Raw genomic sequence first — 113,232 nt, 5'->3', positions numbered from 1 at the left:
ATAGCCGTGGCTGCCGAAACCGCACATGACCGCCGTGGCGATGGACGAGACAAAGGAGTGATGCCGGAAGGGTTCGCGGGCATGGACGTTGGACAGGTGCACTTCGATCACGGGCAGTTCGCTGGCGACCAACGCATCGCGAATGGCGACCGAGGTGTGGGTCCAGGCAGCCGGATTGATGACGATCCCGGCGCAGCGACCACGGGAGGCATGAATCCAGTCGAGCAATTCGCCTTCATGGTTGGTCTGGCGAAACTCCACCTTCAGGCCGAACTCTTCGGCGGCGCGACCGCACAGCGCTGAAATGTCCGCCAGGGTTTCGTGACCATAAGTCGCCGGTTCACGGGTGCCAAGCAGGTTCAGGTTCGGGCCGTTGAGCACCAGAACGATAGGGGACATCGGATTTCTCCACTTATTATTTTTGGCATTGGCCGAGGGTTTCAGCCTGTGGAGATAAATTGTACTAACTGGTTAATTCGGTCAATTAAAGAGGCAATGCAGCGGCTTTTTGTGTGCGGTGATCGGACATCCATCAACAGATCGCAGTTCTTCGGCAGCGCCAGCAGGCGCGATCTTTTCAGCGCGGCAGACGCTCCACCAGAAAATCGATAAAGGCTCTTAGCCGCAACGGCACATGGCGGCTTTGCGGATACAGCAACGTGAAGGGGCGGGAGCGCCCGCCATAGGGCTTGAGCACTTCCACCAGCGAGCCATCCGCCAGTTCGTTTTCGACGATGAAGCGATAGGTTTGAAACAGACCGGCGCCGTGCTTCGCCAGCGTCACACCGCCCAATACGTCGTCGGAACAGCAGTAATTACCCTCGGCCAGGATCTCCAGCGGCACGCCGTTATCGTTGAACAGCCAGGCAATTCGCCGCCCGCTGCTGGGCAGTTCGAACTGGATGCATTCGTGATGCGCCAGATCGTCCAGGGTCTGCAGGGGGCCGGCGCGCTTCAGGTAATCAGGGCTGGCAATCATCACCAGCGCGGCGTCCTCCAACGGCCGGGCAATCAGCCCGGAGTCGGGAATGGCCCGCACACGAATTGCCATGTCATAGCCTTCGCCAACGAAATCGATGTTGCGATTGCTGATGTGCACTTCGACTTTCACAGCAGGAAAACGCGCTCGAAACGCCGGCAGCAGCGGCAGGATGCGATGGTGGGCATAGGTGGTGGGAATGCTGATGCGCAAGGTGCCGGAGGGTTCCTGTTGTTGCCCCATGATTTCGCGCTGCGCTTCGACCAGTTGTGCAAGCGCCTGACGGCATTCGTCGAAATAACGCCGGCCACTGTCGGTCAGCTTGACGCTGCGGGTGGTACGCGCGAACAGCCGCACACCCAGACGTTCTTCCATCCGCGACACCGAGCGACTGACCGCAGCCGGGGTCACTCCCGCCACCAGGGCTGCGGCGGTAAAGCTGCCCGCTTCGGCGGCCAGGCAAAACAGTTCGATGCTGCCGAGCTGAAGATCGTCGAAATGTCGCTGCATGATTGATTACACCAAGAATCAAATGGGATACCTGAGGTGGTGTTTATCAAATGCAGACGTACAAATACAGGGTTCGCTCCAACAACCAGCGCCGTGAGCTCATCACCGGCCAGATATTGGCGGTGAAAGGATTGCTTACTCTTTTTTGCCCTGATCAGCAGGGCTCGGTCGGCCTGAAACGCTAGGCTCAAACGTGGTCAGCTGATCGAACGGTTAGCGCCAGTTATCGGGTTTTTCAAGGAATGGCGAATCTTCGGATTCTATAACCTAACGGATGGGTTAGCATGAATGTATGCCGCTACAAGGGGTTGTCACTGGTAGTCATGTTGCGTGACGAGCATTGCCCACCACACGTTCACGTCGATGCCGGTACGTGGTGCGCTCGCTTCAGGTTCAGCTTCTGGCACAACGGCGTCGAGCTTTGGGACGTCGTCCCTCATTCGCATCGACCTCCTCCGGCCGTGCTGGAGGGATTGCGTCAGGCGCTCAGACAACCTGCCCATCTGCGGCGAGCCCGTGGCATCTGGTGGAGCAAATTGCAGACGGCCTGCCTCGACAATCAGTTATGGGATTGGCAGGGCAATGAAGTGGTCGTGATGAAGAGGATTGCCAGCACGACTTACATGATTGGTTCGGCTCGCTATGAGCCTGAAGGAAACAAGACCTTATTGACGCTGATGGGAGCACCGGAGGGCGTGGAGATCGAATTATGAAAACGATAAGCGCAAAAATGCAGGTAGATCACCCTGTGACCGAAGGCGTTTTGGACGAAGCGATCGAGAGTGGCGAGTTACGTCGTCGCAGTGGATTGAATGCAACGACAGTGATCTTTCTTGATCCATGTCTCGCCGTCGGTTTCGAGGATGGCAGCGGCGTGTTGTTGCCAGTGAAAAACTATCCAGAGTTCGATGGTTTTGAGACCGAGGATTTCGCCGGTTTGAAAATCGGTTTCGCCGGAGCCGCGCTTTTTCATGAAGACAAGGATCTGCAGGTCTCCATCGCCGGTTTGATTTCGGCGAGCGAACCGCTGATGGCTATGGCGGCCTCGGTGATCGCCTCGCGCAACGGTCGTCAGAGTAGCGCCGCCAAGGCCGAGGCGGCACGGGCCAACGGCAAGAAGGGCGGCCGCCCACGCAAGGTCGATGCGGCTCGTTGATCACCCACAAAAAAGCCGTCCCAGGGACGGCTGATTTGTGTAACGGCTGCAATCAACGACGGGTCAACAACACTCCGGACTCCATGTGATGGGTCCATGGAAACTGGTCGAACATCGCGCATTGAGTGATGCGGTGAGTGTCGTGCAGTTGGGCGATGTTGGCCGCGAGGGTTTCCGGGTTGCATGAAATGTAGAGGATGTTGTCGAAGCGCCGGGTCAGTTCGCAAGTGTCCGGGTCCATGCCGGCACGTGGCGGGTCGACGAACACGCTGCCGAACTCGTAGCTCTTGAGGTCGATGCCGTGCAGGCGACGGAACGGGCGAACTTCGTTCAGGGCTTCGGTCAGCTCTTCGGCAGACAAACGCACCAGCGTGACGTTATCCACCGCGTTTTCGCTCAGGTTGCTGAGCGCCGCGTTGACCGAGGTCTTGCTGATTTCGGTGGCCAGCACTTTGCGCACGCGGGTCGCCAGGGGCAGGGTGAAGTTGCCATTGCCGCAATACAGCTCCAGCAGATCATCCGTGCGATCACCGAGAGCGTCATACGCCCAGTTGAGCATCTTCTGGTTCACCGTGCCGTTGGGCTGGGTGAACGCGCCTTCCGGCTGGCGATAGCTGAAGGTGCGACCGCCGACTTCAAGCTTCTCGATCACGTAATCATGACCGATCACTTCGCGTTTGCCCTTGGAGCGACCGATGATGCTGACGTTCAGGTCGGCTGCCAGCTTCGATGCCGCCGCGTGCCAGTGTTCGTCCAGCGGACGGTGGTAGCACAGGGTGATCATCGCATCGCCGGCCAGTGTGGTCAGGAACTCCACCTGAAACAGCTTGTGGCTCAGGGCGGCACTCGCTTGCCACGCCGCCTTGAGCTGCGGCATCAACTGGTTGATGCGCAGGCTTGCGATCGGGAACTCTTCGATCAGGATCGGTGTGCGTTTGTCTTCCTGGGAAAACATCGCGTAATGGCGCTCGCCGGCTTCGCGCCACAGGCGGAATTCGGCGCGCAGGCGGAAGTTTTTCAGCGGCGAATCAAACACCGCAGGCTCGGGCGCACCGAACGGGGCCAGCAGGTCGCGCAGGCGCGTGACCTTTTCTTCGAGCTGAACGGCGTAGGCCTGGGAATCAAAAGTCATGCGTTGAACCAACCTAACTTGATCACGAACAGAATCGACAGAACCACCAACGCCGAGTTCAGCTCACGGCCACGGCCGGACAGCAACTTGATGGCGGTCCAGGAGATGAAACCGAAGGCGATGCCGTTGGCGATGGAGTAAGTGAATGGCATGGCCAGCGCGGTGACGACCACTGGCGCGGCAACGGTGATGTCGTCCCAGTCTATTTCCGCCAGCCCCGAGGTCATCAATACGGCGACGAACAGTAATGCAGGCGCCGTGGCGAAGGCTGGAACGCTGGCCGCCAATGGCGAGAAGAACAGCGCCAGCAGGAACAGAATCGCCACCACGACGGCGGTCAGGCCGGTGCGGCCACCGGCACTCACGCCGGCTGCGGATTCGATGTAGCTGGTGGTGGTCGAGGTGCCCAGCAAGGAGCCAGCCATGGCTGCGGTGCTGTCGGCGATCAGGGCGCGGCCCATTTTCGGCATGTGGCCGTCCTTGCCCATCAGGCCGGCGCGCTTGGCGACGCCGATCAGGGTGCCGGAGTTGTCGAACAGGTCGACGAACAGGAACGCGAAGATCACGCTGACCAGACCGATGTCCAGTGCGCCTTTGATGTCCAGTTGCAGGAAGGTCGGGGCCAGGGACGGTGGCATCGACATCACGCCGCCGAACGGGCTGAAGCCCAACAGGATGGAGACGATGGTCACCGACAGAATGCCGATCAGCACCGCACCGCGCACTTTCAGGGCCTCCAGGGCAACGATCAGGGCAAAGCCCAGGGTCGCGAGGATCGGCGCCGGTTGCTTCAGGTCGCCGAGGCCGACCATGGTCGCCGGATTGCTGACGACGATGCCGGCGTTGTGCAGGGCGATCAGTGCCAGGAACAGGCCGATGCCGGCGGCAATCGCCGAACGTAGCGCTAACGGGATGCTGTTGATGATCCATTCACGGATGCGGAAGATCGACAGCAGGAAAAACATCACCGCCGAGAGGAACACCGCACCCAGCGCCACTTGCCAGGTGTGACCCATGTGCAGGACCACGGTGTAGGTGAAGAAGGCGTTCAAGCCCATGCCCGGCGCGAGGGCGATCGGATAGTTGGCGATCAGGCCCATGGTCGTCGAGCCGATGGCGGCAGCCAGACAGGTGGCGACAAATACTGCGCCCTTGTCCATGCCGGTCTCGCCGAGGATGCTCGGGTTGACGAACAGAATGTAGGCCATGGCCAAAAAGGTCGTGACGCCCGCCAGAATCTCGGTTCGCACATTGGTGTTGTGTGCCTTGAGTTGAAACAGCCTTTCCAGCATGTCTGCTCCCCGTGGCGCGCCCGGCGCCGTGAATGTATCGACCTCAACAGCAAAGCACAGACCGCCGTGGGCGCCTGGGAATTTTCTGTGGGTCGGAAAAAGCCGCGCATCATACCAGCAGCGTAGGGTTATGGCTGCTTATGGCTGTGATCGTCGTCGATGTTTTGCCCAAAAGGGAACTGCGCCATACTGCGCGCTGTTTTTTGGGGGGAGAGGGGAGGGTGAATATGAAGGGTATGAAGACGCGTGCGGTTGCCGCATCCGCAATAGTGATCGCGTTGTTCCTGGGCGCCCAAACCGCCTCGGCAGCGACGGCGCCACCGTTGAGCCAGGTCAAGGTGCTCAAGGTCGAATCACCCAGCTGTGGCTTTGAAGATATTGCGGACAAGCAGGAGCAGACCCGTTGCGACCACAAGGGGCCGAACATCAAGGTATACGTGCTGGAAGTCGGCTACGGTCGCGAAGCCCATGTTGCCCTGGACGGTTTCGAGGTGGATGGCACCCGGACCCCAGTCTGTGCTTTTGATAACGGCAACCTGACCGAGTGCTCAGTCGGGAAAAAAACTGTCGGCTATCTGTACATCTTCGACCTGGCAGGCAAGCAGGACGGCATCTTCACGTTCAGCAACACCTCGATCAACGCGCCGGGCAACACGCTGTCGACGCAGCTTTACATCAAGTAACGGCCAGGCTCGAACAAGGGTCAGGAAAGCTGACTACGCTTTAAAGATCATTCTCTGGACCGCGCCCATGACCTTTAGAGCCCTGATTACCCTCGCCGAGGGCATCGACGATCTGCAAACCGTGACCCTGATCGATGTGCTGCGCCGCGCCAAGGTTGAAGTGGTGGTGGCCAGCATCGAGTCGCGGCGCATGCTGACCTGCTCGCGCGGCACCCGCCTGACCGCCGATGCGATGCTGGTCGATTTGCTGGCCCAACCCTTCGACTTGATCGTTTTGCCCGGCGGCGCCGTAGGGGCGCAGCATTTGGCGGCTCACCAACCCCTGCAACAATTGATCAAGGACCAGGTCGCCGCCGGACGCTTGTTCGCCGGCATTGCCGAAGCGCCGGCGCTGGCGCTGCAGACTTTTGGCGTGCTGCGTCAGCGGCGCATGACGTGCCTGCCTTCCGTCAGCCATCAATTGTCGGGTTGCAACTTCGTCGATCAACCGGTGGTGGTCGATGGCAACTGCATCACCGCCCAGGGTTCGGGCGCCGCGCTGGAGTTTGCGCTGACGCTGGTGGAGCAACTCTGCGGCAAAGCCACGCGGTCGGCGGTGGCGGGGGAATTGCTTGTTTAGAAATATCAGGCGTGGACAGCAATCGGCTCGATGAGCGGTTGCTCACGCTGCTCCGCCTGCCAGAGATCGTAGTCGGTCTGAACGCCTAACCACATACGAGCCTTACCGATTCCAGCCCGCTCCAGGCGTACCGCCAGATCCGGACTGATGGGCGCATGGCCGTGCAGCACTCGCGAAAGATGCGGGCGGGCGAATCCAAGGTGTCGGGCCAGTTCGGTGACGCTGATGCCAAGCTCGGGCAATACATCCATCAAAAGTGTTTCGCCAGGGTGTGGCGGGTTGTGCATGGGCATGGTCCTGCCTCCTGTCAGTGATAGTCCAGATAGTCGACCAGTTCGATATCCGAACCAATAAAACGAAAAATAACCCGCCAGTTCCCCGAAACACTGAGTGACCAATATTCGACCAGATCGCCCTTGAGCGGATGTAATCGCCACCCCGGAAGGTCGAGGTCGTCGGGAGTCGCTGCGCGATCCATAAACTGCAGCATGCGAGCCAGACGCTTCGCATGATCTGCTCGAATCCCACGAGTCGAACCGGTTTCGTAGAAGCCACGAAGGCCTTTGTGCTGAAAGGATTTGATCATGCTCAGAGTGTAAGGCGATACATTACACTTGATGCACTATCTATGTATTGCACTTGGTCGGAGAATTTATGCTTGGTGCTGATTGCCGGCCTTTTTTGGATGCAGGTGTGGGACATTCCTGTCCCCCTGATCAGCTTCAGGCCCTGACTTCTTCCACCGGTACCGGTACATGCATACGGTCGCGGTTGGCCAGGGTCGGGAACAGTTTGACCCAGGCCCCGGTCACCATCAGAGTGCCGATGCCGCCCATCACCACGGCCGGTACGGTGCCGAACCAGTGGGCCGTCAAGCCAGACTCGAATTCGCCGAGCTGATTCGAAGCACCGATAAACAAGCCATTCACGGCACTGACCCGGCCGCGCATCTCGTCCGGGGTTTCCAGCTGCACGAACGAGGCGCGGATCACCATGCTGATCATGTCTGCCGCGCCTAAAACCACCAACACAGCGAGAGAGAACCAGAACGAAGTCGACAGGCCGAAAGCGATCGTCGCGACGCCGAATACACCCACGGCGGTAAACATCACCCGTCCGACGTTGCGTTCCACGGCATATCGCGCCAGAAACAGCGACATCAGCAATGCACCCACCGCCGGGGCCGAACGCAGCAGGCCCAGACCCCAAGGGCCGGTCAGCAGAATATCTTTGGCGAACACCGGCAGCAGCGCAGTCGCGCCACCCAGCAAGACGGCAAACAGATCCAGGGAAATCGCCCCGAGAATATCCGGACGGCTGCGAATGAAGCGAATGCCCGCCAGCAGCGAATCGAGGGTTGCCTTGCCCTTGTTCAACGGTGTCTGCCGGGCCGGTAGGTTAAGCATCAGCGCACAGGCGATGAGGTAGAGAATCACCGTCGGGCCATACACCCAGACACTGCCGAAGGCGTAAAGCAAACCGCCCAGCGCCGGGGCACCGATGGTGGCCGATTGCTGCGCAGATTGCGCGGCAGCAACCGCGCGCGGGAATAGAGCACTGGGCACGATGCTCGGCAGCAAGGCCTGGGTGGTTGGCATCTCGAAGGAGCGGGCGGCGCCGAGCAGGAATGCGAGGATGAAGATCATCTCCCGGGTGACATGGTCAGTCGCGCTGCCGATGGCCAGCGACAGGGCGATCAGCGCTTGCACGGACTGACAGATCGCCGCGACCTTGCGCCGGTCATAGCGATCCGCCACATGTCCGGTGTGCAGCATGAACAACACCCGCGGGGCAAATTCCACCAGACCTACCAGACCCAGATCGAGCACATTACCGGTCAGTTGATACAGATTCCAGCCGATGGCCACGGTCAGCATTTGAAAACCGCTGGCGGTAAATACCCGAGCCAGCCAGAAGGCGATAAAGGGGCGGTGATGACGTAACAGCAGGGGCGCTTGGCTGGGCATCTGAAGGCAAGTCTGGGTGAGGGGAAGGGTGAGATTATCACCAACCTGTAACCAGGAGTTGCGAGCACGGAAAATTTAGTTAGCTAGACACCGATCCCTCAAAACATACAAATACCCTGTGGCGAGGGAGCAAGCTCCCTCGCCACAGGGTATGCATTGCAACGCATGACCAAACCCGTGAGGCAACCTGTCACGCGGCAATAGACCACACCGTCCATCGGCAAAAATGCGACTACTCTTTCAACGTTGCTTGATCCAGATCAAGACCCTTCGTGGAAATGATCCGGAGGCCAGATGGCCAGATTCCCTACGTTGTGATGATGGTAGAAAAAGAACGAATTCAAGTTCGCCACACTCCATATCCGTGGGGGCAGTGGGTGTAGGCCGCAAGCCTTCAGCCGGTATTACCTGACAGAGGAAGACTTATGTTCGGTTTGGAGGCACTTGATCTCGCCCGGATTCAGTTTGCGTTTACCATTTCATTCCACATCCTGTTCCCGGCCATCACCATTGGCCTGGCGAGTTACCTGGCAGTGCTCGAAGGCCTGTGGCTGAAGACGCACAACGACACTTACCGCGATCTGTACCATTTCTGGTCAAAAATCTTTGCCGTCAACTTCGGCATGGGTGTGGTTTCCGGCTTGGTCATGGCCTATCAGTTCGGCACCAACTGGAGCCGCTTCTCGGATTTCGCCGGCTCCGTGACCGGGCCGTTGCTGACCTACGAAGTACTCACCGCATTCTTCCTCGAAGCCGGTTTCCTCGGCGTCATGCTGTTCGGCTGGAACAGGGTCGGGCGCAAGCTGCACTTCTTCGCCACGGTCATGGTCGCCATCGGTACCCTGATCTCGACCTTCTGGATTCTGGCCTCCAACAGCTGGATGCAGACCCCGCAGGGCTACGAAATCGTCAACGGGCAAGTCATTCCGGTGGACTGGCTGGCGGTGATTTTCAACCCGTCGTTTCCCTACCGCCTGATGCACATGGCCACGGCGGCGTTCGTCGCTACCGCTTTCTTCGTCGGTTCGTCGGCGGCCTGGCACTTGCTGCGCGGCAAGGACAACCCGGCGATCCGCACCATGCTCTCGATGGCCATGTGGATGGCGTTGATCGTGGCGCCGATTCAGGCGGTCATCGGCGACTTCCACGGCCTCAATACCCTCAAGCATCAGCCGGCGAAAATCGCTGCGATTGAAGGTCACTGGGAAAATGTCGGCAATGAACCGACCCCGCTGATCCTGTTCGGCTGGCCGGACATGAAAGCCGAAAAGACCAAATTCGCGGTCGAGATTCCGTACCTGGGTAGCCTGATCCTGACTCACACCTTGGACAAACAAGTGCCGGCGCTCAAGGAGTTCCCGCCTGAAGACCGGCCGAATTCGACCATCGTGTTCTGGTCGTTCCGGGTCATGGTCGGCCTGGGTTTCCTGATGATCTTCACCGGTTTGTGGAGTCTGTGGCTGCGCAAGCGCGACACGCTGTATACCTCGCGTCCGTTCCTGTACCTGGCACTGTGGATGGGCCCATCCGGGCTGATTGCGATTCTCGCCGGCTGGTTCACCACTGAAATCGGCCGTCAACCGTGGGTGGTCTACGGCTTGATGCGCACGGCGGATGCGTCCTCCGGGCACAGCTTCGTGCAGATGAGCATCACCTTGATCATGTTCGTTGTGGTGTATTTCGCGCTGTTCGGTGCCGGTCTTGGTTACATGATGCGCCTGGTGCGCAAAGGGCCGAAGATCGACGAAGGCAAGGAAACCAACGAAGGCGGTCCTGGCCAGAAGCGCACGCCGGCCCGTCCGCTGTCCGCCGCCGACGACAACGGTGACGGCGATCACAACCACAGCCTGACCAAGGAGATTTGAATCATGGGTATTGATCTTCCGCTGATCTGGGCCGTGATCATCATCTTCGGCATCATGATGTACGTGGTCATGGACGGCTTCGACCTGGGGATCGGGATTCTTTTCCCGTTCATCAAGGGCAAGACCGACCGTGACGTGATGATGAACACCGTCGCCCCGGTCTGGGACGGCAACGAAACCTGGCTGGTACTGGGGGGCGCGGCTTTGTTCGGCGCCTTCCCGCTGGCCTATTCGGTGGTGCTCTCGGCGTTATACCTGCCGCTGATTTTCATGTTGATCGGGCTGATTTTCCGTGGCGTGGCCTTTGAGTTTCGCTTCAAGGCCAAGGACGCCAAGCGCCATCTGTGGGACAAGGCATTCATTGGTGGCTCGATCGCCGCCACCTTCTTCCAGGGCGTGGCGTTGGGTGCGTTCATCGATGGGCTGCCGGTGGTCAATCGTCAGTTTGCCGGTGGTTCGCTCGACTGGCTGACGCCGTTCACAATGTTCTGTGGCGCGGCGCTGGTGGTGGCTTATGCGTTGCTCGGTTGCACTTGGCTGATCATGAAAACCGAAGGCAAGCTGCAGGAACAGATGCATGATCTGGCGCGACCATTGGCCTTCGTGTTGCTGGCGGTGATTGGCATCGTCAGCATCTGGACGCCGTTGGCCCACGCCGAGATCGCCGCACGCTGGTTCACCCTGCCGAACCTGTTCTGGTTCCTGCCGGTGCCGATTCTAGTGCTGGTGACCCTGTACGGTCTGATTCGCGCGGTGGCCCGCAATGCGCACTACACGCCATTCCTGCTGACCCTGGTGCTGATCTTCCTCGGCTATAGCGGCCTGGGTATCAGCCTGTGGCCGAACATCGTGCCGCCGTCGATCTCGATCTGGGACGCTGCCGCACCGCCGCAAAGCCAGGGCTTCATGCTGGTGGGCACGCTGTTCATCATCCCGTTTATCCTGGGTTACACCTTCTGGAGCTACTACGTGTTCCGCGGCAAGGTCACCCACGAAGATGGTTACCACTAGCCCATAGGAGGACCCGATGATGACTGGCAAACCTGATTTGCAGGAAATCGAAGCAGCCGAGAAAAAGCCGCTCTGGCAGCGACTCGGCTGGCTGGCGTTGATCTGGGCCGGCAGCGTTGGGGCACTGTTCATCGTGGCCACGCTGATGCGCATGTTCATGAATGCCGCCGGTTTGAGCACCCACTGAAATTCCCATCCCGTTGCCTTGCGGCACGGATTTATAACCCTCCGATGGAGGGTTTTTTTTCGCTCTCTATTTACGTGCTTTGAGAATGACGAATTTGGGGGTGGCGGCTACTTGCTCGACGCCGCGGAACAACCGTGCAAGCTTGCTGTGATAACCCAGATGACGGTTGCCGACGATGTACAGCGCACCGCCCACCACCAGCGCTTCGCGCGCCTGTTGAAACATCCGCCAGGCCAGGAAATCGCCGACCACTTGCTGTTGGTGAAACGGCGGATTGCACAGCACCACGTCCAGGGATTGGGGTTCTTGCCCTGCCAGCCCATCGCCGGCGCGCACGATCACGTCACGATCACCCAGCGCCGCGCGCCAGTTTTCCGTAGCCGATTGCACGGCCATGAACGATTCGTCCACTAGCGTGTAGTGGGCCTCAGGGTTCTGCAGGGCACTGGCGATCGCCAACACGCCATTGCCACACCCCAGATCGGCGACCCGCGCTGCACCGAGGTTTTTCGGCAAGTGCGGCAGAAAGGCCCGCGTGCCGATATCCAGCCCTTCGCGGCAGAACACATTGGCATGATTGAGCAACTCGATGGCAGGTTCGTCGAGTCGATAGCGGGTCGGGTAGGGAGAGACAGCGGGTGCTTTGGCTTCAGGTATAGCGATCAGCAGCCGAGCCTTCTTCACGGCCAGCGAGGCTTGCACCGGGCCGATGTAGCGCTCGAGCAGATCGCCCGCGGCGCGTGGCAGATGTTTCACCATCGCGCCAGCGATCACCTGAGCGTCGGGAGCCAGTTGACCCTGTAGCCGGATCAGTTGTTCTTCCAGCAAGGCCAGGGTTTTCGGTACCCGGATCAATACCCGGTCGAACGGCCCGACGACGGCTTCGCTGGCAGGCACCCTCGGCACTGCATCAAACGCCTGGCCGTTGCGTATCAGGTTTTTTTCCAACCCCTGAAAGGCCAGAAACGAATCGCCGCTGCTGGTCACCCGGACCTTGCCCACCAGGCTGGCGGCCAGCGCGCCGAAGCTGTCGTTGAGCACCAGCACGCGGGTATCCGCAGCCGGTTGTTGTCCGGCCAGATGGTTGAGCAGGTATTCGTCCGCGGCATCAAATGCTTGCAGCGGTTCGTTCTGCTGTTCTGGCTGGCGGATCAGGTCGAGTTGGGCGAAGGGAGTTTCGAGCAGAGGCATGAGGCGGAGGGCTCTGGGTAGTCAGCGGAGATAATCAACGAGTGGCCGCCGGACGTTGTAGCGGGCGGAGCCATCCGAGCGGACTGCGTCGTGGACGCTTCACACGACATCACTCGGGATGGAGCGCAGATGGTACGTTTTTTTGCTCTGGATTACTTGCAGGGATTACCTGATTCGAACGGTTTCAGATGACGCCCTCTCTCGCTGCCCTGATCACGGCGGCAATTTTGTTGTTGACGCCGAGTTTGCGGATGGCACCCCGGATATGGAACTGTACCGTGCTTGTACTCAGGCTGAGGATGATCGCGATCTCGTCGGCTGTTTTGCCATCGGCTGAATATTTCAGCACCTCGATTTCTCGGCATGACAGATGCGTGTTCGGTTTCCGCGCACATGCAGGCAGATCTTTTGCGACAAGCTCGTGCAGGTGACGGCTGATGAACATGGCGTAACCCAGGTTTTTATACAGATCCTCTGTAGTAATCGGGCAGTGGCTTCTGGCCAGGCTCAGCATGCTGCAAAGCCCGTTCCGATCATGAACGGATTGAGACCAGCCATACTGTAAACCCAGATTTTTTTGTGCTTCCCACAGCGTCGGTGCCTTTGAGTAGACCTCTTTCCTCCAAAGAATTGGCAATTCAGATTGATTGCAATGGGCTAGTATCGGGTCGACTTCATTGAAATGCTCTTGTTCATATTTCATGTTCCATTCGGCGGGGTAGTTATTCAGATTGATTGGACGACTGTGTACTCCTCTCGCTTGGGAAGTTATTGAAAATGCACAGAAATTAAAGCCCAGGTTTTTAACGAAATTGAGAGATAACTCGTAGGCAGTGTCGATTTTCCGAGCATAAGAAAGTTGCGTTAACTGTGACTCCTTCCACACTTTCATGGGATGACTCCGTGAGGGGCTTTCATGAGGGTGCTGATTGGATCCAAAATCCGGCACGTCCCAGAGTGTAGGAGAGTTCTTACAAACATGCTGAACTTTTTTGCTCTTGAAAAAAACCGTATCTGCATAACTGGTTCTTAGCGTTGTTTTAGGGTTATACAAAATCAACATTCAGGTATTAGTTCTTTATTGCACTGCCCAAGTCTCTGCCCGAATAACACTACAAACCATCGGTGTTTAGGCCGTCTGCTTTGGGGGACACTGGTGTCATCTGTTGATCGGAGCGGCCCATGACTGCCAGTGTTGAAAAATTCACTCGTCAGACCTTGCTTGAGGTCCAGTCTTTGACTCCAAACCTGTTCACCCTGCGCACCACCAGGGATGCGGGTTTTCGTTTCCGAGCGGGGCAGTTCGCCCGGCTGGGTGTCACCAAGGCAGACGGCAGCACGGTATGGCGGGCTTATTCCATGGTCTCGTCGCCCTATGACGAGTTCCTTGAATTCTTCTCCATTGTTGTGCCTGGAGGGGAGTTCACCAGTGAGCTGAGTCAGCTGGAAGTGGGCGATACACTGCTGGTCGACCGGCAGGCCTTTGGCTATCTGACGCTGGATCGCTTCGTCGATGGCCGCGACCTCTGGTTGTTATCCACAGGCACGGGCGTGGCTCCGTTTCTGTCGATCCTTCAGGACTTTGAAGTCTGGGAAAAATTCGAACGAATCATTCTGGTCTATAGCGTGCGCGAAGCGCGGGAGCTGGCGTACCAGGCGTTGATTGCGGGGCTGGCGCAACGGGACTATCTGGCCGAATACGCGCACAAACTGCAATTCATCTCCACCATTACCCGCGAGCAGCATCCGGGGAGTTTGAATGGGCGGATCACGAGGCTCATAGAAAGTGGCGAACTGGAACGGAGCGCTGGTGTAGCGCTGACGGCCGAGCATTCGCGGGTGATGCTCTGCGGTAACCCACAGATGATCGATGATACGCGCAAGCTGCTCAAACAGCGGGACATGCACTTGAGCCTCAGTCGTCGACCTGGCCAAGTGGCAGTGGAAAACTACTGGTAAACAAACGGCGCCCGAAGGCGCCGTTTGTGGGTAATCAACTATCAGGGCTGATTGTTCTGAGCCTTGAGCAGATCGCGGATCTCGCTCAGCAGCTCTTCTTCTCTGGTCGGAACCGGCGGCAGGGTTGGCGCAACGGCCTCTTCGCGCTTCAGGCGGTTGATGGCCTTGACGCCCATGAAGATCGCGAAGGCGACAATGATGAAGTCGATCATGCTCTGGATGAACTTGCCGTAGGCCAGCATCACCGCCGGGACATCACCGTTGGCAGCCTTGAGCGTAATGGCCAGGTCACTGAAGTCCACCCCACCGATCAGCAGTCCGATGGGTGGCATCACCACGTCGCCGACAAATGACGTAACGATTTTGCCGAAGGCAGCGCCGATGATAATACCCACCGCCATGTCGACCACATTACCTTTGACCGCGAAGGCCTTGAACTCACTTATCACGCCCATAGGTTATTTCCTTGTTACAGATGAGGTTGGTGAACGCAGTGTAAATCAGCCAAACGGCTCCCGCTCGTAACACCGTCTTACAATGCTCGGGCGTATTGACACATTTTCCGGCAATTAGTTTGCAATGTGCCACCAGTCGCGCGCGGTACCCGCTCTAGACCGGGCTTTCCAGACCTTTTTCTCTATCGCCCCGGTGTGGGATTTCTATTTATGTTTTGGCCTTTGGGTCACTAGCCTCTGTGGAGCGCACCTGGATGCGCTTTATAAAATCAGAGGAAACTTCCATGACAACTCCCCTTGGCCTCGGGGCTTTTCCCCTCCGTCGTACGTTTGGCGTTCTGACCGCCAGCCTGCTGTCCTTCTCCGTCAACGCGGCGACCTTGACTCGTGATAACGGTGCCGCCGTCGGCGACAACCAGAACTCGCAGACCGCCGGTGCGACCGGGCCGGTGCTGTTGCAAGACGTACAGCTGATTCAGAAACTCCAGCGTTTCGACCGTGAACGCATTCCCGAACGTGTGGTGCACGCCCGTGGTACTGGCGCCCATGGCACGTTCACCGTGACCGACGATCTCAGTGACCTGACCAAGGCCAAGGTATTCGCCGGTGGCCAGAGCACGCCGGTGTTTGTGCGTTTCTCCGCGGTGGTCCATGGCAACCATTCGCCGGAAACCCTGCGTGACCCGCGGGGGTTCGCCACCAAGTTCTATACCGCAGACGGTAACTGGGACCTGGTCGGCAACAATTTCCCGACCTTTTTCATCCGGGATGCCATCAAGTTTCCGGACATGGTCCATGCGTTCAAGCCGGACCCACGCACCAATCTTGACGATGACTCCCGTCGTTTCGATTTCTTCTCTCATGTTCCGGAAGCCACACGCACCTTGACCGAGTTGTATTCCAACTCCGGCACCCCGGCCAGTTATCGGGAGATGGACGGCAATGGTGTACATGCCTACAAGTTGGTTAATGCCAAAGGCGATGTTCACTATGTAAAGTTTCACTGGAAAAGTTTGCAGGGGATAAAAAATCTCGATCCCGAGGAAGTTACCAGTGTTCAGGGTAAAGACTACAGTCATATGACTAATGACTTGGTCGCCCATATTAACAAGGGGGATTTCCCGAAGTGGGACTTGTACGTTCAGGTGCTAAATCCTCAAGACTTGTCCAAGTTTGATTTCGATCCATTGGACGCGACCAAGATCTGGCCCGGCATACCTGAACGAAAAGTTGGACAAATGGTGTTGAACCGTAACCCGGCAAATGTATTCCAGGAAACCGAACAGGTGGCGATGGCTCCGGCCAACTTGGTTCCTGGCATCGAACCTTCGGAAGATCGCTTATTACAAGGGCGAGTGTTTTCGTATGCCGATACCCAACTGTATCGCCTGGGAGCCAACGCACTGCAGTTGCCGATCAACGCACCGAAAGTCGCCGTGAACAACGGTAATCAGGATGGTGCAATGAACATCGGCGCCAGCAGCACGGGCGTGAATTACCAGCCGAGCCGTCTGCTGCCCCGCGAGGAGCCGCAAACCGCGCGTTACAGCCAGTCGACCCTGGCGGGCAGCACGCAGCAGGCGAAGATTCAACGTGAGCAGAACTTCAAGCAGGCTGGCGATCTGTACCGTTCGTTCAACCAGAAGGAGCGTCAGGATCTGATCGACAGCTTTGGCGGCTCGCTGGCCACCACCGATGATGAGAGCAAGCACATCATCCTGTCCTTCCTTTATAAAGCCGACCCGGAATACGGGACCGGGGTGACCAAGGTGGCCAAGGGGGATCTGACTCGGGTCAAGGCTCTGGCGGCCAAACTGGTCGACTGATCCATCTGCCTGAAGCGGGACCTCGTACGAGGTCCCGTCTGATCAAGGAGCTCCGCCATGCGTTTTTATCTGTCTCTGTTTCTGGCGTGTGTGTCATTCGGCGTGCTCGCCGGGCCTGACGAGCAAGTCTCGAAGGACCCCGAAGCGCTGAAAGCCCAACTACAGGATTACTATTTCGATGCCGCCCGACGCGGTGATGTGCCCATGCTCGAAACTTTCATCGAGGCCGGTTATTCCCTCGACACCCGGGACAGCAAGGGTTACACCGCGCTGATTCTGGCCGCTTATCACGGTCAGGGAGCCGCCGTGGAGCGTTTGCTCGCTGCCGGTGCGGACGCCTGCGCTCAGGATCAACGCGGCAACACGGCATTGATGGGCGCGATTTTCAAGGGCGAAGTGCAGATCGCCCGAACCCTGCTGGCTGCCAATTGCAGCCCCGACCAACGCAACGGCGCGGGGCAGACTGCCGCAATGTATGCCGGGTTGTTCAAGCGCGTCGAGTTGCTTGACGCACTCAAGGCCAAGGGGGCGGACATGAATGCCGAAGATCCGCTGGGTAACAGTGCCGCGCGTCTGGCCAGCGGTGAAATCCGTACGGCGGTGCCGCGCTGATCCGCGTCAGCTGAGCTATCATCGCGGTTTTTGCCGGGAGTTCAGATGGCCAAGGCCAAGCGCATGTACGGCTGCACCGAGTGTGGCTCAACCTTCCCCAAGTGGGCCGGCCAGTGCGGCGAATGCGGGGCCTGGAACACGCTGACCGAAACCATGGTGGAGAGTGGCGGCGCCGCGGCCCCCAGCGGTCGCACCGGTTGGACCGGCCAGCAGGCGCAGATCAAGACCCTGGCCGAAGTCAGTGTCGAAGAGATTCCACGTTTCTCCACGGCGTCCGGCGAGCTGGATCGCGTGCTGGGCGGCGGCCTGGTGGATGGCTCGGTGGTGTTGATCGGGGGGGATCCCGGCATCGGCAAGTCGACCATTCTGTTGCAAACCTTGTGCAACCTCGCCAAGAGCATGCCGGCGCTGTATGTCACTGGCGAAGAATCCCAGCAACAAGTGGCCATGCGTGCCCGGCGCCTGGGCTTGCCGCAGGATCAACTGCGGGTGATGACCGAAACCTGCATCGAAACCATCATCGCCACCGCCCGGCAGGAAAAACCCAAGGTGATGGTGATCGACTCGATTCAGACGATCTTCACCGAGCAACTGCAATCGGCGCCGGGGGGCGTTTCCCAGGTACGCGAAAGCGCGGCATTGCTGGTGCGCTATGCCAAGCAAAGTGGCACGGCGATTTTTCTCGTGGGCCATGTCACCAAAGAGGGCGCGTTGGCCGGCCCTCGAGTGCTGGAACACATGGTCGACACCGTTCTGTATTTCGAAGGTGAGTCCGATGGACGCCTGCGCCTTCTGCGGGCGGTGAAAAATCGTTTCGGCGCGGTGAATGAGTTGGGTGTGTTCGGCATGACCGACAAGGGCCTGAAAGAAGTCTCCAACCCCTCGGCGATTTTCCTCACCCGCGCTCAGGAAGAAGTCCCGGGCAGCGTGGTCATGGCCACATGGGAAGGCACCCGGCCGATGCTGGTGGAAGTCCAGGCGTTGGTGGATGACAGTCATCTGGCCAACCCGCGCCGGGTGACGCTCGGTCTGGATCAGAATCGCCTGGCCATGTTGTTGGCGGTTCTGCACCGCCACGGCGGTATCCCGACCCACGATCAGGATGTGTTCCTCAACGTAGTTGGCGGAGTGAAGGTGCTGGAAACAGCGTCCGACCTGGCCTTGATGGCGGCGGTCATGTCCAGTTTGCGCAATCGGCCGCTGCCGCACGATCTGCTGGTGTTTGGTGAAGTCGGGTTGTCGGGTGAAGTGCGCCCGGTACCGAGTGGCCAGGAACGCTTGAAAGAAGCCGCCAAACACGGCTTCAAACGCGCCATCGTACCCAAGGGCAACGCACCGAAAGAGGCACCGCCAGGGTTGCAGATTATTGCCGTGACGCGTCTTGAACAGGCCCTCGACGCACTGTTTGAGTAGTTTTCAATGCTTGCACATTCCCTGTGGGAGCGGGCTTGCTCGCGAAAGCGGTCTGACAATCAGCATTGATATTGAATGTTGAGCCGCCTTCGCGAGCAAGCCCGCTCCCTCATTGGAATGGTGCCGGGTCGTCAGGTATCGATCAACGCCCCCAATTCCCGCTCCAGTTCCTCGGGATCACCGAGGTTCAGTTCGATCAACCGTCTCAGGTGTTCGATCGAGTCCAGCCCGATATGCTGGCAGACAAAACCCAGCTGGCCATAATCATTGTGGGCCAACAGCACATCCATTCTGATCTCGGTCTCGGGGTTCAAATGGATATCGGCTGAGAAAGGCTGGCTGGCATCGCCCAACCAGGGCTCGGGACGCTGGATCAGCATGCCCTTGAGCGACAGGTCAAGCAATTGCACTGGCCAACGTTGCCCATTTTGGCTCAGTTCTGTCTGCGCATTGAAGGTAATGCGCTTGAAACGGCGGCGGTCGGAATGCTGTTCGCTCATGGCCTGACCTCTCTGCTTGGTGCACTGACTATAGACCGGGCTTGGCATCCGCTGCCATGACCGCCGTGCAAGACCTTATCCAGACCAATGTTAGGGGGTGGCCTTTGAGGCCAGTAGCGCTAAACTCGAATGGATGTCTTTTCTTGTCCACTCTGGCTGGAATCATAAAATGAAAAATAATAATAGCCCGCTACGCCACTTACCCTGGCTGCTGCTGGCAGTCGTAGGTGCGTGTGCCCTGGGCGTAGTGGCATTGCGCCGAGGCGAGGCGATCAACGCCTTGTGGATCGTGGTCGCCGCCGTGGCCATTTATCTGGTTGCGTATCGTTATTACAGCCTGTTCATTGCTAACAATGTGATGCAACTCGACTCGCGTCGGGCTACCCCCGCTGTGCTCAACAATGATGGTCTGGACTATGTGCCGACCAACAAACATATTCTTTTCGGTCACCACTTCGCGGCCATCGCCGGCGCGGGGCCGCTGGTCGGTCCGGTCTTGGCGGCGCAGATGGGCTACTTGCCCGGCACGCTGTGGCTGATTGCCGGCGTGGTGCTGGCCGGTGCGGTTCAGGACTTCATGGTCCTGTTCATGTCCACCCGCCGCAACGGTCGCTCCCTGGGCGACATGGTGCGTGAAGAAATGGGCCGCATCCCCGGGACCATCGCGCTGTTCGGCTGCTTCCTGATCATGATCATCATCCTCGCGGTGCTGGCGCTGATCGTGGTCAAGGCCCTGGCCGAAAGCCCGTGGGGCATCTTTACCGTGATGGCGACCATCCCGATCGCGATGTTCATGGGCGTCTACATGCGCTACATCCGCCCGGGCCGCATCGGTGAAATCTCGGTGATCGGCGTGGCGTTGCTGCTGGGTTCGATCTGGCTGGGCGGGCAGATTGCCGCTGACCCGGTGTGGGCCAAGGCGTTCAGTTTTACCGGGGTCCAGATCACCTGGATGCTGATCGGCTACGGTTTCGTGGCGGCGGTGTTGCCGGTGTGGCTGATCCTGGCGCCTCGCGATTACCTGTCCACCTTCCTCAAGATCGGCACCATCGTCGCCCTGGCGATCGGTATTCTGATCACCATGCCCGTGCTGAAAATGCCGGCATTGACCCAGTTCATTGACGGCACCGGGCCGGTGTGGAAGGGCGGGTTGTTTCCGTTCCTGTTCATCACCATTGCCTGTGGCGCGGTCTCGGGTTTCCATGCGCTGATTGCTTCCGGCACTACACCGAAGCTGCTGGATAACGAGGTTAACGCCCGTTACATCGGTTACGGCGGCATGTTGATGGAATCCTTCGTGGCAATCATGGCGATGGTGGCCGCTTCGGTGATCGAGCCTGGCGTGTACTTCGCCATGAACAGCCCGGCGGCGGTCGTCGGCGGTGACGTGGTGGCGGTAGCGACAGCGGTCAGCAACTGGGGCTTTGCCATCACGCCGGAAGCGTTGCAAGCGGTGGCCAAGGACATCGGTGAAACCACTGTCCTGGCCCGTGCCGGTGGCGCACCGACCCTGGCGGTCGGTATCGCGCAGATCCTGCACAGTGTGCTGCCGGGCGAAAACACCATGGCGTTCTGGTACCACTTCGCGATCCTGTTCGAAGCACTGTTCATCCTGACCGCGGTCGACGCCGGTACCCGTGCCGGGCGTTTCATGCTGCAGGATTTGCTCGGCTCCTTCGTACCGGCGCTGAGACGCACCGAGTCCTGGACCGCCAACCTGATCGCCACCGCCGGTTGCGTGGCGATGTGGGGCTATTTGCTGTACCAGGGCGTGATCGACCCATTGGGCGGGATCAACACCTTGTGGCCGCTGTTCGGTATCTCCAACCAGATGCTGGCCGGAATCGCGCTGATGCTGGCGACCGTTGTGCTGATCAAAATGAAGCGCCAGCGCTACATCTGGGTCACCATGCTGCCCGCCGTTTGGTTGCTGATCTGCACCACCACCGCAGGCTTCATCAAGCTGTTCGACGCCAACCCGGCGATCGGCTTCCTGTCGCTGGCCAAGAAGTACAGCGATGCCCTGGCCGGTGGTCAGATCCTCGCGCCGGCCAAGAGCATCGAGCAGATGCAGCATGTAATCTACAACGCCTACACCAACGCAACGCTGACCGCGCTGTTCCTGTTCGTGGTGTTCAGCATCCTGTTCTATGCGCTCAAGGTCGGTATCGCCGCCTGGGGCACCAAAGAACGCACGGATAAAGAGTCGCCGTTCCAGGCTCAGCCGGATGCGTAACCTGAGGATTGCACCATGTTCAATGACCTGAGTCGCCTCGGTAAATACCTCGGTCAGGCCGCGCGCCTGATGGTCGGCATGCCCGACTACGACAACTACGTCGAGCATATGCACACCAAACACCCGGATAAACCGGTGATGAGCTACGAGGCGTTCTTTCGGGAACGCCAAGAGGCTCGTTACGGTGGCAAGGGTGGACCGAAGTGCTGTTGATCCGACAGCCGGGTTGATGCAATCCCTGTGGGAGCGGGCCTGCCCGCGAAAGCGGTGTGCCATTCAACATTAATGTCGACTGACACGACCTCTTCGCGAGCAAGCCCGCTCCCACATTAGTTTTGTGTTGTTTTTTAACGTTGTGAAACAGGAGAACCCGTTTGTCCTCTCCCATTCCAGTAACAATCCTCAGCGGCTTTCTAGGCGCCGGCAAGACCACGTTGTTGCGCCACCTGCTCAAAGCCGAGCATGGCCTGAAAATCGCCGTGATCGAAAATGAATTCAGTGACGCCGGCATCGACACCCAGCTGTTGGGCGACGAGCCGGTGCAAGTGATGACGCTGTCCAACGGCTGCGTCTGCTGCACCATCCACACTGACCTGACCAAGGCGTTGTACCTGTTGCTGGAGCGCCTGGACAGCGGCGAAATCGCCTTCGACCGTCTGGTGATCGAATGCACCGGTCTGGCCGATCCGGCACCGGTAGCGCAAACCTTCTTCATCGACGAAGAGTTGCGCGAGCGCTATATCCTCGACGGCATCATCACTCTGGTGGACGCGGCCCACGCCGAGCTGCACCTGACCCAGACCATCGCCCAGGCGCAGATCGGCTTCGCCGACCGATTGCTGGTGAGCAAATGCGATCTGGTGGATGAGCCGACCTTCACCGCCCTCAGCGAGCGCCTGACCCGCATCAACCGCCGCGCGCCGATACGCGTGGTCGACCATGGCAAGATCGACCTGGCTGAACTGCTCGACGTGCGTGGCTTCAACCTCAATGCCGACCTCGGTGGCGGCGTGAGTTTGCGCCCGGTGAGCAAGGCTCCCTCCATCGACCGCATTTCCAGTCTGGTGCTGCGCACCGACAAGCCGCTGGATATCGACAAACTCAGTGAGTTCATGAACGAACTACTGGAAGACCATGGCAAGCAATTGCTGCGCTATAAAGGCGTTTTGAACATTCTCGGCGAACCGCGGCGCATGGTGTTTCAGGGTGTCTTGAAGTTGTACGGATTCGACTGGGATACGGAGTGGGCGGACGACGAGACGCGGGAAAGCGTCATCGTGTTCATTGCCGACGATTTGCCGCAAGAGAAGATTCGCGAGGGGTTTGCGCGGGTTGCGGCAGCTTGAAACATCTGTAGCGTCAGTGTTGACGCCATCGCGGGCAAGCCCGCTCCCACAAAGTCAACGCTAAACCTGTGGGAGCGGGCTTGCCCGCGATAGCCATTTAACCGGCAACACGACAGTCCAGGCTGGTGACATAACCAGAGTTCAGCAATGTTTGCTCAAGATGATCCGAGTGCCGGCTCATCAACATGACCGCCGTCGCCGCATCCCCGCGCTCAACCGCATCGACAATGGCCAGATGTTCCTGCCACACGCAACAGTTGCGCGTTCTCTCGCCGGATCGCGCAATCGCCAGTGAAGTCAGCGGCACCAGGCTGCCAAGGAAATGCGCCAGCGGTGCATTTCCCGCCATCTCGGCTAGCTGCAAGTGAAACTCCCCCGATAACCGAATCGATGGGCCGCGCTCCTTACATTGGCGCTCACTGTCGATCAAGGCCCGCAGGCGTTTCAAATCTTGTGCACGAGGCTTCTGGCAGGCCAGTTTCACCAGGGTGATTTCGGTCAGGCGTCGGGCATGAAGGGTCTGACGGGTCTGTTCGGCATCCGGTGCGGCGACCCGGGGACGATGATTGGTCCGCAGGATGATGATCTGCTGATGGGACAGCTGCGTCAGCACGCCACGAATGTCACTGCGTCGAACACCGAACATCTGCGCCAGGCTTTCTTCGGTAAAGCGACTGGTCGCATCGATTCGCTGCTCGAGAATGGCATCGAAGACCCGTGCGTAGAGATCATCTACCGGAGGGCGAAAAGGTAGGGCAGTCAGTGTTTGTAGTGAGGCGAAGCTGTTCATGGCCTGTCTCCAATTCGAAGAGGGGGTCAACTGCCGAGGTGGTCGTCCGGGATGTTCAATTCGATGCCCATCCGTTGGCCTTCCCGAAGGATGTGCCGACGCATTTCGGCACTGGCCTGGGCGCTGTTTTTGCTGCGGATCGCTCGTACCATGGCTTCGCTTTCTTCAAGGCGCTCAGCCAAGTGCTCCGGAGAATTGCGCAGCACGTCGGCGCTTTGCTTGAGGGCATTGCTGGTCTGCTGCACCACGCTCTGGAAAATCGGGTTCGAGGTCAGGGTGAACAACTCTTCGTGGAACGCGATGTAGGCGTTCACACCGGCCTCGCTGTCATTGGCTTCCAGGGCTTCGCGCATGTCCATCAGGGTCAGGCGCAGTTGCCCGACTTCCTTGCTGCTGATGGACTGCGCCACCAGGCCGACGATGAACGGTTCGAGGGTGTAGCGCAGTTGCAGTACATCTTCCAGACTGGCCCCGGCGACCGCGCTGTCGTGGCTTTGGCTGTCGCTGAGATTGGCCTCCAGCACCACCACGCCTTTGCCCGGCATGGAACGCACCAGCCCAAGGGTTTCCAGCACGATGACGGCTTCGCGCAGGCTTGGGCGGCTGATGCCCAGTTGTTCGGCCAGTTCACGCTGGCCCGGCAGCATTTCGCCGGAGCGCCACTGACCACGGGCCAGCGCGGCCCGAAGTTTTTCTACCACTGAATTTACGACGGTTGACGAGGTAATCACTGTTCGCTCCAGGTCATGATGAGTGTGCCTGCCCGCGGGCAGGCACACATTGTTTTAGAACTCTTGCTGATGCGCCGGGGCCACCGGTTTTCTCGGCTGGAAGGTATAACCCACCTGGCCGGACAGCACTTTGTTCGCTCGTTGAATATCGATGTCCTTTTCCCAGCGGGCGATGGCCACGGTGGCGACGCAGTTGCCGATCAGGTTGGTCAGCGCCCGACCGATGCCCATGAACCAGTCCACCGCCAGCACCAGCACCAGGCCCACTACCGGAATCGCCGGGATCGCCGTCAGGGTGGCGGCGAGAATCACCAGCGCCGAGCCGGGAATCCCGTGGGCACCTTTGGAGGTGATCAGCGACACCAGCAGAATCGTCAGCAGGTCAGTCATGGCCAGCGGCGTGCCGGTGGCATTGGCGATGAACACGATGGCCAGGGTCAGGTAGATCGAAAAACCGTCAAGGTTGAATGAGTACCCGGTCGGAATCACCAGCCCGACCGTGGAGCTGCCGATGCCCAGATGCTCAAGCTTGCGCATGATTTGTGGCAGCACGGCGTCGGAAGAAGCGGTGCCCATGACAATAAGCAGTTCTTCGCGCAGGTACTTGAGCAGTGGCCACATCTTCAGGCCCGAGAGGCGCATCACCAGGCCGAGTATCAGCGTCACGAACGCCACGCAGGTCAGGTAAAACAGGCCGACCAGGCTGCCCAGGTGTTGCAGCGAATCCAGGCCATATTTGCTGGTGGTGAAGGCAATGGCGCCGAACACGCCGATCGGCGCCAGTCGCACGATCATGCCCATGATCCGGAAGATCACATGGCTCAGTTCATTGATCAGCCGGGAAATACCCGACGCCGCTTCGCCCACCAGATTCAGCGCGCTGCCGAACAGCACCGAAAACAGCAGGACTTGCAGGATGTTGTTGTCGGCGAAGGCGCCGATCACCGACGTCGGAATCAGATCCATCAGAAACTGAGTGGTGGTGTGCATGTGCTGACCGCGCTGGGCAATATCGCCCATGTCGGCGGCGGAGAGCTGGTCCAGATGGATGTTCGCGCCGCTGCCGATCCCGGTACTGAAGGCGAACACCAGACCAATCACCAGCGCGATGGTGGTCAGCACTTCAAAGTAGATCACCGACTTGAGGCCGATGCGGCCGACTTTTTTCAGATCACCGGCACCGCTGATGCCGCTGACCACCACGCAAAACACGATCAGGCCAATGAGCATCTTGATCAGTTTGATGAAACCGTCGCCCAGCGGTTTGAGTTGGGCGGAGTATTCGGGAAGGGTCAGCCCGCAGATGATGCCGAGCACCAGTCCGAGAACCACTTGAAGGAAGATTGAACGCGAGCACCATCTGAGCATGGGAGGAATCCTGGTCGGTGTCCTGGCTGCCGTGCGCGGGGCGCATCAGATTCAGGACTTAATTATTGTGGTCTTACCGGTATGTCCAGTGCAGGCGCAGTCTACGCTGGATTTTTTCAGGATGACAAGAGGGCGCGGCAATATTGGCATGACCGGTCTGACCAGTGGTGCCAACCCTCATTGATCTTTATGACGGACGAAAAAAAAACCGGCCATCACTGGCCGGTTTTTCATTGCTGCGGTTTAGCGGGGCAATTAAGCGCCGTACACCGGCAGTTTCTTGCAGATGGCCTTGACCTTCTCGCGAACGGCGTCGATCACCGCTTCGTTGTTCAGGTCAGCCAGGATGTCGCAGATCCAGCCGGCCAGCTCTTTGCACTCGGCTTCCTTGAAGCCACGAGTGGTCACTGCCGGGGTACCGAAACGCAGGCCGGAGGTGACGAACGGGGAGCGTGGATCGTTCGGTACCGAGTTCTTGTTCACGGTGATGAACGCTTTACCCAGCGCGGCGTCGGCGTCTTTACCGGAGATTTCCTGCTTGATCAGCGACAGCAGGAACAGGTGGTTCTGAGTACCGCCCGACACCACGTCGAAACCGCGCTCGATGAACACGCCGGCCATGGCCTGGGCGTTTTTCACCACTTGTTGCTGGTAGGCCTTGAACTCAGGCTGCAGCGCTTCCTTGAAGCAGATCGCCTTGGCAGCGATCACGTGCTCCAGCGGGCCGCCCTGGGCACCCGGGAATACCGCGGAGTTCAGCTTCTTCTCGATGTCGGCGTTGGCGCGAGCCAGGATCAGGCCGCCACGTGGACCGCGCAGGGTCTTGTGGGTGGTGGTGGTCACCACGTCAGCGAACGGCACCGGGTTCGGGTAGACGCCAGCGGCGACCAGACCGGCCACGTGGGCCATGTCGACGAACAGGTAAGCACCAACCTTGTCAGCGATAGCGCGGAAGCGTGGGAAGTCCAGGATCTGCGAGTAAGCGGAGAAACCGGCCACGATCATTTTCGGCTTGTGCTCGACCGCCAGACGCTCGACTTCGTCGTAGTCGATCAGGCCATTGGCATCGATGCCGTACTGCACGGCGTTGTACAGCTTGCCGGAGGACGAAACGCTGGCACCGTGGGTCAGGTGACCGCCGTGAGCCAGGCTCATGCCCAGGATGGTGTCGCCTGCTTGCAGCAGGGCCAGGTAAACGGCGCTGTTGGCTTGCGAACCGGCGTGCGGCTGAACGTTGGCGTAATCGGCGCCGAACAGCTCTTTGGCGCGGTCGATGGCCAGTTGTTCGACGATGTCGACGAACTCGCAACCACCGTAGTAGCGCTTGCCCGGGTAGCCTTCGGCGTACTTGTTGGTCAGTACCGAGCCTTGAGCTTCCATCACCGCAGGGCTGGTGTAGTTTTCCGAAGCGATCAGCTCAATGTGTTCTTCCTGGCGCTGAGCTTCTTGCTCCATGGCGGCAAAAAGATCGGCGTCGAACTTGGCAATAGTCAAATCACGGCTGAACATGGCGGTCCTCAAGGATCGGGGCAGAAAAGGGAGGCATTCTAACCCAACCGCTTTTAGATGGCATATGAAAGGACATCATGTCGCAGACAAGTGGGCTTCATGACGGGATCAGCGGTGATCGTGCGGCCCTCATCGCGGGCAAGCCCGCTCCCACAGGGATCTTCAGTGGTCAAAAATCTTGGGTTCACCCAAAAAACTGTGGGAGCGGGCTTGCCCGCGATGGGGCCGTCCGCAGCACTCTGAAACTCAGTCGAACATGAACAACGCATCATTGCTGAACTGCGCTTCGAACCGGCTGGCCGGCATCGGACGGCCGAACAGGTAACCCTGAACCTCATCGCAACCATGTTCACGCAGGAAGTCGAGCTGCTCGTGGGTTTCCACGCCCTCGGCGATCACCGCCAGATTGAGGCTGTGGGCCATGGCGATGATCGCCCGGGCAATTTGCGCATCCTGTTCACCCGACGGCAGGCCATCGACGAAGGTGCGGTCGATTTTCAGCACGTCGATCGGGAATTGCTTGAGGTAGTTGAGGGAGGAATAACCGGTGCCGAAATCGTCGACCGCAATGCTCAGGCCGAGGTTTTTCAACCCGGCCAGGATCTGCATCGCCTCGCTGACTTCGCGCATCAGGATACTTTCGGTCAGCTCCAGCTCCAGGCACGCCGGTGGCAGCCCGGTTTCCTTGAGGATGGTGGCGATTCGCGTGCCGAGTTGCCCGTCGGAGAACTGCCGGGCAGAAATATTCACCGAGACCTTCGGCACCCGCACTTTGGCCTGGTGCCAGTTCTTGAGTTGACGGCAGGCTTCGCTGATCACCCAGTCGCCGACATCCACCACCAGCCCGAGCTCTTCGAGCACCGGAATGAAGTCCCCCGGCGGCACCAGGCCACGGCGCGGGTGGCGCCAGCGCAGCAGGGCTTCGGCACCGGTCAGGCGTTTGCCGTCGCCGCTGAATTGCGGCTGGTAGTACAGCACGAATTCGTTTTGCTCCAGGGCATGGCGCAAGTCGCTTTCCAGCTCCAGACGCTCCAGGGCGCTGGCGTTCATGTCGGCCTGATAGAACTGGAAGTTGTTCTTGCCGCGCTCCTTGGCGTGGTACATCGCGGTGTCGGCGTTCTTCATCAGCTGACTGAGTTCGCTGCCGTCCTGAGGGCTCAGGGCGATGCCGATACTGGCGGTGACGAAGAACTCGCGGCCTTCGAGTACGAACGGTTTCACCAGGCTGGCGAGGATCTGTTCGGCTACATGAATCGCCCGGTTCAGGGCGATCTCGCGGTTGACCCGGGGTTGCAGCAGCAGGGTGAATTCATCGCCGCCCATGCGCGCCACGGTGTCGTCATCGTCGACGCAGCCGAGCAGGCGCGTGGCCATTTCCTTGAGCATGCGGTCGCCGGCGGCATGGCCCAGGGAGTCGTTGATCGGCTTGAAACGGTCCAGGTCGAGGAACATCAGCACCACCCAGGACTTCTGCCGTTCGGCCGATTGCAGCGCGGTGTGCAGGCGATCCTGGAACAGCGTGCGGTTGGGCAGGTGGGTCAGGGCGTCGTAATAGGCGAGGCGGTGAATCCGTTGCTCACTGGCCTTGCGCTCGCTGATGTCGCTGAAGAAACACACGTAACTGGCCAGATCGCCTTCGTCGTCAAGCACCGCCGTAATCCCGACCCAGGCCGGGTAATGCTCGCCATTGCGACGTTTGAGCCAGACTTCGCCTTCCCATGTGCTGTGCTGATGCAATTGCTTGAGCACGTAGCGCAGATGGGCTTCCTGCTGTTCGTCGACGGTAAGCATGTTCGGCAGCTGATCGAGCACCTGGGCCACCGCATAGCCGCTGACGCGACTGAAGGCCTCGTTGGCCTGGACGATGTAGCCGGCCGGGTCAGTGATCAGAATCGCCGAGGTCGAGTGCTCGAATACCGTGGCCGCCATGCGCAGGTCTTTCTCGGCCCGGCGTTGCTGGCTGATGTCGCGACCGACCCCGAGCACGCCTTCGAAGGCGCCATGTTCGTCCCACACCAGTACCAGACGCAGCTCGATGGGAATCTTGCGCCCGTCGGCCCGCAGGCAGTCGAACAGAAACAGTTGGGTCTGCACCTGGCTGCGCAGCAGTGCCAGTTGTTCGGGTTTATCCAGCGCTTTGCTGACCCGGTCCATCAGGCTGTAGATGCCGCTCAGTTGTTGCGGGTTGGCGATGGTCGATTGCCAGCCGTTCTGGAATATCCAGTCGGCATCGAAGCCCAGCACGGCCTGGACCGAGGGGCTGACGTAGTTGAGCGCCATCTTGCTGTCGGTGGAGAAAATCACATCACTGATGCTTTCGGCGAGCATCCGGTAGCGCTGCTCGCTGTCGCGCAGGGACTCGCTGGCTTCGATCTGCTCGGTGATGTCCTTGGCCACGCCGATGATGCGGGTGACCTGATCGTGCTTGTCCCGTGCCAGGGCCTGTTCGCGTATATCGAAACGCCGCCATTTGCCGTCGCGATGACGGAAGCGCAACTGGCATTGCAACAATTGGGTGTAGCCGGCGTGACGCTGAGACTGACGCGAGCGGTGGTAGTAGTCGGCATCCTCGGGATGCAAGAGGATTTCCCAGAAATACTCGCCCATCTGATGCAATTCGGTGCGGTTGTAACCCAGCGTCTGCCCCAGATGATGGTTGCTGAAGATCATCCGCTGGCTGATCACGTCCTGCACATACAAGTGATCCGGCACGGTACGCACCACATCGGACCAAAACCCCTCACGCTCCAGCAGCGACAGCTCGATGAGTTTGCGGCTGGTAATGTCATTGATGCTCAGAATCACCGCTTTATAGTCGGCCTGATCTTCCGGCAGACGCAGCACCAGCCACAGGTGTTGGTCACGGCCATTGGCATCCTGGAGTTTGATTTCCAGCTCAAGCTGTTTCTGCTGGTGGAGCACGGCTTCAAGCACTTGATTGCCGATGGCCGTGCAGTCCAGCGGGCAGCCGTCGATCAGCAGTTTCCAGGCCTGATCGCAGGAATTGACGTTGAGCAGTTGCAGGGCGACCTGGTTGACCTCGGTTATACGCAGTTCCTGCAACAGCTGCTGGCGTTGCTCCGGTATATCGAGCCAGGTCCTCAGCTGCTCGCTGCTGCCGAGTCGAGCCTTGTCGAAAACACTTTTGAGCCCGGACAGGTCGAGCACGCACAGGGCGACGCCGGTGCCTTCGAAAATGTCCTGATAGCGGCGGCGGCCTTCATGTAACTGGTGTTGGCGGCGACGGATATTCAGCAAAGCGATGAACGGTATCAATGAGAAGGCCAGGCCCAGCAGGCATTTGCCGATGAACGCCGGCAACAGTTGTTCGATCACCCGTTGCCGGTCGAACAGACCGCGCAATTGCCAGTCACTGCTGCTCAGGGGAACGGTCAGCACGCTGTTGCTCAGTTCGTCGGCAGTCAGCACGGTGGGTTTGGCTGAGGGCAGGGCGTCATCGCGGCTGATGATCTGATGATTGATGCGGTTTTCCACCAGCCACAGGGGGCGGATGCCGGCGTCGCCCTGTTTGGTCAGTGATGAGAAAAACGTAGGCGTCAGGCGCAAGGCCCAATAGCCGCGGGTGCTGCCGCTGGCCTGATGCAGAAGCAGGTGCACCACCGAGCCGTCGTCGGTATTGCTGAAATAGTGGGCCTGGGCGCGGCTGCGCTGAACCAGGTCACTCAGGTAGTTGGCGTCCGGGCTGTTGGCGGCACTGTCGCTGAGGATTTTTCCGGAGGGACTGAGCAGCGCCAGGCTGCGCAGGTCGGGCAGCGACTGTTGCAGTTTGCGCAGCAACGCCTGCTGTTCGTCGGCGCTTTGCGGTTGTTCGATGATCGGTAGCAGATTAAGAGCGATCTGGGCGTTGAGCGCCATGTTGAGGCTGACTTGCGAAGCCAGATCGGCGGTGTAGTCGATGGTGTACTGGCGCTGGTTTTTCTGGGTTTCGCGCAGCTGATCCAGCAACTGCCAGAACAGCAGTGCGAGCAGCAACAGCACCAGCGTCGCCAGCGCGCCCTTCAAGGTTCCGCGCAGGGGTGAGCCGAGCCCAGAATTGAGCGCGCTCGCGGACGATGGCGGAGTGACATTGGACAAACTGTAATCCTGCGGTTTGGCTGGACTGGCGCGACGTGCACTATAAGCCGGACGCCCGAAGGGCGGCTAGCATGCCTTGAGTTGTGGCGAAGTGCCAGCCCCCACTCGGCTGGACTGCCTTCTGTCAATGAGGTAGCTTTGCCGGTTACGCGGGAGCGTTCCAGCTCCTAGGTTTTTTCAGCGCGCCGCCTTGATACCCATCAAACGAACGACGCGCATGGCCTGGCCGGGCATCGCCTGCGCTCCAATCATTCATCAGTCACTGACCCTAGGTTCTCCATGGCTCAATACGTCTTCACCATGCATCGGCTGGGCAAAGTTGTTCCGCCGAAGCGGGAAATCCTGAAAAACATTTCGCTGTCGTTCTTCCCGGGCGCCAAGATCGGCGTACTCGGCCTCAACGGTTCGGGCAAATCCACACTGCTGAAAATCATGGCGGGCGTCGACACCGAGTTCGACGGCGAAGCCCGTCCGATGCCGGACCTGAACATCGGCTACCTGCCGCAAGAACCGATCCTGGACCCGACCAAGACCGTGCGTGAAGTGGTCGAGGAAGCGGTCAGCGTGATCAAGGACGCCCAGGCGCGCCTGGACGAGGTCTACGCGGCCTACGCCGAACCGGATGCCGACTTCGACAAACTGGCGGCCGAGCAGGCCAAACTCGAAGCCATCCTGCAGGCCAGCGATGGTCACAACCTGGACCGCCAACTGGAAGTCGCCGCCGATGCGCTGCGTCTGCCGGCCTGGGACGCTCGGGTCGAACACCTCTCCGGTGGTGAAAAGCGCCGTGTGGCCCTGTGCCGCCTGCTGCTGTCGGCCCCGGACATGCTGCTGCTCGACGAACCGACCAACCACCTGGACGCCGATTCCGTCGCCTGGCTGGAGCACTTCCTGCACGATTTCCCGGGCACCGTGGTTGCGATCACGCACGACCGTTACTTCCTGGACAACGTCGCTGGCTGGATCCTCGAACTCGACCGTGGCGCCGGTATCCCGTACGAGGGCAACTATTCGGGCTGGCTCGAAGCCAAGTCCGATCGTCTGGCGGCCGAATCCAAGCAGCAATCGGCCCATGAAAAGGCCATGAAGGAAGAACTGGAGTGGGTGCGCAAAGGCGCCAAGGCCCGCCAGTCCAAGTCCAAGGCTCGTCTGCAACGCTTCGAAGAAATGCAATCGCAGGAATTCCAGAAGCGCAGCGAAACCAACGAGATCTACATCCCGGCCGGTCCACGCCTGGGCGACAAGGTCATCGAGTTCAAGAACGTCACCAAGGGCTATGGCGATCGCGTGTTGATCGACAACCTGTCGTTCTCCATGCCTAAAGGCGCCATCGTTGGCGTGATCGGTGGTAACGGTGCCGGTAAATCGACTCTGTTCCGCATGCTGATGGGCAAGGAAACACCGGATTCGGGCAGCATCGAAGTCGGTGAAACCGTGCAACTGGCGTGCGTCGACCAGAGCCGTGAAGACCTGGATGGCAGCAAGACGGTGTTCCAGCAAATCTCCGACGGTTCCGACCAGATTCGCATCGGCAACTACGAGATCCCGTCGCGTACCTACGTGGGTCGTTTCAACTTCAAGGGCGGCGATCAGCAGAAGTTCGTCAAGGACCTGTCCGGTGGTGAGCGCGGTCGCTTGCACCTGGCCCTGACCCTGAAAGAGGGCGGCAACGTCCTGCTGCTCGACGAACCGTCCAACGACCTCGACGTTGAAACCCTGCGTTCCCTGGAAGAAGCCTTGCTGGACTTCCCGGGCGCCGCCATTGTGATCTCCCACGATCGGTGGTTCCTTGACCGCGTCGCGACTCACATCCTGGCGTACGAAGACGACTCGCAAGCGGTGTTCTTCGAAGGCAACTACACCGAGTACGAAGCCGATCGCAAGAAACGCCTCGGCGAAGCGGCCTCCCAGCCGCACCGCGTACGACACAAGAAACTGGCCTGATTTCAGGTTGGTTGAATAAAAAACGGAGCCTTTGTTCGGGGGCTCCGTTTTTTTATGGGTTTTCAGTGGCACCGCGGCGCGGCCTTCGCGAGCAAGCCCGCTCCCGCAGGGGATCTTGAGCGTTCTCAGGATCCGGCCCTGAAACGGATTCCTATGGGAGCGGGCTTGCTCGCGAAGGCGTCATCACATTCACCCCACCTCTATGGCCAGCACCTCAATCACCAGATCCCCCGCCGGCCGTTTCCACAGCACTTCATCCCCCACGTGCGCACCCAGCAACGCCCGCCCCAGCGGTGAACTCCAATTGATCAACCCATGGGCGGCATCCGCCTGGTCTTCACCGACCAGTTGCACGCGCTGCTTATGGTCATGCTCGTCGGCAAAAGTCACCCAATTGCCGATCTGCACTTTGTCGGTCGAGGAGGCCTGTGTGACCAACTGCGCGCTTTGCAGGCGCTGCTTGAAGTAGCGCCAGTCGCGATCGAGGTCGGCCTGGCGCTGTTTGTCGGCCTGGTCACCTTTGGCGCTTTCCTCATCGAGCAGGCTTTGCAGCTCGGCGACTTTCGCCTGAAGCTGAGCGAGACCGGCTGGCGTGACGTAATTGGGCTGCGCGCTGACCTGTCGTTCGACTGGCAGATCGGCTTGTGCAGCGGCGTTATCTTCATTGACGAAGGCGCGACTCATGTTGTTCTCCCGTTATAGGGTTTGGGCCATGGTCGCGTGCTTTAAGTTTCGACGAATGTCTATAAACGACTTATTGCGAGCGATAGGCTCGCGCGGCGTCCCGGTCTTTCTCTTGCTGCCAGGCCCGTTCGCGCTCGTCCCAATGGCGGTCCCTGTACTCGTTGCGATCCTCGCTTTCGCGCATGGCCTGGCACTGACGAAAACCATCGGTCCAGCCTTCGGCATATTGTTTGTCCTTGAGGTAGCGTGGGACGTTTTTGCGAAACTCACCGGTCATCGCCCCGGCGGCCTGTCGACCACTGCTGCAACCGTCATCGAAGCCATCGGCGAACGCTGGCGGATAACCCTTGGCGATCAGATCTTCGTGAGTCGACTGGCACCCTGTGATCAATACCAATAATCCCAACATACCCACGCAACGCCACATCTCGGACTCCTGGGCCGTTAACGGCCTATAGAGGAAGTCTAGAAGCGGTTTTGTCGGGTGTCTGTGAAAGGGCTGTGATTAATCTGTGGGCTGACAAGGGATTTGCGTCAATAGTGATACCACTTCACCTCAAGCATCACTTCGTTTTCGGGTGACGCCAGGTGACTGAATTCGCGCTGGGCACTCAGGCGCAGCCCGAGGTTGCGCGACAACTCCCACTGTTGATTCAGGCTCATGCTCCGGCGCACTTCGCCATTGGTGAAGTAATCGCCCTTGGCTTCCAGGCTGAAATTGCCCAGCGGGTTTTTCCACAGCAGGCCACTGTTGAAGCCCGCTGCCGGGGCAATGAAACCGGCAAAATCGTTGTTATGCTCAACGCGCACGGTGCCCAAGGCGAAACCGAGCATGTCGTCGCCCAGTTGCCAGGTCCCGCCGCCGCCACCGTTGACATGGCTGACCAGGGTTTCGTCATCATGCTTGCCCGGTACCCGCTCCAGGCCGCCGGTGACCTGCCACGACAGCGGTTGCAACAGCGCGTTGCGCGGGGTCAGGGAGCGGATGGTCGCCAGGTCCAGTTGCTGCAACTGCCAGTGATTGCCTTCGTATTGGCGCAGCTTCATCTGCAGGATTTCGATCTGTGCGCCGAGGGGGAAGCTTTCGGCGTTGTCGTTGAGGTCGTGATAGGCCATGCGCAGGCCGTATTCGCCGAATGCACGATCGCCTCGGGTGCCGAGGCCGGCCTGCCAGGTGCGGGATTCGTGGCCGTCCTCGGGCAAGCCGGGTTGCGGGATTTGCAGTTCCGGGGGCGGGTTCTGATTGATGGCGCGCAACAATTCAAAACTGCGTTGGGCCCGTTGCGGGTCGCGTTCCTGACCATTGGCGCGATAACGCTCCAGACGATAAGCCGCATCGATGATCAGCGCCTGGCGGTCGCGAGGTTGCGCCTTGAATGCCGGTGCCTGCAATTGGTTCTGATCGGCGCTGACCTTGAGGACCCAATCCTGCTCTTGGGCGGTTAACGGCTCGGCACGGCTCAGCAGTTCCCGCTCACGGGACGGGCGATATTCGATCGACTCCACCAACCCGGCCGCTTTCACCGCTTTGACTGTGTCGGTGGGAATGGCCGTCAACGGGAATTGCTCGGTCAAATGCAGGTCCGGCCGCGCTACTTGCAGCAACTCAAGCAGGCGATAGGAGCAGTTCTCGTCGAAGAAGAAGTAGTCGAACTGGATCTGCTTGAGTTCCCAGACATGCTCGACCATGCGCTCGGTTTCCTGCTGGGTCAGGTTCAGGCGGTATTCCCACAGGTCGCGGTTCTCGAGGCTACGGTATTCGGAGAGTTTTTCCTGATAGGGCACCAGGGCAAACAGCCCCGGATAGCCACCCATCAAGCCTTTCCACGCGTACAAAATGCTGTTGTCCGAACCCTCGATGTAGGCGCCGAAGTTGATCGCGTAGCTGAGCAGCGAGGTCTTGTCGCGCTGTACATCGGCCTGATCGATGCGTAGCAAGGTATGGCCGAACATCGACGATGGGCTGTTCAGGTAGGCCGCCGGGAAAATCATCACCGCGCTGTGGGGCGAAACGTCTTTGAACCATTGCTTGAATTGCGCGCAGTCCGGTGTCGGCAGGCCGGTCAGCTCAAGCTGTGCCTTGAGCCAGCGGGTGCGGGCCGGGTAGACGCATTGGGCATGCCGCTCGCCGGCACTGGCCGGGGCATACAGTGCCTGTACGGTCGCTGCCAGTTCACGGTCGGGGTGTTCGTTGCCATCGGGGGCGAGAAAGAATTTCTTGTCGCTGACATAGCTGCGCCAGCCGCCGAGCTTGGCGGTTTCGTAATGACCCAGGGAAATCCAGAAGGGATCGTTGGCCAGTTGCTGCAAACGTTGATTGTCGATGTGGGGCGCGGCGGACAGCGGGGCGCAGACACAGAGCGCCAGCCAGGCAAGGCGTTTGAGCATAGTGAGCAACTTAAGTCGAAAGAAACAAAGACCCAAAGAGGCAGGCCAAAAAGGGCCAGGGTCAAAAAATAAAACCCGCTCTCCAAAGAGAGCGGGGCGGGTCGAGCTTAAGCTTGAGTGGCGTACTTGGCCAGACGAGGATCGTTCTTCAACACGGCCAGGGTATTGGTATGCACGTCTTCAGCGGTCACGTCAGCTTTGCTGAAGATCTGCTGGAAGTGCTGATGAGTCACGGCGGCGAAGTGTGCACGGTCTTCCGGTGCCACGCCCAGTACCACGGCGTAAGTGGTCAGCGCTTCGCCCTGACCTTTGGCCATGTCTTCGGACAGCTCGTTCATCATGCCATTCATGGCAATCCAGGATTTGCCGCCATAGGTCAGCGCTGCATTGGTCGAGCAACCGTTGGTGCCGGAAGTCATCCCGAAGGTGGCGTTACCGGAAGTGCCGTTGGTAGTGGATGCCAGGAAGTGTGCCGGGGTGCCACGCTGACCTTCGAACAGCATGTTGCCCCAACCGCAGTCCGGACCGCCTGGCGCCTGAGCCATGGCGTTGATGGATACAGCGGTGAAGAGAGTACCGAGAAGAATCCGTTTCATAGCTATGTTCTCTTTTTGTGCATACCGATGGACAGGGTGCTGGCCCCTAATGGTGCCAGTGGGCCGGTTATTCGTTCCAGCCGCGCAGTTTGGAGTTTAGGCACGTTCCTGGGGTTCCGTGATTTTTTGCGAAACATTCCCTGAAACCTTGATTTTGACCCTCACGGCCCGGGGCTGACGGTTTGTCTGAGCTTTGGCTTGAGGTGCGCCTTGCCAGTGAGGTGCGGGCAGCGCCAGAATGCCGCTATCTGCCCCGCCTGATGTAAGGAAGCCCGATGCCTGATCCTGTTGCTGCCAGCTTGCGTCTAGCGCCTGAAGCGCTGACCCGTCCGTTTTCCGCTGAACAGTTCAGCTTCTCTACCACCAATGATCTGGAGCCCTTCCGCGGTGTGCTTGGCCAGGAACGTGCGGTCGAAGCCTTGCAGTTCGGTGTGGCCATGCCACGCCCCGGTTACAACGTATTCGTCATGGGCGAGCCCGGCACTGGCCGGTTTTCGTTCGTCAAGCGCTACCTCAAGGCCGAAGGCAAGCGCCTGCAGACCCCGGCGGACTGGGTCTACGTCAATAATTTCGATGAGCCGCGCGAGCCGCGCGCCCTGGAGTTGCCGTCGGGCACAGCTGGTGCCTTCATCGGGGACATCAACGGCTTGATCGACAACCTGCTGGCGACCTTTCCGGCGGTGTTCGAGCACCCGTCCTACCAGCAGAAGAAAAGCGCCATCGATCGCGCGTTCAATCAGCGTTATGACCGTGCTCTGGATGTGATCGAGCGTCTGGCGCTGGAGAAAGACGTCGCGCTCTACCGTGACAGCAGCAACATCGCGTTCACCCCGATGAGCGAAGGCAAGGCGCTGGATGAGGCGGAGTTCGCCCAGTTGCCGGAAGCCGAGCGCGAACGCTTTCACGACGACATTTCCGGGCTCGAAGAGCGGTTGAACGAAGAGCTCGCCAGCCTGCCGCAATGGAAGCGCGAGTCGAGCAATCAACTGCGTCAGCTCAACGAAGAAACCATCACCCTGGCCTTGCAGCCATTGCTGGCGCCGCTATCGGAAAAATACGCGGAAAACGCAGGGGTTTGCGGTTACCTGCAAGCCATGCAGGTGTATCTGCTCAAAACAGTGGTCGAGCAACTGGTGGACGACAGCAAGATCGACGCCATCGCCCGCAAATTGCTTGAAGAGCAATACGCCCCGAGCCTGGTGGTCGGGCATCCGCACAGCGGCGGTGCACCGGTAGTGTTCGAGCCGCACCCGACCTACGACAACCTGTTCGGCCGCATCGAATACAGCACCGATCAGGGCGCGCTCTATACCACCTATCGGCAGCTGCGGCCGGGTGCGCTGCACCGGGCCAACGGCGGTTTCCTGATCCTCGAAGCGGAAAAAATGCTCAGCGAGCCATTCGTGTGGGATGCGCTCAAGCGTGCCTTGCAATCGCGCAAGCTGAAAATGGAATCGCCACTGGGTGAACTGGGCCGTCTGGCCACCGTGACGCTGACGCCGCAACACATTCCGTTGCAGGTCAAAGTCGTGATCATCGGCGCCCGGCAGCTCTACTACACGCTGCAAGACCTCGATCCGGACTTCCAGGAGATGTTCCGCGTCCTGGTGGATTTCGATGAAGACATTCCGATGGTCGATGAGAGCCTGGAGCAGTTCGCCCAGTTGCTCAAAACCCGTACCTCGGAAGAAGGCATGGCGCCGCTGACCGCGGATGCGGTGGCGCGACTGGCGACTTACAGTGCACGTCTGGCCGAGCACCAGGGGCGTTTGTCGGCGCGGATCGGCGATCTGTTCCAACTGGTCAGCGAGGCGGATTTCATTCGCGACCTGGCGGGTGATGACATGACCGACGCCGGGCACATCGAGCGTGCGCTCAAGGCCAAGGCCACCCGTACCGGGCGCGTTTCGGCGCGGATTCTCGATGACATGCTGGCCGGGATCATTCTGATCGACACCGATGGCGCGGCGGTCGGCAAGTGCAACGGGCTGACGGTACTGGAAGTCGGCGATTCGGCCTTCGGAATACCGGCGCGGATTTCCGCCACGGTGTATCCGGGCGGTAGCGGCATCGTCGACATTGAGCGCGAGGTCAACCTCGGTCAGCCGATTCACTCCAAAGGCGTGATGATCCTCACCGGGTATCTGGGCAGTCGTTATGCCCAGGAATTCCCATTGGCGATTTCCGCGAGCATCGCCCTGGAGCAGTCCTACGGTTATGTCGACGGCGACAGTGCTTCTTTGGGCGAGGCCTGCACGCTGATCTCGGCCTTGTCGAAAACGCCGCTCAAGCAGTGCTTTGCGATTACCGGGTCCATCAACCAGTTCGGTGAAGTGCAGGCGGTAGGTGGGGTCAACGAGAAGATCGAAGGTTTCTTCCGGCTCTGCGAGGCTCGCGGCCTGACGGGCGAGCAGGGAGCGATCATTCCTCAGGCCAACGTCGCCACGCTGATGCTCGACGAGAAGGTGCTGGCGGCGGTGCGCGCGGGGCAGTTCCATGTCTACGCGGTGCGCCAGGCCGACGAAGCCCTGAGCCTGCTGGTCGGCGAGCCGGCCGGTACGCCGGATGAGAATGGCGACTTTCCCGAGGGCAGTGTCAACGCGCGGGTGGTGGAACGCTTGCGGGTGATCGCGGAAATGGTCAGCGACGAAGACCTCAAGGAGGCCGAAAAGGAGTTGGCGCAGGAGGCTCTGCTGGAAATCAAACCGGCTTGACGCTGCTCCTTCCTGTGGAAGCGGGTTTGCTCGCGAAGACTGGCTGACATTCAACATCAATGTCGACTGTGATGCCGCCTTCGCGAGCCAGTCCGCCTACAGGGGGGGGGTCGTGTTTTGCAGACGGTATTGAATGGCAAAAAGCGCCGTCAAAATGGCGTCAATATTCACACGGTGACCACTCGGCGCCTTCTGGTCTCGGTCCGCGTGCGAGCCGGACTTTTCTTCTATTCTCTGCTCAAGGATATCGACAGTTATCACTGGATCGAGACAGCCTTCCCGTGGAGGCTGAATACCGGATCTACCGAGGGTCGCCGCCATGTCGCGCAACCTCTGCCTCACCCGTCAATGCCTGGGCCTTGTGACCCGTATCGAATGTGCCATCCGCCCGCTGGCGGGAGATACGGGCATGTGGACCTTGCTCTTTGCCGCCGGAATGGCCGGCGAGCAACCTTCAGCCATCAAGGCCCAAGGGCCATTCCGTGGGCCGGTCGCGGCTGAATCGATCCTCGACACCATCGTTGAAAGTCTGACCCTGCATGGCTACGAGCTAGCCGATGACCCGCAAATCTGGTGCCTGCATCTACAAGCCCAGTTGCGAGAGATCAACGGTGGTCGTTACCGCAACCTCAGCGGTCCCGAGCTTCGTCCCGAGCACTGAACCGGCTATTGATCAAGGTTGCCTGGCTCTGCCTTGTCGAGCTTGACCTCGAAGCCGTATTGCACGGTGGTGAGGTTGGTTCGTTGATAAGTTTCCAGACGTGTGGGCTGGCCGTAGAAGTAATGCACCGCGAATAACGCCGGGCCTTGTACGCTCGCATCATGACTGACCGAAAGAATCTCCTTCAGATAATTGCCACTGTCGTCCTGGGCGAAAAAGCGCCAGTCCTCGGCGGGAAACAGTTTCAAATCCACCACCAATGTATTGCCTTTGAGTTCCAGGCCTTTGGGCAACTGAGGGGCGTCATAGGTTTGTTTGCCGACAGTCGCCAGGAACAGCGGCATGGAGCCCACTGCGTAGGCCGGCGTTTCTGCGAACAGATTCAGGTCGTAGGTAATACTGCTGTGTAGCGGATCAACCTGATACGCCTCCGGTGGCAGCTCGATCGGTCCGTCGCGCTGGCCATTGCTGTCTTGGGTAAAGAATGTCACGGGGCTTTCGCCGGGATTGAAAGAGGTACCGAGCAATTCGTCATTGAAGCTTCTGGGATGATTGAACTCGATGCGTGCGGCGCTCGGGTCGTCGACCGATTGGCTGATGCTGATGCTTTTTTTCAGTTGTTCCTCGCTCAGTGCCGCACCTTTGAGCCAGGTCGTAGCCTGATCGTCATACACCACCACAGGCAAGGCCAGTGCCTGGATGGCTTTTTTCGTGGTGTGCGGGTCGAAGCGGCGTACCGGCAGGTCCAGATTCTTGCGGGTTACAGTGACCGTCGAGAAATCCAGCAGGCTGACTTCGAGGGTGTCGATCGGCCCGTTGAAGTACACCTTGGTGTAATGCCGGGTCTGTTGTTTTTCAAACGCACGCTGATCGTCGTCGAGTTGTTTTTCGAATGCTTCGCTCCAGGCTTTCTGCTGTTGCATTTGCGCCAGTTGTTTTTGATAGAACGCAATTTGTGCAGCAGTTTCATTGATGGCGCCTGAGCGAGAGAGGAATTGCCCCGTGGCGTCTTTGGCCTGAACGATCAGCGGATTGAGCGGTGTATCGCGAACCTCGGGGGCCGGCGGCGCGCTATTGTTGAATTCGATTTCGGCGTAGTTATTGGTCAGTTTCAGCAGTGTGACACTGAGGTTGTCGTTGGTGCGTGTCTGGCCGACGTCCTTTTTCGTCAGGTTGAAGCTGTAGAACCGGTGTGGCGCGATGACTTCAATCTTGCCTTGCAGGCTCACCGGTTGTGGCTGGTTCTTCTTGTCCACATCCAGGCCCTCGATGAAGGGGTAGGTCACCGTCAGGTCATCGGGGTTGGTCAGGTTGGAACTCGAGGGGCTCAGCTGAATACCGGGGTCGGTTTCCGACCATTCCGGTTGAAAGGGGATAACGCGCTTGTTGCTCAGGGTCACCGATTGCCATTCCAGGCCATGGGGAAAAAGAAACACGCCGGGAATGCTGAAGTTGAAGGGGAAGACCGGTTGCAGGTCGGTCAGGTAGTCCGAGCTGGACTCCTTGTGCAGCACGAACAGACCGTTGATGTAGGTGTCGACCAGCGCCTGAGGCGTGGGGTAATGCTTGAGTATGGCGAGGGCATCTTCGCCGTATTCGGTGACTAGCGGTTTGCTGTCGAGCTTGAGTTGCGCGCGTTCGAGTAACAACAGTGAGCCGCCGAGCTCAGCCACGGCATCCTTGAGTTTGGGGTCCTCGATCGCCTCCAGGGATTTTTCGAACTGCGCGGTCTTTTCTTCGAGGCTGACCTGGCGTTTTTCATCGCTGGGTGAACAACCTCCCAGTAGCAACGCGAGGCAAAGTCCGGCACTCGTTAGAGGCAATCGCACATCCATTTCCAGTCTTCCTGTCCGATGTCGCTGACCTGTCATTGAGCTGGACACTAGCAGAAAAACTTTGTCACACACACGCAGGTTACGGATTTTCGGGCGGTTTCTGGGTGTAACAGGTGACTGTTATACTCGCCGCCATTTCAAAACCCCTTGTGTGAGATTCAATGGAACGCTTTATCGAAAATGCGATGTACGCCTCCCGCTGGTTGCTGGCGCCGATCTATTTCGGTTTGTCGCTGGGCTTGCTGGCATTGGCGCTGAAATTCTTCCAGGAAGTCTTCCACGTCATCCCTAACGTGTTCTCGATGGCGGAGTCGGATCTGATTCTGGTGCTGCTGTCGCTGATCGACATGGCACTGGTGGGCGGTTTGCTGGTGATGGTGATGATCTCCGGTTACGAGAACTTCGTTTCCCAACTGGATATCGATGACAGCAAGGAAAAGCTCAACTGGCTGGGCACCATGGATTCGTCTTCGTTGAAGATGAAGGTTGCGGCCTCCATCGTGGCGATTTCGTCGATCCATCTGCTGCGGATCTTCATGGACGCCAAGAACGTCGATCCCGAGCATTTGCAGTGGTATGTGATTATCCACATGACTTTCGTGGTGTCGGCGTTTGCCATGGGCTATCTGGACAAGCTGACCAAGCACTGATCAGCCCTTATTGCTTTACCACGCCGCCCGTCTGTTGCGAAACAGACGGGCGGCGTCGTTTGTGGCTTGTGCTTTGGTGCGTCGAGGCATATCCCTGTAAGAACCCTGGCTCTCCACTGCGTGAGGTGCGCTCATGAACCTGCAAGAGTTGAATGCATATGCCATCGCCGGAAAGATCGATGAGTTGAACCTGATCTCGATGGAAGGCGTGTTCTACGTGCTGGAGGCTCGGATGCATGGTGCGGCGCATCCAGTGCTCGATGCTCATGGCGAGACATTGCAGCTGCGCTCGGTCGAGCATGCGCGTGCAGTGCTTCAGGACTGTCCCAAGCCATTCAACGTTGTATGTACCTCGGTCCATGATGAAATGTGCGGTACCAGCGCCGAGGAAAGTCCGAAATTACCGAGCACCTTCCGTTCTGCGTGACAGCCGACACCGTTCATCAACGTGGCGGCATCTGTGCTAGTCTGCTTGCCCTTTTGATTCCGGGCGCTCCGGGATGCGCTGTGCACGCACGGCAAGTTCCAGGGCCGTCCGCATAGCGGAGCAGTGTCATGTCCGAAGTAAATCTGTCCACCGACGAAACCCGCGTCAGCTACGGCATTGGCCGTCAGCTGGGCGACCAGCTGCGTGACAACCCACCACCGGGTGTGAGCCTTGACGCGATCCTGGCAGGTCTGACCGACGCGTTCGCCGGCAAGCCAAGCCGTGTGGGTCAGGAAGAAATGTCCGCCAGCTTCAAGGTGATCCGCGAGATCATGCAAGCTGAAGCGGCTGCCAAGGCTGAAGCTGCTGCTGGCGAAGGTCTGGCTTTCCTGGCTGAAAACGCCAAGCGCGAAGGCATCACCACTCTGGCTTCGGGCCTGCAATTCGAAGTGCTGACCCAAGGTGAAGGCGCCAAGCCAACCCGTGAAGATCAAGTGCGCACTCACTACCACGGCACTCTGATCGACGGCACTGTGTTCGACAGCTCCTACGAGCGCGGCCAGCCTGCAGAATTCCCGGTAGGCGGCGTCATCGCTGGCTGGACCGAAGCCCTGCAACTGATGAACGCCGGCAGCAAATGGCGTCTGTACGTGCCGAGCGAACTGGCTTACGGCGCTCAAGGCGTTGGCAGCATTCCGCCGCACAGCGTACTGGTGTTCGACGTCGAACTGCTCGACGTTCTGTAAGACCTGAGTGTCGGAACGGGCTCGGTCCCACAGGGCTCGCTCCGACCTGTTGTATTTTCATAGTTCGATCTTGTGATGCAGCTCATTCGTCGGGCGCAACGCCCGGGCATAGCAGAACAGAAACAGATTACGCACCAGTTCCTTGAGCACCACCGGCTCGCTGGAGCTCAGGCCGTTGACGTCCAGATCACCCTGATCCTGCAGCTCGTTCAAGGCATCTTCTTCCAGCACCGCACAGACTTCCCCGGTTTCCCGATGCAGGATCCTGAGGTAGGGGTGTGGGCGGTCCAGCCAGGCATCGATCAAATAAGTCATGGGTCTCATCTCCATTGATGGGTTTCAATGAGAATAATTCTTATTCGTCAAATAGCAAGGGTCTATTGGCGGTTTGCTTTTCTTTCCAGGTAAAGATTGCGTAAGGTCAAAATGGCTGGCGTTTGGCTATTGCGAGGGATGCCGGGTGGAGCGGGAGAGGGCGAAGCACCATCCCACGCAGGGCGCGGGATGGAGTACAAAAGGCTCAGACTTTTCTGACGAACTCGGATTTGAGTTTCATCGGGCCGATGCCGTCGATCTTGCAGTCGATGTCGTGGTCGCCATCGCACAGGCGGATGTTCTTGACCTTGGTGCCGACCTTGACCACCAGCGACGTGCCTTTGACTTTGAGGTCCTTGATCACGGTGATGGTATCGCCGTCCTGCAGGACGTTGCCGACCGAATCCTTTTTCACGGTGTCATCGGACGCCACTTCGGCTTCGCCACTGGCGGACCATTCGTGGGCGCATTCCGGGCAGATCAGCAGGGCGCCGTCTTCGTAGGTGTATTCGGAGTTGCATTTCGGGCAGGGTGGCAGCGTGCTCACTAAAGCTCCTTGGATTCAGGATGGCTAAAAAGCGCACATTATATAGGGTTTTAGGCGAGAGCGGGCGGAACGCTGATGGACTTGTGGGTGCGCCCGTGGCGAGGGGGCTTGCCCCTTTGCCACAGGTCGCTTCTGCAGAGAGCGCGTTAGTGCGTGCGGGCGACCGCAAACTCGCTCAATTCCACCAGCGCATCGCGGTATTCGCTGGCGGGCAGGGCGTCGAGGCATTTGATCGCGCGGGCCACGTAGTCGCGGGCCAGTTGCGCAGTGTAATCCAGCGAGCCGGACGCTTCGACGGCTTCGCGAATGCTTTCCAGATCTTCGATACCACCTTTCTGGATCGCCTGACGAACCAGTGCGGCCTGCTCCGGAGTGCCTTCGCGCATGGTGTAGATCAGCGGCAGCGTCGGCTTGCCCTCGGCCAGATCGTCACCGACGTTCTTGCCCAGGGTCTCGGCATCGCCACGGTAGTCCAGCAGGTCGTCGACCAATTGGAAGGCTACACCCAGGTGATCGCCAAAGGTGCGCAGCGCTTCGCTCTGTTCCAGCGAGGCACCGGCCAGGGCCGCGGCACTGTGGGTCGAGGCTTCGAAAAGCATCGCGGTTTTGCCGCGGATGACTTCCATGTAGGTTTCTTCGGTGGTGCTGGCGTCGCGGACCTTCGACAGCTGCAACACTTCGCCTTCAGCGATGATGCGCGTGGCTTGCGAAAGGATCTTCATTACCGGCATGGAGCCCAGTTCGACCATCATTTCGAAAGAACGGGAATACAGGAAATCGCCCACCAGTACGCTCGGCGCGTTGCCCCACATGGCATTGGCGGTCGAGCGGCCACGGCGCATGCCGGACATGTCGACCACGTCATCGTGCAGCAGGGTGGCGGTATGCAGAAACTCGATAGTGGCGGCCAGCAGACGCAGATCATCGCCTTCGCGGCCCAGCGCCTTGCCGCACAGCAGCACAAGCAAAGGGCGCAGGCGTTTACCGCCGGCCGAGGTGATGTAGTCGCCGATTTTCGATACCAGCGGCACTCGGGAAGTCAGCTGCTTCTTGATGATGCCGTCGACGGCGCTAAAATCGTCCGCCACCGCGCGGTAGAAAGCTTGGGGTTGCATCAGCGACAGTTGCTCCAGAAGGGGTGCGCGGCATGCTAGGACCCACGTCCGGGCCTGTCAAGGCACGATGGACGGCCACTTGCAACGCTCAGGCAGCTTGCGTACAATCGCGCACCCTGAACTTCCTGGGCAGCACCTGCCTTACGCAATTGCAAGCGGGCCTTCCAGCCCCATGCAGCCATGCCAGCCAATACCTCTTCTTATAAAGAGCTGGGTGAGCAGGATTATCGGAGAAATACCATGTCTTATGCAGTAATCGTTACTGGTGGCAAGCAGTACAAAGTTGCTCCAGGTGAATACCTGAAGATCGAAAAACTGGAAATCGCTACCGGCGAATCCGTAACTTTTGATCGCGTTCTGTTGGTTGCCAATGGCGACGACGTGAATATCGGCGCTCCAGTTGTTCCTGGCGCTACCGTTGTGGCTGAAGTGATCTCCCAAGGTCGTCACGATAAAGTCCGCATCATCAAGTTCCGTCGCCGTAAGCACCACATGAAGCGTATGGGCCACCGCCAGTGGTACACCGAGATCAAAATCACCGGTATTCAGGCTTAATTTCAGCCTAATTCCTCACTAGGAGAATTGAACTCATGGCACACAAAAAAGCTGGTGGTAGTACCCGTAACGGTCGCGACTCAGAAGCCAAACGCCTTGGCGTGAAGATGTATGGCGGCCAGGTTATCAAGGCCGGTAACATCATCGTGCGTCAGCGCGGCACCCAATTCCACGCTGGCTACGGCGTTGGCATGGGTAAAGATCACACCCTCTTCGCGAAAATCGAAGGCGTGATCAAGTTTGAAGTAAAAGGCGCCTTCGGTCGTCGTTACGTGAGCGTCGTCGCAGCTTAATTGCGCGATCGCTGGAAAAGCCCTGTCTTGCGACGGGGCTTTTTCGTTTGTGGGGTGAGTCTCTTGCAAAGCTGTTTGTAATGGGCTCCAGCGCTGTATTGGCGGTCGTTGATTGAGGTCGCTGCGCTCATTTTTGCAAGAGTCTTATGTCTTGGTTGTTTTTCGGCTCGTCCGTATGGCGAGAGGCGTTTTGTTATGAAGTTTGTTGATGAAGTATCGATTCGAGTAAAGGCCGGCGACGGTGGCAACGGTTGCATGAGTTTCCGTCGAGAAAAATTCATCGAGAACGGCGGCCCGAACGGCGGCGACGGTGGTGATGGTGGTTCCATCTACATGATGGCTGACGAAAACCTGAACACCCTGGTCGACTACCGTTACACCCGCCACTTCGATGCCGAGCGCGGTTCCAACGGTGGCAGCACCGACTGCACCGGCAAAAAAGGTGAAGATCTGGTCCTGCGGGTGCCGGTCGGTACCACGGTGATCGACTCTGCTACCCAGGAAGTCATCGGCGACCTGACCAAGGCTGGTCAGCGTCTGCTCGTGGTTCAGGGCGGCTGGCACGGTCTGGGTAACACTCGTTTCAAATCCAGTACCAACCGCGCGCCGCGCCAGACCACGCCGGGTAAGCCGGGTGAGCAGCGCGACCTGAAGCTGGAAATGAAAGTGTTGGCGGACGTCGGTCTGCTCGGTTTGCCGAACGCCGGCAAAAGTACCTTTATTCGCTCGGTATCGGCTGCCAAGCCGAAAGTCGCTGATTACCCGTTCACTACTTTGGTGCCGAACCTGGGTGTGGTCAGTGTCGATCGCTGGAAGAGCTTCGTGGTCGCGGATATTCCGGGTCTGATCGAAGGTGCTTCCGATGGCGCGGGCCTGGGGATTCGTTTCCTCAAGCACTTGTCGCGTACTCGCCTGCTGCTGCACCTCGTCGACATGGCGCCACTGGATGACACCAGTGCACCGGACGCGGCCGAGGTGATCGTTAGCGAACTGACCAAGTTCAGCCCATCCCTGGCTGAGCGTGATCGCTGGCTGGTACTGAACAAGTGCGACCAGATCCTTGAAGAAGAGCACGATGCCCGCGTCAAGGAAATCGTTGATCGTCTGGAGTGGACCGGTCCGGTCTACGTGATTTCGGCGATCGCCAAGCAAGGCACCGAGCGCCTGTGCCACGACATCATGCGTTACCTGGAAGATCGCGCCGATCGTCTGGCTAATGACCCGGTCTACAAGGAAGAGTTGGCCGAACTCGATCAGCGCATCGAAGATGAGGCTCGCGCCCAGTTGCAGGCGCTGGATGATCAGCGTGCCCTGCGTCGCAGTGGTGTGAAGTCGGTTCATGACATTGGTGACGACGATTGGGACGAAGAAGATGTAGATGACGAAGACGGTCCGGAAATCATTTACGTGCGTGACTGATTCGTTGCGATAAACTTAAGCGCCGCTCTCTGGAGCGGCGTTTTAGTATCTGGAAATCGACTGTTGGTCACGAAGAACCACGAATAACGTCACGGGCAGTGCCAGGTCGCGCTGCCCTCAAGCTAAGGTTGAAGATGATGCGGAGCAAGGTGACAGGTGCGCAGCGCTGGGTCGTGAAGATCGGCAGCGCTTTGCTGACGGCGGATGGCAAGGGCCTGGATCGCGCGGCGATGGGGGTCTGGGTCGAGCAGATGGTTGCCCTGCATGAGGCGGGCGTTGAGCTGGTGCTGGTGTCCTCCGGGGCAGTGGCGGCGGGCATGAGCCGTCTGGGCTGGACCTCGCGACCCAGTGCGATGCACGAACTGCAGGCAGCAGCTGCCATCGGTCAGATGGGCTTGGTGCAGGCCTGGGAGTCGAGCTTCGCCGAGCATGGCCGGCATACTGCGCAGATTCTCCTGACCCACGACGACTTATCCGACCGCAAGCGCTACCTGAACGCTCGCAGTACCCTGCGTGCGCTGGTCGAGTTGAAAGTGATTCCGGTGATCAACGAGAACGACACTGTGGTCACCGATGAGATCCGTTTCGGCGACAACGACACCTTGGCGGCGCTGGTGGCGAATCTGGTCGAGGCCGATTTGCTGGTGATCCTCACCGATCGCGACGGTATGTTCGATGCTGACCCGCGCAACAATCCTGACGCCAAGCTGATTTACGAAGCGCGCGCCGATGATCCGGCGCTGGATGCGGTGGCCGGCGGCACTGGTGGTGCGCTGGGGCGTGGCGGCATGCAGACCAAATTGCGCGCGGCGCGTCTGGCGGCGCGTTCCGGTGCGCACACCATTATCGTTGGCGGGCGTATTGAGCGAGTGCTGGATCGCCTCAAGGCGGGCGAGCGCATCGGCACCTTGCTGTCACCTGAGCGCGGCATGCTGGCGGCGCGCAAGCAGTGGCTGGCCGGGCATCTGCAAACCCGTGGCACGCTGGTGCTGGATGCGGGGGCGGTGACGGCATTGTCCCAGGGCAACAAAAGTTTGCTGCCGGTGGGGGTCAAGCTGGTCCAGGGCAGTTTCCGTCGTGGCGAAATGGTGGTTTGCGTGGCGCCGGACGGTCGTGAGATTGCCCGTGGCCTGGCCAACTACAGCGCTCTGGAAGCACAAAAAATCATCGGTCAGTCGTCTGAGGCGATTGTCGGTCTGCTGGGTTACATGGCTGAGCCGGAACTGGTTCACCGCGATAACCTGATTCTGGTCTGAAGGAATACCTGAATGCGTGTGGCAAAAGGACTATTGGGCTTGTTGTTGGCGATGCCGCTGCTGGCCTCGGCCGAGGAGATTGGCCAGGTGTCGACGGTGTTCAAGTTCGTCGGCCCGAACGACCGTATCGTTGTCGAGGCGTTTGATGATCCGAAGGTGGAGGGCGTGACCTGCTACCTGTCGCGCGCCAAGACGGGTGGTGTGAAGGGTGGTCTGGGGTTGGCGGAGGATCGCGCCGAGGCATCGATTGCCTGTCGTCAGGTCGGGCCGATCAACTTCAAGGGCGAGCTCAAGGATGGCGAGGAGGTGTTCAAGGAGCGCACTTCGCTGGTGTTCAAGACCATGCAGGTGGTGCGATTCCTCGACAAGAAGCGCAATACGCTGGTGTACCTGGTCTACAGCGATCGTTTGATCGAGGGTAGTCCGCAGAATGCGGTGACGGCGATTCCGATTCTGCCATGGACGCACGCTCAGTAATCCGACGCAGGTCCAATGTGGGAGCGGGCTTGCTCGCGAAGGCGGCATAGCAGTCAACGCAGGTGTTGAGTGTTGGTCAGTCTTCGCGAGCAAGCCCGCTCCCACTTTTTTGCGTATCGCCTGCTAAATCGCAGGCAATAAAAAACCGACCCTGAGGCCGGTTTTTTAACGAGCGCGTCGCTTAGGCAGCAGCGGCAACGTTCAGGGCCTTGACGTGGCCATTCAGGCGGCTCTTATGGCGAGCAGCTTTGTTCTTGTGGATGATGCCTTTATCGGCCATACGGTCGATAACTGGCACGGCCAGAACGTAAGCAGCTTGAGCTTTTTCAGCGTCTTTTGCGTCGATGGCTTTAACTACATTCTTGATGTAGGTACGAACCATGGAACGCAGGCTGGCGTTGTGGCTGCGACGCTTCTCAGCCTGTTTTGCACGTTTTTTGGCGGAAGGTGTGTTGGCCACCGTCGAGCTCCTCGAAAGACTTTTTAGGAAATAGCAAACAAAATAGGCCGCGAATCATGCCGATGAGTTGATGTCTTGTCAAGGGCGGTTGAAACGATCCGCTAAGTGGCAGGTATAGAGCGCCGGGATATTTCTTTCCGGCGTGCGACCTGTAAACTCGCGAGCTTTGGCTCTGTGCTGTTGCGGCGCGGAGTATCGCATAAGTGGGCGCGTTGTTCGCCTGCTGTTTATCGACAGGCACAAACTCTTTCAATGAATCTGCTCAAATCGTTGGCCGCTGTCAGCTCTATCACGATGCTTTCCCGGGTGTTGGGGTTTGTTCGTGACACTCTAATCGCCCGTGCATTTGGTGCGGGGATGGCGACCGACGCCTTCTTTATCGCCTTCAAACTGCCCAACCTGCTGCGCCGGATCTTCGCCGAAGGGGCGTTTTCCCAAGCCTTCGTGCCGATTCTTGCCGAATATAAAAGCCAGAAGGGCGAGGAGGCGACGCGAACCTTCATTGCCTACGTCTCAGGCCTGTTGACCCTGGTACTGGCGCTGGTCACTGCGTTGGGCATGCTCGCCGCTCCCTGGGTCATCTGGGCCACGGCACCGGGTTTCGTCGATTCTCCGGAAAAATTCCAGCTGACCACCGATCTGCTGCGGGTCACTTTTCCTTATATATTGCTAATCTCCCTGTCTTCATTGGCCGGGGCGATCCTCAACACCTGGAACCGCTTCTCGGTGCCGGCCTTCGTGCCGACCCTGCTCAATGTCAGCATGATCATCTTTGCGGTGTTCCTGACGCCGTATTTCGATCCGCCGGTGATGGCGCTGGGCTGGGCCGTTCTGGTGGGCGGGCTGGCGCAGTTGCTGTTTCAACTGCCGCACCTGAAAAAAATCGGCATGCTGGTATTGCCGCGCCTGAGTCTGCGCGATAGCGGTGTCTGGCGGGTCATGAAGCAGATGTTGCCAGCGATCATCGGCGTTTCGGTGAGTCAGATTTCGCTGATCATCAACACCATATTCGCTTCGTTTCTGGTGGCCGGTTCCGTGTCCTGGATGTATTACGCCGACCGCCTGATGGAATTGCCATCCGGCGTGCTGGGTGTGGCGCTGGGCACGATTTTGTTGCCGACGCTGGCCAAGACCTACGCCAGCCAGGATCGCCACGAATACTCGAGGATCCTCGATTGGGGGCTGCGCCTGTGTTTCATGCTGGTGCTGCCGTGTTCCCTGGCGCTGGGGATTCTGTCTGAACCGCTGACGGCTTCGCTGTTCCAGTATGGCCAGTTCAGCGCTTTCGATGCGGCCATGACTCAACGCGCGTTGATCGCTTATTCTGTCGGCTTGCTGGGGATTATCGTGATCAAAGTGCTGGCGCCGGGCTTTTATGCGCAACAAAACATCCGCACCCCGGTAAAAATTGCGATTTTTACCTTGATCGTCACCCAGCTGTTCAACCTGGTACTGATCGGGCCGCTGGCTCACGCCGGCCTGGCCCTGGCCATCAGCGCAGGTGCCTGCATCAACGCCGGGTTGCTGTTCTATCAACTGCGCAAGCAGCAGATGTATCAACCGCAACCGGGCTGGGCGAAGTTCGGGCTCAAATTGCTGGTGGCGGTAGCGGTGATGTCCGCGGTATTGCTGGGTGCGATGCACTTTATGCCGGCCTGGGGGCAGGGACCTATGCTTGAGCGGCTGCTGCGTCTGGGCGCGTTGGTGGTCGCCGGCGTCGTGGCCTATTTCGGCATGTTGTTGTTGATGGGCTTCCGTTTGCGCGACTTCAATCGCAAGGCCTTGAGCTGAAGACGTTAGCTCGATAATCATGGGCGGGCCGGCGGTTTTGTCGGTTCGATCACTTTGGGTTACGGTGTTGCCTGTCGTCGGCCGCCGGGTGTGGTTATAATCGACCACTTTATGAGCAAGAAGCGCGTTATGCAGCTGGTTCGAGGCCTCCACAACCTGCGCCCCCAGCATCGGGGCTGTGTCGCCACTATTGGCAACTTTGACGGTGTTCACCGTGGCCACCAGGCTATCCTGGCCCGGCTGCGAGAGCGTGCGCTCGAGTTGGGCGTGCCCAGCTGCGTGGTGATTTTCGAGCCGCAGCCCCGGGAGTTCTTCGCCCCGGACACCGCCCCGGCCCGGCTGGCCCGCCTGCGGGACAAACTGCAGTTGTTGGCCGAAGAAGGTGTCGACCGGGTGCTGTGCCTGGCTTTCAACCAGCGTCTGAGCAAACTCAGCGCCAGAGAGTTCGTCGATACCATTCTGGTGGATGGCCTTGGCGTACAGCATCTGGAAGTCGGTGACGATTTCCGTTTCGGCTGTGACCGGTTGGGGGATTTCGATTACCTGCAACAAGCCGGCGTCCTTCAGGGCTTTACCGTCGAAGCGGCGCAGACTGTCGTGCTGGACGGCGTTCGTGTCAGCAGCACTCAGGTGCGTAATGCCCTGGCCGCTGCCGATTTCGCCTTGGCCGAGCAACTGCTCGGTCGCCCGTACCGGATTGCCGGCCGGGTCCTGCATGGCCAGAAGCTGGCGCGCCAGTTGGGTACGCCCACGGCCAACGTGCAACTCAAGCGTCGTCGTGTGCCGTTGAGCGGGGTTTACCTGGTCAGCGTCGACATCGATGGCAAGACCTGGCCAGGCGTCGCCAATATCGGTGTGCGGCCAACGGTCGAAGGGGATGGCAAAGCCCACCTCGAAGTGCACCTTTTAGATTTTGCCGGCGATCTGTATGACCGGCGTTTGACGGTGGTTTTCCACCACAAGCTGCGTGAAGAGCAGCGTTTCGCCTCTCTGGAGGCGCTTAAGACGGCGATCAACGCGGATATCGCCGCCGCCCGTGCCCTGTCGCACCTAGCGCCAATCGCTAATGAAGAGCCTTAAATGACCGACTATAAAGCCACGCTAAACCTTCCGGACACCGCCTTCCCAATGAAGGCCGGCCTGCCTCAGCGCGAACCGCAGATTCTGCAGCGCTGGGACAGCATTGGCCTGTACGGTAAGTTGCGTGAGATTGGCAAGGATCGTCCGAAGTTCGTACTGCACGACGGTCCTCCGTATGCCAACGGCACGATTCATATCGGTCATGCGCTGAACAAGATCCTCAAGGACATGATCATCCGCTCGAAAACCCTGTCGGGTTTCGACGCGCCTTATGTTCCGGGCTGGGACTGCCACGGTCTGCCGATCGAGCATAAAGTCGAAGTGACCCACGGCAAGAACCTGGGCGCCGACAAGACCCGCGAACTGTGCCGTGCCTACGCCACCGAGCAGATCGAAGGCCAGAAGTCCGAATTCATCCGTCTGGGCGTGTTGGGCGACTTCGCTAACCCGTACAAGACCATGGACTTCAAAAACGAGGCCGGTGAAATCCGTGCCCTGGCGGAAATCGTCAAGGGTGGCTTCGTATTCAAGGGCCTGAAGCCGGTGAACTGGTGTTTTGACTGCGGTTCGGCCCTGGCTGAAGCGGAAGTCGAGTACGAGAACAAAAAGTCTGCGACCATCGATGTGGCGTTTCCGATCGCCGACGAAGCCAAACTGGCGGCCGCGTTCGGTCTGCCATCGCTGGTCAAGCCTGCTTCGATCGTGATCTGGACCACCACCCCGTGGACCATCCCGGCCAACCAGGCGCTGAACGTTCACCCGGAGTTCAACTACGCCCTGGTCGACGTCGGCGACAAACTGCTGGTACTGGCTGAAGAGCTGGTCGAATCCTGCCTGGCCCGCTACAGCCTGGAAGGTTCGGTGATCGCCACCACCACCGGTAAAGCGCTGGAGCTGATCAACTTCCGTCACCCGTTCTACGATCGCCTGTCGCCGGTTTACCTGGCCGACTACGTTGAGCTGGGCGCGGGCACCGGCGTGGTTCACTCCTCGCCAGCCTACGGCGTAGACGACTTCGTGACCTGCAAGAAGTACGGCATGGTCAACGACGACATCATCAATCCGGTGCAAAGCAATGGCGTGTATGTGCCATCGCTGGAGTTCTTTGGCGGTCAGTTCATCTGGAAAGCCAACCCGGCCATCGTCGACAAACTGACCGAAGTCGGCGCGCTGCTGCACACCACCACCATCGAACACAGCTACATGCACTGCTGGCGTCACAAGACCCCGCTGATCTACCGCGCCACCGCGCAGTGGTTCATCGGCATGGACAAAGAGCCGGCGGCAGGCGACACCCTGCGCAAACGCGCGATCAAAGCCATCGAAGACACCAAATTCGTCCCGGCCTGGGGCCAGGCGCGCCTGCACTCGATGATCGCCAACCGTCCGGACTGGTGCATCTCCCGTCAGCGCAACTGGGGCGTGCCGATCCCGTTCTTCCTGAACAAGGAAAGCGGCGAACTGCACCCACGCACCGTCGAACTGATGGAAATCGTCGCCCAGCGCGTCGAAGTCGAAGGCATCGAAGCCTGGTTCAAGATGGACGCCGCCGAGTTGCTCGGTGAAGAAGCGCCGCTGTACGACAAGATCAGCGACACCCTGGACGTCTGGTTCGACTCGGGCACCACGCATTGGCACGTCCTGCGCGGTTCGCACCCGATGGGCCACGAGGCCGGCCCACGCGCCGACCTGTACCTGGAAGGCTCGGACCAGCACCGTGGCTGGTTTCACTCCTCGCTGCTGACCGGTTGCGCCATCGACGACCACGCGCCGTACCGCGAACTGCTGACCCACGGTTTCACCGTCGATGAGTCCGGTCGCAAAATGTCCAAGTCCCTGGGCAACGTGATCGCGCCGCAGAAGGTCAACGACACCCTGGGCGCCGACATCATGCGTCTGTGGGTAGCGTCTACCGACTACTCGGGTGAGATGGCGGTTTCCGAGCAGATCCTGCAACGCAGTGCGGACGCCTACCGGCGCATCCGTAACACCGCGCGCTTCCTGCTTTCCAACCTGACCGGTTTCAACCCGGCCACCGACCTCCTGCCGGCCGAAGAAATGCTCGCCCTGGACCGTTGGGCGGTGGATCGCACGCTGTTGCTGCAACGCGAGCTGCAGGAACACTACGGCGAATACCGTTTCTGGAACGTTTACTCCAAGATCCACAACTTCTGCGTGCAGGAGTTGGGCGGTTTCTACCTGGACATCATCAAGGACCGCCAGTACACCACTGGCGCCGACAGCAAGGCCCGTCGTTCGTGCCAGACCGCGCTGTTCCACATCAGCGAAGCGCTGGTGCGCTGGATCGCGCCGATCCTGGCGTTCACCGCCGACGAGCTGTGGCAATACCTGCCGGGTGAGCGTAACGAGTCTGTGATGCTCAACACCTGGTACGAAGGCCTGAGCGAGCTGCCAGAAGGCTTCGAGCTGGATCGCGCTTACTGGGACCGGATCATGGCGGTCAAGGTTGCGGTCAACAAGGAAATGGAAATCCAGCGTGCAGCCAAGGCCGTCGGTGGCAACCTGCAAGCCGAAGTGACGCTGTTCGCAGAAGACGCGCTGAGCGCCGACCTGGCCAAGCTGAGCAACGAGCTGCGTTTCGTGCTGATCACTTCGACCGCCAGTGTTGCGCCATTGGTGCAGGCACCGGCCGATGCCGTGGTCACCGAAGTCAGCGGCCTGAAGCTCAAGATCGTCAAGTCGGCTCACGCCAAGTGCGCCCGTTGCTGGCACTGCCGTGAAGATGTCGGCGTGAACCCGGAGCATCCGGAAATCTGCGGTCGTTGTGTCGACAACATCAGCGGCGCGGGCGAGGTTCGTCACTATGCCTAATGCTGCTGGCCGTTTCGGACGGCTGAGCTGGCTCTGGTTGAGCGTGTTGGTCCTGGTCATCGACCAGGCCAGCAAGTTCTACTTCGAAGGCAAGCTCGAGATGTTCCAGCAAATCGTGGTGATCCCCGATCTGTTCAGCTGGACCCTGGCCTACAACACCGGCGCGGCGTTCAGCTTCCTGGCCGATAGCTCGGGCTGGCAGCGTTGGCTGTTCGCCTTGATCGCGGTGGTGGTCAGCGCGGTGCTGGTGATCTGGCTCAAGCGCCTGGGGCGTAACGAAACCTGGCTGGCGATTGCGCTGGCCCTGGTGCTGGGTGGCGCGCTGGGTAATCTGTACGACCGCATTGCCCTGGGGCATGTGATCGACTTCATTCTGGTGCATTGGCAGAACCGCTGGTATTTCCCGGCGTTCAACTTTGCTGACAGTGCTATTTCTGTCGGTGCCGTGATGCTTGCGCTGGATATGTTCAAAAGTAAGAAGACCGGAGAAACCGTTCATGACTGAACAGGTATTGGCTGAACAACGTATCGGCCAGAACACGGAAGTCACCTTGCACTTTGCATTGCGCCTGGAGAACGGCGACACCGTCGACAGCACTTTCGACAAAGCCCCGGCGACCTTCAAGGTCGGTGACGGCAACCTGTTGCCAGGCTTCGAGGCCGCGCTGTTCGGCTTCAAGGCCGGCGACAAGCGCAGCCTGTCCATCGAGCCGGAAAACGCCTTTGGCCAGCCTAACCCGCAAAACGTGCAGATCATCCCGCGCTCACAGTTCCAGGACATGGAACTGTCGCCAGGATTGCTGGTGATCTTCAATGATGCGGCCAATACCGAGCTGCCAGGTGTGGTGAAGGAATTCGATGACGCGCAAGTGACCATCGACTTCAACCACCCGCTCGCCGGTAAGACCTTGACCTTTGACGTCGAGATCATCAACGTCAAAGCGTTGTAACTGACCGAATACGGTCAAATGTGGGAGCGGGCTTGCTCGCGAATGCGTAGTGTCAGTCAGCATCAATGTTGACTGTCAGGCCCTCTTCGCGAGCAAGCCCGCTCCCACAGTAAGTTTTCACTGTTTTCGAGCCCGGTGTTCGAATGGCAGGCAGGTATTACTATTTCTTGCGCGCAAGACACGAGGCACAGCATGCAAATCAAACTCGCCAACCCCCGTGGCTTCTGCGCCGGTGTGGACCGGGCAATCGAAATCGTCAACCGCGCCCTGGAAGTCTTCGGGCCGCCGATCTACGTGCGTCACGAAGTGGTCCACAATAAATTCGTCGTCGAAGACCTGCGTGCCCGCGGGGCGATCTTCGTCGAGGAACTGGATCAGGTGCCGGATGACGTGATCGTGATCTTCAGCGCCCACGGCGTTTCCCAGGCCGTGCGTACAGAAGCCACAGGTCGTGGCCTGAAGGTGTTCGACGCTACCTGCCCGCTGGTGACCAAGGTGCATATCGAAGTCGCGCGTTACAGCCGTGACGGCCGTGAATGCATCCTCATAGGTCATGCCGGCCACCCGGAAGTCGAAGGCACCATGGGCCAGTACGATGGCAGCAATGGTGGCGCGATCTATCTGGTCGAAGACGAAAAAGATGTCGCCGCGTTGCAGGTGAACAACCCTGAGAGGCTGGCCTTCGTTACCCAGACCACCCTGTCCATGGACGATACCAGTCGCGTGATCGACGCCCTGCGTACCCGCTTCCCGGCGATTGGCGGTCCGCGCAAGGACGATATCTGTTACGCCACGCAAAACCGTCAGGACGCTGTCAAGCAACTGGCGGACGAGTGCGACGTGGTACTGGTGGTTGGCAGCCCGAACAGCTCCAACTCCAATCGTCTGCGTGAACTGGCCGAACGCATGGCCACCCCGGCCTATCTGATCGACGGTGCCGAAGACTTGCAAAAGAGCTGGTTCGACGGTGTCGAGCGTATTGGCATCACGGCCGGTGCCTCCGCTCCGGAAGTGCTGGTGCGTGGCGTGATCCAGCAACTGCAGGCCTGGGGTGCCACCGGTGCCGATGAACTGGCCGGTCGCGAGGAGAACATCACCTTCTCCATGCCTAAAGAGCTGCGCGTGCGTTCGTTGCTGTAATACTTTTCGCCTTGCGACACAGCGCCTGCTCAGCCTTACGGTTGGCCAGGCGCACTCGACCGCTCGCCGCCAGCACCACCTGGAACTGGCTGACCGGCTCGCGAGCCGAGCAAATATGTAGCGTCCCTGCCTGAAATGCCCGCCCGGGCATCAGCGGTTGGCCCAGACTGCTGAACCGCACGAAACGCCTGACCCACCAATTGCCGACAATCGGCGTCCGTGCATCACTTGCGCGCTCGACCAGTAGCGGATTGCTGCTGTCCTCTGGCCCTTTGCCGCTGATGTCCAGAATGATCCGCCAGCCCTGGCTCCAATCGCCGTTGATGCCATGAATGACCACGCTCTGGTTGCGGGTTATGGCCAGGGTTCTGGCCTGCCGGATCCCGCTGATCAGCGACTCGGCCGCCTGCTCCCGATGATTCGATTCCGTCAGTGCAGCGAACGCCGGACTGACCAAGTGCAGAACAATCCCGACAATTGTCAGTCCCATGAGCAGTCCGATCAGGCTGAAACCTTGCTGACGCATATCATCTCCCTCCATGGAGTACTGCGGCCCGCGCGATCCTTGCGCGAGTAATGGCAAAACAACCGTACATTCGCCGGTCGAATGTTCTAGCGTGTAGAAGCAGGTATAGCCGACGGCAACGGAGGGCACCGATGGATCATCGTACAAAAGGTTTCACGCTGATCGAGCTGCTGGTCACGCTTGCGGTCTTTTTGATTCTGATCACCCTGGCCGTGCCGGCGTTTACCCGTTCGGTGCAAAGCGCCAAGGCTGACACCGAGCTCGGCGACCTGCAGCACGCGCTCAATTACGCACGGCTAGAGGCGATCGACCGAGGCATCACTACCCGGGTTCGCCCGACGGCCGGCGGCAGTGTCTGGACCGGCGAGCTGAGCGTTTATGACGGCACTGGTAATCCGGCCAATGTATTGCGGGTTGTTCCGGCGATGAGCAGTGGGGCAACTCTGACGCTAACCTCAGGAGTGACCGCCATTGATTTCAACAACCTGGGCGGTTTGGCGGCGCCGTCCACGGCGGTGGTGATCAGTTATGTACTGGGGGCGCAAAACAGGACGCTGAACGTGTGCTTGAACGGACGAATTCTATTGGGTGGAAGTTGCGGATGAGGGGATGGAGCAAGCGTGCACAGGAGGGCATGACGCTGATCGAGGTATTGGTCGCGTTATTGGTGCTGGCTGTGGGGCTGCTGGGCGCGGCGGCGATTCAGCTCAATGCGCTGAAATACACCGACAGCTCGCGGATGACCAGCCAGGCAAGTTTTATCGCCTACGACATGATGGACCGCATCCGCGCCAACTCCGGCGCCGATTACACTGTCACGCCACCGACCTCGGGCAACCTGGGCGTGGCCCGGGATCAGGACCTCTACGATTTCACCACCAATATCGTCAATTTCGGCGGCGCCACGGCAACCGGCAGCATCGCTCGCAACCAACGGGTATACACCATCACCATTACCTGGGACGACTCCCGGGCCGCCAACACCGCCGATTCGCGCCGTAGCTTCGTCCTCACCAGCCGGGCCACCGTTGATCCGGTGACGACGCCATGACCAGAGCCAGCAAAGGTTTTGGCCTGATCGAATTGCTGATCGCCCTGGCCTTGAGCCTGATCGTGGTTCTGGGCGTGGCGCAGATTTTCATCGCGGCCAAGAACACCTATGTCAGTCAGAGCACTGCCGCCGGCATGCAGGAAGATGCACGGTTCGTCCTGAGCAAGATGATTCAGGAAATCCGCATGGTCGGCATGTTCGGTTGCCTGGGTACGATTACCGATGCCAGCTCGGCTGGGGATTTCAATGCCAGCCGGCTCACACCGATCAGTTGGGACAATGCCAACCTCAAGTTGACCCTGGTCACTGCAGATGTCGGCGGCAGTGGCGGGGTGCCGACCTGGACCGTCCTTTCCGATTGCCGCAACGCGGCGACGGCCTACTCCGGTGCACGCACGCCGACGACGGGGCAGTTGGCGTTTCCGGTCCGACGGCTGATCTACAGCTTCAGCAACAATCAACTGCTGATGGGCACTGGCAGCGGCACACCGGCTCAGGCGGTGCTTATCAATAACGTCAGTGCCTTCGGCGTGAGCTTCGGCCTCGCCAGTTCGGCCACGGATACGTCCGCCTCCACCTACAGCAGCAATCCGTCCGATCCGGCGCGAATCCGCAGTGTACGGCTGACGCTGACCCTCACCGACCCGAACAATCGGGTACGCAATCAAACCTTCAACGTGGTTGCCGCCTTGCGCAACCGGTTGCCATGAGGGAAGGGCCGATGAATCGTGTGCCCATGACCTTTCACGCCCAGCGCGGCATGGCGCTGCTGGTCAGCCTGGTGTTTCTCCTGGTGCTGACATTGATCGGTCTCTCGTCGATGCAGAGCGCCACGTTGCAGGAGAAAATGACCAGCAGCGTGATCCTGCGCAACCAATCGTTCCAGGGGGCGGAAGCGGCGTTGCGCGTCGGCGAAAGCGCGGTGCAACTGAACTCCTACTCATTGCCGGTCTGCAGTGGCACCAGCCAATGCGCGCCGCCGGCCGAGGCGTCGGTCATCACCGCCGCCGGATTCAACTCCACCTCGGGGGTGACCTGGATTGCCTCCGGCAATGGTTTTTACGGGGTGCAGAACATCGGCACCACCCTGACTGCCGTGAACGTGCCGAGTAATACGTCGGCAACGCTATACCGGGTGACCGCCGTGGGCATCGCGGGCAACTCGCGCAGCGTCGTGGAGAGTATTTATGCGAAGTACTGAGGCCTACGCAGGCTGGCGCCGTTGGTTATTACAGCTGTTCTGTGGAGCGGCCTTGAGCCTTTACCTGGCCGCGCCGACCTACGCCTTCACGCCCTCGGATTCTCCGCTGTTGAGCGCCGCCGCCGTGCCTCCCAATGTGATGCTGCTGCTCGATGACTCGGGGAGTATGAACAACATTATCTGGGCAGCCGGTTTCGACCCGACGGTCGCACGCACCCCGGTGACGATTTGCCTCTCCAATGGTTCGTGCAACAAAGGCCGCGACCTGGACATGACCGATAACAATATCGCCTTGTCGAGTTTGAATCATGGAACATGCTCGAAGGCCGGATGGTACGGTTTTTATAAAAACAGCCTTCTCGGTCTGGATTCGCTTTGCCTGAAGCTTCCCGATCCGGTGGGAAACGAGGACACGCGCTATACGGCGAATTATTTGTCATACCTGATCAGCCTGGCCAACAACACTGACCGGGACTTCACCGACGGCTCGATCCCCAACGATTACCGGATGAACGTGGCGCGCAACGTTTCCAAGACGTTGGTGGCCAGTAATCGTTCGCTGCGCATCGGCCTGTCGACGTTCAACCTGGCGGTCGGCAACCATAAGGATGACGGCGGTTACATCGCCCGCTCGATCAGCGATTTATCGGCGGTCAGCGGCACTGTGACCCAGGCTCAGGCCGATACCAATTACAACGCACTGATCGCCGGGATCGACGAGTTGAGCGCGCAAGCCAATACGCCGCTGGCGGAAGCCTATTACGAGATCACTCGTTATTTCCGTGGCATGGCGCCGTACAACAACTCGACGCCCGACACCTATACCAGTCCGATTCAGTACCGTTGCCAGAAAAACTACGGGGTGGTGATCACCGATGGCCTGCCGACCTACGACCGAACCTTTCCGACCGACGATCCGCTGGGTGGCAGCCGGTTACCGAACTGGGACGGGATCAGCAGTAACGATGGTGCCGACCCTTCAGGCGACGATGAGGGCGACACCCTGTACCTGGATGACATTGCCAAGTTCGCCTTCGATATCGACATGCGCTCCACGGGAACCGATGCCACGGGCAAAAGCTGGGACGCGGTGGATTTTCCCAGGCAGAACATGAACACCTATACCGTGGGTTTCACCGCTGCAAACCAGATGTTGGTGGATGCCGCGACCTATGGGCAGGGCAAGTATTACCAGGCGAGCGACAGTGCGGGACTTAACAATGCATTGTCTGCAGCCCTGAGCGACATCACTTCCAAGGCCGGCTCAGGTGGCAGTGGCGTGGCCAGCGGCACGACCCTGACCAGCGACTCGAGCTATTTCCAGACCAGCTACGATCCCAAGGACTGGCGGGGTACGATCAAGTCCTTTGGCTTCACGTCGGCGGGCGCGGTTAACACCGCCGCTGTACTGTGGACGACCGACACCACGATCGTGCCCGCCGCCACTGCGCCGACCTACCAGTCCTGGAACACGCAAACCAACGCCGCGGTCACCCTGGCTTACAGCAATTTCTCCGCGGCGCAGCAGACAGCCCTCAACCAGGGGCTGCCCACTGGCATCAACGGCAACGATCTGGTGGAGTGGAGCAAGGGCATCAACAAAACCGGGCTGAAAGTTCGCAGTGTATTGCTCGGCGATATCATCAATTCGCCACTCGTGCTGGCCTCACCCATGGACAAAACCGCGTCCGATCTGGTGGCAGACACCAGCTACAGCACTTACCTGACCACCAAAGCCGCCAACATGAATGCCAGCCTGGTGGTGAATGCCAACGACGGTTTTGTAAACATCATCAACTCGGCCAACGGTGTCAGGCGTTATGCCTACATGCCCTCCAGCGTGCTGCCATCGTTGAACGACATCGCCGATCCCACTTACATCAACGGTGTGAGCCACAAGTTTCTGGTCGATGGTCAGGTCGGCGTGTTCGATGCCCAGCTCAACAGCGCCTGGAAAACCCTGGCGATTGGCGGAACGGGGGCGGGCGGCAAAACCTTCTATGCGCTGCAATTGTTCGATGCATCGGCCGGTAACGAAACTAAAGCGCTGTGGGAAATCAGTGCACCGGCCACGGCCAGCACAGCGAACGTTTTCAATGATCTGGGTTATGCCTATGCGCGCCCCGAAGTGGCACGCTTGGCCGATGGTCGCTGGGCCGCGTTTATCTCTAACGGCTATGGCAGCAACTCCGGGGTGGCGGCGCTGTATGTGGTGGATATCCGCGACGGCTCGCTGATCAAGAAAATCGTGGTCGACAGTACCGAAACCACCAACGGCCTGTCGTCGGTGAAGCTCAGGGTCAACTCGCAGAATGTGGTACAGGCCGCCTATGGTGGCGATCTGAAAGGGCGGTTGTGGAAGTTCGATTTGAGTGGCACTACCGCCGACACCTGGGGCGTGGCGTTTTCTGGCAAGCCGTTGTTCACCACTGCAGGTGGCGCGACCCAGCCGATTACCGCGCAACCGTTGCTGGCGGATCACGTGTTGGGCGGCAAGGAGGTGTTTTTCGGCACCGGCAAATTCAATGAGGTTGCCGACAAGACCAACAAGGATCTGCAGGCGTTCTACGCGGTATGGGATGCCGAGGGGGGCGCAGGACAAATCACCGTTTCCAGTTTGCAGGCGCAGACGGTGACCGGCGTGTTTTCGGGCAGTACCGGGCAATTCATCACCACCAGCCAGAACGAGGTGACCTACCCGGCCAAGAAAGGCTGGTACTTGCCCCTGGTATACAACAACGTGCTGACGGGGGAGCGGGTGATCTATCAGGCCAGTCTGGTATCGGGGCGAATTGTTTTTACCACGCTCAGCGTGGATACCGTGGACCCCTGTGCCAGCTTCGGTACCGGCAAACTGGTCGAACTCGATGCGTTCAGCGGTAAGATGCTCAACTACGCGGTACTCGACACCAATGCCGACGGTTTGGTCGACGGCAACGACACGATTTCCAGCGGGGTGATCTTCACCGGTGGTATCCCGACCTTGAACGCAATCGTCAACGACGCAACCCGCAAGATTGTGAACGACTCCGGTGGTGGCGTGACCACTCTGGTGGAAAAATCCGGTGGCGGCAGCGGCCGCCGCATCATGTGGCGACAAATACAGTAAGTGAGAGAGTGAGGCATGCGCAGATCCAACCGAGGTTTTACCCTGATTGAAATCATGATCGTTATAGCGATCATCGGCATCGTCATCACCATTGGTTACCCGAGCCTCACCGAGTACGTAAAAAAAGGGCGTCGCACTGAAGTGGCCGGGCTGCTTTCCGAGCAGGCACAGATCCTCGAGCGCTTCTATTCGAAGAATAATGTCTACACCAATGCCACCGGCCTCAGCGCCGGCAATGATTACTACACCATCACCCCGACCCTGACCGATCAGACCTTCCTGCTGACGGCAACACGCAAGGCCGGTTCGACCATGGCGAGCGACAAGTGCGGTGATTTCACCCTCACCAATACCGGCGTCAGAAGCATGGTCAATGCAACGTCCGGACTGACCACCAAGGATTGCTGGGGTCGCTGAGTTCCTTTTTTCGGGCGCCTTTTGCGCCCTCTGTCTATTGAACGGTTGGATCAGAACATGAGCAGGCAACAGCAAGTGGTGATTGTCGGTGGCGGAGTGATTGGCCTGCTGACGGCATTCAATCTCGCGTCCGAAGTGCAGAGCGTGGTGCTGCTGGACCGCTCGAACGTCGGTCAGGAGTCCTCCTGGGCCGGTGGCGGGATCGTTTCGCCGCTCTACCCGTGGCGCTACAGTCCGGCGGTCACTGCGTTGGCTCATTGGTCCCAGGATTTTTATCCACAGCTGGCCCAGCGTTTGTTCGCCGCCACCGGTGTCGATCCTGAAGTACACACCACCGGGTTGTACTGGCTGGACCTGGATGACGAGGCCGAAGCGCTCGCCTGGGCCGAACGGGAGAACCGTCCGCTGCGGGCTGTGGATATCTCTGCGGCCCACGATGCGGTGCCGGTATTGGGCGCCGGTTTTTCGCGGGCGATCTATATGGCCGATGTGGCCAATGTGCGTAATCCACGGCTGGTGAAATCCCTCAAGGCCGCTTTGTTGGCGCTGCCGAACGTGACCATTCATGAGCAGTGCGAGGTCAGCGGGTTTATCCGTGAAGGTGCTGCGGTGGTCGGGGTACAAACCTCGATGGGGGCTATTCGGGGGGATGAGGTGGTTTTGACGGCGGGGGCCTGGAGCGGTGACTTGCTTAAAAGCCTGGGCCTGGAACTGCCGGTCGAGCCGGTCAAGGGCCAGATGATTCTGTACAAATGCGCGGCGGATTTCCTGCCGAGCATGGTCCTGGCCAAGGGGCGTTATGCCATTCCCCGGCGCGACGGGCACATCCTGATCGGCAGTACGCTGGAGCATGAGGGCTTCGACAAGACGCCGACCGACACTGCGCTGGAAAGTCTGAAGGCCTCGGCGGTGGAGTTGATTCCGGCGCTGGCGGATGCCGAGGTGGTGGGGCATTGGGCGGGGTTGCGGCCCGGATCGCCTGAAGGAATCCCCTATATCGGTCGGGTACCGGGATATGACGGGCTCTGGCTCAACTGTGGGCATTACCGCAATGGGTTGGTACTGGCGCCGGCGTCGTGTCAGTTATTTGCCGATGTGATGCTGGGGCGGGCGCCGATTATCGACCCTGCGCCGTATGCGCCAGTCGGGCGAATCTGACAGAAGATCTTTTAACGGTTCAATCCAAACCCAATTTCTTCAGCCTGTAACGCATTGACCGAAATGACAGATTCAAGCGCTGAGCCGCCGCCGTGCGGTTCCAGCGGGTTTCTTCCAGGGCCTGGAGGATGAGTTTGCGTTCGACGTTTTCCAGATAGGCTTCCAGGTTGTCGATCTGCGTCAAATCCGGCACGCCGCCATCGGGGTTGCAGTTGCCTTCGGCCAGGCGCAGATCGCTGGCTTCGATCTGTTTGTTCTCGCACAAGGTGTGAGCCCGCTCGATCATGTTCTCCAATTCCCGCACGTTCCCTGGAAAGCGGTAGTTTTTCAGCGCTTCGAGGGCTTGCGGGTGGAGTTTTGCGGCGGGTTGGCCCGTGCCGGCCGCCAGTCGCCTGAGCATATTGCTGGCTAGAAGCTCAATGTCGTCGCGGCGTTCGCGCAAGGGCGGCACCCGCAGTTCGATCACGTTCAGACGGTAGTACAGGTCCTGACGAAAACGTTCGGCGGCGACTTCGGCATCGAGATCTTTATGAGTGGCGCAGAGGATGCGCACATCGACCACGGTTTCCTGCTGCCCACCGATGCTGCGAACGGCTTTCTCCTGAATCGCCCGCAGCAGTTTGACCTGCATCGCCAGCGGCAGGTCGGCCACTTCGTCGAGGAACAAGGTGCCACCATGGGCGGCCTGGAACAGCCCGGGTTTGTCTTCGATGGCACCGCTGAAACTGCCCTTGCGATGGCCGAAAAATTCGCTTTCCATCAATTCCGACGGAATCGCCCCGCAGTTCACCGGGATGAACGGTCGACTGGCGCGTGGGCCTTGGTCATGGATCAGTCGGGCGACCAGTTCCTTGCCGCTGCCGGACTCGCCGCTGATATACACCGGGGCCTGGCTGCGGGCCAGTTTGTCGATTTGTTTGCGCAGGCTGCGCATTGGCAATGAGTCGCCCAGCAGCCGACGGTCGATGGCGCTGCTGGCGCCGCCTGGCGCTGGCAAGCTCAGGGCGCTGATGACCAGCTCACGCAGGCGGGTGAGGTCGACCGGTTTGGTCAGAAAGTCGAAGGCGCCGGCCTTGAGGGCATTTATAGCGGTCTCCAGGCTGCCGTAGGCGGTGATCATCGCCACCGGCACTTGCGCATAGCGCTGCTGGATGTGTTGTACCAGCGCCAGTCCGGTGCCGTCAGGCAGGCGCATGTCGGTCAGGCACAGGTCGAACGTATCCTGTGCCAGCAGCGCCTGCGCTTCCGCGAGGTTGCGTGCGCTGAAGGTGTCGAGTTTCATCCGTCCCAGGGTGATTTCCAGGAGTTCGCGGATATCCGGCTCGTCGTCGACGATCAGGACTTTTTGCCGTGGGCTCGTGTTCAACTTTGTTTCCGTCCGTGAGCAAAGGTGATGCGAAAGCAGCCGCCGCCTTGGCGTGATTTGAAGTCTAGGCGGGCCTGATTGCTTTCGCACAGCTCACGGGACAGATAAAGCCCCAGGCCAGTGCCCTGGCTGCTGGTGGTGAAGAATGGTTCGAATAAGTGCGTGCGCTGATCCGGCGCCACACCGGGGCCATCGTCCAGGACTTCAAGAGTCGGCAACTGGCTGTCGGGGTCGACAAACAACTCAAGCCAGACTTGCGCCTGATCGTGCTTGAGGGCGCTATGACGCCAGGCATTGCGCAATAAATTGTCGAGAATCTGGGTCAGCTGATTCGGATCCATCAGGGTTTTGAAGTCTCCCGAACCGATGCGCAGATGAATCTGCTGACGGTCGGTCGAGTTTTCGCGGGTTTCGGCGACGAAATGCTCCAGCCACGGCTTCAAATCGAGCCGTTGCGGCACGGTTTGCTGACGGCGAGACAGTTGCAGAACGTTTTCGATAACCCGATTCATGCGCTGAGAGTGGTCTTGAATAATCTGCGTCAGACGTCGATCCGCGCCGTTCAGTTCCTCGGATTCCTGCAGTAACTGCGCGGCATGACTAATGGCGCCCAGCGGATTGCGGATCTCATGGGCAATACCGGCGGTCAGGCGACCGAGGGCGGCGAGTTTCAGTTGTTGCGCCTGTTGGGCGATTTGGGCGAGGTCTTCGAGAAAGACCAGCGTCTGGTGGTGCGGGCTTTGGTCCAGGGCAATGAAGCTCGGTTGCAACTCCAGGCCGTTGCTGGCGATTTTCAGGCTTTGCGGGCGCAGAGTCGGATTGTTGAACCATAGTTGGAGCCGCTCGACCAACGGCATTGAATAGTCGTCAACCAACTGGCCATCCAGTTTTTCCTGTCCCAGTAAGGTCAAGGCGCTGTGATTGGCCAGTTGCACCCGGCGCTGGTCGTCGAGCACCAGAATGCCCGTGCGCATGCGTTGCAGGATCAGTGCGTTGAGCGCTTCCAGGCTGAGTACTTCGCTGGCCCGCTGTTCGGCCAGGGTTTCGCTGACCTCCAGGCGTCGGGTCAAGCCCTGCACCAGCAGTGCCGCGGCAAAACACAGGGCGCCGAGGGTGCCGATTTGCAGGTAATCACTGGGGCTGGCGGGATGGCTGAAACTCAGGATGAAGCTCAAACCCACGATCCCAAGGGCTCCGACTGCTGCGATCAGCAGGCCGATACGCCCGCGTAGCAGGGTATTGCTGATGGCCACTGACACGATCAGCAAATTGCCGATGGCACTGGCCATGCCGCCTGCCGCGTAGAAAAGGCCGCACAGCAGCAGGACATCAACCAGCGCCAGGCTGAACAACTGCGCGGGGTGCCGGGTGTTCCCCAGAAAGACCACCAGCAGGATATTCAGCACCAGATACAACCAGCTGCCATTGCGCAGCAGGTCGTCATTGGCGAACTTCAGCAACTGGTTGTCCATGTTGCTGGAGATCAACAGCACCAGAGTGATGCCGACGCTTAAGCGGTAGAGGTGATAGAGGCGCAGCAGTCGCTGGGCCTGTTTGTTGCCGGGACTGGGCGTCTCAGCGATCACTGGAGCCCGGGCCTTGCTCGAGGTGAGCCTGGCTGCAATACCACTGTTGTTCGAGTTTCAGCGCGCGGTCGCGGGGCAGGTGTACGCCGCAATGAGCGCAGCGAACCATGGGCGGAGCATCTTGCTCGCGGGGTGTGTTGGCGACCGACGTCGGGCCCTTGAACTTGCGCCAGAACCATACGGCCGCGGCAATCAGGGCGATCCAGAACAATAGACGAAGCATGGTGAGCTGCTTTTTGATTAATGAATTGGCAGTTTAGCCAAGGACGGGGCAAGCGCACAGCGCAATACACTCACCCTGAAATCAGGCAATAAAAAGGCGCCTCGAAAGGCGCCTTCCCGTACAACATGCCAGCGTCAGTCAAACACGCCGAAGGTCATGTAGCTGAACCACGAACGGTCGGTGGTGTTGGCTTCGGACTCGTGTTTCTCTTCTTCGATCACATCGCCGTTTTCATCTTTAGGCTTGAGCTCGTTCGGAATCGCGTCCTTGGCATCCTGGAACTGCTTCTGCACGTCCTGGTTGGCGCGGGTTTCGCCCGGCGGCAGCGGCGGACGGGATTCGATCAGGCCCAGGGTGGCCTTGCTCAGCCATGAACGGTTGTCCGCTTCGGCAACCCGCGGTACGAACTGACCGTCCACCAGCGTCGGGTGGTTCGGGTAGTTGAGCTTCAGGGTCTCGAGGCTGGTCGCCGCCAGTTCGTCCAGGTGCAGACGCTGGTAGGACTCGACCATCACCGCCAGGCCGTCACCGACCGAAGGGGTTTCCTGGAAGTTTTCCACCACATAACGACCACGGTTCGCGGCGGCGACATAGGCCTGACGGGTCAGGTAATAGTCGGCAACGTGAATCTCGTAGGCCGCCAGCAGGTTGCGCAGGTAAATCATGCGCTGCTTGGCATCCGGCGAGTAGCGGCTGTTCGGGAAGCGGCTGGTCAGTTGGGCGAACTCATTGTAGGAGTCGCGGGCAGCGCCCGGGTCACGCTTGGTCATGTCCAGCGGCAGGAAACGCGACAACAGACCGACGTCCTGGTCGAAAGAGGTCAGGCCCTTGAGGTAGTAGGCGTAATCCACGTTCGGATGCTGTGGGTGCAGACGAATGAAACGCTCGGCGGCAGACTTCGCAGCCTCAGGCTCGGTGTTCTTGTAGTTGGCGTAGATAAGCTCGAGTTGAGCCTGGTCGGCGTAGCGACCGAACGGATAACGCGACTCCAGGGCCTTCAGCTTGGCTGTGGCGCTGGAGTAACTATTGTTGTCCAGATCGTGCTGAGCCTGCTGGTACAGCTCGACTTCGCTCAGGTTTTCGTCTACGACTTCCTTCGATGAGCAAGCAGCGGTCAATGCGAGGATGGCGATCAGCAGCAGGTGTTTCACTTGCATGGCGGCTTGCGTCCCTATGACGGCCGCTGTCTTGGGCGGGGCCGTCCTGTTATGATGAGTGCCCCGTTGAAAAGCCTCGGGGCAAAAGACGCCGTATTTAACCACAAGCGCGCAGCCGAAACCAAAGGCTGTGCCGACGCCTAGTCTGAGCATGTCCGATAAAATTGAACTTCGCGCAGAGGTGCCGTCCGAATTGGGCGGCCAACGCCTCGATCAAGTCGCCGCACAATTATTCGCTGAGCACTCGCGCTCGCGCCTTTCCGCCTGGATCAAAGACGGCCGCCTGACTGTGGATGGGGCGGTTATCCGCCCGCGAGACATCGTTCACGGTGGCGCCATTCTTGAACTGACTGCCGAGCAGGAAGCTCAGGGCGAATGGATCGCTCAAGACATCGAGCTGGACATCGTCTACGAAGACGACGACATCCTGGTGATCAACAAGCCCGCGGGCCTGGTGGTGCATCCGGCCGCCGGTCACGCCGACGGCACCTTGCTCAACGCCTTGCTGCACCACGTGCCGGACATCATCAATGTGCCCCGCGCCGGTATCGTGCATCGCCTGGACAAGGACACCACCGGTCTGATGGTGGTGGCCAAGACCATTCAGGCGCAGACACAACTGGTCACGCAATTGCAGAGCCGTAGCGTCAGCCGGATCTACGAGTGCATCGTGATTGGTGTAGTGACCGCCGGCGGCAAGATCAACGCGCCGATCGGTCGTCACGGCCAGCAACGCCAGCGCATGGCGGTGATGGAAGGTGGCAAGCAAGCCGTCAGCCATTACCGCGTGCTCGAGCGTTTCCGCTCCCACACTCACGTGCGGGTGAAGCTGGAAACCGGTCGTACGCACCAGATTCGCGTGCACATGGCGCACATCAACTACCCGTTGGTCGGAGATCCTGCCTACGGCGGCCGTTTCCGTATTCCGCCGGCCGCCAGTGTGACCATGGTCGAATCCCTGAAGAACTTCCCGCGTCAGGCGCTGCATGCACGGTTCCTGGAGCTGGATCATCCGACCACCGGTAAACGCATGAGTTGGGAATCGCCACTGCCGGATGACTTCGTCTGGTTGCTGTCGCTGCTCAAGCAAGACCGCGAGGCGTTCATCGGATGACCTGGCTGACGCCTGACTGGCCTGCGCCGGCCAGCGTCAAGGCTTGCGTTACCACCCGTGCGGGCGGCGTCAGTCTGGCGCCGTTCGACAGCCTCAACCTCGGCGATCACGTCGACGACAGCCCTGAAGCCGTCGCCGAAAACCGCCGTCGTCTCACCGATCGTTTCTCGATTCAACCGGCCTGGTTAAAGCAGGTTCACGGCATTGTCGTGGCCCAAGCGGACCCAAACCTGGTAGCCACTGCCGACGCCAGCTGGACGGCAACACCCGGTATCGCTTGCACAGCGATGACCGCCGATTGCCTTCCTGCGCTGTTTTGCGACCGTGCCGGCACCCGCGTCGCTGCCGCCCATGCCGGTTGGCGCGGGCTGGCGGCGGGTGTGCTGGAAGCGACCCTCGACAGTCTGGCTGTACCGCCCGAAGACGTACTGGTCTGGCTCGGCCCGGCCATTGGCCCTCAAGCCTTTGAAGTCGGCCCGGAAGTGCGCGAAACCTTCGTCCAGCAATTGCCTGAAGCCGCCAAAGCCTTCGTGCCGAGCCAGAATGCCGGCAAGTTCATGGCCGACATCTATGAGCTGGCGCGTTTACGTCTGGCCGCTCGCGGGGTTACCGCTGTTTATGGCGGCGGATTCTGTACCGTGACTGATCCTCGCTTCTTTTCTTACCGCCGCAGTCCACGCACCGGCAGGTTTGCCTCTCTGATCTGGCTCGAACGCTAGACTTCTCTGATCTACATCAACTGCACGACGCTTGAATCTCCCAGAATCGACCACATCTATAGCGGTATCTGGCAGGTTTCTTCATTCGGGATGTTTATAGGTCCGGCCTGCTCAAAAGGAAGGTGACCCATGCGTATAGACCGTTTAACCAGCAAGTTGCAGTTAGCCTTGTCCGACGCCCAATCCCTGGCCGTCGGTCTCGATCATCCGGCCATCGAGCCGGCGCATCTGATGCAGGCCATGCTTGAGCAACAGGGCGGTTCGATCAAGCCACTGTTGATGCAGGTGGGGTTCGACGTCAGCAGCTTGCGTAAAGAACTGACCAAAGCACTTGATCAGTTGCCGAAAATCCAGAACCCGACCGGCGACGTGAACATGTCGCAGGATCTGGCGCGCCTGCTCAACCAGGCCGATCGCCTGGCGCAGCAGAAGGGTGACCAATTCATTTCCAGCGAGCTGGTGCTGCTCGCCGCGATGGACGAGAACAGCAAACTGGGCAAATTGCTGCTCGGTCAGGGCGTGAGCAAGAAAGCCCTGGAAAACGCGATCAATAATCTGCGTGGCGGTGAGGCGGTCAATGACGCCAATCAGGAAGAGTCACGCCAGGCGCTGGATAAATACACCATCGACCTGACCAAGCGCGCCGAAGAGGGCAAGCTTGATCCGGTGATCGGCCGTGACGATGAAATTCGCCGCACCATTCAGGTTCTGCAACGCCGCACCAAGAACAATCCGGTGCTGATCGGTGAACCTGGCGTGGGTAAAACCGCCATCGCCGAAGGCTTGGCTCAGCGCATCATCAACGGTGAAGTGCCGGACGGTCTCAAAGGCAGGCGCCTTTTGTCCCTGGATATGGGGGCATTGATTGCCGGTGCCAAATACCGCGGCGAGTTCGAAGAACGCCTCAAGTCCCTGCTCAACGAACTGTCGAAGCAGGAAGGGCAGATCATTCTGTTCATCGACGAATTGCACACCATGGTCGGCGCGGGCAAGGGCGAAGGCTCGATGGACGCCGGCAACATGCTCAAACCGGCATTGGCTCGCGGTGAGCTGCATTGCGTCGGCGCGACCACGCTCAACGAGTACCGTCAATATATAGAGAAGGACGCGGCCCTCGAACGGCGCTTCCAGAAAGTGTTGGTGGACGAGCCGAGCGAAGAAGACACCATCGCCATCCTGCGTGGCCTGAAAGAGCGTTACGAGGTTCACCACAAGGTGGCGATCACCGACGGCGCAATCATTGCCGCGGCCAAGCTCAGTCATCGCTACATCACCGACCGTCAGTTGCCGGACAAAGCCATCGACCTGATCGACGAAGCCGCCAGCCGCATCCGCATGGAGATCGACTCAAAGCCGGAAGTGCTGGACCGTCTGGAACGTCGTCTGATTCAGCTGAAGGTGGAATCCCAGGCGCTGAAGAAAGAAAGCGACGACGCGGCGAAGAAACGTCTGGAAAAACTGCAGGAAGAAATCGCCCGCCACGAGCGTGAGTATTCGGACCTCGAAGAAATCTGGAATTCGGAAAAAGCCGAGGTCCAGGGTTCGGCGCAGATCCAGCAGAAAATCGAACAGTCCCGTCAGGAACTGGAAGCCGCGCGCCGTAAAGGTGATTTGAACCGCATGGCCGAGCTGCAATACGGGGTGATCCCGGACCTGGAGCGCAGCCTGCAAATGGTCGATCAGCATGGCAAAAGCGAAAACCAGTTGCTGCGCAGCAAGGTGACTGAAGAAGAGATCGCTGAAGTAGTGTCGAAGTGGACCGGCATCCCCGTGGCGAAAATGCTCGAGGGCGAGCGCGAAAAACTGATGAAGATGGAAAGCCTGTTGCACCAACGTGTGATCGGCCAGGACGAAGCGGTGATCGCTGTCTCCAACGCGGTGCGGCGTTCCCGTGCCGGGTTGTCCGATCCGAATCGTCCGAGCGGCTCATTCATGTTCCTCGGCCCGACCGGTGTCGGTAAAACCGAGTTGTGCAAGGCGCTGGCCGAGTTCCTCTTTGATACCGAAGAGGCGATGGTGCGGATCGACATGTCCGAGTTCATGGAGAAGCATTCCGTGGCTCGGCTGATCGGCGCGCCACCGGGCTACGTGGGCTATGAGGAGGGCGGTTACCTGACCGAGGCGGTGCGTCGCAAGCCTTACTCGGTGATCCTCCTGGACGAGGTCGAGAAGGCCCACCCGGACGTGTTCAACATCTTGCTGCAAGTGCTCGAAGATGGCCGTTTGACCGACAGCCATGGCCGCACGGTGGATTTCAAAAATACCGTGATCGTCATGACCTCCAACCTGGGCTCGGTGCAGATCCAGGAACTGGTCGGTGATCGTGAAGCGCAGCGCGCGGCGGTGATGGATGCGATTTCCACGCACTTCCGGCCGGAGTTCATCAACCGGGTCGACGAAGTGGTGATCTTCGAACCATTGGCTCGGGATCAGATCGCCGGCATTACCGAGATCCAGTTGGGTCGCCTGCGTAGTCGCCTGACCGAGCGCGAGCTGAAGCTTGAGCTGAGTCCGGAAGCGATGGATAAGCTGATCGCCGTCGGTTACGACCCGGTCTATGGCGCGCGGCCGCTCAAACGGGCGATCCAGCGCTGGATCGAGAACCCGCTGGCACAGCTGATTCTGTCGGGTCGTTTCATGCCCGGAGAGACCGCCAAAGGTGTGGTGGAGAACGACGAAATCGTCTTCGTCTGATCCAAGGCGGCAGCAAATTGAAAGAGGCCTCGCATTGCGAGGCCTTTTTTTCGATAGGCTGTTGAACTGAAAGGAAAATGCTTGTAAAGTGCGCCCCGCAGTAAGTCACCCCGAGAGGGTTTCTGCTCCCCAAGCAGGAATCTGAAATAAGTTGCAAATCATTAACTTGAAAGCAATTTAGGGGGTTGACAGAGGTGCTTAAGATTGTAGAATAGCGCGCCTCAGACACACGAACGCAGCGATGCGAACGGGTCGAAGAGGTGAAGCAAGCTTCACAGTTGTAAATTGAAATATGTAGTTCCGTGATAGCTCAGTCGGTAGAGCAAATGACTGTTAATCATTGGGTCCCAGGTTCGAGTCCTGGTCACGGAGCCAATTTCAAACCGGGGTATAGCGCAGTCCGGTAGCGCGCCTGCTTTGGGAGCAGGATGTCAGGAGTTCGAATCCCCTTACCCCGACCATTTTTGGGTCGTTAGCTCAGTTGGTAGAGCAGTTGGCTTTTAACCAATTGGTCGTAGGTTCGAATCCCACACGACCCACCATTTTTGAAACCAGTTAACGCTGGAATCGAATCTTAAGATCAGACGCCAAAAGCTCTGTTCGCAGAAGGCGCCTTTCAAGGGTGCCTTTTTTTTACCGGGGTATAGCGCAGTCCGGTAGCGCGCCTGCTTTGGGAGCAGGATGTCAGGAGTTCGAATCCCCTTACCCCGACCATACTAAAAATCCTCGTATCGAAAGATACGGGGATTTTTTTTGCCTGCGAAAAAACAGATTGCTTCAAGTCATCGTACAACTTGCCGATAACGAGCTAACAGGCCACGGACAGGGCCTCCACTCCAGCCAATAAAAACAAAGGCGCTCGTTATGTTTCTTCGTCAGCTGAATATTGCCCCTCGCGCCGCGCTGGGTTTTGCCTTGATCGCGGTGCTGGTGGCATTACTCGGAATGTTTGCACTGGGGCAGATGTCGAGCATTCGCGACAGCGAGGTGGCAGTGGAGACCCAATGGCTGCCGAGCATTCGCGGCGGTGACGAGATCCGCGAGCTCATGTTGCGCATCCGTACCATTTCCCTGCGCATGGCCCTGGATCAGGATCCGAAGAACATCGCCACTTATCGCAGCCAGATGGACACGCGCGACAAGGAGTTGAGCGAAAAAATCGCCGCCTATGACAAACTGGTCACTACCGCTGAGGGCCAGCAGTTGTATGACCAGTTCAAAAAAACCTTCACCGCCTACCGCAGCGGCATCGCCCAATCCTTCACCCTCGCTGAGCAAGGGAAGCGTGAAGAGCTGACCAAACTGCTGCTGATCGACATGAAGACCGTTGTCGACGGTTCGGGCAAACAGCTCAACGATCTGGCGGAACTGTTCACCCGGCAAGTGGCCGCCGAGAGCCAGAAATCCCAAGAGCACTATGCCAACTCCCGGATGATCGTCAGCCTGTTCATTGCCCTCGCGGCGCTGGCCACGGTCGGACTTGCGATGCTGTTGACCCGCAGCATCGTCAGACCCTTGGCAGAGGCGTTGAACGCTGCGGAAAACGTGGCGCGAGGCGATCTGACCCGCCCTATCGAAACCCATGGCAACGACGAAGTGAGCCGCTTGCTCAAGGCGCTGGCGACCATGCAACACAACCTGCGTGAAACCTTGCAGGGCATCAGCGGTTCGGCGGCACAATTGGCGACGGCAGCCGAGGAATTGAATATGGTCACCCTCGACAGCACCCAGAATCTGCAACAGCAGAACAACGAGATTGAGCAAGCGGCGACGGCCGTCACCGAAATGACCACCGCGGTGGAGGAGGTCGCACGCAATGCGGTCTCTACCTCCGATGCCACGCGCCAATCCAGTGAGTCGGCACACGTTGGTCAGCAGCGAGTGAGCGAAACCGTGACTGCCATCAGTGCCCTTGCCAGCGATGTGCAGACAACTGGCGGCTTGGTGCAATCATTGGCCAACCAGTCCCAGGACATCGGCAAGGTGCTGGATGTGATTCGTGCCATTGCCGAACAGACCAACCTGCTGGCTCTCAACGCGGCCATCGAAGCGGCGCGCGCGGGCGAAAGCGGTCGAGGTTTCGCGGTGGTTGCCGACGAAGTGCGCGCCTTGGCGTACCGCACGCAACAGTCGACTCAGGAAATCGAACAAATGGTTCAGGGCATGCGCACTGGTGCAACCCAGGCGCTGGACTCCATGCAAGCCAGCTCCTCGCGGGCAGCCAGCACCCTGGCGTTGGCGGAGCATGCGGGCGAAGCGCTGCAGACCATCACCGCCTCGGTTCATCAGATCCACGAACGCAACCTGGTGATCGCCAGCGCCGCCGAGGAGCAGGCGCAAGTGGCGCGTGAAGTTGACCGCAACCTGGTGAACATTCGCGATTTGTCGGTACGCTCCGCTGCCGGTGCGGATCAGACCAGCGCCTCCAGCCATGAGTTGTCGCAGTTGGCCAACTCGTTGCGGACCATGGTGCAGCGCTTTCAGGTGTAAATCCGCCAGACAAAAAAAAGGCCCCGCTTCTGGATGCAGGAGCGGGGCGTGGGTCCACAAGGGCTTAGCTGTTGTCTTTCAGGTGCTCGAACAGGCCCTTCGGCATTTTTTTGCCATTGGCTTCGTAATTGGCTTTCACATTGTTAAACGCTTCCTGTTCGTCGATTTGACCGTCATGGTTGGTGTCGATCTTGTCGAAGTCAGCCTTGGGCGCGACCTTCTGGAACTCGGCACGGGAAACCTTACCGTCGCCATCGGTGTCGGTTTTGGCCATCGAGGCATCGCCGCACTTGCCTTCGCCACATTTGCCTTCAGGCGTCTTCACCACCTGTTCCGCCGAGGCCAGCAGGTAGCCTTGAGTCAGTGGCTGCGCGGCGAAGACAGAGCCGGACAGCATCAGGCCGCCAGCGAATACGGCACCAAGCAGGCCTACGGTGTTTTTGCTGAGAGTAGTGGTACGGGACATTACAAATCTCCTGGGTTGCACAACACAACCGCTCGATAAAGGACGCCACGCAAGTGCGGCGATGACCGAAGCAGGCGGTGCCTTGCTCGGGTGTGGCCATTTAGCGGGGGTGGTGTATCGCTACTGTGTCGCGCAAGGGGGAGTTTGTAAGCGAAGGGGTGAAATCGTGGGGAAGATACAGTGGGACACAGAAGTGTTCACGAGATAGACCGAGGCGCCTGCCTCGTGGGCAAGCCACGCTCCCACGGTAGATCTTTGTTGCTCGCACATTTTCGTACGACGCAGATCCTGTGGGAGCGGGCTTGTCCGCGATGAGGCCCTGACAGGCGCTGAATATTTAGTGCAGCTTGAGCCGCGGCTCAGTCCCGCGGCCAATCTTGCTGCCCAGCATCAGCATCGCCGTGCGGAACGCGCCATACAGCGCCATCTGGTGCATGCGGTACAGCGACACGTAAAACATCCGCGCCAGCCAGCCCTCAAGCATCACGCTGCCGGTGAGGTTGCCCATCAAGTTACCCACAGCCGAAAAACGCGACAGCGAAATCAGCGAGCCATAGTCGGTGTATTTGTATTCCGGCAGGGCCTTGCCTTCGATCCGTAGTTTCAGCGATTTGGCCAGCAACGAAGCCTGTTGGTGGGCCGCCTGGGCACGCGGCGGCACATTGCGGTCGCTGCCCGGTTGCGGGCAGGCCGCGCAGTCGCCGAAGGCGAAGATGTTCTCGTCGCGGGTGGTTTGCAGGGTCGGCAGCACTTGCAGCTGGTTGATGCGGTTGGTTTCCAGGCCGTCGATGTCCTTGAGGAAACCCGGTGCGCGAATCCCGGCGGCCCAGACTTTCAGGCTGGCGCTGATCACTTGGCCGTCGGCGGTAATCAGGCTGTCGGCGGTCACTTCACTGACCGCGGCATTGGTCATGACGTTGACCCCGAGTTTTTCCAGGGTTTTATGCACAGGCCCGCCGATCCGTTCAGGCAGGGCCGGGAGTACCCGTGGTCCGGCTTCGATCAGGGTGATGTGCATGTTCTCCGGCTTGATTCGATCCAGACCATAAGCCGCCAGCTCATGGGCGGCGTTGTGCAGTTCCGCCGCCAGTTCGACCCCGGTGGCCCCGGCGCCGACGATGGCCACGCTGATCTGTTGCAGCGTGTCGGTCTGCCCGGCGTGGGCACGCAGGTAGTGATTGAGCAGTTGCTGATGGAAGCGCTCGGCCTGCTTGCGGGTGTCGAGGAACAGGCAGTGCTGCGCCGCGCCTTGAGTACCGAAGTCATTGGTGGTGCTGCCGACGGCGATTACCAGCGAGTCGTAAGGCACTTCCCGCGCGGGTACCAGCTCCAGGCCGGCCTCGTCGTAAGTGGCGGCCAGCTGGATTTTCTTCTGCGTGCGATCGAGCCCGCTCATGCGCCCCAGCTGGAACTCGAAGTGGTTCCATTTTGCCTGGGCGACATAGTTGAGTTCGTCTTCGGAAGAGTTCAGGGAACCTGCCGCCACTTCGTGCAACAGCGGTTTCCAGATGTGGGTCAGGTTCGCGTCGACCAGCATCACACTGGCCGTGCCGCGCTTGCCCAGAGTCTTACCCAGACGGGTAGCCAACTCCAGACCGCCGGCGCCGCCGCCAACGATAACAATACGATGAGTCATGGGGATATCTCGCAAGGCTAAAAGAAATCGGTGCAATTACCCGAGCGAGCGCCAGGCAGCTCATAGCGTCAGGTAACTGATCAAGCGGCTCAACAGGCCTAAACCAATGGTCACTGCCAACACCACCACCAGGAGCATCCACGGCCGGAAAGGCCGGCGCTCGACTTGGTGCTGGGACAGGTGCAGGTACTCTTCGACATGCTTTTGGTCGTCGGGGTTCAGGCGGCTGGTCATAAAGGCCTCGTCAGGTAGACGTAGCTGAATGTGCAGACGTTACAGCGGTTTGTCTGCGAGCGTTGAACGGTGCATGTGGTTCGGGTGAATGATTGCGCTTTGTAACATTCGGCCAGTGATTGCGCCATCCCGTGCAGTGTTGCCGGTAACTGTGGCGCTGCTCACAGGCTGATCCCCACGTCGAAGACGATGCTGCGGCCCAGATTGCTGCGCAGGAAGTCCGGGGCATCCGGGTGGGCGAAGAGCACGCGGGCGAAGGTCGGGCCGACCAGCGACAACGAACGCCAGCCCTGGCGCAGGTATTCGGTGGGTGGTGGAAAGTGGCTGTTGAGGTCCAGCACTTCGCGCTTGAGGCTGGCGAAGGCGATGATGTCCAGATCCCCCAGGTCCATGCCGCGTTCTTTGTAGTTGTGGGCTTTTTTGCGCAAGGTCGGCGCCAGTCTCAGCAGGAACTCATTGGCCGGGATGCGCCGGGGCTTGGCCTCGCGGCGCACCAGCTGGCTCAGGGAAAACGCGCTGCGCCGGCGTTGCAGTTCATCGCGCCATTCATCGTTGAGGCGCCGGCCCTCGTCGAGCACGAAGAACACCTCGAAATTCGCATCGCGAAACAGCACGTCCGGCGGCTCCCCGGCGGGGGCAAACTCGTCGGCGCGGTAGGGAATGTTCAGGCCTTGCAGCAGGCGCTGGCAAACCCAACGCTCACGCTCCCATTTGCGGGCATTGGAAAGGAACGTGTTGGCTTGCTCGGCCGCAATGGTCAGCAGGCGTAAATAATCTGAGTCGTCCATAGGCCCAAGCTTAGCGTTCATTTGCGACAAGCAGAAAGCGTGAAATGGTAAACAGGGGCACTGGGCACCCGGAACGGGCGGTGTAGACTGATGGCCATTACGCATATGCGCTCGAACGAGGATAGAACGTGAAATATTGGCCGGTGTTATTGCTCAGTCTCCTGCCTCTTTGGGCCCAGGCGCTGGAGGTTGGCGAGCGCCTGGCGCCGTGGACCTTGCTTGATCAGTTCGATCAGGCCTTCACGCTCGATAACCAGACTCGGACGCTGCTGGTGGCGCGTAGCATGGACGCCGCCAAACTGGTCGACGCCGCTTTGCAGGGCCAGCCCAAGGGCTACCTGGAGGCTCGACACGCGGTATTTGTCGCGGATATCCAGCGCATGCCTCGACTGATCGCGAAAATGTTCGCAGTACCGGCCATGCGCGATTATCCCTATCGAGTGATGCTTGACCGTGATGGTCGCGTGGCACCCCGTTACCCCGGCGCCGTGGATAAAGTGCTGTGGCTGCAGCTCAAGGACGGTCAATTGGTGGGTAAGCACGAATACGCCACGGCGGCACAATTGCGCGAGGCGCTGGAGAAGGCCCGGCCATGATCGGCGCGTGCCTATGGGCGTTGACGCTACTGTAGCCTGTCCATGTTGTGCTTTATGACATCCATCACCGCAGCGGTCATCACCGAGGTGGAGACACCAAACATCAGAATACCGTTGGCTGCCTCCAATGGGCCAAGCAGACGCCAGCGAGAGGACATGATGATGTCTCCGTAGCCCAGCGTGGCGAAATTGACTGCCGAGTGATACAGCGCGGTAGTGAACTCGTCGAATTCGTCGAGCAGCATGAACAGCGTGGCCCAGATGGCGATCTGCACAAAATTACTGAACAGCATCAGCAGCATGACCATCGACAACAACAGGATATTCAGCCATTGCGTTTCAGGCGGTTTGGAATGCCTGAAACGCACGTATTGACGCAGGCATATCGTCACGAAAATGGCTTGCATCAGCAGGCAGAACAACATCACGGGAACGCCGGCCAGTAAATTCAACAGCATGGGAATATCCTCGGCCGCCGTATCAGGTCTGTCCCTGGTGGTCTGGCCCGGGTTCTTGCGCTTGATCGTCCACCCATTGCCAGAACAGCCGATAGCCGACCGCCAGTATCACGGGGCCGATAAACAGGCCGAGGATACCGCTCGTGACCATGCCGCCCAAGGCACCGATCAGCACCACAGGCATCGGCACATCGACACCTCGACCGAGCAGCAACGGCTTGAGGACGTTATCGACCAGGCCCGCAACGAAGACATAGATGGCAAACACAATGGTCGCCGTACTGGCACCTTCGTTCGCGAAGACGTAGACGATGACCGGAAGGGTAATCAGGGTGGCCGGTAATTGCATGATGCCAATAAGCAGCACCGCCAAGGCGAGAAGACCTGCGCCGGGGATGCCCATGGACACAAAGCCGATGCCGACCAACAGCATCTGAATGAAGGCGATGCCGACCACGCCCAACGCCACTGCCCGGATGGTCGCGGTGCACAGCTCGGTGATTTTCGGTCCCTTGACCGGACCGCAGAAGCGCGAAGCGATTTGCACTGCGCTGCGGTGGCCACTTTCACCATAGGCTAAAAAAATACCGGCAATAATCAGGGCGAAGATAAATAAAAGGAGCCCCATGCCGGCACCCGCCAGCTTGCTCAGCAGGGAGAGGCTGACACCTTTGATTTGCGGTATGAACTTCTGTAACAGGTCGGGCAGGTCGGTGACGGCTTGTGTCCATAAGCTATGAAGAGGTTTCCCCACGAGTGGCCAGCCGGCTACCGCATCGGACGGCGGGGGGATATGGAAACTGTCACTTTTGACCATGCTCATCGCCCTCTCCACGGAATCTGCAATCGAGGTTCCCAACAAATAGGCAGGCACCATGAGGATACTGATGGCGATCAGCACGATCAGCGTCGCGCTGAGCCCATCCTTGTTTCCCAGCAGGCCTTTGAACCTGACGTGCGATGGGTAGAGGGTGATTGCCAGGATTATCGACCACAGCATCAGATCGAGGAATGGACTGAATATCTGGAAGCAGAAAACCACCAGAACGGCAATCAACCCGGCACGAATCAGTACATCGAGCAGACTGCGGGAAAAAGCCTTTTCGGAAATAGGTGTGGGAACCATTGTTTTTCCTCCTGTAGGTAGGAGCAAAGGCATGAGCTGGGTAAGTCCAGCATAGACGTGCTCCTCGTCACAGGTTGCTCTGGTTCAAGACTCTCTTTCCCCGCCCAACGCCCGGTGCGGTGGCCGCCATCGCCATTACCGCAGCAACGGATATGCCCCCCACGCCCCTCCGGAGCAAAGTCAAAGGGCGGTGTAGACTGAGGGCCTGTTCTCTTCTGGCCAGACAAGGGAGTGTGCCCAGCCATGATCGGTGCCGAGTTACTGTCATCCGAAACCCTCACGGTGGGGTGGCTGATCTATGTTCCGGTGCTGATCTGGGCAGTTACGCGAGCGCCATGGGTCGAGTTATTCAGCGACAGCCGCCGTCAGCATCTGTTATTAGGCACAGTGTTCGCGCTGTTCATGCTGTGGCTGGTGCGGCGGGACTTCGATACCGGCGTGTCCTATCACTTCATTGGCATGACGGCCGTGACGTTATTGCTGGATTGGCCATTGGCAATTATCGGTGGGCTGGTCGCGCAAGCGGGGTTGGTGTTGCTCGGGCGTCAGGACCTGGCCGCTGTCGGGGTCAATGGCGTGTTGCTGATTCTGCTGCCGGTGCTGGTCACCGAGTGCTGCGCGATCCTGGTGGAGCGTGCACAGCCGCGTAATCCCTTCGTGTACATCTTTTGTTCCGGTTTTTTGGCTGCGGCATTGTCGGCTTTGTTGTGCCTGATCCTGGCGCTCACGTTACTGTGGTACGACGAGCGATTCGCCATGCCGTACTGGCTGGAAGATTTTGTCGGTTACCTGTGGTTGCTGATTTTTCCGGAGGCGTTCATCAACGGCATGGTGGTCAGCGCACTGGTGGTGTTCTGTCCCGAATGGCTGGAGACGTTCAATCGCACGCGCTATCTATCGGCGCCCTGGAAAGATGACGATCCCAAATCTTGATCCACATCAAATCCAAAAAACGTTGACGAATCCATGCTTCGGAAAACTTTCAGGAGCATCGAAATGAGTGTCTACGAGTGGGCCAGGCAGGAGTTGCGTCAGAGTCTGGATGTGGCGCAAGAGGTGGGCTTCGATCCGGGATTGAGCCTGCGCGCCTTGCTCAGTGCGGTGGTGCAGCAGAGCAAGGCGGTACGCGATATCGAAGACCTGGCCGATGAGTTGCGGTTTCTCGCCGAGAACCTCGACGAGGGACAGGACTATGGCTTTATGCGGCCCTGATGGCCGGGATTAGTGACGCGGGTCGAAGTCTTCGCTGAACAGCTCGTCTTCGGCATCCGGGCTCACCGGGATCTTGTGTTCTTCCGACGCCCACGCGCCCAGGTCGATCAGTTTGCAACGGTCCGAACAGAACGGCCGGAACTTGTTCTCGGGGCTCCATTCGACAGGGGCGCCACAGGTTGGGCAATCGACGGTCGGGGTTTGGCTCATGAGTGGCCTCCACGCAAAGTAAGGTAAAAGTGATGCAGGCGTTCGACCTCGCTGTGCAGCCAGGCGAGGTCGCGGTCGTTGACCACCACATCGTCGGCATGGCTCAAGCGGTCCTGTCGGCTGGACTGAGCCTTGAGGATCGCCTGGACTTGCTGCTCGCTGGTCTGGTCACGCTGCAGGGTGCGTTCGATCTGTAACTGTTCCGGGGCATCGATCACCAGGACCCGTTGGGTCATGGCGTACTGCCCGGATTCGATCAGCAGCGGCGAAACCAGAATCGCGTAAGGTGATTGTGCCTTGGCCAGATGATGGGCGATTTCCTCGGCGATCAACGGATGCAGCAGCGCTTCGAGCCAGCGACGTTCTTCCGGCACCTCGAAGATCAGCTTGCGCAGGGCCGCACGATCCAGCTGGCCATCGGATTGCAACACGCCGGGGCCAAAGTGCTCGGCGATTTTTGCCAGTGCCGGGCGACCGGGTTCCACCACCCAGCGAGCCGCATGATCGGCGTCCACCACGTGCACGCCGAGGTCGATGAAGTGCTGCGCGGCCGCACTTTTGCCGCTGCCGATGCCGCCGGTCAGGCCGAGAATCCAGGGTTTTTCCACAGGGGTATTCATTTCAAACCGACAAACTGCCAATAGAAGCCGGTTATTTGACCACCCCAGAGCAAGGCAATCCAGCCGGCAATGGCCAGATAGGGTCCAAAGGGTAGCGGCGTCGAGGTTTTCGCATCCCGCAGGCGCAGCAAAATCACCCCGAGAATGGCCCCTACCAGCGATGACAGCAGAATGGTCATGGGCAGGATCTGCCAGCCGCCCCAGGCTCCGAGCATCGCCAGGAGCTTGAAGTCACCGTAACCGATGCCGTCCTTGCCGGTGACCAGCTTGAACAGCCAGAACACCGTCCACAGCGCCATGTAGCCGGCCACTGCGCCCCAGAACGCATCATGCAGTGATACGAAGAGCCCGAAGCTGTTGAGGATCAACCCCAGCCACATCAACGGCATCACCAGTACGTCCGGCAACAGTTGATGCTCGGCATCGATCAGGCTCATCGCCAGCAGGCCCCAACTCAGAACCAGCACCATGCAGGCCTGCCAGCCGAAACCGAAATGCCAGGCGACGAACGCCGACAGCAGGCTGCAAGCCAGTTCGGTCAGCGGGTAACGTTTACTGATCGGCGCCGCGCAGTGTGAGCAGCGCCCGCGTAAAAACAGATAACTGAGTATCGGTATGTTTTCCCAGACCCGAATCTGATGGCCGCAGTGAGGACACTCGGAGTGGGGCAGTATCAGGTTGTAGGTCGGGCCGGGGGCTTCGGCTGGCAAGTCCAGCACGTCATGGGCCTGCAGGCGCCATTCACGCTCAAGCATCTTCGGCAGGCGCCAGACCACCACATTGAGAAAACTGCCGATCAGCAGGCCGATCAGCCCTGCGGCGATCACGAAGGCCAGCGGGTTGAGGCTCAGGAATTCGTTCAAGGACATATCAGATCGCTGAGCCGAGTTGGAAGATGGGCAGGTACATTGCAACCACCAGGCCGCCGACGATGACCCCCAGCACCACCATGATGAACGGCTCCATCAGACTGGTCAGGTTATCGACCATGTTGTCCACCTCGGCCTCGTAGAAACCCGCGACCTTGTCGAGCATGTCGTCCAGGGCGCCGGACTCTTCGCCAATGGCGGTCATCTGGATCGCCATGGTCGGAAAAATGCCGGAGGTGCGCATGGAAAAGTTAAGCTGCATGCCGGTGGAAACGTCCTGCTTGATGCGCAGCACCGCTCGCTTGAACACGATATTGCCGGTCGCGCCTGCCACTGACTCCAGGGCTTCGACCAGTGGCACCCCGGCGGCAAACGTCGTCGACAGGGTGCGGGCGTAACGGGCCACGGCGGACTTGTACATGAGCGCGCCAACCAACGGCAGCTTCAGCAGCCAGGCGTCCGTCCGGTCGCGAAAACCTGGAGAGTTCTTGAAGGCGTGGCGCAGGCCGAAGATCAGCGCTCCCAGTACGCCAAGCATCATCCACCACCAATCCTGCATGAATTCCGACAAGCCGATGACCATCACGGTGAACGCCGGCAGCTCGGCACCGAACCCCGAGAATACCGACTGGAACTGCGGTACAACCTTGACCAGCAGAATCCCGGTCACGATGATCGCGACGAACACCACGGCCAGCGGGTAGGTCATGGCTTTCTTGATCTTGGCCTTGAGGCTTTCGCTCTTTTCCTTGTAGGTCGCCACCCGTTCCAGCAAGGTGTCCAGGGCACCGGCCTGCTCGCCGGCGTCCACCAGATTGCAGTACAGCTCATCGAAATACTCGGGCTTTTTGCGCAGGGCCGCGGCGAAGCTGTTGCCGGCCGCAACTTCCTGTTTCACCTCGTCCACCAGCTTGCGCATGTTCGGGTTATCGAAGCCTTCGCCGATGATTTCGAACGATTGCAGCAGCGGTACGCCAGCTTTCATCATGGTCGCCATCTGCCGGGTGAACAGGGCAATGTCCAGGGCCTTGATGCGTTTGCCGAAACTGAAAATGGACGCGGACTTTTTCCGCACCTTGCCCGGGTTGATCCCCTGCTTGCGCAATTGAGCCTTGATCAGCGCGGGATTTTGCCCGGTCAACTCGCCGGTCATCTTCGCGCCTTTGCGATCCGTGCCTTCCCAGGCATACACGCTGATTTTCGCTGCTTTGACCGCCATATTCAGTCCTTCGTGACCCGATTGATTTCTTCAAGGCTGGTGATGCCTTGCATGGCCTTGAGCAGCCCCGACGTGCGCAGGTCGTTGAAGCCGTCCTTACGCATCTGGAGGTCGATTTCCAGTGAATTGCCTTCGGCCATGATCAGCCGTTGCAGGTCCGGGGTGTTCTTCACCACTTCATAAATCCCGACTCGCCCTTTGTAACCGTTGTTGCACTGATCGCAACCGACCGGTTCATAGATCGTGAACGAGCCGATGCGTTCCTCGGGGAAGCCTTCCTTGAGCAGCGTCTCGCGGGGAATCTCGATGGGCTTCTTGCAATGGCTGCACAGTTTGCGTGCCAGGCGCTGGGCGATGATCAGGCTGATCGAGGTCGCGATGTTGAACCCCTGAATCCCCATGTTGTGCAGGCGGGTCAGGGTTTGCGCGGCGCTGTTGGTGTGCAGGGTGGAAAGCACCATATGCCCGGTCTGGGCGGCCTTGATGGCGATTTCGGCAGTTTCGAGGTCACGGATTTCACCGACCATGATCACGTCCGGGTCCTGGCGCAGAAACGAGCGCAACGCCTGGGCGAAATCCATTCCTTGCCTGGGGTTGACGTTGACCTGGTTGATGCCTTCGATGTTGATTTCTACCGGATCCTCGGCGGTAGAGATATTGATGTCGACGGTGTTGAGGATGTTCAGCCCGGTATACAGCGACACGGTCTTGCCCGAGCCGGTGGGGCCGGTCACCAGGATCATCCCCTGTGGCTGCTTGAGCGCGGCCATGTACAGGTCTTTCTGCTCGGGCTCGTAGCCGAGGGCGTCGATGCCCATTTGCGCACTGGACGGGTCGAGGATCCGGATCACCACCTTCTCGCCCCACAGGGTCGGCAGGGTGTTGACCCGGAAGTCGATGGACTTGCTTTTGGACAGGCGCATCTTGATCCGCCCGTCCTGGGGTTTGCGCCGCTCGGAGATGTCGAGGCTGGCCATGACTTTCAACCGGGAAGCAATGCGGTTGGCTAGTTGTGTCGGTGGCTTGGCGACCTCCCGCAACATGCCGTCGGTGCGCACCCGCACGCGGTAGGTTTTTTCGTAGGGCTCGAAGTGCAGGTCGGAAGAACCGCTTTTGATCGCATCGAGCAACATTTTGTGGACGAAGCGCACCACGGGCGCGTCATCGGTATCCTGCCCGGGGATGGAATCTTGTTTCTGGTCATCGACCGATTCGATGTCCAGCCCGTCGAGGTCGACATCGGCCATCTCCTCCAGACCAGTGGTATGACTGTCGAAGAATTTTTCGATCGCGTCGCCGAGTTTGTCTTCTTCCACCAGGATGGCTTCGGTGCTCAACCCGGTGCTGAACTGGATGTCATTGATGGCCTGATGATTGGTCGGGTCGGAAATTCCCACGAACAGCTTGTTGCCTCGCCGCCACAGGGGCAGGGCGTGGTGCTGGCGAACCAGCTTCTCGCTGACCAGTCCGCGGGGCTGGGTGTCTTTGTCCAGGCAACTGAGGTCCAGCAGGGCCATGCCGAAATGCTCCGAGGCCACCTCGGCGACCTGCCAGCTTTTCAGCAGTTTGTTCTGCACCAGATAGCTGACCAGTGAGACTCGATTGCGTTGGGCTTGCTGATACGCCTGTTGCGCACTTTGATCGGTGATCAGTTCGGCGAGCACCAATTGCTTGGCCAGACCGCTAAGGGCAATGTCATTCATTGGGATTCCGGACGCAGACGGTTAATGACTTATAGCCTAGTCAAGCGGTGGAACCAAACCAGCCGGGGTGAGGTGACAAAAAGTGTCAGATAGTGCGGATACTGGGAGCAGGAAAGCTCTTTGTCGTGATCCCGAACCTCGTCCGCAGGGGCGTGCACGACTTGGCATGACCTGTGCTGTACCCTGTTCAGATCATGAGATTTCGACTCATGCATGGAGCCTGTCTATGAAAAATCAAAATGGTTTTACCCTGATCGAACTGCTGATCGTGGTGGCGATCATCGGGATTCTGGCGACGTTTGCGTTGCCACAGTACTCGAAGTACCAGGCGCGAGCGAAGGTTACCGCTGCGGTTGCAGAAATCTCGGCACTGAAGGTGCCTTTCGAAGACGTTATTAATCAAGGCACCGATATTGCCGCCCCCGCCGGGATCGGCGCGACGAGCCCCACGGGTAATTGCACGATTACAGCGACGGGTACCGCTTCTACCGGTGCGGGCAGTATTGGTTGCACGATTCTCAACGCACCGGGGCCGGTGCTCGGCAAAACCGTTACGCTTACGCGTACCCTCGCCAGTGGCTGGACCTGCGCCACCACGGCGCTACAAGAGTACGCGCCTAAAGGCTGCACCGGCACCTGAGTCACTTTGCCAGGCATAACCGATGCCCCGCCTCTCACGAAGCGGGGCATTTTTTTAGGGGGCATTTTGGAGGGCGTCGGATAATCAGGAAAACTCCGACAATTCATGGCTTTAGGCCTGCGCTAAAACCCGCAAGTTGCATGTCGATAACTTTGTACTCGTGCATTTTGCATGATTTCGAAAATTGTCATTGTTATTAAGTTATTGATTTATATGTATTTATTTTTTAACGAACAGTTGGCATAGCGTTCGCACTGTCTCTGGTAACCCTGCTGACAAGATGACACGCAGCAGACTTTCCAGAAGAACAGGAGTTACTCGTATGAAGAAGTTCGCCATCGCTGCCGCTACTGCAACCGCGCTGACCCTGACCATGGCCAACGCAGCATTTGCACAGACCACTCAAACCACCCAGGCTCCTATGGTGCTGGCTGCTGGTGAAGTGACCAAAGCCAAGGAAGCTACTTCCGATACCTGGATCACAACCAAAGTCAAAGCAGACCTGGTGACCGAAAAAGGCATTCCAGGCACTGATATCAAAGTCGAAACCAACAAAGGTGTTGTTTCCCTGTCTTCCATGACAGTTCTGACAGAAGCTCAGAAAACAACCGCCGTGGCTATCGCCAAGAAAATCAAAGGCGTCAAAGCGGTGTCCGCTGACGGCCTGAAAACCGAGTAAAACAAGGCTTCTCGCCTGGACCGGGAGAAGGTGCGGTAGACGGGCTGAGTCATACGTCTGCCGCTACTTGAGAGTTCATGCGAAGGCCACAAGGACGTGGCCATTACAGGCCCCGGCATTCGTGTCGGGGCCTGTTCTATTTAAAGCGCAGCAAGTCACCTGTGGGTGTCGGGTTCAATTACCGCGTTTGCTGGTGATTTGAACCAACCGGTTTCCTTCAAAGCGCAGGTACTGGTACATCCCGCTGTTGGGGCCGTAGGTCCATTCTTCGACCTGAAACTCTTCCCGTCGATTGGCGCTGCGCTTGTAGCCCAGCAGGTCACGGGCAACGGGCTCTCCGCATTTTTGTAGCACTTCGCTGGACCGGTCCCCGACGCTGATCAGTTGACTGCCGCAGCGCAGAGTGTCAGCCGCCGCTGCCTGACCAGCAGCCAGCAGCAGGGCGAGGTTCAAAAGCCAGCGCGCGCCCATCATTCGGCATCCAGATGCATGGCCGTCACTACGCGGCCATCGCTTTGCGCCTCACCGAGGCTGGTGTCGATGAAGTACACGCGATCATCGGCCAACTGACCTTTGTCCACCAGGTAGTCCTTGATGCTGCTGGCCCGTTCTTGCCCCAGTTGCCGCAACAGCACCTCGCTGGAGCTCCAGAAGTCGATCACGCTTTCACGCATTTTCTTGTTGCGTTCCTCTTTGCCCAGATCCTTCCATTCGGCGGGGGGCTGGATCTTGAGACGTGTGCGGTAGATCCCTTCAAGCAGCGGGCCTTTCTCACTGTCCGGCACCTCCAGCAGGGAGGCCTGGGCCGGTACTTTGTCACCGCGGCGCTGAAGCATTTTGTAGTAGTTGTACTGGTATTCCCGTTCCAGGCGCTGCTCGGCAATCAGTGGACCATCGCTGCTCTTGGCGGCAGTGCCTTCGATTTCCAGACGCAGGGCCGGACGTTCCTTGAGCGCCTGGGACAGTTTGATCAGCGTTGCCTCGGCGTCCTTGCTCAAGTCGCTTGAGCCCGGTGCGAACGCCACGGTACCCAAGTCCTCGGAACCACCGCCGCTGACCAGCCCGCCAATCATCTTGAAGGGTGCGGCAGCCGCTTTCACGATCAGATTGCGCAGGGTCTGCCAGATGATCGGCATGATGCTGAACTGCGGGTTATTCAGGTCGCCGCTCACCGGCAGCTCGATGGAAATTTTGCCATCGACATCCTTGAGCAAGGCAATCGCCAGCTTCAACGGCAGGCTTACGGCGTCCGGACTGTCGACTTTTTCACCCAGTTGCAGCTGCTCGACCACCACTTTGTTTTCGGCCTGGAGCTGGCCGTTGGTGATCTTGTAATGCAGGTCGAGATTGAGCCGGCCCTTGCGGATGCGGTAACCGGCGAACTTGCCGGAATAGGGGGTCAGGGTCGTCAGTTCCACCCGTTTGAAACTGGTGAAGACGTCCAGGCTGGCCATCGGGTCGAATGGGTTGAGCGAGCCCTTGATGGTCACTGGCGCATAGCGGTCGACCTTGCCTTTGACGTCGACGCTGGCCGGTTTTGCCTGCCGGCTGTCGATGGTGCCGATCTTCCCGTTCAGCTGTTGAACGGCCGTGGCGAAGTTCGGCGTCAGGCTGAAGTCGGCGAAATTCGCCGAGCCGTCATTGATGGCGATGCTGCCGATGTGAATGCCCAGCGGTTTTTCTTTGCCGGCTGCCGGTTTGGCCGCGGCGGTTTTGCTCGTTGCGGCCCCGGAGTCGGCCGGTTGCGGGATCAGCAGGTCATCGATGTTGGTGGTGCGATCATCGTTGATCATGAAGCGCGCATAGGGCTGGAACAGATTGACCTTGTCGATCGACAGGCTGTCGCCGTGCTGATAGTTCAGGCCTTCGAGCACCAATTGCTGCCACTTGAGGAAGTCGCGGGTTTTCAGGGTGTCGAGGGTATGCAACTGATTGACCTCAGCACGGCCAGTGACGCTGAACGCCAGTGGCTCGGTGCTTTTCAGGTCGACCGCCAGATCACTGCCCAGCATGCCGCTGCGCAGTTCGAGGCGAATGAATGGATTGATGTAGGACTGAGCGACGCGCAGGTCGATGTCCTTGGTCTGCACGTTCAGTTTGGCGCTGATCGGGGCCAGATTGACCGTGCCGTCCGCCATGATCTTGCCTTGCTTGCCCACGCCCGTGTCGAGCTTGAGGTTGAAAGGGGAGCCATTGAGGCTATCGAAATTTTGCAGGTCCAGGTTCAGCGGGCCCAGCTCCAGCGCCACGGCGGGTTGCGCCTTACGGTCAGCCAGGTGCACTTGATAATTGCGCAATTGCACGTCTTTGAGCAGCACCTGCCAAGGCTTGCTCGGTGTCGGCGGTTGCTTCGGTGAGTCGGCTGCCGCCGGTGTGCTGGCAGGCTCGGCGTTGGCTTTGGCAGCCTGTTTGGACGGTTGGCTGGCGAACAGTTTTTGCCAGTCGAGTTGCCCATCGGCTTCGAGGGCGGCCCAGGTTTCCAGTTTCTGGCTGCGGATCTTGCCGACCACCACTTGCTGCTTGGCCAGATCCACAGTGGTGTCGCTGATGTCCAGCCGTTCGAGCTTCGCCAGCGGTCGGCCGTCCGGCGCCTTGATGGCGAAAGGCGCAACGCTGACGGCGACGTTGTCCAGCAGCAGTTCGGTGCCTTTGTTCAGATTGAGTTTGTAGTCGGTGCTCAGGTTCAGGACGCCGTTTTCCAGGACCAGTGGCACCGCATCGCGCACGTAGGGCCAGAAGGATTTCATCTTGCCGTCGGTGATTTTCAGCTTACCTTCAGAGGCGATCGGGCTCAGGCTGAAATTGCCGGTCCAGTCGATCTGCCCGCCGGCCGGGCCGACCGCGACCAGGGTCATGTCGGCGTTGTCGTCGGGCAGGGTGCTGAGGTTCTTCAGCTCGAAATCGAGTTTGTCGTAGATGAATTCGATCGGCTCGCTGGGCCGGGCGTCCTCGAAGTGCACATAGCCGCCGGCCAGTTTGATCCGCTCCACGCGCAGCGGGAAGGGTTTGGCGTTCGGGTCGACCGGGGTCGGTTCGCTGGCGGGGATTTTGAACAGCCCGAGCAGGTTGAGCTTGCCATCCTTGCCGAAGAGGATTTCGGTCTTGGATTTGTCCAGTTCGATATCGGACAGATGCAACGCCTTGGTCCACAGGCTGTCGATCTGCAGGTTGGCGTACAGGCGCTCGAAGCCCACTTGCTCCTTGCCCGGCTCGCCGATGAGCAAACCCCAAAGGGTGACTTCAAGGCTGAATGGATTGAGTTCGATCCGCGAAATCCTGGCGGGCGTCGTGGCGTAGTTGGCCAATTGTTGGTTGGCAACCCGCAACGCGATACCCGGCAAAATCAGAAACCCCAGCAGGCTGTAAAGAGCCAGGGCAGTCAACAAGGCGCCGATAGCGCGAATCAATCCTTTGGGCATGTGCGGCTTCATCTGTCGGAATCGGAGTGCCTTGGAGTATGGCATGCGTTTGCGGTTCCGAAGCAACCACGCTTTATAGGATTTATCTGATTATCGGCGTGAAATTTCAGAGCTGCAGGATCAGCGTTTTCAGTGGTGGCTGCTGGTCCATCGACGGGAAATCGCTGCCCGGTGTCAGCGCTGTCCACTCACGCACCGGTCGCCCGACCTTCTCTGCGCAGCGCAAAACCTGTTCACGCCAATCGTCCATGCTGACCTTCGCCAGGTTGTTACAGCAGATCAGCACGCCGTTGTCGGCGGTGGTCAGCAGCGCCGGTTTGAGCAGGCTCTGGTAGTCGCGCAACAGGTCGACCGTGCCGAAAGCACTCTTGGCCCAGGCCGGAGGATCGAGCAGTACCAGATCGTACTGACGTGGCTCCAGACGTAGATAGCTCGGCAGTTTCTGGCCGCGGCGCTGGCTGATCGGCAGGCCGGCCAATTGACGAATCGCCGGAAAGTAATCGGACTGGATAAATTCCATGGTCGGCAATTGCGGGTTGAGAAGACCGTTCTCGCGGCCGACCGCCAGGTTGCCTTCGGCAAAGTCCAGGTTGCACACCTCGCTGGCACCTCCGGCCGCGGCACTGAGGCCGACGCCACAGGTGTAGGCAAACAGGTTCAGCACACTTTTGTTTTTGCTGTGCGCCTTGACCCAGCCGCGGGCGTTGCGCAGGTCGAGAAACAGCAATGGGTCCTGACCGGCGTGGCGCCCGCGAACCCGATAATTCAGACCCCATTCGTGGCCGATCAAATCTTGCAGGGCGGCTTCGTCGGCGCGGTAGACGGTGTCTTCGCGGTCGATGCGCGAATTGCCGCGAGAACGGTCGTTGTACACCAGCAGGGTATCGAGCCCCAGCTGTCGATTGACGGTCTCGTGCAGTTGCAGCAGGGCGTCACGCTCCAGCGCCTGATGAAAACTTTGCACCAACAGTTGTGGGCCGTAGCGGTCGACGGTCAAACCGCCGGCACCTTCCTGGCTGCCATGGAACAGGCGATAGCAATCGGTGCCTTGCTGGTGCAGCTCGGCGAGCAGGTCCTGGCGACGATCGAGGGCGGCGCACAGCGCCTGATTCAAGGAAGACATGCTGGGCGCCTTGCTGGAGGGAATTGGGGCGCGGGAGTTTAACAGCTATGGGCTTTGAGTTTGGGTGGCAAATGTGAGGGATGTGGTGGCTGTGAGGCCGTCTTCGCGGGCAAGCCGCGCTCCCACAGGTAACCGGGTGCTCTCGGGATAATGCGGTCACCTGTGGGGGGCGGGCTTGCCCGAGTGAGGCGGCAGCGAAGGCGTCCTGGGCTTCACCGCTGATGCCGTACTTGTCCACCAGGTTCTCGGCAGTGATGCCCATGTGGTAATCGTTGAACGCCCCCGCAAACCGTCGCTGATCATCGTGTCGACGATCTGGCTGTGGTCCGTGCGCAAACTCGCCGAAAGGCTCGACCAAACGGCGGGTGCGCGAGCGCTTTATGAGTTCAGGCGTTTGTCGATCAAGCCTTGCACCACGCTCGGGTCGGCGAGGGTGGAGGTGTCGCCCAGGCTGTCCAGTTCGTTGCAGGCGATCTTGCGCAGGATCCGTCGCATGATCTTGCCCGAACGGGTTTTCGGCAGGGCCGGGGCCCACTGGATCAAGTCCGGTTTGGCGAAGCTGCCGATTTCCTTGATGACGTGGGCCAGCAGTTCTTTCTTCAGAGCATCGTTGGGGTCGATGCCATTCATGGGGGTGACAAAGGCATAGATACCCTGGCCTTTGATGTCGTGGGGGTAACCGACCACGGCGGCCTCGGCAATGCTGTCGTGCAGCACCAGGGCGCTCTCCACTTCGGCCGTACCGATGCGGTGCCCGGAGACGTTGATGACGTCGTCGATACGCCCGGTGATCCAGTAATCGCCGTCCTCGTCGCGGCGTGCGCCATCGCCAGTGAAGTAGTAGCCGGGGTAGGGCTTGAAGTAGGTTTCGACCATCCGTTTCGGATCGCCGTAGACGCTGCGGATCTGCGCCGGCCAGCTGGATTTGATCGCCAGCACGCCACTGCCGGCGCCTTTGATTTCCTTGCCGTGTTCATCAAGCAACACTGGTTGTACGCCGAACATCGGTTGGGTGGCACAACCGGGTTTGACCCGTTGAGTGCTGACCAGCGGGCTGAGCATGATGCCGCCGGTTTCAGTCTGCCACCAGGTATCGACAATCGGGCAACGCTGTTCGCCGACGGTATTGAAGTACCACTCCCAGGCTTCCGGGTTGATGGGTTCACCGACGGTGCCGAGTAATCGCAGGCTCTCGCGGGATGTTTCCTTCAATGGCCCGGGGCCTTCACGCATCAACGCGCGCAGGGCGGTCGGGGCGGTGTAGAAGATGTTCACGTGGTGCTTGTCGATCACCTGCCAGAAGCGCGAGGTGCTGGGATAGCTCGGTACGCCTTCGAAGATCAGCGTGGTCGCCCCGTTTGCCAACGGTCCGTAGACGATGTAGCTGTGGCCGGTGACCCAGCCGACATCGGCGGTGCACCAGAAGACTTCACCGTCGCGATAGTCGAGTACGTACTTGAAGGTCATTGCCGCTTGCAACAGGTAGCCACCGGTGGTGTGCAGCACGCCTTTGGGCTTGCCGGTGCTGCCGGAGGTGTAAAGGATGAACAGCGGGTCTTCAGCGTCCATCGGTTCTGGCGGGCAATCGTCACCCACATCGCGCAGGGCCTGGTGATACCAGAGGTCGCGGCCTTCGACCCAATTCACCGGGTTCTGGGTGCGTTCGACCACGATCACGCTGCTGACGCCGGGGCAGCTTTGCAGGGCCTTGTCGACGTTCTGCTTGAGTGGCACGAACTTGCCGCCACGCACGCCTTCGTCAGCGGTGATCACGGTGCGGCAGTCGGCGTCGAGGATCCGGTCACGTAGCGAGTCCGGGGAGAATCCGCCGAACACCACTGAATGAATCGCGCCGATCCGCGCGCAGGCGAGCATGGCGTAGGCGGCTTCGGGGATCATCGGCATATAGATGCACACGCGGTCGCCTTTTTTCACGCCACGGCTTTTCAGCACATTGGCCAGTCGGCAGACGTTGTGATGGAGCTTTTTGTAGGAGATCTGGGTGGAGTCGGCGGGGTCATCGCCTTCCCAGATGATCGCGATTTGATCGCCACGTTTTTCCAGGTGACGGTCGATGCAGTTGTAACTGACGTTTAACTTCCCGCCCGCGAACCAGCTCGCTTCACCGGTTTTCAGATCGTAACGCTGAACGGTCTGCCACGGTGCGCTCCAGTCGAGAAAACGGGTGGCCTGTTCGGCCCAGAAGGTACTGGGGTGTTCAACGGATTGGCGGTACAGGCGTTGGTAGTCGTCTTGACTTAACTGTGCAGCCCGGCGCACGGCATCGGCTTTGGGGAACGTACTGATATCGAACATGACGGTTCCTTATTCTTGTTGCGACAAGTAATAAAGATGCGCCCTGTGAATTTTGAGTTCAAGTGTACATAGAACCAATGTGGGAGCGGGCTCGCTCGCGAAAGCGGTGTATCAGTCGACACTAATGTTGAATGACAAACCGCTTTCGCGAGCAAGCCCGCTCCCACAGGATCAGTGCTGACTTGTGGGAGCGGGTGTCAGATCAACCGCGGTGACGACCGCGGAAGTAGTTGATTAGGCCTTGGGTGGAAGCATCGTCGGCCGGGGTTTCTTCGCTGCCGACCAGGCGGTTGTAGACGCCTTTGCCCAGCTCTTTACCCAGCTCCACGCCCCACTGGTCGAAGGCATTGATGCCCCAGACCACGCTTTGCACGAAGACTTTGTGTTCGTACAACGCCACCAGTGCGCCAAGACGCCGCGGGCTGATGCGTTCGAGCACAAGGGTGTTGCTCGGACGGTTGCCCGGGATCACCTTGTGCGCAGCCAGCTTTTGCACTTCATCCTCGGCCATACCCTTGTCACGCAACTCGGCTTCAGCCTCGGTGCGGGTCTTGCCGAGCATCAATGCCTGGCTTTGCGACAGGCAGTTGGCGTACAGCCACTGGTGGTGGTCGGACACCGGGTTGAAACTGACGATCGGCACGATGAAGTCGGCCGGGATCAGTTGGGTGCCCTGGTGCAGCAACTGGTGGTAAGCGTGCTGACCGTTGCAGCCGACGCCGCCCCAGATGACTGGGCCGGTATCGGTGGACACTGGCGTGCCGTCCTGGCGCACGCTCTTGCCGTTGGATTCCATGTCCAGCTGTTGCAAGTGCTTGGTGATGTTGCGCAGGTAGTGGTCGTACGGCAGGATCGCGTGGCTCTGCGCGCCCCAGAAGTTGCCGTACCAGACACCGAGCAACGCCAGCAGCACCGGCATGTTCTGTTCAAAGGGCGCGCTCTGGAAATGCTGGTCCATGGTATAGGCACCGGACAGCAGTTCCTTGAAGTTCGACATGCCGATGGCCAGGGCAATCGGCAGACCGATGGCCGACCACAGCGAGTAACGGCCGCCGACCCAGTCCCACATCGGGAAGATGTTCTCTTCGCGAATACCGAACGCCACGGCCGCCGCGTTGTTGCTGGAAACGGCGATGAAGTGACGGTACAGCTCGGCTTCCGAACCACCCTGAGCCAGGTACCAGGCACGAGCGGCCTGGGCGTTTTTCAGGGTTTCGAGGGTATTGAAGGATTTCGACGAGACGATGAACAGCGTGGTCTCGGCGCGCAGCTTCATGGTCAGCTCGTGGAATTCACTGCCGTCGATGTTCGCCAGGTAATGACAACGCACGCCTTTCTGGGCGTAGGACAGCAGCGCTTCGGACACCAGCTCAGGACCGAGGAACGAGCCACCGATGCCGATGTTCACCACGTCGGTGATCGGCTTCTCGGTGTAACCGCGCCACAGACCATCGTGGATACGGCCTACGAGGTCGGTGATCTGGTTCAGCACTTTGTGCACGTCAGGCATCACGTTCACGCCGTTGACCGACAATTTGTCGCCCACCGGACGGCGCAGTGCGGTGTGCAGGGCCGGGCGCCCTTCGGAAGCGTTGACGATCTCGCCCTCGAACAGCGCCTTGATTGCGCCCTTGAGATCGACTTCGTTGGCCAGGCCCACCAGCAGATTGCGGGTCTCGGCGTTGATCAGGTTCTTCGAGTAGTCGAGAAACAGGCCGCAGCTGCTGAGGGTGAATTGATTAAAACGCTGCGGATCGGCATTAAAGGCTTCGCGCATGCTGAAATCCTGCATGGCTTGGCGGTGATCATTCAGCGCTTGCCAGGCGGGCAGAGCGGTAACGTCGTGGGGAGTGCGGTAATACGCCATCGCTGCGGTTTTCCTTTTTACTTGAACGGCCTTTTGAACACTAAAAATCCCGGAGCGCCAGGGGGGCGTCCGGTCAACTGCGTCGACACGATTTCTGGCGCAGGGCGAATACAGTAAACCTCGCGCTGCAATCTGTCTTGACTTTGTCTGACCTGCTCCCGGTACTTTTTTAACATTTAACCGAGAGCGGTCCGACAAACGGAAGGCTTGCAGCAGGGCGCGGTTCGGTCAGGCGACCTGAACCGGAATGGCATTGCTGGTATGGCTCAGTTCGTTGCCCGGTGCCATGTAGAGCATGCGCGGCTTGAAATTGAGCAGTTCGGCTTCGCTGTAGTGGGCGTAGGCGCAGATGATCACGCGGTCGCCGACCTTGGCCTTGTGCGCCGCGGCACCGTTGACCGAGATCATGCGCGAGCCTTCTTCGCCACGAATCGCGTAGGTGGTGAAGCGTTCGCCGTTGTCGACGTTGTAGATCTGGATCTGTTCGTACTCACGGATGCCGGACAAATCCAGCCATTCACCGTCGATGGCGCAAGAGCCTTCGTAATCGAGTACAGCGTGGGTGACTTCGGCGCGATGCAGCTTGGCCTTGAGCATGATGGCGTGCATGAGTGTTTCCCCGGGTCGGAATCGAACGGGGGGCAGTTTGCCCGAAGGCTTTGTGGGCGGCAATACAGTCTGGAAACGACGCAGATCTAATGTGGGAGCGGGCCTGTGGCGAGGGGGCTTGCCCCCGTTGGGCTGCGAAGCAGCCCCAAAATCTCTGATGTACCAAAGATCTTGTGAGTGCTATGCACTCAAACGGGGGCAAGCCCCCTCGCCTCAGGTTCGCTCCCACAGGGTTTTGTGGTGTTTATGCGGGTGTGTCGAGGTTCAGGTGCAGGTTGTCGATCAACCGCGTCGTGCCCAGGAACGCCGCCACCAGAATCACCAGATCCCGATCTTCGGTCGTCGCCGGACGCAAGGTCAGCGCATGGCGAATTTCCAGGTAATCCGGACGCAGGCCGGCGGCTTCCAGTTGCTTGATCTGCTCGTTGAGCAGTGTCGGGTAATCGCGCTCGCCCTGTTTGATCGCGTCGCTGATCCGGGTCAGGGTGCGATAGACCTCTGGCGCGATGGCCCGTTGTTCTTCGCTGAGGAAACCATTGCGCGACGACAGCGCCAGGCCGTCAGCCGCCCGTACGGTCGGTTCGCCGATGATCTGGATCGGCATGTTCAGGTCGTGCACCAGGGCGCGAATCACCGCCAGTTGCTGGAAGTCTTTCTGGCCAAAGATCGCCAGGTCCGGCTGGACCATGTTGAACAGTTTGCTGACGACCGTTGCCACCCCTTCGAAGTGCCCGGGACGGCTGGCGCCGCACAGGCCTTCAGACAGTTGCGGAACGCTGACGCGGGTCTGGCCGGCCATGCCGTCGGGGTACATTTCTTCGACGGTTGGGGCAAACAGCAGATGGCAACCGGCCTGGAGCAGTTTCTCCTGATCGGCGGCCAGGGTCCGCGGGTATTTGTCGAGGTCTTCGCCGGCGCCGAATTGCAGCGGGTTGACGAAAATGCTCGCGACCACGAAATCCACCCGTTGGGTGGCTTTGGTAATCAGCGCGATATGCCCGCTGTGCAGGTTGCCCATGGTCGGCACGAAGCCGATGCGCTTGCCTTCGCTACGGGCACGGGCCACGGCGGCCCGAAGTTCGCGTACGGTTTTTACGGTGTTCATGCAGAGAATCCGTGTTCGATGCCAGGGAAAGTCGCCGCTTTGACTTCAGTGACGTAAGCGCTCAAGGCGGCTTGAATGCTGGTTTGGCCGGTCATGAAGTTCTTCACGAACTTTGGCACGCGGCCGGTCATGGACAGGCCCAGCATGTCGTGCAGAACCAGGACCTGACCGTCGGTGCCACTGCCGGCGCCGATGCCGATCACCGGGATCTTCACCGCCTGGCTGATTTCTTCGGCCAGCTCGCTGGGCACGCATTCGAGCAGCAGCATCGCCGCGCCGGCCTGCTCCAGGGAGATCGCGTCGGCACGCATCTGCCGCGCCTGATTCTCGTTGCGGCCCTGGACTTTATAGCCACCGAGGATGTTGACCGATTGCGGCGTCAGCCCCATGTGCGCGCACACCGGGATGCCGCGCTCGGCGAGCAGACGGATAGAGTCCGCGAGCCACAATGCGCCTTCAACCTTGACCATGTGCGCACCGGCCTGCATCAACAGGGCGCTGTTGGTCATGGTTTGATCGAGAGTGGCGTAGGCCATGAAGGGCAGGTCGGCGAGGATCAGGGCATCGGTGTTGCCGCGTTTGACGGCTGCCACGTGGTAGGCCATTTCTGCGGTGGTCACCGGCAGGGTGCTGTCGTGACCTTGCAAGACCATGCCGAGGGAGTCGCCCACCAGCAGCACTTCAACCCCGGCCTCATTGCAGGCATGGGCGAAGGTCGCGTCATAGCAGGTCAGCATGGTGATCTTTTCACCTTTCTGCTTGAGGCTCTGGAGCGTGGTCAGGGTGATGGCTGGCATGAAAAAAATCCTCATTACAGGCGCTATGAAAACTACTGCGAGTAACGCGCGTGATTCGTCATTTATACAGGCGCACCCTCTTTCGTGGTGCTTGTAAGGCCTGGATTGCGCCCTTTGGCGCCGCGTTGGCGGCAGCGGGACGCCTATAGTCGTGAGGAGAACCCGGGAAGTCAATTGCGTGTGTTACCGCATTGTTACGTGTGGGGTGTTACCGGCGTTACTGATGCGATTCAGCAGGTATTTGTTAGGCGGGATCTGGCGTCCGATACAAAGCCAATGTGGGAGATTCTATGTTGCAGGACAACCCTGCAACGGTCGATTCGGTTGGTATTCGCTCTGGTTTTTCATCAGAGCGAACGCCACCCGGGCGAGTTTTCGGGCAAGGATTACCAGGGCCTGAGTCCTCTTGAAACCTCTGGCCAGGTACCCTTCATAAAATGGTTTCCAGGTCGCTGAACGACAGGCGGCCATGGCCGAGTTGTGGGCCAGACGTCGTATTTCCGGATCCCCTTTCTTGGTCAGACTGCGACTCCCCGTCTTTTTTCCCGAGTCATCGACCCTCAAGTCCATGCCCAAAAAAGCGATGAAGGCATTGCTGTCCTTAAACTCGCCACGCAAAAAAGCCGTCGCAAATCCAGTTGCCGTCAGTACACCAACGCCTTCAATGGCCTTGCAACGCTCAATATTTTCGGCGGCTCCGGCCTCTTTGCTCAGGTCACGCAGCTGTTTTTGAATGGCCAAATCCGAGCGCTTAAACGTCTCCATCAGACATTTCAGCTCTTCTTCCAGGCGCGGCTCATTGGCCCAGCTCTGAGCCAGGCTGACACGCGCCTTGATCAGTGCTGCCCGTCGATGAAGCAGGCTTTGCAGGGCCTTGTAAGCCTTGGGCGGCGGGCTCCAAGCGCGTAACCCACCCTGTTCATGCGCCAGATACCGAGCCAGAAGACGAGCATCACACGGATCATTTTTAGCTCGTTGGCCGACACTGCGGCGGTAATGACTCAAGCGATAACCGTCCACGACGTAGACCTGATGACCCAACTCATAGGCCAACTCAACCGTGTCCAAGTGGTAAATGTTGGTGGCCTCAACGGCAATGCCACTTTTGGCGGGCAGCGTCTTGAGCCAACGTTTGAGTGCTGCTCGATTATTGGAGATGGCTTGTGTGGTTTGCAGATCGGCGCGATAGACGAGCACCTCAGCCTTGGCCACATCAACACCCACGACCGCTTGCGAAGTAAGGATTGTCATGACGAATCCTCGGAGCTAGGGTTTAAGAGCTTGTTGGGGTCTACCGTTGCGCTGGCTTGTCTCTATCGTCGGCCTAGCCGATGAATTCCTTATTGGCGCTTTTAGGTAGAAGGGGTGGGACGAAGTCTCCCACGGTCTGTACTGGCTAGAGTCAGAATCGGGCTTTTAGTCCCATCCACCCCTTCAAGTCTAAACATACAAGCGGGCTTGCTTGCGAAGACGGTTTATCATCCAACGTTGATGTCGACTGACACTCCGTCTTCGCGAGCGAGCCCGCTCCCACAGGGGATCAGCGTTAAATCGGCGGGAGACGTTCCAGGCCGACAAACGGACAGGCGGCGAGTAATTCTGCGAGGGTGCGGCCATCGGCCAGTCGTAAATCCGCTGGTGCCAGCTCCGCCAGTGGATACAGCACGAAGGCTCGTTCCTGCAGATGGTAGTGGGGGACTTTGAGGCGCGGTTCGTCGATCAGTCGGTCACCGAACAGCACGATGTCCAGGTCCAGTGTGCGCGGCCCCCAGCGTTCAAGGCGTTGGCGGCCTTGTTCGTTTTCGATGGCTTGCAGGGCATCGAGCAGCTCCAGCGGCGCGAGGCGGCTGTCGAGAGCGGCGACCGCGTTGGTATAACGCGGTTGGCCGGGCAGCAGCGAGTCGCTTTGATAAAACCCGGAAACACCGACCAGTTCGGTCTGCGGCAAGCGTGCCAAGGCCTCGACAGCGCTGCGCAACTGTTCGGCGGGGTCAGCCAGATTGCTGCCCATGCCGATGTAGATGCGTTCCATGGCTTACTCGCCTGTCGTGCTCGATGCGCCGGCAGCGCGTTTGCGCTTGGCGCCGCCGCTACGGCGACGTTTGCGCGGAGCACCGCTACCGTTGTCCTTGCCACTGAGGTCGCGGATCATGTCCCGGCGTTCGCTGTCGTTGGCGTCCTGATAGTCGGTCCACCATTCGCCCAGGCCATCGGTCTGTTCGCCGGCGCTTTCACGCAGCAGCAGGAAGTCATAACCGGCACGGAACCGCGGGTTGTCGAGCAACAGGTCGGCGCGTTTGCCGCTGCGCCGTGGCAGACGTTCCTGCATGTCCCAGATCTCGCGGATCGGCATCGTGAAGCGCTTCGGAATCGCGATACGTTGGCACTGTTCAGCGATCAACTCATGTGCCGCTTCCTGCATCGCCGGAATCGGCGGCATGCCGCGTTCTTGCAGGCGCAACACACGGGCCGGCAGCGCAGGCCACAGTAATGCTGCAAACAGGAATGCCGGGGTGACCGGTTTGTTCTGCTTGATCCGCAAGTCCGTGTTGATCAGCGCTTCACTGATCAGCGTGTGGGTGTAGGTCGGGTTGTATTCCAGCGCCTCGGCACTGGCCGGGAACAGTGGGTCGAACAACTGCAGGTCGACCAGCATCTCGAAAGTGTCCGCGGCATGGCCGGAGAGGAACAGCTTGAGCACTTCTTCGAACAGGCGGGCTGACGGGATCTCGCGCAGCATCGGTGCCAGGTCGCGGATCGGCAGGGCGCTGTGCTTCTCGATGCCGAAATTCAGCTTGGCGGCGAAACGCACGGCCCGCAGCATGCGCACCGGGTCTTCCTGGTAGCGTTGCTTCGGATCGCCGATCAGGCGGATCAGGTGATTGCGGATGTCGTGTACGCCGTTGGCGTAATCGAGAATGCGCTCGCTGACCGGGTCGTAATACAAGGCGTTGATGGTGAAGTCGCGGCGTTGCGCGTCTTCTTCCAGGGTGCCGTAGACGTTATCGCGCAGGATACGCCCGCTTTCGTTACGTGAAGACTGGTTGCTGTCTTCATCCTCGTCGTTTTGCGGGTGATTGGCGCGGAAGGTCGCCACTTCGATGATTTCTCGACCGAAGTGGATGTGCACCAGTTTGAAGCGACGACCGATGATCCGCGCGTTGCGGAATTCGGCTCGTACCTGTTCAGGGGTGGCACTGGTGGCGACGTCGAAATCTTTCGGCGTGATGCCCAGCAGCATGTCACGCACACAGCCGCCGACCAGGTAAGCCTGGTAACCGGCGTTCTGCAAGCGTTCGACGATGTTGACCGCATAACGGCTGAACTGCGCCTTTTGCAGCGAATGTTGGCCGCTGTTTAGCACTTCAGGCGTGCTGCGGATGTGTTGCGTACGACGCAGGGGAGAACGGAATGACTGGAACAGCTTCTTCAGCATGGGATGCACTGTTTGAAGGAATGTTCGGCCATAACGAAGAATGACCGCATGATGGGCCGGGATTCTAGCATTTAGTCGGGGGATGGTGTAGGAAGCTGCGCAAGCGTGTGAAGGGGATGTTGTGTGGCGTGCCCAAACGCCAGAAACCACAAGGGGAGCCGAAGCTCCCCAAGAAGTAGTTGCGTGCTCTATTTTTATTATTGGTTTCGGGCTTCTTGTTTTTGTTGAGCGCCCTCGTCATGAAGTTTTCCTTCATGACCCTCCCAATCGGGAGCCAAGAGCAAACGGATTGCTTTGGTCGCTGTGTTGCTGTGATCGTGTGATCCAACCAGTTCAGGCACTGTCTTGGGACAGTTTTTTATTCTTCTCGGCCTGGTCGTGGGGCAAGCCCCAAATGCAACGCCTCTCCAAAAGAATCAGTTAGCTACGCCTCTCGCCGTCTTGTTTTTATTGTGCGTGAGTCGATTCGTCTTATTTTTATTGTCTTGTGCATTACTTGTTATTGTTCTTGTACTGAACATATAGCAGGGTGCGTGCCAACTTTTGTGAGGCCCAGTAAAACAAGGGGTTAGGCGGGCTAGCGGTGTTTTTTCAGGCCAAAAAAACCGGGGCTTCGTTACCGTAAGCCCCGGCTTCTGTTACGTGAAAAAGCTGAGGTAACAGTTTTTCCACAATGTCACGTGTTACCCGCGCATCCGACAGGCGCGGTTCAGCTCTCGCTGGCCACCCCGGTCTTGCGCCGCGGGATACCCAGGCGTTGACGGCGTTCCCACAGGCATTTGCGACTGACTCCGAGTTTGCGGGCCAGTTCGGTTTCGGTCATGTGGTCCTGATGCTCGAGGACGAAGTGCTGGAAATAGTCTTCCAGGGACAAATCTTCGGTCGGTTCGTGGCTGGTGTTACCGGCGTTGTTGCCCTGCTGGGGGGCGAGGCCGATGAAGTCGTCGTCTTCCAGATCGCTGAGCTCGATGTCGATACCCAGCAGCTCGGCGGAAATCTCCGGGCTCTCGCACAGAATCACCGCACGCTCGACCGCGTTTTCCAGTTCGCGAACGTTACCCGGCCAGGAGTAATGCCGTATCGCCTGCTCGGCGTCGGCGGCAAATTTCAGATCGGTGCGGTTGACCCGCGCGCTCTGCCGCGCCAAGAAAGCATTGGCGATTTCATTGACGTCGGCACCGCGTTCGCGCAAGGCCGGCAGTTTCAGGGCGATCACATGAAGGCGGTAATACAAGTCTTCGCGGAACTGGCCGATTTTCGCCAGGCTCTTGAGATCCCGGTGGGTCGCGGCGATCAGGCGTACATCGACCTTCTGCGACTGCACCGAGCCAACCCGGCGGATCTCACCCTCCTGCAATACACGCAGCAGGCGAGCCTGGGCTTCCAGCGGCAGTTCACCGATTTCATCGAGGAACAAGGTGCCACCGTCCGCCGCTTCCACCAACCCGGCACGCCCGGCGCTGGCGCCGGTGAACGCGCCTTTTTCGTGGCCGAACAGTTCGGACTCGATCAGGCTTTCCGGAATGGCCGCGCAGTTCACCGAAATCATCGGTGCCTTGGCGCGTTTGGACAGGTTGTGCAGGGCGCGTGCCACGAGTTCTTTACCGGTACCGGATTCGCCCTGGATCAGGACATTGGAATCGGTTGGCGCGACTTTGCGGATTTTGCTGTACAGGTCCTGCATCGGCGGGCAAGAGCCGATGATGCCGATTTCGCCGTTGCTGTTGTCGACACCGCTTTTTGCGGCGCCATTGGATGCTTTACCGACGACCGGCTCACCGCTGGCTTGCGCCGACTGGCGGTCCCGCAGGATTCGCGCGACGGCCTGGAGCATTTCGTCATGATCGAAAGGCTTGGCGATGTAATCCACCGCCCCCATTTTCATGGAGTCGACGGCCGAACGCAGGCTGGCGTAACTGGTCATGATCAGCACCGGAGTGCCCTGGCCAAGTTTGATCAACTCGGTGCCAGGCGCGCCCGGCAGGCGCAGGTCGCTGACGATCAGGTCAAACGTGGGAATGCTGAAACGCTCTTGTGCTTCCTGCACGGATCCGGCTTCGCTGACCTGGTACTGGTTACGTTCCAGCAGACGGCGCAAGGCGGAGCGGATAATTGTTTCGTCTTCGACGATCAAAATGTGCGGCATTGATTCGATACTCTCGACGGTCTCAGTTCACAGCGGACGTCGCTTCGACATGACGCGGCAAGGTCACCCGGATACGGGTGCCGCGTTGGCTTTGAACATCAGCCGGGCTGTCGATGGTGATTTGTCCATAATGCTCTTCAACGATGGAATAGACCAGTGCAAGGCCCAGACCGGTGCCTTCGCCAGGGTCCTTGGTGGTGAAGAAAGGTTCGAACAGTCGGTCCATGATGTTCGAGGGAATACCGCTGCCTTCGTCTTCGACGATCAGATCGACCGTGTGTTCGCCGGCTTCGCTCTTGACCCGCACCGCACTGCCCGGAGGCGAGGCGTCGCGGGCGTTTGAGAGCAGATTGATCAATACCTGGGCGAGCCGCTGCGGGTCGCCTTCGACCCAGTGATCGGGGTCGCACAGGTTGTAGAACTGTACTTCGAAATTGCGCCGGTTCAGGGCCAGCAGGCCGATGGCATCCTGGGCCACTTCCGCCAGACAGACGGGCTCGTCGCTGTGCTGATGACCGCCCGCGTGGGCGAAGCTCATCAGCGACTGGACAATGCGTGACACGCGTTTGGTCTGCTCGAGGATCTGCCCGCTGATTTCCGTGAGTTCGGCGTCTTCTTCACGTTCTTCGCGCAGGTTCTGCGCGAGGCAGGCAATGCCGGTGATCGGGTTGCCGATTTCATGGGCCACGCCGGCCGCCAGTCGGCCAATGCTGGCCAGGCGCTCGGAGTGCACCAGTTTGTCTTCGAGCATCTGGGTGTCGGTCAAGTCTTCCACCAGCAGCACCAGGCCGCTGTTACCCGGCGCCAGCGGTTCGTCGATCGCCGCTTTGTGCAGGTTCAGCCAGCGGGTCTGACCATCGAGGGCCAGGTGCTGTTTGTGCAAGTGTTCGTCCGGCAGATTGATGAAACCTTGCAGCAGCTCTTTCCATGGATCGGCAATGGTGCTCAGGCGCGAACCGACCACACGCTGCGCGGCAATCCCGGTCAGCTCCTCCATGGCTTTGTTCCACATGAGGATTTCCTGATCCTTGGCCAGCGAGCACACACCCATCGGCAATTCCTGCAGGGTCTGGCGGTGGTAGCGGCGCAGGGCATCGAGCTCGGCGGCAAGGCCGGTCAGGCGCGAGTGGTAATCCTCGAGGCGGCTTTCGATGAAGTGGATGTCTTCGGTGACGTAGTTTTCACCGCCGGCCTTGTACGGCAGGAAGGTTTCCACCATGTCCTGGGCGACGCTCGGGCCCATCAGGCCGGACAGGTTGGCTTCGATACGGTCACGCAAGCGACGCAAGGCGTAAGGCCGGCGTTCGTCGAATGGCAGATAAAGGTCGCGCAGCGCCTGTTCGACCTCTTTCTGCGCTGCCTTGGCGCCCAGCGGTTTGGCCAGTTGCGTGGCGAATTCCTGAGGCGAGGCGGCGTGCAGTTCGCGGCGTTGCGGGCGGCGAACGTTATCCACCGCGCAGGCTTCGGCGGCGCTGGCCTCTTCGGGGCTGGCGTTGGTGAACAGTGAGATCAGGGTGAACATCAGCACGTTGGCGGCCAGCGAGGCAATCGCCGCCATGTGCCAACTGGTGTCGTCCAGCACGTAAATCATGTTCAGCAGCGGAATGTAGAAGCCTTGCAGGTTGCCGACCAACGGCAACAGCATGGTCACCAGCCACACCAGAATCCCTGCCAGGAGGCCGGCGATAAAGCCGCGACGGTTGGCGGTCGGCCAGTACAGCACCGACAACACGCCCGGCAGGAACTGTAACGTGGCGACGAAGGCGACGATGCCGAGGTTGGCCAGATCCTGTTCCGCGCCCAGCATCAGGTAGAAACCGTAACCGGCCATGATGATCGCAACGATCAGCGCCCGGCGGGTCCATTTCAGCCAGCGGTAGATATTGCCTTCGGCGGGCGGCTGATAGAGCGGCAGCACCAGGTGGTTCAGGGCCATCCCGGACAGCGCCAGCGTGGTGACGATGATCAGGCCGCTGGCCGCTGACAATCCGCCGACATACGCCAGCAATGCCAGGGCCTTGTTATTGGCGGCGATGCCGATGCCCAGGGTGAAATATTCCGGATTGGTCGTGGCGCCGAGTTTCAGCCCGGCCCAGAGAATCAGCGGCACTGCCAGGCTCATCAACAGCAGAAACAGTGGCAAGCCCCAGCTCGCGCTGACCAGCGAGCGCGGGTTGAGGTTTTCGGTAAAGGTCATGTGGTACATGTGCGGCATGACGATCGCCGAGGCGAAAAACACCAGCAGCAGCGTGCGCCATGGGCCTTCCTGCAATGGCGTGTGCAGGGCGGCGAGGGCGGTCTGGTTTTGCAGCAGCCACAATTCCAGCTGTTGCGGGCCGTCGAACACACCATAAAGCGCATACAGGCCGACGCCGCCAATCGCGATCAGTTTGATCACCGACTCGAAGGCAATCGCGAACACCAGGCCTTCGTGTTTCTCGCGGGTGGCGATGTGGCGCGAGCCGAAGAAAATCGTGAACAGCGTAATCAGCGCGCAGAAACTCAGGGCTACGCGATGCTGCACCGGTTCGCGAGTGAGGATACCGATGGAATCGGCCACCGCCTGAATCTGCAATGCCAGCAACGGCAGCACGCCGATCAACATGAAAATCGTCGTCAGCGCGCCGGCCCAGGTGCTACGGAAACGGAACGCAAACAGGTCGGCCAGGGACGAGAGTTGATAAGTGCGGGTGATCTTCAGGATCGGGTACAAAAGCACCGGCGCCAGCAGAAACGCCCCGGAAACCCCGAGGTAGCTGGACAGAAAACCGTAGCCGTACTGATAGGCCAGGCCCACCGTGCCGTAAAACGCCCAGGCACTGGCATAAACGCCCAGCGACAGGGTGTACGTCAGCGGGTGGCGAATGATCGCCCGGGGGATCATGCCCCGTTCGCTGATCCAGGCCACACCGAACAGCACCGCCAGGTACGCGGCGCTGATCAGGATCATCTGGGTCAGGCTAAAGCTCATCGGCATCTTTTTGGCTCTGCAGGATGAAGGTCACGACGATCAGAATCAGCCAGAGCAAATAAGGGCGATACCAGGCGCCAGTGGCGTCGATCCACCAATCCATGATGGCCGGGGAGAACAGATAAATCCCCACTACCAGGAGCAGGACCAAGCGATAGATGTACATCCCGGCCTCTCTCTTTTATGCGCGTGCCCGAAAACGTGCGGCGATGGTAACGGATGGGCGCGCCACTGCAAGTGGCATCACTGCAGTTGCGCTTCGGGCAATGTCAGTGTGCGCGGGATCAGCGACGCATCCCAGTGGGCAATGCCCCAGTTGAGCACTTCCCGTGGCGTGGCGTCATTCAATTCGGTAACGGGAGTGTGCCCCAGCGCCCGCAATGCGCGCAGTAGCAGCGGCGTGGCCTGATCTTCGGTGAGTGGCGGCGAGCGATAGGACTTTCCGAGTTTGTGGCCGTCCGGCTGGGTAATCAACGGGATATGCAGGTAGCGTGGTTGCGGCAGGCCGAGCAGTTCTTGCAGATAGAGTTGGCGTGGCGTCGAATCCAGCAGATCGGCGCCGCGCACGATATCGGTGATGCCTTGCCAGGCATCGTCCAGCACCACCGCCAATTGGTAGGCATAGAGCCCGTCGCGGCGACGAATCACGAAGTCGCCGACCTCTCGGCCCAGGTGTTGACGGAATTCGCCCTGTACCCGGTCGATGAAGTGGTATTCCAGCTCCGGCACGCGCAGGCGAATCGCCGCGTTTTCGGTGCCGTGCCCCGCGTTGCGGCAGAAACCGGGATAGATGCCGTGATACGGCTCCAGTTGCTTGCGCGAGCAAGTACACGCGTAGGCCAGGCCCTGATTGAACAGGCGATTGAGGACCTCGGCGTAGGCCGCGTGGCGGTCACTCTGCCGGACCATCTCGCCATCCCACTCGAAGCCATAGCTTTCCAGCGCCTTGAGAATCGCTGCCTGGGCGCCGGGCTCTTCCCGTGGCGGATCGAGATCTTCCATGCGCACCAGCCAGCGCCCACCGACCGAACGGGCGTCGAGGTACGAGGCCAGCGCTGCGACCAGCGAACCGAAATGCAGATGCCCGCTGGGCGTAGGGGCGAAGCGCCCGATGTAGGCAGAGGAGGGGATGGCAATCATGAGGGCAATGTTACTTGGTCCGGGCTTGCGCCAGCCACCTGTGGGAGCGAGCCTGTTCGCGATAGCAATAGATCAGCCAGTGTTGATGTTGGATGCAGTGCCGCCATCGCGAGCAGGCTCGCTCCCACAGAAACAAAAAAACGGAGCGTTCGCACGCTCCGTTTTTCGTTCAAGCCGCAATTACTTGCCGACTTGTTTTTCCTTGATTTCCGCCAGGGTCTTGCAGTCGACGCACATGTCGGCGGTTGGACGGGCTTCCAGTCGCTTGACGCCGATCTCGACGCCGCAGGACTCGCACCAGCCGTATTCTTCGTCTTCGATCAATTGCAGGGTTTTGTCGATTTTCTTGATCAGCTTGCGCTCGCGGTCGCGGGCGCGCAATTCGAGGCTGAATTCTTCTTCCTGGCTGGCACGATCTGCCGGATCAGGGAAGTTGGCCGCTTCGTCTTTCATGTGATCAACAGTACGGTCGACTTCCTGCATCAAGTCCTGTTTCCACTTGTTCAGGATCTTGGTGAAGTGAGCGCGCATGGGCTTGCCCATGTACTCTTCGCCCTTCACTTCTTTGTAGGGTTCGAAGCCGCTGATCGACTGGTTCTGTTGTTGCTTTGCTTGGGTGGGCATGAAATGGACCGCCTCTACTCTTGTAATCCATTGCGCAGGATTGCTCCATCACCGACACCTGCCGGCCCTGCGGCTGCAAGCGGGCGAACTTACCAGATCAAATCGGACCGCGCTACTCCCGGATGTCGAGCCCGCGGCCCGCGGTGCTTGCAAAAGATTGCAAAGCCTTGTCTGGTGGCGAGGGAGACCTGATCAATTATTGATTTTAGTCAAACCTGGGACATACGCTTGAACCGTTTCAGACCAGCGTTATATGGGCTCTGACCGCTTTAGGCTCTCGCTCGTTCCTGCGCTTGGGTAGAATCAATTCTTTTCCCCGTTGTAAGGAAGGCTAATGGCTCTGTCCTACAGTGCGCGCAGTCGCGCGATCGAACCGTTCCACGTCATGGCCCTGCTGGCGCGAGCCAACGAGTTGCAAGCGGCCGGCCACGACGTGATTCACCTGGAAATCGGCGAGCCGGACTTCACTACCGCCGAACCGATCATCCAGGCCGGCCAGGCCGCGCTGACAGCGGGGAAGACCCGTTATACCGCCGCCCGGGGCATTCCCGAGTTGCGCGAGGCCATTTCGGGTTTCTACCAGCAGCGATACGGGCTGAACATCGATCCGCAACGCATCCTGATCACGCCTGGCGGTTCAGGCGCGTTGCTGTTGGCCAGTGCCTTGCTGGTGGACCCAGGCAAGCACTGGCTGCTGGCAGACCCGGGTTACCCGTGCAACCGGCACTTCCTGCGCCTGGTGGAAGGCGCTGCGCAACTGGTGCCGGTGGGCCCGGATGTGCGTTATCAACTGACTCCGGACCTGGTGGCACGTCACTGGGATCACGACAGCGTCGGCGCCCTGGTAGCATCGCCGGCCAACCCTACCGGGACCATCCTGACCCGTGATGAACTGGCCGGGCTGTCCGCGGCGATCAAGGCCCGCCACGGTCATTTGGTGGTCGACGAGATCTACCACGGCCTGACTTACGGCACGGATGCGGCCAGCGTGCTGGAAGTCGATGACAGTGCCTTCGTCCTCAATAGTTTTTCCAAGTATTTCGGCATGACCGGCTGGCGCCTCGGTTGGCTGGTGGCGCCTGAAGCGGCGGTAAGTGAACTGGAGAAACTCGCCCAGAATCTCTATATCAGCGCACCGAGCATGGCCCAGCACGCCGCATTGGCCTGCTTCGAGCCTGCCACGATCAGCATTTTCGAGGAGCGCCGCGCCGAGTTCGGTCGACGTCGCGATTTCCTGCTGCCGGCCCTGCGGGAATTGGGCTTCGGTATCGTGGTAGAGCCGGAAGGCGCGTTCTATTTATATGCCGATATCAGCAATTTCGGTGGAGATGCCTTCGCGTTCTGCCAGCATTTCCTCGAAACCGAGCACGTTGCGATCACCCCGGGGCTGGATTTCGGGCGCCATCAGGCCGGGCATCACGTGCGGTTTGCCTACACCCAGAGCCTTCCGCGCTTGCAAGAAGCAGTCGAGCGGATTGCTCGCGGTTTGAAGAGCTGGCAAGGCTGATGCGCTTCCATCCTCCCCTCGAAGAAGGTCGCTTGATTCGTCGTTACAAACGTTTTCTCGCCGATATCGAAACCGTTGGCGGTGAATTGCTGACCATTCACTGCCCGAACACCGGTTCAATGCTTAATTGCCAGGTCGAGGGCGGGCAAGTCTGGTTCAGCCGCTCCACCGACCCCAAGCGCAAGTTGCCCGGCACTTGGGAAGTTGGCGAAACCCCACAGGGGCGGCTGTTCTGTGTGAACACCGGGCGCGCCAACGGCTTGATCGAGGAGGCGCTGCGGGCCGGCGTCATCGCCGAGCTGAACGGCTTTACCGAACTGAAACGCGAAGTGGCCTATGGTCAGGAAAGCAGCCGTATCGACTTCCGTCTGGATTACCCGGGCGGGCCGGCCTATGTAGAAGTCAAAAGTGTCACCCTGGGCTTCGAGGGTTCGGCGGTGGCGGCATTTCCTGATGCGGTGACCCAGCGCGGGGCCAAGCATTTGCGCGAACTGGCCCATTTGGCTCGGGACGGGATTCGCGCTGTGCAGTTGTATTGCGTGAATCTGACAGGCGTTGACTCCGTGCGTCCAGCAGAGGAAATCGATTCGGCCTACGC

Annotated in this window: 106 protein-coding genes, 4 tRNA genes and 1 pseudogene (2 of these 111 running past the window's edge); 54 read left to right on the top strand and 57 right to left on the bottom strand. The window is 59.4% G+C overall.

Annotated features, from left to right (window positions below; all coding sequences use genetic code 11):
* Together aroQ and PSH64_RS26185 are read right to left on the bottom strand one after the other, a co-directional pair.
* Positions 1-399 carry the 5' portion of a type II 3-dehydroquinate dehydratase gene (gene aroQ / locus PSH64_RS26190; protein WP_105343696.1) on the bottom strand. 42 nt of this gene lie to the left of the window's left edge, so only the first 399 of its 441 coding nucleotides appear in the window; it begins with the start codon at positions 397-399; the stop codon falls past the left edge of the window.
* 178 nt (positions 400-577) lie between these two features.
* On the bottom strand, positions 578-1,489 hold the full coding sequence (locus PSH64_RS26185) for a LysR family transcriptional regulator (RefSeq protein ID WP_305479150.1): 912 nt from the start codon (positions 1,487-1,489) through the stop codon (positions 578-580).
* A 284-nt stretch (positions 1,490-1,773) separates the two neighbouring features.
* Here PSH64_RS26185 and PSH64_RS26180 point away from each other — a divergent pair, with 284 nt between their 5' ends.
* Positions 1,774-2,202, top strand: coding sequence for a DUF4160 domain-containing protein (locus PSH64_RS26180; protein WP_105343699.1), 429 nt, complete (start codon positions 1,774-1,776; stop codon positions 2,200-2,202).
* Positions 2,199-2,645, top strand: coding sequence for a DUF2442 domain-containing protein (locus PSH64_RS26175; RefSeq protein ID WP_105343701.1), 447 nt, complete (start codon positions 2,199-2,201; stop codon positions 2,643-2,645). Before PSH64_RS26180 ends, PSH64_RS26175 begins: the two co-directional genes overlap by 4 nt.
* 52 nt (positions 2,646-2,697) lie before the next feature.
* Here the strand turns inward: PSH64_RS26175 and trmA are convergent, their stop codons facing one another.
* Positions 2,698-3,777: a tRNA (uridine(54)-C5)-methyltransferase TrmA gene (gene trmA, locus PSH64_RS26170; protein ID WP_305479149.1), complete on the bottom strand. Its 1,080-nt coding sequence runs from the start codon at positions 3,775-3,777 to the stop codon at positions 2,698-2,700.
* The gene (locus PSH64_RS26165) at positions 3,774-5,069 is read right to left on the bottom strand and encodes an NCS2 family permease (protein ID WP_105343705.1); all 1,296 of its coding nucleotides are present in this window, start codon (positions 5,067-5,069) and stop codon (positions 3,774-3,776) included. Before PSH64_RS26165 ends, trmA begins: the two co-directional genes overlap by 4 nt.
* Positions 5,070-5,296: 227 nt before the next feature.
* Here PSH64_RS26165 and PSH64_RS26160 point away from each other — a divergent pair, with 227 nt between their 5' ends.
* A complete protein-coding gene (locus PSH64_RS26160; RefSeq protein ID WP_305481213.1) occupies positions 5,297-5,752 on the top strand; it encodes a DUF4879 domain-containing protein in 456 nt (151 codons plus the stop codon).
* 67 nt (positions 5,753-5,819) lie between these two features.
* Positions 5,820-6,371 (top strand): DJ-1 family glyoxalase III, encoded by a 552-nt coding sequence (locus tag PSH64_RS26155; RefSeq protein ID WP_105343709.1) that lies wholly within the window; start codon positions 5,820-5,822, stop codon positions 6,369-6,371.
* 5 nt (positions 6,372-6,376) lie between these two features.
* Here PSH64_RS26155 and PSH64_RS26150 read toward each other — a convergent pair whose 3' ends face one another.
* From PSH64_RS26150 to PSH64_RS26140, 3 genes are all read right to left on the bottom strand, one after another.
* On the bottom strand, positions 6,377-6,664 hold the full coding sequence (locus PSH64_RS26150; protein WP_019581299.1) for a HigA family addiction module antitoxin: 288 nt from the start codon (positions 6,662-6,664) through the stop codon (positions 6,377-6,379).
* 14 nt (positions 6,665-6,678) lie between these two features.
* Entirely contained in the window at positions 6,679-6,957 is a 279-nt protein-coding gene (locus tag PSH64_RS26145; RefSeq protein ID WP_019581298.1) for a type II toxin-antitoxin system RelE/ParE family toxin, read from the bottom strand.
* Positions 6,958-7,093: 136 nt separating this feature from the next.
* Complete coding sequence (locus tag PSH64_RS26140) at positions 7,094-8,338, bottom strand: MFS transporter (protein WP_305479145.1); 1,245 nt, start codon at positions 8,336-8,338, stop codon at positions 7,094-7,096.
* 425 nt (positions 8,339-8,763) lie between these two features.
* Here PSH64_RS26140 and PSH64_RS26135 point away from each other — a divergent pair, with 425 nt between their 5' ends.
* From PSH64_RS26135 to PSH64_RS26125, 3 genes are read left to right on the top strand one after another with little or no spacing between them, the layout of a single operon-like run.
* A complete protein-coding gene (locus PSH64_RS26135; RefSeq protein WP_105343713.1) occupies positions 8,764-10,203 on the top strand; it encodes a cytochrome ubiquinol oxidase subunit I in 1,440 nt (479 codons plus the stop codon).
* Between the two features lie 3 nt (positions 10,204-10,206).
* Complete coding sequence (gene cydB / locus PSH64_RS26130; protein ID WP_105343715.1) at positions 10,207-11,214, top strand: cytochrome d ubiquinol oxidase subunit II; 1,008 nt, start codon at positions 10,207-10,209, stop codon at positions 11,212-11,214.
* A 19-nt stretch (positions 11,215-11,233) separates the two neighbouring features.
* Positions 11,234-11,401, top strand: coding sequence for a DUF2474 domain-containing protein (locus PSH64_RS26125; RefSeq protein ID WP_305481212.1), 168 nt, complete (start codon positions 11,234-11,236; stop codon positions 11,399-11,401).
* 66 nt (positions 11,402-11,467) lie between these two features.
* Here PSH64_RS26125 and PSH64_RS26120 read toward each other — a convergent pair whose 3' ends face one another.
* Positions 11,468-12,592 (bottom strand): class I SAM-dependent methyltransferase, encoded by a 1,125-nt coding sequence (locus PSH64_RS26120; RefSeq protein ID WP_305479143.1) that lies wholly within the window; start codon positions 12,590-12,592, stop codon positions 11,468-11,470.
* 184 nt (positions 12,593-12,776) lie between these two features.
* A complete protein-coding gene (locus tag PSH64_RS26115) occupies positions 12,777-13,484 on the bottom strand; it encodes an autoinducer binding domain-containing protein (RefSeq protein ID WP_105343719.1) in 708 nt (235 codons plus the stop codon).
* A 290-nt stretch (positions 13,485-13,774) separates the two neighbouring features.
* Between PSH64_RS26115 and PSH64_RS26110 the strand changes: the two genes are divergently transcribed.
* On the top strand, positions 13,775-14,551 hold the full coding sequence (locus PSH64_RS26110) for a ferredoxin--NADP reductase (protein WP_105343720.1): 777 nt from the start codon (positions 13,775-13,777) through the stop codon (positions 14,549-14,551).
* 41 nt (positions 14,552-14,592) lie between these two features.
* Here the strand turns inward: PSH64_RS26110 and mscL are convergent, their stop codons facing one another.
* Positions 14,593-15,006: a large-conductance mechanosensitive channel protein MscL gene (mscL, locus tag PSH64_RS26105; RefSeq protein WP_105343722.1), complete on the bottom strand. Its 414-nt coding sequence runs from the start codon at positions 15,004-15,006 to the stop codon at positions 14,593-14,595.
* A 284-nt stretch (positions 15,007-15,290) separates the two neighbouring features.
* Here mscL and katB point away from each other — a divergent pair, with 284 nt between their 5' ends.
* From katB to radA, 3 genes are read left to right on the top strand one after another with little or no spacing between them, the layout of a single operon-like run.
* Positions 15,291-16,832, top strand: coding sequence for a catalase KatB (katB, locus tag PSH64_RS26100; protein ID WP_105343724.1), 1,542 nt, complete (start codon positions 15,291-15,293; stop codon positions 16,830-16,832).
* Positions 16,833-16,889: 57 nt separating this feature from the next.
* Entirely contained in the window at positions 16,890-17,444 is a 555-nt protein-coding gene (locus PSH64_RS26095) for an ankyrin repeat domain-containing protein (protein WP_105343725.1), read from the top strand.
* A gap of 45 nt (positions 17,445-17,489) precedes the next feature.
* Positions 17,490-18,857 carry a DNA repair protein RadA gene (radA, locus tag PSH64_RS26090; RefSeq protein ID WP_105343727.1) on the top strand — a complete coding sequence of 456 codons (1,368 nt, stop codon included), beginning with the start codon at positions 17,490-17,492 and terminating at the stop codon, positions 18,855-18,857.
* A 131-nt stretch (positions 18,858-18,988) separates the two neighbouring features.
* Here radA and PSH64_RS26085 read toward each other — a convergent pair whose 3' ends face one another.
* Positions 18,989-19,357, bottom strand: coding sequence for a PilZ domain-containing protein (locus PSH64_RS26085; protein WP_305479141.1), 369 nt, complete (start codon positions 19,355-19,357; stop codon positions 18,989-18,991).
* 169 nt (positions 19,358-19,526) lie between these two features.
* Here PSH64_RS26085 and PSH64_RS26080 point away from each other — a divergent pair, with 169 nt between their 5' ends.
* From PSH64_RS26080 to yjiA, 3 genes are all read left to right on the top strand, one after another.
* Positions 19,527-21,593 carry a carbon starvation CstA family protein gene (locus PSH64_RS26080; RefSeq protein ID WP_105343730.1) on the top strand — a complete coding sequence of 689 codons (2,067 nt, stop codon included), beginning with the start codon at positions 19,527-19,529 and terminating at the stop codon, positions 21,591-21,593.
* 15 nt (positions 21,594-21,608) lie between these two features.
* Positions 21,609-21,806, top strand: a complete 198-nt coding sequence (locus PSH64_RS26075; protein WP_305479140.1) for a YbdD/YjiX family protein — start codon at positions 21,609-21,611, stop codon at positions 21,804-21,806.
* 161 nt (positions 21,807-21,967) lie between these two features.
* Positions 21,968-22,939 carry a GTPase gene (gene yjiA / locus PSH64_RS26070; RefSeq protein ID WP_105343734.1) on the top strand — a complete coding sequence of 324 codons (972 nt, stop codon included), beginning with the start codon at positions 21,968-21,970 and terminating at the stop codon, positions 22,937-22,939.
* A gap of 97 nt (positions 22,940-23,036) precedes the next feature.
* Here yjiA and PSH64_RS26065 read toward each other — a convergent pair whose 3' ends face one another.
* From PSH64_RS26065 to PSH64_RS26045, 5 genes are all read right to left on the bottom strand, one after another.
* Complete coding sequence (locus PSH64_RS26065) at positions 23,037-23,729, bottom strand: GntR family transcriptional regulator (RefSeq protein WP_305479139.1); 693 nt, start codon at positions 23,727-23,729, stop codon at positions 23,037-23,039.
* A gap of 26 nt (positions 23,730-23,755) precedes the next feature.
* Positions 23,756-24,460 carry a FadR/GntR family transcriptional regulator gene (locus tag PSH64_RS26060; RefSeq protein WP_105343738.1) on the bottom strand — a complete coding sequence of 235 codons (705 nt, stop codon included), beginning with the start codon at positions 24,458-24,460 and terminating at the stop codon, positions 23,756-23,758.
* Positions 24,461-24,514: 54 nt separating this feature from the next.
* Complete coding sequence (locus tag PSH64_RS26055; protein WP_105343740.1) at positions 24,515-25,828, bottom strand: C4-dicarboxylate transporter DctA; 1,314 nt, start codon at positions 25,826-25,828, stop codon at positions 24,515-24,517.
* Positions 25,829-26,083: 255 nt separating this feature from the next.
* On the bottom strand, positions 26,084-27,337 hold the full coding sequence (gene glyA / locus PSH64_RS26050) for a serine hydroxymethyltransferase (RefSeq protein WP_105343742.1): 1,254 nt from the start codon (positions 27,335-27,337) through the stop codon (positions 26,084-26,086).
* A 246-nt stretch (positions 27,338-27,583) separates the two neighbouring features.
* Positions 27,584-31,432 carry an EAL domain-containing protein gene (locus PSH64_RS26045; protein ID WP_105343744.1) on the bottom strand — a complete coding sequence of 1,283 codons (3,849 nt, stop codon included), beginning with the start codon at positions 31,430-31,432 and terminating at the stop codon, positions 27,584-27,586.
* A gap of 279 nt (positions 31,433-31,711) precedes the next feature.
* On the opposite strand from PSH64_RS26045, the gene ettA reads away from it, so the two are divergent.
* A complete protein-coding gene (ettA, locus tag PSH64_RS26040) occupies positions 31,712-33,376 on the top strand; it encodes an energy-dependent translational throttle protein EttA (RefSeq protein ID WP_105343746.1) in 1,665 nt (554 codons plus the stop codon).
* A gap of 189 nt (positions 33,377-33,565) precedes the next feature.
* On the opposite strand, the gene PSH64_RS26035 is transcribed toward ettA, so the two are convergent.
* From PSH64_RS26035 to PSH64_RS26020, 4 genes are all read right to left on the bottom strand, one after another.
* Complete coding sequence (locus PSH64_RS26035) at positions 33,566-34,060, bottom strand: GreA/GreB family elongation factor (RefSeq protein ID WP_105343748.1); 495 nt, start codon at positions 34,058-34,060, stop codon at positions 33,566-33,568.
* Between the two features lie 70 nt (positions 34,061-34,130).
* The gene (locus PSH64_RS26030; protein WP_105343750.1) at positions 34,131-34,487 is read right to left on the bottom strand and encodes a hypothetical protein; all 357 of its coding nucleotides are present in this window, start codon (positions 34,485-34,487) and stop codon (positions 34,131-34,133) included.
* A gap of 107 nt (positions 34,488-34,594) precedes the next feature.
* The gene (locus PSH64_RS26025) at positions 34,595-36,448 is read right to left on the bottom strand and encodes a DUF4105 domain-containing protein (RefSeq protein WP_305479136.1); all 1,854 of its coding nucleotides are present in this window, start codon (positions 36,446-36,448) and stop codon (positions 34,595-34,597) included.
* Positions 36,449-36,555: 107 nt separating this feature from the next.
* Complete coding sequence (locus tag PSH64_RS26020) at positions 36,556-37,044, bottom strand: DUF3015 domain-containing protein (protein ID WP_105343754.1); 489 nt, start codon at positions 37,042-37,044, stop codon at positions 36,556-36,558.
* Positions 37,045-37,319: 275 nt separating this feature from the next.
* On the opposite strand from PSH64_RS26020, the gene PSH64_RS26015 reads away from it, so the two are divergent.
* On the top strand, positions 37,320-39,758 hold the full coding sequence (locus tag PSH64_RS26015) for a Lon protease family protein (RefSeq protein ID WP_105343756.1): 2,439 nt from the start codon (positions 37,320-37,322) through the stop codon (positions 39,756-39,758).
* Between the two features lie 319 nt (positions 39,759-40,077).
* Positions 40,078-40,419, top strand: coding sequence for a hypothetical protein (locus tag PSH64_RS26010; protein WP_105343760.1), 342 nt, complete (start codon positions 40,078-40,080; stop codon positions 40,417-40,419).
* Positions 40,420-40,424: 5 nt separating this feature from the next.
* Here the strand turns inward: PSH64_RS26010 and PSH64_RS26005 are convergent, their stop codons facing one another.
* A complete protein-coding gene (locus tag PSH64_RS26005; protein ID WP_105343762.1) occupies positions 40,425-42,254 on the bottom strand; it encodes a hypothetical protein in 1,830 nt (609 codons plus the stop codon).
* A 161-nt stretch (positions 42,255-42,415) separates the two neighbouring features.
* On the opposite strand from PSH64_RS26005, the gene PSH64_RS26000 reads away from it, so the two are divergent.
* The 3 genes from PSH64_RS26000 (at position 42,416) to PSH64_RS25990 (ending at position 44,077) form a co-directional block, all read left to right on the top strand.
* On the top strand, positions 42,416-42,904 hold the full coding sequence (locus PSH64_RS26000; protein WP_105343764.1) for a TIGR00645 family protein: 489 nt from the start codon (positions 42,416-42,418) through the stop codon (positions 42,902-42,904).
* Positions 42,905-43,037: 133 nt separating this feature from the next.
* Complete coding sequence (locus tag PSH64_RS25995; protein ID WP_105343766.1) at positions 43,038-43,331, top strand: DUF6482 family protein; 294 nt, start codon at positions 43,038-43,040, stop codon at positions 43,329-43,331.
* A gap of 128 nt (positions 43,332-43,459) precedes the next feature.
* Positions 43,460-44,077 (top strand): FKBP-type peptidyl-prolyl cis-trans isomerase, encoded by a 618-nt coding sequence (locus PSH64_RS25990; RefSeq protein ID WP_007938433.1) that lies wholly within the window; start codon positions 43,460-43,462, stop codon positions 44,075-44,077.
* Positions 44,078-44,134: 57 nt separating this feature from the next.
* Here PSH64_RS25990 and PSH64_RS25985 read toward each other — a convergent pair whose 3' ends face one another.
* The 3 genes from PSH64_RS25985 to PSH64_RS25975 form a co-directional block, all read right to left on the bottom strand.
* Positions 44,135-44,392, bottom strand: a complete 258-nt coding sequence (locus PSH64_RS25985) for a hypothetical protein (RefSeq protein WP_105343773.1) — start codon at positions 44,390-44,392, stop codon at positions 44,135-44,137.
* Between the two features lie 205 nt (positions 44,393-44,597).
* Complete coding sequence (locus PSH64_RS25980) at positions 44,598-44,939, bottom strand: zinc ribbon domain-containing protein YjdM (protein ID WP_095632312.1); 342 nt, start codon at positions 44,937-44,939, stop codon at positions 44,598-44,600.
* A 146-nt stretch (positions 44,940-45,085) separates the two neighbouring features.
* Positions 45,086-46,054, bottom strand: a complete 969-nt coding sequence (locus PSH64_RS25975) for a polyprenyl synthetase family protein (RefSeq protein WP_019650960.1) — start codon at positions 46,052-46,054, stop codon at positions 45,086-45,088.
* A 240-nt stretch (positions 46,055-46,294) separates the two neighbouring features.
* Between PSH64_RS25975 and rplU the strand changes: the two genes are divergently transcribed.
* The 5 genes from rplU (at position 46,295) to PSH64_RS25950 (ending at position 50,054) form a co-directional block, all read left to right on the top strand.
* Positions 46,295-46,609: a 50S ribosomal protein L21 gene (rplU, locus tag PSH64_RS25970; RefSeq protein ID WP_007901869.1), complete on the top strand. Its 315-nt coding sequence runs from the start codon at positions 46,295-46,297 to the stop codon at positions 46,607-46,609.
* A gap of 35 nt (positions 46,610-46,644) precedes the next feature.
* Positions 46,645-46,902 carry a 50S ribosomal protein L27 gene (gene rpmA, locus PSH64_RS25965; RefSeq protein WP_003228360.1) on the top strand — a complete coding sequence of 86 codons (258 nt, stop codon included), beginning with the start codon at positions 46,645-46,647 and terminating at the stop codon, positions 46,900-46,902.
* Between the two features lie 195 nt (positions 46,903-47,097).
* A complete protein-coding gene (gene cgtA / locus PSH64_RS25960; RefSeq protein WP_105343776.1) occupies positions 47,098-48,321 on the top strand; it encodes an Obg family GTPase CgtA in 1,224 nt (407 codons plus the stop codon).
* 137 nt (positions 48,322-48,458) lie between these two features.
* Positions 48,459-49,577: a glutamate 5-kinase gene (proB, locus tag PSH64_RS25955; RefSeq protein WP_019581269.1), complete on the top strand. Its 1,119-nt coding sequence runs from the start codon at positions 48,459-48,461 to the stop codon at positions 49,575-49,577.
* A gap of 12 nt (positions 49,578-49,589) precedes the next feature.
* On the top strand, positions 49,590-50,054 hold the full coding sequence (locus tag PSH64_RS25950; RefSeq protein WP_007938427.1) for a CreA family protein: 465 nt from the start codon (positions 49,590-49,592) through the stop codon (positions 50,052-50,054).
* Positions 50,055-50,235: 181 nt separating this feature from the next.
* Here PSH64_RS25950 and rpsT read toward each other — a convergent pair whose 3' ends face one another.
* A complete protein-coding gene (gene rpsT / locus PSH64_RS25945; RefSeq protein WP_003185593.1) occupies positions 50,236-50,514 on the bottom strand; it encodes a 30S ribosomal protein S20 in 279 nt (92 codons plus the stop codon).
* Positions 50,515-50,766: 252 nt separating this feature from the next.
* Here rpsT and murJ point away from each other — a divergent pair, with 252 nt between their 5' ends.
* The 6 genes from murJ to ispH all read left to right on the top strand — a co-directional run bounded on the left by murJ (position 50,767) and on the right by ispH (position 58,307).
* Positions 50,767-52,305 carry a murein biosynthesis integral membrane protein MurJ gene (murJ, locus tag PSH64_RS25940; RefSeq protein ID WP_105343778.1) on the top strand — a complete coding sequence of 513 codons (1,539 nt, stop codon included), beginning with the start codon at positions 50,767-50,769 and terminating at the stop codon, positions 52,303-52,305.
* A 129-nt stretch (positions 52,306-52,434) separates the two neighbouring features.
* Positions 52,435-53,385: a bifunctional riboflavin kinase/FAD synthetase gene (gene ribF, locus PSH64_RS25935; protein ID WP_181150676.1), complete on the top strand. Its 951-nt coding sequence runs from the start codon at positions 52,435-52,437 to the stop codon at positions 53,383-53,385.
* Positions 53,386-56,217: an isoleucine--tRNA ligase gene (gene ileS, locus PSH64_RS25930; RefSeq protein ID WP_305479133.1), complete on the top strand. Its 2,832-nt coding sequence runs from the start codon at positions 53,386-53,388 to the stop codon at positions 56,215-56,217. It abuts the gene before it with no gap.
* Entirely contained in the window at positions 56,210-56,722 is a 513-nt protein-coding gene (lspA, locus tag PSH64_RS25925) for a signal peptidase II (RefSeq protein WP_105343781.1), read from the top strand. The genes ileS and lspA overlap by 8 nt, the downstream gene beginning before the upstream one ends.
* Positions 56,723-56,729: 7 nt before the next feature.
* Positions 56,730-57,167, top strand: coding sequence for an FKBP-type peptidyl-prolyl cis-trans isomerase (fkpB, locus tag PSH64_RS25920; RefSeq protein ID WP_177318289.1), 438 nt, complete (start codon positions 56,730-56,732; stop codon positions 57,165-57,167).
* A 192-nt stretch (positions 57,168-57,359) separates the two neighbouring features.
* Positions 57,360-58,307, top strand: coding sequence for a 4-hydroxy-3-methylbut-2-enyl diphosphate reductase (gene ispH / locus PSH64_RS25915; RefSeq protein ID WP_105343783.1), 948 nt, complete (start codon positions 57,360-57,362; stop codon positions 58,305-58,307).
* Here ispH and PSH64_RS25910 read toward each other — a convergent pair.
* The gene (locus PSH64_RS25910; protein ID WP_305479131.1) at positions 58,276-58,833 is read right to left on the bottom strand and encodes a GspH/FimT family protein; all 558 of its coding nucleotides are present in this window, start codon (positions 58,831-58,833) and stop codon (positions 58,276-58,278) included. The genes ispH and PSH64_RS25910 overlap by 32 nt on opposite strands.
* Before the next feature lie 131 nt (positions 58,834-58,964).
* Here PSH64_RS25910 and PSH64_RS25905 point away from each other — a divergent pair, with 131 nt between their 5' ends.
* Genes PSH64_RS25905 through thiO form a run of 7 tightly spaced genes read left to right on the top strand, consistent with a single transcriptional unit; the run spans position 58,965 to position 65,769 of the window.
* Positions 58,965-59,438, top strand: coding sequence for a GspH/FimT family pseudopilin (locus tag PSH64_RS25905; RefSeq protein ID WP_105343785.1), 474 nt, complete (start codon positions 58,965-58,967; stop codon positions 59,436-59,438).
* Positions 59,435-59,884 carry a type IV pilus modification protein PilV gene (gene pilV / locus PSH64_RS25900; RefSeq protein ID WP_105343787.1) on the top strand — a complete coding sequence of 150 codons (450 nt, stop codon included), beginning with the start codon at positions 59,435-59,437 and terminating at the stop codon, positions 59,882-59,884. Before PSH64_RS25905 ends, pilV begins: the two co-directional genes overlap by 4 nt.
* The gene (locus PSH64_RS25895; protein ID WP_105343789.1) at positions 59,881-60,594 is read left to right on the top strand and encodes a PilW family protein; all 714 of its coding nucleotides are present in this window, start codon (positions 59,881-59,883) and stop codon (positions 60,592-60,594) included. Before pilV ends, PSH64_RS25895 begins: the two co-directional genes overlap by 4 nt.
* A gap of 11 nt (positions 60,595-60,605) precedes the next feature.
* Positions 60,606-61,085 carry a PilX N-terminal domain-containing pilus assembly protein gene (locus PSH64_RS25890; protein WP_105343791.1) on the top strand — a complete coding sequence of 160 codons (480 nt, stop codon included), beginning with the start codon at positions 60,606-60,608 and terminating at the stop codon, positions 61,083-61,085.
* Positions 61,072-64,194 (top strand): pilus assembly protein, encoded by a 3,123-nt coding sequence (locus PSH64_RS25885; RefSeq protein ID WP_305479130.1) that lies wholly within the window; start codon positions 61,072-61,074, stop codon positions 64,192-64,194. The genes PSH64_RS25890 and PSH64_RS25885 overlap by 14 nt, the downstream gene beginning before the upstream one ends.
* Positions 64,195-64,209: 15 nt before the next feature.
* Positions 64,210-64,611: a type IV pilin protein gene (locus tag PSH64_RS25880; protein WP_105343795.1), complete on the top strand. Its 402-nt coding sequence runs from the start codon at positions 64,210-64,212 to the stop codon at positions 64,609-64,611.
* 57 nt (positions 64,612-64,668) lie between these two features.
* A complete protein-coding gene (gene thiO, locus PSH64_RS25875) occupies positions 64,669-65,769 on the top strand; it encodes a glycine oxidase ThiO (protein WP_105343797.1) in 1,101 nt (366 codons plus the stop codon).
* 19 nt (positions 65,770-65,788) lie between these two features.
* Here the strand turns inward: thiO and PSH64_RS25870 are convergent, their stop codons facing one another.
* The 4 genes from PSH64_RS25870 to PSH64_RS25855 all read right to left on the bottom strand — a co-directional run bounded on the left by PSH64_RS25870 (position 65,789) and on the right by PSH64_RS25855 (position 70,101).
* Entirely contained in the window at positions 65,789-67,135 is a 1,347-nt protein-coding gene (locus tag PSH64_RS25870) for a sigma-54 dependent transcriptional regulator (RefSeq protein WP_305479129.1), read from the bottom strand.
* A complete protein-coding gene (locus tag PSH64_RS25865) occupies positions 67,132-68,721 on the bottom strand; it encodes a PAS domain-containing sensor histidine kinase (protein WP_305479128.1) in 1,590 nt (529 codons plus the stop codon). The genes PSH64_RS25870 and PSH64_RS25865 overlap by 4 nt, the downstream gene beginning before the upstream one ends.
* A complete protein-coding gene (locus PSH64_RS25860; RefSeq protein WP_105343802.1) occupies positions 68,711-68,944 on the bottom strand; it encodes a PP0621 family protein in 234 nt (77 codons plus the stop codon). Before PSH64_RS25860 ends, PSH64_RS25865 begins: the two co-directional genes overlap by 11 nt.
* A 134-nt stretch (positions 68,945-69,078) precedes the next feature.
* A complete protein-coding gene (locus PSH64_RS25855) occupies positions 69,079-70,101 on the bottom strand; it encodes an outer membrane protein assembly factor BamD (RefSeq protein ID WP_105343804.1) in 1,023 nt (340 codons plus the stop codon).
* Positions 70,102-70,252: 151 nt separating this feature from the next.
* On the opposite strand from PSH64_RS25855, the gene rluD reads away from it, so the two are divergent.
* The 9 genes and pseudogenes from rluD to PSH64_RS30550 all read left to right on the top strand — a co-directional run bounded on the left by rluD (position 70,253) and on the right by PSH64_RS30550 (position 77,118).
* Positions 70,253-71,215, top strand: a complete 963-nt coding sequence (gene rluD, locus PSH64_RS25850) for a 23S rRNA pseudouridine(1911/1915/1917) synthase RluD (RefSeq protein WP_007901932.1) — start codon at positions 70,253-70,255, stop codon at positions 71,213-71,215.
* Entirely contained in the window at positions 71,212-71,934 is a 723-nt protein-coding gene (gene pgeF, locus PSH64_RS25845) for a peptidoglycan editing factor PgeF (RefSeq protein ID WP_105343806.1), read from the top strand. Before rluD ends, pgeF begins: the two co-directional genes overlap by 4 nt.
* Positions 71,935-72,063: 129 nt before the next feature.
* Positions 72,064-74,628, top strand: coding sequence for an ATP-dependent chaperone ClpB (gene clpB / locus PSH64_RS25840; RefSeq protein ID WP_105343807.1), 2,565 nt, complete (start codon positions 72,064-72,066; stop codon positions 74,626-74,628).
* A 299-nt stretch (positions 74,629-74,927) separates the two neighbouring features.
* Positions 74,928-75,003, top strand: a tRNA-Asn gene (locus tag PSH64_RS25835).
* Between the two features lie 9 nt (positions 75,004-75,012).
* A tRNA-Pro gene (locus PSH64_RS25830) sits at positions 75,013-75,089 on the top strand.
* Between the two features lie 5 nt (positions 75,090-75,094).
* Positions 75,095-75,170, top strand: a tRNA-Lys gene (locus PSH64_RS25825).
* A 95-nt stretch (positions 75,171-75,265) separates the two neighbouring features.
* Positions 75,266-75,342 (top strand) — tRNA-Pro (locus PSH64_RS25820).
* A 150-nt stretch (positions 75,343-75,492) separates the two neighbouring features.
* A pseudogene (locus PSH64_RS30555) lies at positions 75,493-76,215 on the top strand (MCP four helix bundle domain-containing protein); the annotation flags it as partial.
* A 39-nt stretch (positions 76,216-76,254) separates the two neighbouring features.
* Positions 76,255-77,118, top strand: a complete 864-nt coding sequence (locus PSH64_RS30550; RefSeq protein ID WP_370694486.1) for a methyl-accepting chemotaxis protein — start codon at positions 76,255-76,257, stop codon at positions 77,116-77,118.
* A gap of 64 nt (positions 77,119-77,182) precedes the next feature.
* Here the strand turns inward: PSH64_RS30550 and PSH64_RS25810 are convergent, their stop codons facing one another.
* The 4 genes from PSH64_RS25810 to PSH64_RS25795 all read right to left on the bottom strand — a co-directional run bounded on the left by PSH64_RS25810 (position 77,183) and on the right by PSH64_RS25795 (position 80,242).
* Positions 77,183-77,584: an EF-hand domain-containing protein gene (locus tag PSH64_RS25810; RefSeq protein WP_305479126.1), complete on the bottom strand. Its 402-nt coding sequence runs from the start codon at positions 77,582-77,584 to the stop codon at positions 77,183-77,185.
* A gap of 337 nt (positions 77,585-77,921) precedes the next feature.
* The gene (locus PSH64_RS25805) at positions 77,922-79,220 is read right to left on the bottom strand and encodes an NAD(P)/FAD-dependent oxidoreductase (RefSeq protein WP_105343813.1); all 1,299 of its coding nucleotides are present in this window, start codon (positions 79,218-79,220) and stop codon (positions 77,922-77,924) included.
* 60 nt (positions 79,221-79,280) lie between these two features.
* Complete coding sequence (locus tag PSH64_RS25800) at positions 79,281-79,454, bottom strand: DUF3094 domain-containing protein (RefSeq protein ID WP_007938396.1); 174 nt, start codon at positions 79,452-79,454, stop codon at positions 79,281-79,283.
* 161 nt (positions 79,455-79,615) lie between these two features.
* Positions 79,616-80,242 (bottom strand): DUF1780 domain-containing protein, encoded by a 627-nt coding sequence (locus tag PSH64_RS25795; RefSeq protein ID WP_007938395.1) that lies wholly within the window; start codon positions 80,240-80,242, stop codon positions 79,616-79,618.
* A 128-nt stretch (positions 80,243-80,370) separates the two neighbouring features.
* Here PSH64_RS25795 and PSH64_RS25790 point away from each other — a divergent pair, with 128 nt between their 5' ends.
* Positions 80,371-80,838 carry an FAD/FMN-containing dehydrogenase gene (locus tag PSH64_RS25790; protein WP_105343815.1) on the top strand — a complete coding sequence of 156 codons (468 nt, stop codon included), beginning with the start codon at positions 80,371-80,373 and terminating at the stop codon, positions 80,836-80,838.
* A 26-nt stretch (positions 80,839-80,864) separates the two neighbouring features.
* Here the strand turns inward: PSH64_RS25790 and PSH64_RS25785 are convergent, their stop codons facing one another.
* Both PSH64_RS25785 and PSH64_RS25780 read right to left on the bottom strand, forming a co-directional pair.
* A complete protein-coding gene (locus PSH64_RS25785) occupies positions 80,865-81,296 on the bottom strand; it encodes a potassium channel family protein (RefSeq protein WP_105343817.1) in 432 nt (143 codons plus the stop codon).
* Between the two features lie 22 nt (positions 81,297-81,318).
* Positions 81,319-82,422: an AI-2E family transporter gene (locus tag PSH64_RS25780; protein WP_105343819.1), complete on the bottom strand. Its 1,104-nt coding sequence runs from the start codon at positions 82,420-82,422 to the stop codon at positions 81,319-81,321.
* Between the two features lie 243 nt (positions 82,423-82,665).
* Here PSH64_RS25780 and PSH64_RS25775 point away from each other — a divergent pair, with 243 nt between their 5' ends.
* Together PSH64_RS25775 and PSH64_RS25770 are read left to right on the top strand one after the other, a co-directional pair.
* Positions 82,666-83,355, top strand: a complete 690-nt coding sequence (locus PSH64_RS25775; RefSeq protein ID WP_105343821.1) for an energy-coupling factor ABC transporter permease — start codon at positions 82,666-82,668, stop codon at positions 83,353-83,355.
* Between the two features lie 63 nt (positions 83,356-83,418).
* Entirely contained in the window at positions 83,419-83,634 is a 216-nt protein-coding gene (locus PSH64_RS25770) for a hypothetical protein (protein WP_105343824.1), read from the top strand.
* A 9-nt stretch (positions 83,635-83,643) separates the two neighbouring features.
* Here the strand turns inward: PSH64_RS25770 and yacG are convergent, their stop codons facing one another.
* The 5 genes from yacG to pilB are packed head-to-tail and all read right to left on the bottom strand — an operon-like array spanning position 83,644 to position 88,255.
* The gene (yacG, locus tag PSH64_RS25765; protein ID WP_030130376.1) at positions 83,644-83,844 is read right to left on the bottom strand and encodes a DNA gyrase inhibitor YacG; all 201 of its coding nucleotides are present in this window, start codon (positions 83,842-83,844) and stop codon (positions 83,644-83,646) included.
* On the bottom strand, positions 83,841-84,464 hold the full coding sequence (coaE, locus tag PSH64_RS25760) for a dephospho-CoA kinase (protein ID WP_305479123.1): 624 nt from the start codon (positions 84,462-84,464) through the stop codon (positions 83,841-83,843). Before coaE ends, yacG begins: the two co-directional genes overlap by 4 nt.
* Entirely contained in the window at positions 84,461-85,333 is an 873-nt protein-coding gene (locus PSH64_RS25755) for an A24 family peptidase (RefSeq protein ID WP_105343828.1), read from the bottom strand. The genes coaE and PSH64_RS25755 overlap by 4 nt, the downstream gene beginning before the upstream one ends.
* Position 85,334: 1 nt before the next feature.
* A complete protein-coding gene (locus PSH64_RS25750; RefSeq protein WP_105343830.1) occupies positions 85,335-86,552 on the bottom strand; it encodes a type II secretion system F family protein in 1,218 nt (405 codons plus the stop codon).
* A gap of 2 nt (positions 86,553-86,554) precedes the next feature.
* On the bottom strand, positions 86,555-88,255 hold the full coding sequence (gene pilB / locus PSH64_RS25745) for a type IV-A pilus assembly ATPase PilB (RefSeq protein WP_305479122.1): 1,701 nt from the start codon (positions 88,253-88,255) through the stop codon (positions 86,555-86,557).
* A 226-nt stretch (positions 88,256-88,481) separates the two neighbouring features.
* Between pilB and PSH64_RS25740 the strand changes: the two genes are divergently transcribed.
* Both PSH64_RS25740 and PSH64_RS25735 read left to right on the top strand, forming a co-directional pair.
* Positions 88,482-88,895, top strand: coding sequence for a pilin (locus PSH64_RS25740; RefSeq protein ID WP_305479121.1), 414 nt, complete (start codon positions 88,482-88,484; stop codon positions 88,893-88,895).
* A 322-nt stretch (positions 88,896-89,217) separates the two neighbouring features.
* The gene (locus PSH64_RS25735; RefSeq protein ID WP_305479120.1) at positions 89,218-89,574 is read left to right on the top strand and encodes a BON domain-containing protein; all 357 of its coding nucleotides are present in this window, start codon (positions 89,218-89,220) and stop codon (positions 89,572-89,574) included.
* Positions 89,575-89,748: 174 nt separating this feature from the next.
* On the opposite strand, the gene PSH64_RS25730 is transcribed toward PSH64_RS25735, so the two are convergent.
* The 16 genes from PSH64_RS25730 to dksA form a co-directional block, all read right to left on the bottom strand.
* Positions 89,749-90,045 carry a DUF2845 domain-containing protein gene (locus PSH64_RS25730; RefSeq protein WP_305481211.1) on the bottom strand — a complete coding sequence of 99 codons (297 nt, stop codon included), beginning with the start codon at positions 90,043-90,045 and terminating at the stop codon, positions 89,749-89,751.
* The gene (locus PSH64_RS25725) at positions 90,045-93,038 is read right to left on the bottom strand and encodes a DUF748 domain-containing protein (RefSeq protein WP_305479119.1); all 2,994 of its coding nucleotides are present in this window, start codon (positions 93,036-93,038) and stop codon (positions 90,045-90,047) included. The genes PSH64_RS25730 and PSH64_RS25725 overlap by 1 nt, the downstream gene beginning before the upstream one ends.
* A gap of 61 nt (positions 93,039-93,099) precedes the next feature.
* A complete protein-coding gene (locus PSH64_RS25720) occupies positions 93,100-94,116 on the bottom strand; it encodes a class I SAM-dependent rRNA methyltransferase (protein WP_305479118.1) in 1,017 nt (338 codons plus the stop codon).
* A 378-nt stretch (positions 94,117-94,494) separates the two neighbouring features.
* Positions 94,495-96,432 (bottom strand): acetate--CoA ligase, encoded by a 1,938-nt coding sequence (gene acs / locus PSH64_RS25710; RefSeq protein ID WP_305479117.1) that lies wholly within the window; start codon positions 96,430-96,432, stop codon positions 94,495-94,497.
* 202 nt (positions 96,433-96,634) lie between these two features.
* Positions 96,635-98,299, bottom strand: a complete 1,665-nt coding sequence (pgi, locus tag PSH64_RS25705) for a glucose-6-phosphate isomerase (RefSeq protein ID WP_105343848.1) — start codon at positions 98,297-98,299, stop codon at positions 96,635-96,637.
* 228 nt (positions 98,300-98,527) lie between these two features.
* Entirely contained in the window at positions 98,528-98,908 is a 381-nt protein-coding gene (gene panD, locus PSH64_RS25700; protein ID WP_003228271.1) for an aspartate 1-decarboxylase, read from the bottom strand.
* A gap of 244 nt (positions 98,909-99,152) precedes the next feature.
* Positions 99,153-100,013, bottom strand: a complete 861-nt coding sequence (gene panC, locus PSH64_RS25695) for a pantoate--beta-alanine ligase (RefSeq protein WP_105343852.1) — start codon at positions 100,011-100,013, stop codon at positions 99,153-99,155.
* Positions 100,010-100,810 (bottom strand): 3-methyl-2-oxobutanoate hydroxymethyltransferase, encoded by an 801-nt coding sequence (gene panB, locus PSH64_RS25690; protein ID WP_105343854.1) that lies wholly within the window; start codon positions 100,808-100,810, stop codon positions 100,010-100,012. Before panB ends, panC begins: the two co-directional genes overlap by 4 nt.
* 288 nt (positions 100,811-101,098) lie before the next feature.
* Positions 101,099-102,061 carry a transposase gene (locus PSH64_RS25685; RefSeq protein ID WP_305478208.1) on the bottom strand — a complete coding sequence of 321 codons (963 nt, stop codon included), beginning with the start codon at positions 102,059-102,061 and terminating at the stop codon, positions 101,099-101,101.
* A 295-nt stretch (positions 102,062-102,356) separates the two neighbouring features.
* Entirely contained in the window at positions 102,357-102,842 is a 486-nt protein-coding gene (gene folK / locus PSH64_RS25680; protein ID WP_105343857.1) for a 2-amino-4-hydroxy-6-hydroxymethyldihydropteridine diphosphokinase, read from the bottom strand.
* A 3-nt stretch (positions 102,843-102,845) separates the two neighbouring features.
* Positions 102,846-104,246, bottom strand: a complete 1,401-nt coding sequence (locus PSH64_RS25675; RefSeq protein ID WP_305479116.1) for a polynucleotide adenylyltransferase PcnB — start codon at positions 104,244-104,246, stop codon at positions 102,846-102,848.
* A 709-nt stretch (positions 104,247-104,955) separates the two neighbouring features.
* Positions 104,956-106,392, bottom strand: coding sequence for a sigma-54 dependent transcriptional regulator (locus PSH64_RS25670; RefSeq protein ID WP_105343863.1), 1,437 nt, complete (start codon positions 106,390-106,392; stop codon positions 104,956-104,958).
* Positions 106,393-106,414: 22 nt separating this feature from the next.
* The gene (locus PSH64_RS25665; protein ID WP_181150678.1) at positions 106,415-109,369 is read right to left on the bottom strand and encodes a sensor histidine kinase; all 2,955 of its coding nucleotides are present in this window, start codon (positions 109,367-109,369) and stop codon (positions 106,415-106,417) included.
* On the bottom strand, positions 109,353-109,529 hold the full coding sequence (locus tag PSH64_RS25660) for a hypothetical protein (RefSeq protein WP_003176118.1): 177 nt from the start codon (positions 109,527-109,529) through the stop codon (positions 109,353-109,355). The genes PSH64_RS25665 and PSH64_RS25660 overlap by 17 nt, the downstream gene beginning before the upstream one ends.
* Positions 109,530-109,606: 77 nt before the next feature.
* Complete coding sequence (gene gluQRS, locus PSH64_RS25655) at positions 109,607-110,503, bottom strand: tRNA glutamyl-Q(34) synthetase GluQRS (RefSeq protein ID WP_105343868.1); 897 nt, start codon at positions 110,501-110,503, stop codon at positions 109,607-109,609.
* Positions 110,504-110,683: 180 nt separating this feature from the next.
* Positions 110,684-111,127, bottom strand: coding sequence for an RNA polymerase-binding protein DksA (gene dksA / locus PSH64_RS25650; RefSeq protein ID WP_030130357.1), 444 nt, complete (start codon positions 111,125-111,127; stop codon positions 110,684-110,686).
* A gap of 334 nt (positions 111,128-111,461) precedes the next feature.
* On the opposite strand from dksA, the gene PSH64_RS25645 reads away from it, so the two are divergent.
* Both PSH64_RS25645 and sfsA read left to right on the top strand, forming a co-directional pair.
* Positions 111,462-112,634, top strand: coding sequence for a pyridoxal phosphate-dependent aminotransferase (locus tag PSH64_RS25645; RefSeq protein WP_105343870.1), 1,173 nt, complete (start codon positions 111,462-111,464; stop codon positions 112,632-112,634).
* Positions 112,634-113,232, top strand: the 5' portion of a protein-coding gene (gene sfsA, locus PSH64_RS25640) for a DNA/RNA nuclease SfsA (protein ID WP_305479115.1). It continues 115 nt past the right edge of the window; only the first 599 of its 714 coding nucleotides appear in the window; its start codon is at positions 112,634-112,636; its stop codon lies off the right edge, out of view. Before PSH64_RS25645 ends, sfsA begins: the two co-directional genes overlap by 1 nt.

Origin of the sequence: Pseudomonas sp. FP1742 (assembly GCF_030687145.1) — a bacterium.
Classification (GTDB): domain Bacteria; phylum Pseudomonadota; class Gammaproteobacteria; order Pseudomonadales; family Pseudomonadaceae; genus Aquipseudomonas; species Aquipseudomonas frederiksbergensis_D.
The sequence above is the reverse complement of the archived record's forward strand: the minus strand, read 5'-3'. Positions and strand labels throughout refer to the sequence as shown.

Bases quoted from the DNA above. Each gene is read 5' to 3' on its own strand.
- PSH64_RS26185 (WP_305479150.1), bottom strand. From the start codon at position 1,489: ATGCAGCGACATTTCGACGATCTTCAGCTCGGCAGCATCGAACTGTTT.
- PSH64_RS26180 (WP_105343699.1), top strand. From the start codon at position 1,774: ATGAATGTATGCCGCTACAAGGGGTTGTCACTGGTAGTCATGTTGCGT.
- PSH64_RS26175 (WP_105343701.1), top strand. From the start codon at position 2,199: ATGAAAACGATAAGCGCAAAAATGCAGGTAGATCACCCTGTGACCGAA.
- trmA (WP_305479149.1), bottom strand. From the start codon at position 3,777: ATGACTTTTGATTCCCAGGCCTACGCCGTTCAGCTCGAAGAAAAGGTC.
- PSH64_RS26165 (WP_105343705.1), bottom strand. From the start codon at position 5,069: ATGCTGGAAAGGCTGTTTCAACTCAAGGCACACAACACCAATGTGCGA.
- PSH64_RS26160 (WP_305481213.1), top strand. From the start codon at position 5,297: ATGAAGGGTATGAAGACGCGTGCGGTTGCCGCATCCGCAATAGTGATC.
- PSH64_RS26155 (WP_105343709.1), top strand. From the start codon at position 5,820: ATGACCTTTAGAGCCCTGATTACCCTCGCCGAGGGCATCGACGATCTG.
- PSH64_RS26150 (WP_019581299.1), bottom strand. From the start codon at position 6,664: ATGCCCATGCACAACCCGCCACACCCTGGCGAAACACTTTTGATGGAT.
- PSH64_RS26145 (WP_019581298.1), bottom strand. From the start codon at position 6,957: ATGATCAAATCCTTTCAGCACAAAGGCCTTCGTGGCTTCTACGAAACC.
- PSH64_RS26140 (WP_305479145.1), bottom strand. From the start codon at position 8,338: ATGCCCAGCCAAGCGCCCCTGCTGTTACGTCATCACCGCCCCTTTATC.
- PSH64_RS26135 (WP_105343713.1), top strand. From the start codon at position 8,764: ATGTTCGGTTTGGAGGCACTTGATCTCGCCCGGATTCAGTTTGCGTTT.
- cydB (WP_105343715.1), top strand. From the start codon at position 10,207: ATGGGTATTGATCTTCCGCTGATCTGGGCCGTGATCATCATCTTCGGC.
- PSH64_RS26125 (WP_305481212.1), top strand. From the start codon at position 11,234: ATGACTGGCAAACCTGATTTGCAGGAAATCGAAGCAGCCGAGAAAAAG.
- PSH64_RS26120 (WP_305479143.1), bottom strand. From the start codon at position 12,592: ATGCCTCTGCTCGAAACTCCCTTCGCCCAACTCGACCTGATCCGCCAG.
- PSH64_RS26115 (WP_105343719.1), bottom strand. From the start codon at position 13,484: ATGAAAGTGTGGAAGGAGTCACAGTTAACGCAACTTTCTTATGCTCGG.
- PSH64_RS26110 (WP_105343720.1), top strand. From the start codon at position 13,775: ATGACTGCCAGTGTTGAAAAATTCACTCGTCAGACCTTGCTTGAGGTC.
- mscL (WP_105343722.1), bottom strand. From the start codon at position 15,006: ATGGGCGTGATAAGTGAGTTCAAGGCCTTCGCGGTCAAAGGTAATGTG.
- katB (WP_105343724.1), top strand. From the start codon at position 15,291: ATGACAACTCCCCTTGGCCTCGGGGCTTTTCCCCTCCGTCGTACGTTT.
- PSH64_RS26095 (WP_105343725.1), top strand. From the start codon at position 16,890: ATGCGTTTTTATCTGTCTCTGTTTCTGGCGTGTGTGTCATTCGGCGTG.
- radA (WP_105343727.1), top strand. From the start codon at position 17,490: ATGGCCAAGGCCAAGCGCATGTACGGCTGCACCGAGTGTGGCTCAACC.
- PSH64_RS26085 (WP_305479141.1), bottom strand. From the start codon at position 19,357: ATGAGCGAACAGCATTCCGACCGCCGCCGTTTCAAGCGCATTACCTTC.
- PSH64_RS26080 (WP_105343730.1), top strand. From the start codon at position 19,527: ATGAAAAATAATAATAGCCCGCTACGCCACTTACCCTGGCTGCTGCTG.
- PSH64_RS26075 (WP_305479140.1), top strand. From the start codon at position 21,609: ATGTTCAATGACCTGAGTCGCCTCGGTAAATACCTCGGTCAGGCCGCG.
- PSH64_RS26065 (WP_305479139.1), bottom strand. From the start codon at position 23,729: ATGAACAGCTTCGCCTCACTACAAACACTGACTGCCCTACCTTTTCGC.
- PSH64_RS26055 (WP_105343740.1), bottom strand. From the start codon at position 25,828: ATGCTCAGATGGTGCTCGCGTTCAATCTTCCTTCAAGTGGTTCTCGGA.
- glyA (WP_105343742.1), bottom strand. From the start codon at position 27,337: ATGTTCAGCCGTGATTTGACTATTGCCAAGTTCGACGCCGATCTTTTT.
- ettA (WP_105343746.1), top strand. From the start codon at position 31,712: ATGGCTCAATACGTCTTCACCATGCATCGGCTGGGCAAAGTTGTTCCG.
- PSH64_RS26035 (WP_105343748.1), bottom strand. From the start codon at position 34,060: ATGAGTCGCGCCTTCGTCAATGAAGATAACGCCGCTGCACAAGCCGAT.
- PSH64_RS26030 (WP_105343750.1), bottom strand. From the start codon at position 34,487: ATGTGGCGTTGCGTGGGTATGTTGGGATTATTGGTATTGATCACAGGG.
- PSH64_RS26025 (WP_305479136.1), bottom strand. From the start codon at position 36,448: ATGCTCAAACGCCTTGCCTGGCTGGCGCTCTGTGTCTGCGCCCCGCTG.
- PSH64_RS26020 (WP_105343754.1), bottom strand. From the start codon at position 37,044: ATGAAACGGATTCTTCTCGGTACTCTCTTCACCGCTGTATCCATCAAC.
- PSH64_RS26015 (WP_105343756.1), top strand. From the start codon at position 37,320: ATGCCTGATCCTGTTGCTGCCAGCTTGCGTCTAGCGCCTGAAGCGCTG.
- PSH64_RS26010 (WP_105343760.1), top strand. From the start codon at position 40,078: ATGTCGCGCAACCTCTGCCTCACCCGTCAATGCCTGGGCCTTGTGACC.
- PSH64_RS26005 (WP_105343762.1), bottom strand. From the start codon at position 42,254: ATGGATGTGCGATTGCCTCTAACGAGTGCCGGACTTTGCCTCGCGTTG.
- PSH64_RS26000 (WP_105343764.1), top strand. From the start codon at position 42,416: ATGGAACGCTTTATCGAAAATGCGATGTACGCCTCCCGCTGGTTGCTG.
- PSH64_RS25995 (WP_105343766.1), top strand. From the start codon at position 43,038: ATGAACCTGCAAGAGTTGAATGCATATGCCATCGCCGGAAAGATCGAT.
- PSH64_RS25990 (WP_007938433.1), top strand. From the start codon at position 43,460: ATGTCCGAAGTAAATCTGTCCACCGACGAAACCCGCGTCAGCTACGGC.
- PSH64_RS25985 (WP_105343773.1), bottom strand. From the start codon at position 44,392: ATGACTTATTTGATCGATGCCTGGCTGGACCGCCCACACCCCTACCTC.
- PSH64_RS25975 (WP_019650960.1), bottom strand. From the start codon at position 46,054: ATGCAACCCCAAGCTTTCTACCGCGCGGTGGCGGACGATTTTAGCGCC.
- rplU (WP_007901869.1), top strand. From the start codon at position 46,295: ATGTCTTATGCAGTAATCGTTACTGGTGGCAAGCAGTACAAAGTTGCT.
- rpmA (WP_003228360.1), top strand. From the start codon at position 46,645: ATGGCACACAAAAAAGCTGGTGGTAGTACCCGTAACGGTCGCGACTCA.
- cgtA (WP_105343776.1), top strand. From the start codon at position 47,098: ATGAAGTTTGTTGATGAAGTATCGATTCGAGTAAAGGCCGGCGACGGT.
- proB (WP_019581269.1), top strand. From the start codon at position 48,459: ATGCGGAGCAAGGTGACAGGTGCGCAGCGCTGGGTCGTGAAGATCGGC.
- PSH64_RS25950 (WP_007938427.1), top strand. From the start codon at position 49,590: ATGCGTGTGGCAAAAGGACTATTGGGCTTGTTGTTGGCGATGCCGCTG.
- murJ (WP_105343778.1), top strand. From the start codon at position 50,767: ATGAATCTGCTCAAATCGTTGGCCGCTGTCAGCTCTATCACGATGCTT.
- ribF (WP_181150676.1), top strand. From the start codon at position 52,435: ATGCAGCTGGTTCGAGGCCTCCACAACCTGCGCCCCCAGCATCGGGGC.
- ileS (WP_305479133.1), top strand. From the start codon at position 53,386: ATGACCGACTATAAAGCCACGCTAAACCTTCCGGACACCGCCTTCCCA.
- lspA (WP_105343781.1), top strand. From the start codon at position 56,210: ATGCCTAATGCTGCTGGCCGTTTCGGACGGCTGAGCTGGCTCTGGTTG.
- ispH (WP_105343783.1), top strand. From the start codon at position 57,360: ATGCAAATCAAACTCGCCAACCCCCGTGGCTTCTGCGCCGGTGTGGAC.
- PSH64_RS25910 (WP_305479131.1), bottom strand. From the start codon at position 58,833: ATGCGTCAGCAAGGTTTCAGCCTGATCGGACTGCTCATGGGACTGACA.
- PSH64_RS25905 (WP_105343785.1), top strand. From the start codon at position 58,965: ATGGATCATCGTACAAAAGGTTTCACGCTGATCGAGCTGCTGGTCACG.
- pilV (WP_105343787.1), top strand. From the start codon at position 59,435: ATGAGGGGATGGAGCAAGCGTGCACAGGAGGGCATGACGCTGATCGAG.
- PSH64_RS25895 (WP_105343789.1), top strand. From the start codon at position 59,881: ATGACCAGAGCCAGCAAAGGTTTTGGCCTGATCGAATTGCTGATCGCC.
- PSH64_RS25890 (WP_105343791.1), top strand. From the start codon at position 60,606: ATGAATCGTGTGCCCATGACCTTTCACGCCCAGCGCGGCATGGCGCTG.
- PSH64_RS25885 (WP_305479130.1), top strand. From the start codon at position 61,072: ATGCGAAGTACTGAGGCCTACGCAGGCTGGCGCCGTTGGTTATTACAG.
- PSH64_RS25880 (WP_105343795.1), top strand. From the start codon at position 64,210: ATGCGCAGATCCAACCGAGGTTTTACCCTGATTGAAATCATGATCGTT.
- thiO (WP_105343797.1), top strand. From the start codon at position 64,669: ATGAGCAGGCAACAGCAAGTGGTGATTGTCGGTGGCGGAGTGATTGGC.
- PSH64_RS25860 (WP_105343802.1), bottom strand. From the start codon at position 68,944: ATGCTTCGTCTATTGTTCTGGATCGCCCTGATTGCCGCGGCCGTATGG.
- PSH64_RS25855 (WP_105343804.1), bottom strand. From the start codon at position 70,101: ATGCAAGTGAAACACCTGCTGCTGATCGCCATCCTCGCATTGACCGCT.
- rluD (WP_007901932.1), top strand. From the start codon at position 70,253: ATGTCCGATAAAATTGAACTTCGCGCAGAGGTGCCGTCCGAATTGGGC.
- pgeF (WP_105343806.1), top strand. From the start codon at position 71,212: ATGACCTGGCTGACGCCTGACTGGCCTGCGCCGGCCAGCGTCAAGGCT.
- clpB (WP_105343807.1), top strand. From the start codon at position 72,064: ATGCGTATAGACCGTTTAACCAGCAAGTTGCAGTTAGCCTTGTCCGAC.
- PSH64_RS30550 (WP_370694486.1), top strand. From the start codon at position 76,255: ATGCAACACAACCTGCGTGAAACCTTGCAGGGCATCAGCGGTTCGGCG.
- PSH64_RS25810 (WP_305479126.1), bottom strand. From the start codon at position 77,584: ATGTCCCGTACCACTACTCTCAGCAAAAACACCGTAGGCCTGCTTGGT.
- PSH64_RS25805 (WP_105343813.1), bottom strand. From the start codon at position 79,220: ATGACTCATCGTATTGTTATCGTTGGCGGCGGCGCCGGCGGTCTGGAG.
- PSH64_RS25800 (WP_007938396.1), bottom strand. From the start codon at position 79,454: ATGACCAGCCGCCTGAACCCCGACGACCAAAAGCATGTCGAAGAGTAC.
- PSH64_RS25795 (WP_007938395.1), bottom strand. From the start codon at position 80,242: ATGGACGACTCAGATTATTTACGCCTGCTGACCATTGCGGCCGAGCAA.
- PSH64_RS25785 (WP_105343817.1), bottom strand. From the start codon at position 81,296: ATGCTGTTGAATTTACTGGCCGGCGTTCCCGTGATGTTGTTCTGCCTG.
- PSH64_RS25780 (WP_105343819.1), bottom strand. From the start codon at position 82,422: ATGGTTCCCACACCTATTTCCGAAAAGGCTTTTTCCCGCAGTCTGCTC.
- PSH64_RS25775 (WP_105343821.1), top strand. From the start codon at position 82,666: ATGATCGGTGCCGAGTTACTGTCATCCGAAACCCTCACGGTGGGGTGG.
- PSH64_RS25770 (WP_105343824.1), top strand. From the start codon at position 83,419: ATGAGTGTCTACGAGTGGGCCAGGCAGGAGTTGCGTCAGAGTCTGGAT.
- yacG (WP_030130376.1), bottom strand. From the start codon at position 83,844: ATGAGCCAAACCCCGACCGTCGATTGCCCAACCTGTGGCGCCCCTGTC.
- coaE (WP_305479123.1), bottom strand. From the start codon at position 84,464: ATGAATACCCCTGTGGAAAAACCCTGGATTCTCGGCCTGACCGGCGGC.
- PSH64_RS25755 (WP_105343828.1), bottom strand. From the start codon at position 85,333: ATGTCCTTGAACGAATTCCTGAGCCTCAACCCGCTGGCCTTCGTGATC.
- PSH64_RS25750 (WP_105343830.1), bottom strand. From the start codon at position 86,552: ATGGCGGTCAAAGCAGCGAAAATCAGCGTGTATGCCTGGGAAGGCACG.
- pilB (WP_305479122.1), bottom strand. From the start codon at position 88,255: ATGAATGACATTGCCCTTAGCGGTCTGGCCAAGCAATTGGTGCTCGCC.
- PSH64_RS25740 (WP_305479121.1), top strand. From the start codon at position 88,482: ATGAAAAATCAAAATGGTTTTACCCTGATCGAACTGCTGATCGTGGTG.
- PSH64_RS25735 (WP_305479120.1), top strand. From the start codon at position 89,218: ATGAAGAAGTTCGCCATCGCTGCCGCTACTGCAACCGCGCTGACCCTG.
- PSH64_RS25730 (WP_305481211.1), bottom strand. From the start codon at position 90,045: ATGGGCGCGCGCTGGCTTTTGAACCTCGCCCTGCTGCTGGCTGCTGGT.
- PSH64_RS25725 (WP_305479119.1), bottom strand. From the start codon at position 93,038: ATGCCATACTCCAAGGCACTCCGATTCCGACAGATGAAGCCGCACATG.
- PSH64_RS25720 (WP_305479118.1), bottom strand. From the start codon at position 94,116: ATGTCTTCCTTGAATCAGGCGCTGTGCGCCGCCCTCGATCGTCGCCAG.
- acs (WP_305479117.1), bottom strand. From the start codon at position 96,432: ATGTTCGATATCAGTACGTTCCCCAAAGCCGATGCCGTGCGCCGGGCT.
- pgi (WP_105343848.1), bottom strand. From the start codon at position 98,299: ATGGCGTATTACCGCACTCCCCACGACGTTACCGCTCTGCCCGCCTGG.
- panD (WP_003228271.1), bottom strand. From the start codon at position 98,908: ATGCACGCCATCATGCTCAAGGCCAAGCTGCATCGCGCCGAAGTCACC.
- panC (WP_105343852.1), bottom strand. From the start codon at position 100,013: ATGAACACCGTAAAAACCGTACGCGAACTTCGGGCCGCCGTGGCCCGT.
- panB (WP_105343854.1), bottom strand. From the start codon at position 100,810: ATGCCAGCCATCACCCTGACCACGCTCCAGAGCCTCAAGCAGAAAGGT.
- PSH64_RS25685 (WP_305478208.1), bottom strand. From the start codon at position 102,061: ATGACAATCCTTACTTCGCAAGCGGTCGTGGGTGTTGATGTGGCCAAG.
- folK (WP_105343857.1), bottom strand. From the start codon at position 102,842: ATGGAACGCATCTACATCGGCATGGGCAGCAATCTGGCTGACCCCGCC.
- PSH64_RS25675 (WP_305479116.1), bottom strand. From the start codon at position 104,246: ATGCTGAAGAAGCTGTTCCAGTCATTCCGTTCTCCCCTGCGTCGTACG.
- PSH64_RS25670 (WP_105343863.1), bottom strand. From the start codon at position 106,392: ATGCCGCACATTTTGATCGTCGAAGACGAAACAATTATCCGCTCCGCC.
- PSH64_RS25665 (WP_181150678.1), bottom strand. From the start codon at position 109,369: ATGCCGATGAGCTTTAGCCTGACCCAGATGATCCTGATCAGCGCCGCG.
- PSH64_RS25660 (WP_003176118.1), bottom strand. From the start codon at position 109,529: ATGTACATCTATCGCTTGGTCCTGCTCCTGGTAGTGGGGATTTATCTG.
- gluQRS (WP_105343868.1), bottom strand. From the start codon at position 110,503: ATGATTGCCATCCCCTCCTCTGCCTACATCGGGCGCTTCGCCCCTACG.
- dksA (WP_030130357.1), bottom strand. From the start codon at position 111,127: ATGCCCACCCAAGCAAAGCAACAACAGAACCAGTCGATCAGCGGCTTC.
- PSH64_RS25645 (WP_105343870.1), top strand. From the start codon at position 111,462: ATGGCTCTGTCCTACAGTGCGCGCAGTCGCGCGATCGAACCGTTCCAC.